The sequence below is a fragment of the Rhodophyticola sp. SM2404 genome (assembly GCF_053570515.1).
In genome coordinates, this window is sequence record NZ_JBSEDL010000002.1 from 55,916 (window position 1) to 169,881 (window position 113,966).

108 protein-coding genes and 1 tRNA gene (2 of these 109 running past the window's edge) are annotated in these 113,966 nt (G+C 58.3%); 53 read left to right on the top strand and 56 right to left on the bottom strand.

The window, feature by feature from the left end:
- The 7 genes from ACTYEO_RS03235 to ACTYEO_RS03265 all read right to left on the bottom strand — a co-directional run.
- Positions 1-154 carry the start of an acetyl-CoA carboxylase biotin carboxylase subunit gene (locus ACTYEO_RS03235; RefSeq protein WP_449322279.1) on the bottom strand. It extends 1,847 nt beyond the left edge of the window, so the window shows 154 of its 2,001 coding nt (coding positions 1-154); it begins with the start codon at positions 152-154; its stop codon lies off the left edge, out of view.
- Positions 155-278: 124 nt separating this feature from the next.
- Entirely contained in the window at positions 279-455 is a 177-nt protein-coding gene (locus ACTYEO_RS03240) for a hypothetical protein (protein WP_449322280.1), read from the bottom strand.
- A 304-nt stretch (positions 456-759) separates the two neighbouring features.
- Positions 760-1,125, bottom strand: coding sequence for a hypothetical protein (locus tag ACTYEO_RS03245; protein WP_449322281.1), 366 nt, complete (start codon positions 1,123-1,125; stop codon positions 760-762).
- An 81-nt stretch (positions 1,126-1,206) separates the two neighbouring features.
- Complete coding sequence (locus ACTYEO_RS03250) at positions 1,207-1,350, bottom strand: hypothetical protein (protein WP_449322282.1); 144 nt, start codon at positions 1,348-1,350, stop codon at positions 1,207-1,209.
- A gap of 202 nt (positions 1,351-1,552) precedes the next feature.
- Complete coding sequence (locus ACTYEO_RS03255; protein ID WP_449322283.1) at positions 1,553-1,945, bottom strand: DUF6497 family protein; 393 nt, start codon at positions 1,943-1,945, stop codon at positions 1,553-1,555.
- Positions 1,942-2,361, bottom strand: a complete 420-nt coding sequence (locus tag ACTYEO_RS03260) for a RidA family protein (protein ID WP_449322284.1) — start codon at positions 2,359-2,361, stop codon at positions 1,942-1,944. The genes ACTYEO_RS03255 and ACTYEO_RS03260 overlap by 4 nt, the downstream gene beginning before the upstream one ends.
- Before the next feature lie 33 nt (positions 2,362-2,394).
- On the bottom strand, positions 2,395-3,927 hold the full coding sequence (locus tag ACTYEO_RS03265; RefSeq protein WP_449322285.1) for an acyl-CoA carboxylase subunit beta: 1,533 nt from the start codon (positions 3,925-3,927) through the stop codon (positions 2,395-2,397).
- 238 nt (positions 3,928-4,165) lie between these two features.
- Between ACTYEO_RS03265 and ACTYEO_RS03270 the strand changes: the two genes are divergently transcribed.
- The 5 genes from ACTYEO_RS03270 (at position 4,166) to ACTYEO_RS03290 (ending at position 8,829) form a co-directional block, all read left to right on the top strand.
- On the top strand, positions 4,166-5,383 hold the full coding sequence (locus tag ACTYEO_RS03270; protein ID WP_449322652.1) for a multidrug effflux MFS transporter: 1,218 nt from the start codon (positions 4,166-4,168) through the stop codon (positions 5,381-5,383).
- 85 nt (positions 5,384-5,468) lie between these two features.
- A complete protein-coding gene (locus ACTYEO_RS03275) occupies positions 5,469-6,866 on the top strand; it encodes a helix-turn-helix domain-containing protein (protein ID WP_449322286.1) in 1,398 nt (465 codons plus the stop codon).
- Positions 6,867-6,920: 54 nt separating this feature from the next.
- Positions 6,921-7,385 carry an SRPBCC family protein gene (locus ACTYEO_RS03280; protein WP_449322287.1) on the top strand — a complete coding sequence of 155 codons (465 nt, stop codon included), beginning with the start codon at positions 6,921-6,923 and terminating at the stop codon, positions 7,383-7,385.
- 120 nt (positions 7,386-7,505) lie between these two features.
- The gene (locus ACTYEO_RS03285) at positions 7,506-8,489 is read left to right on the top strand and encodes a Gfo/Idh/MocA family protein (RefSeq protein ID WP_449322288.1); all 984 of its coding nucleotides are present in this window, start codon (positions 7,506-7,508) and stop codon (positions 8,487-8,489) included.
- 31 nt (positions 8,490-8,520) lie between these two features.
- Positions 8,521-8,829 carry a DUF4389 domain-containing protein gene (locus ACTYEO_RS03290; RefSeq protein ID WP_449322289.1) on the top strand — a complete coding sequence of 103 codons (309 nt, stop codon included), beginning with the start codon at positions 8,521-8,523 and terminating at the stop codon, positions 8,827-8,829.
- A 19-nt stretch (positions 8,830-8,848) separates the two neighbouring features.
- Here the strand turns inward: ACTYEO_RS03290 and ACTYEO_RS03295 are convergent, their stop codons facing one another.
- From ACTYEO_RS03295 to ACTYEO_RS03315, 5 genes are all read right to left on the bottom strand, one after another.
- Entirely contained in the window at positions 8,849-10,675 is a 1,827-nt protein-coding gene (locus ACTYEO_RS03295) for a M3 family oligoendopeptidase (protein ID WP_449322290.1), read from the bottom strand.
- Between the two features lie 158 nt (positions 10,676-10,833).
- Positions 10,834-11,868, bottom strand: coding sequence for an endonuclease/exonuclease/phosphatase family protein (locus tag ACTYEO_RS03300; RefSeq protein ID WP_449322291.1), 1,035 nt, complete (start codon positions 11,866-11,868; stop codon positions 10,834-10,836).
- A gap of 6 nt (positions 11,869-11,874) precedes the next feature.
- A complete protein-coding gene (locus tag ACTYEO_RS03305) occupies positions 11,875-12,558 on the bottom strand; it encodes a TerB family tellurite resistance protein (protein WP_449322292.1) in 684 nt (227 codons plus the stop codon).
- Positions 12,559-12,589: 31 nt separating this feature from the next.
- Positions 12,590-13,060 carry an N-acetyltransferase family protein gene (locus tag ACTYEO_RS03310; protein ID WP_449322293.1) on the bottom strand — a complete coding sequence of 157 codons (471 nt, stop codon included), beginning with the start codon at positions 13,058-13,060 and terminating at the stop codon, positions 12,590-12,592.
- Entirely contained in the window at positions 13,057-13,671 is a 615-nt protein-coding gene (locus ACTYEO_RS03315; RefSeq protein ID WP_449322294.1) for a VOC family protein, read from the bottom strand. Before ACTYEO_RS03315 ends, ACTYEO_RS03310 begins: the two co-directional genes overlap by 4 nt.
- Positions 13,672-13,771: 100 nt before the next feature.
- Between ACTYEO_RS03315 and ACTYEO_RS03320 the strand changes: the two genes are divergently transcribed.
- Genes ACTYEO_RS03320 through ACTYEO_RS03340 form a run of 5 tightly spaced genes read left to right on the top strand, consistent with a single transcriptional unit; the run spans position 13,772 to position 18,312 of the window.
- Positions 13,772-14,335 (top strand): 5-formyltetrahydrofolate cyclo-ligase, encoded by a 564-nt coding sequence (locus ACTYEO_RS03320; protein WP_449322295.1) that lies wholly within the window; start codon positions 13,772-13,774, stop codon positions 14,333-14,335.
- 46 nt (positions 14,336-14,381) lie between these two features.
- Positions 14,382-15,194: a TIGR00282 family metallophosphoesterase gene (locus ACTYEO_RS03325; RefSeq protein WP_449322296.1), complete on the top strand. Its 813-nt coding sequence runs from the start codon at positions 14,382-14,384 to the stop codon at positions 15,192-15,194.
- Entirely contained in the window at positions 15,191-16,129 is a 939-nt protein-coding gene (locus tag ACTYEO_RS03330; RefSeq protein WP_449322297.1) for a DMT family transporter, read from the top strand. The genes ACTYEO_RS03325 and ACTYEO_RS03330 overlap by 4 nt, the downstream gene beginning before the upstream one ends.
- A 9-nt stretch (positions 16,130-16,138) precedes the next feature.
- Positions 16,139-17,920 carry an SLC13 family permease gene (locus ACTYEO_RS03335; RefSeq protein ID WP_449322298.1) on the top strand — a complete coding sequence of 594 codons (1,782 nt, stop codon included), beginning with the start codon at positions 16,139-16,141 and terminating at the stop codon, positions 17,918-17,920.
- Between the two features lie 11 nt (positions 17,921-17,931).
- On the top strand, positions 17,932-18,312 hold the full coding sequence (locus tag ACTYEO_RS03340; RefSeq protein ID WP_449322299.1) for a hypothetical protein: 381 nt from the start codon (positions 17,932-17,934) through the stop codon (positions 18,310-18,312).
- 3 nt (positions 18,313-18,315) lie between these two features.
- Here the strand turns inward: ACTYEO_RS03340 and ACTYEO_RS03345 are convergent, their stop codons facing one another.
- Positions 18,316-20,091 (bottom strand): SLC13 family permease, encoded by a 1,776-nt coding sequence (locus tag ACTYEO_RS03345; protein ID WP_449322300.1) that lies wholly within the window; start codon positions 20,089-20,091, stop codon positions 18,316-18,318.
- Positions 20,092-20,227: 136 nt separating this feature from the next.
- Here ACTYEO_RS03345 and ACTYEO_RS03350 point away from each other — a divergent pair, with 136 nt between their 5' ends.
- Positions 20,228-20,968, top strand: a complete 741-nt coding sequence (locus ACTYEO_RS03350) for a YebC/PmpR family DNA-binding transcriptional regulator (protein WP_449322301.1) — start codon at positions 20,228-20,230, stop codon at positions 20,966-20,968.
- 51 nt (positions 20,969-21,019) lie between these two features.
- Here ACTYEO_RS03350 and ACTYEO_RS03355 read toward each other — a convergent pair whose 3' ends face one another.
- From ACTYEO_RS03355 to ACTYEO_RS03365, 3 genes are all read right to left on the bottom strand, one after another.
- The gene (locus ACTYEO_RS03355) at positions 21,020-21,709 is read right to left on the bottom strand and encodes an HAD hydrolase-like protein (RefSeq protein WP_449322302.1); all 690 of its coding nucleotides are present in this window, start codon (positions 21,707-21,709) and stop codon (positions 21,020-21,022) included.
- A 157-nt stretch (positions 21,710-21,866) separates the two neighbouring features.
- Positions 21,867-22,793 (bottom strand): DMT family transporter, encoded by a 927-nt coding sequence (locus ACTYEO_RS03360; RefSeq protein ID WP_449322303.1) that lies wholly within the window; start codon positions 22,791-22,793, stop codon positions 21,867-21,869.
- Positions 22,794-22,834: 41 nt separating this feature from the next.
- Positions 22,835-23,458, bottom strand: a complete 624-nt coding sequence (locus ACTYEO_RS03365) for a LysE/ArgO family amino acid transporter (RefSeq protein ID WP_449322304.1) — start codon at positions 23,456-23,458, stop codon at positions 22,835-22,837.
- A gap of 70 nt (positions 23,459-23,528) precedes the next feature.
- Between ACTYEO_RS03365 and ACTYEO_RS03370 the strand changes: the two genes are divergently transcribed.
- Positions 23,529-24,407: a LysR family transcriptional regulator ArgP gene (locus tag ACTYEO_RS03370; protein WP_449322305.1), complete on the top strand. Its 879-nt coding sequence runs from the start codon at positions 23,529-23,531 to the stop codon at positions 24,405-24,407.
- Between the two features lie 56 nt (positions 24,408-24,463).
- Here ACTYEO_RS03370 and rpoH read toward each other — a convergent pair whose 3' ends face one another.
- Positions 24,464-25,357, bottom strand: coding sequence for an RNA polymerase sigma factor RpoH (rpoH, locus tag ACTYEO_RS03375; RefSeq protein ID WP_449322306.1), 894 nt, complete (start codon positions 25,355-25,357; stop codon positions 24,464-24,466).
- A gap of 190 nt (positions 25,358-25,547) precedes the next feature.
- Positions 25,548-26,576 carry an RluA family pseudouridine synthase gene (locus ACTYEO_RS03380; RefSeq protein WP_449322307.1) on the bottom strand — a complete coding sequence of 343 codons (1,029 nt, stop codon included), beginning with the start codon at positions 26,574-26,576 and terminating at the stop codon, positions 25,548-25,550.
- On the opposite strand from ACTYEO_RS03380, the gene ACTYEO_RS03385 reads away from it, so the two are divergent.
- Complete coding sequence (locus ACTYEO_RS03385; RefSeq protein ID WP_449322308.1) at positions 26,575-26,892, top strand: DUF6476 family protein; 318 nt, start codon at positions 26,575-26,577, stop codon at positions 26,890-26,892. The two genes, ACTYEO_RS03380 and ACTYEO_RS03385, sit on opposite strands and share 2 nt — an antisense overlap.
- A gap of 41 nt (positions 26,893-26,933) precedes the next feature.
- Here ACTYEO_RS03385 and ACTYEO_RS03390 read toward each other — a convergent pair.
- Positions 26,934-27,010: transfer RNA gene (locus tag ACTYEO_RS03390), tRNA-His, on the bottom strand.
- A 161-nt stretch (positions 27,011-27,171) separates the two neighbouring features.
- Here ACTYEO_RS03390 and ACTYEO_RS03395 point away from each other — a divergent pair.
- On the top strand, positions 27,172-27,366 hold the full coding sequence (locus tag ACTYEO_RS03395) for a DUF6324 family protein (protein WP_449322309.1): 195 nt from the start codon (positions 27,172-27,174) through the stop codon (positions 27,364-27,366).
- A gap of 6 nt (positions 27,367-27,372) precedes the next feature.
- On the opposite strand, the gene ACTYEO_RS03400 is transcribed toward ACTYEO_RS03395, so the two are convergent.
- Positions 27,373-27,846 carry an MmcB family DNA repair protein gene (locus ACTYEO_RS03400; RefSeq protein ID WP_449322310.1) on the bottom strand — a complete coding sequence of 158 codons (474 nt, stop codon included), beginning with the start codon at positions 27,844-27,846 and terminating at the stop codon, positions 27,373-27,375.
- Between the two features lie 329 nt (positions 27,847-28,175).
- Between ACTYEO_RS03400 and ACTYEO_RS03405 the strand changes: the two genes are divergently transcribed.
- Positions 28,176-28,388, top strand: coding sequence for a cytochrome oxidase subunit III (locus ACTYEO_RS03405; protein WP_449322311.1), 213 nt, complete (start codon positions 28,176-28,178; stop codon positions 28,386-28,388).
- A gap of 4 nt (positions 28,389-28,392) precedes the next feature.
- Here the strand turns inward: ACTYEO_RS03405 and ACTYEO_RS03410 are convergent, their stop codons facing one another.
- The 6 genes from ACTYEO_RS03410 to ACTYEO_RS03435 all read right to left on the bottom strand — a co-directional run bounded on the left by ACTYEO_RS03410 (position 28,393) and on the right by ACTYEO_RS03435 (position 32,249).
- On the bottom strand, positions 28,393-28,740 hold the full coding sequence (locus ACTYEO_RS03410; RefSeq protein ID WP_449322312.1) for a YigZ family protein: 348 nt from the start codon (positions 28,738-28,740) through the stop codon (positions 28,393-28,395).
- Between the two features lie 5 nt (positions 28,741-28,745).
- Entirely contained in the window at positions 28,746-29,231 is a 486-nt protein-coding gene (nusB, locus tag ACTYEO_RS03415) for a transcription antitermination factor NusB (protein ID WP_449322313.1), read from the bottom strand.
- On the bottom strand, positions 29,228-29,779 hold the full coding sequence (locus ACTYEO_RS03420) for a 6,7-dimethyl-8-ribityllumazine synthase (RefSeq protein WP_449322314.1): 552 nt from the start codon (positions 29,777-29,779) through the stop codon (positions 29,228-29,230). Before ACTYEO_RS03420 ends, nusB begins: the two co-directional genes overlap by 4 nt.
- Positions 29,780-29,782: 3 nt before the next feature.
- The gene (gene ribB / locus ACTYEO_RS03425; protein ID WP_449322315.1) at positions 29,783-30,910 is read right to left on the bottom strand and encodes a 3,4-dihydroxy-2-butanone-4-phosphate synthase; all 1,128 of its coding nucleotides are present in this window, start codon (positions 30,908-30,910) and stop codon (positions 29,783-29,785) included.
- 113 nt (positions 30,911-31,023) lie between these two features.
- Positions 31,024-31,587: a hypothetical protein gene (locus tag ACTYEO_RS03430; RefSeq protein WP_449322316.1), complete on the bottom strand. Its 564-nt coding sequence runs from the start codon at positions 31,585-31,587 to the stop codon at positions 31,024-31,026.
- 71 nt (positions 31,588-31,658) lie between these two features.
- Positions 31,659-32,249, bottom strand: a complete 591-nt coding sequence (locus ACTYEO_RS03435; RefSeq protein ID WP_449322317.1) for a riboflavin synthase — start codon at positions 32,247-32,249, stop codon at positions 31,659-31,661.
- 229 nt (positions 32,250-32,478) lie between these two features.
- Here ACTYEO_RS03435 and ACTYEO_RS03440 point away from each other — a divergent pair, with 229 nt between their 5' ends.
- From ACTYEO_RS03440 to ACTYEO_RS03450, 3 genes are all read left to right on the top strand, one after another.
- Positions 32,479-33,753: a capsule biosynthesis protein gene (locus tag ACTYEO_RS03440; protein WP_449322653.1), complete on the top strand. Its 1,275-nt coding sequence runs from the start codon at positions 32,479-32,481 to the stop codon at positions 33,751-33,753.
- A gap of 86 nt (positions 33,754-33,839) precedes the next feature.
- Entirely contained in the window at positions 33,840-34,970 is a 1,131-nt protein-coding gene (locus tag ACTYEO_RS03445) for a polysaccharide biosynthesis/export family protein (RefSeq protein ID WP_449322318.1), read from the top strand.
- Between the two features lie 5 nt (positions 34,971-34,975).
- Entirely contained in the window at positions 34,976-37,054 is a 2,079-nt protein-coding gene (locus ACTYEO_RS03450; RefSeq protein WP_449322319.1) for a capsular polysaccharide biosynthesis protein, read from the top strand.
- A gap of 63 nt (positions 37,055-37,117) precedes the next feature.
- Here the strand turns inward: ACTYEO_RS03450 and ribD are convergent, their stop codons facing one another.
- The 4 genes from ribD to ACTYEO_RS03470 all read right to left on the bottom strand — a co-directional run bounded on the left by ribD (position 37,118) and on the right by ACTYEO_RS03470 (position 40,025).
- Positions 37,118-38,221 carry a bifunctional diaminohydroxyphosphoribosylaminopyrimidine deaminase/5-amino-6-(5-phosphoribosylamino)uracil reductase RibD gene (ribD, locus tag ACTYEO_RS03455; RefSeq protein ID WP_449322320.1) on the bottom strand — a complete coding sequence of 368 codons (1,104 nt, stop codon included), beginning with the start codon at positions 38,219-38,221 and terminating at the stop codon, positions 37,118-37,120.
- Positions 38,222-38,224: 3 nt separating this feature from the next.
- Positions 38,225-38,689 (bottom strand): transcriptional regulator NrdR, encoded by a 465-nt coding sequence (nrdR, locus tag ACTYEO_RS03460; protein WP_449322321.1) that lies wholly within the window; start codon positions 38,687-38,689, stop codon positions 38,225-38,227.
- Between the two features lie 200 nt (positions 38,690-38,889).
- Entirely contained in the window at positions 38,890-39,306 is a 417-nt protein-coding gene (locus tag ACTYEO_RS03465; protein WP_449322322.1) for a secondary thiamine-phosphate synthase enzyme YjbQ, read from the bottom strand.
- Positions 39,307-39,362: 56 nt separating this feature from the next.
- The gene (locus ACTYEO_RS03470; RefSeq protein WP_449322323.1) at positions 39,363-40,025 is read right to left on the bottom strand and encodes a DUF2161 domain-containing phosphodiesterase; all 663 of its coding nucleotides are present in this window, start codon (positions 40,023-40,025) and stop codon (positions 39,363-39,365) included.
- A gap of 165 nt (positions 40,026-40,190) precedes the next feature.
- Here ACTYEO_RS03470 and rpmB point away from each other — a divergent pair, with 165 nt between their 5' ends.
- From rpmB to ACTYEO_RS03485, 3 genes are all read left to right on the top strand, one after another.
- Positions 40,191-40,478 carry a 50S ribosomal protein L28 gene (gene rpmB, locus ACTYEO_RS03475; protein WP_449322324.1) on the top strand — a complete coding sequence of 96 codons (288 nt, stop codon included), beginning with the start codon at positions 40,191-40,193 and terminating at the stop codon, positions 40,476-40,478.
- A 184-nt stretch (positions 40,479-40,662) separates the two neighbouring features.
- A complete protein-coding gene (locus ACTYEO_RS03480; RefSeq protein WP_449322325.1) occupies positions 40,663-40,989 on the top strand; it encodes a hypothetical protein in 327 nt (108 codons plus the stop codon).
- A gap of 46 nt (positions 40,990-41,035) precedes the next feature.
- Entirely contained in the window at positions 41,036-41,557 is a 522-nt protein-coding gene (locus ACTYEO_RS03485) for a copper chaperone PCu(A)C (RefSeq protein WP_449322326.1), read from the top strand.
- A 13-nt stretch (positions 41,558-41,570) separates the two neighbouring features.
- Here the strand turns inward: ACTYEO_RS03485 and ACTYEO_RS03490 are convergent, their stop codons facing one another.
- A complete protein-coding gene (locus ACTYEO_RS03490) occupies positions 41,571-42,260 on the bottom strand; it encodes an NAD-dependent deacylase (protein WP_449322327.1) in 690 nt (229 codons plus the stop codon).
- 50 nt (positions 42,261-42,310) lie between these two features.
- Here ACTYEO_RS03490 and ACTYEO_RS03495 point away from each other — a divergent pair, with 50 nt between their 5' ends.
- The gene (locus ACTYEO_RS03495; RefSeq protein WP_449322328.1) at positions 42,311-42,754 is read left to right on the top strand and encodes a low molecular weight protein-tyrosine-phosphatase; all 444 of its coding nucleotides are present in this window, start codon (positions 42,311-42,313) and stop codon (positions 42,752-42,754) included.
- Between the two features lie 14 nt (positions 42,755-42,768).
- On the opposite strand, the gene ACTYEO_RS03500 is transcribed toward ACTYEO_RS03495, so the two are convergent.
- Positions 42,769-43,068 carry a hypothetical protein gene (locus tag ACTYEO_RS03500; RefSeq protein ID WP_449322329.1) on the bottom strand — a complete coding sequence of 100 codons (300 nt, stop codon included), beginning with the start codon at positions 43,066-43,068 and terminating at the stop codon, positions 42,769-42,771.
- 245 nt (positions 43,069-43,313) lie between these two features.
- Between ACTYEO_RS03500 and lepA the strand changes: the two genes are divergently transcribed.
- Positions 43,314-45,113 carry a translation elongation factor 4 gene (gene lepA, locus ACTYEO_RS03505; RefSeq protein WP_449322330.1) on the top strand — a complete coding sequence of 600 codons (1,800 nt, stop codon included), beginning with the start codon at positions 43,314-43,316 and terminating at the stop codon, positions 45,111-45,113.
- 166 nt (positions 45,114-45,279) lie between these two features.
- Entirely contained in the window at positions 45,280-45,768 is a 489-nt protein-coding gene (locus ACTYEO_RS03510; protein ID WP_449322331.1) for a cytochrome b, read from the top strand.
- Here ACTYEO_RS03510 and ACTYEO_RS03515 read toward each other — a convergent pair.
- Positions 45,761-46,519, bottom strand: a complete 759-nt coding sequence (locus tag ACTYEO_RS03515; protein WP_449322332.1) for an alpha/beta fold hydrolase — start codon at positions 46,517-46,519, stop codon at positions 45,761-45,763. The genes ACTYEO_RS03510 and ACTYEO_RS03515 overlap by 8 nt on opposite strands.
- A 99-nt stretch (positions 46,520-46,618) precedes the next feature.
- Here ACTYEO_RS03515 and ACTYEO_RS03520 point away from each other — a divergent pair, with 99 nt between their 5' ends.
- Complete coding sequence (locus ACTYEO_RS03520; protein ID WP_449322333.1) at positions 46,619-46,990, top strand: hypothetical protein; 372 nt, start codon at positions 46,619-46,621, stop codon at positions 46,988-46,990.
- Positions 46,991-46,992: 2 nt separating this feature from the next.
- On the opposite strand, the gene ACTYEO_RS03525 is transcribed toward ACTYEO_RS03520, so the two are convergent.
- Entirely contained in the window at positions 46,993-47,904 is a 912-nt protein-coding gene (locus ACTYEO_RS03525; RefSeq protein WP_449322334.1) for a pirin family protein, read from the bottom strand.
- 169 nt (positions 47,905-48,073) lie between these two features.
- Between ACTYEO_RS03525 and ACTYEO_RS03530 the strand changes: the two genes are divergently transcribed.
- A complete protein-coding gene (locus ACTYEO_RS03530; protein ID WP_449322335.1) occupies positions 48,074-49,027 on the top strand; it encodes an NAD(P)-dependent oxidoreductase in 954 nt (317 codons plus the stop codon).
- A gap of 99 nt (positions 49,028-49,126) precedes the next feature.
- The gene (locus ACTYEO_RS03535) at positions 49,127-49,624 is read left to right on the top strand and encodes a hypothetical protein (RefSeq protein WP_449322336.1); all 498 of its coding nucleotides are present in this window, start codon (positions 49,127-49,129) and stop codon (positions 49,622-49,624) included.
- A 17-nt stretch (positions 49,625-49,641) separates the two neighbouring features.
- Here the strand turns inward: ACTYEO_RS03535 and ACTYEO_RS03540 are convergent, their stop codons facing one another.
- Positions 49,642-51,078 (bottom strand): Glu/Leu/Phe/Val family dehydrogenase, encoded by a 1,437-nt coding sequence (locus ACTYEO_RS03540; RefSeq protein ID WP_449322337.1) that lies wholly within the window; start codon positions 51,076-51,078, stop codon positions 49,642-49,644.
- Positions 51,079-51,329: 251 nt separating this feature from the next.
- On the opposite strand from ACTYEO_RS03540, the gene ACTYEO_RS03545 reads away from it, so the two are divergent.
- The 11 genes from ACTYEO_RS03545 to ACTYEO_RS03595 all read left to right on the top strand — a co-directional run bounded on the left by ACTYEO_RS03545 (position 51,330) and on the right by ACTYEO_RS03595 (position 64,167).
- Positions 51,330-53,000: a TadE/TadG family type IV pilus assembly protein gene (locus tag ACTYEO_RS03545; RefSeq protein WP_449322338.1), complete on the top strand. Its 1,671-nt coding sequence runs from the start codon at positions 51,330-51,332 to the stop codon at positions 52,998-53,000.
- A 9-nt stretch (positions 53,001-53,009) separates the two neighbouring features.
- The gene (locus tag ACTYEO_RS03550) at positions 53,010-53,537 is read left to right on the top strand and encodes a TadE/TadG family type IV pilus assembly protein (RefSeq protein WP_449322339.1); all 528 of its coding nucleotides are present in this window, start codon (positions 53,010-53,012) and stop codon (positions 53,535-53,537) included.
- A 14-nt stretch (positions 53,538-53,551) separates the two neighbouring features.
- Positions 53,552-54,253 carry a TadE/TadG family type IV pilus assembly protein gene (locus ACTYEO_RS03555; RefSeq protein WP_449322340.1) on the top strand — a complete coding sequence of 234 codons (702 nt, stop codon included), beginning with the start codon at positions 53,552-53,554 and terminating at the stop codon, positions 54,251-54,253.
- A 160-nt stretch (positions 54,254-54,413) separates the two neighbouring features.
- Positions 54,414-55,667: a sarcosine oxidase subunit beta family protein gene (locus tag ACTYEO_RS03560; protein ID WP_449322341.1), complete on the top strand. Its 1,254-nt coding sequence runs from the start codon at positions 54,414-54,416 to the stop codon at positions 55,665-55,667.
- Positions 55,668-55,718: 51 nt separating this feature from the next.
- On the top strand, positions 55,719-56,000 hold the full coding sequence (locus tag ACTYEO_RS03565; protein ID WP_449322654.1) for a sarcosine oxidase subunit delta: 282 nt from the start codon (positions 55,719-55,721) through the stop codon (positions 55,998-56,000).
- Entirely contained in the window at positions 55,990-58,920 is a 2,931-nt protein-coding gene (locus ACTYEO_RS03570; RefSeq protein ID WP_449322342.1) for a sarcosine oxidase subunit alpha family protein, read from the top strand. The genes ACTYEO_RS03565 and ACTYEO_RS03570 overlap by 11 nt, the downstream gene beginning before the upstream one ends.
- A complete protein-coding gene (locus ACTYEO_RS03575) occupies positions 58,913-59,464 on the top strand; it encodes a sarcosine oxidase subunit gamma (protein WP_449322343.1) in 552 nt (183 codons plus the stop codon). Before ACTYEO_RS03570 ends, ACTYEO_RS03575 begins: the two co-directional genes overlap by 8 nt.
- 107 nt (positions 59,465-59,571) lie before the next feature.
- Entirely contained in the window at positions 59,572-61,518 is a 1,947-nt protein-coding gene (gene dnaG, locus ACTYEO_RS03580; protein ID WP_449322344.1) for a DNA primase, read from the top strand.
- An 85-nt stretch (positions 61,519-61,603) separates the two neighbouring features.
- Positions 61,604-63,595 (top strand): RNA polymerase sigma factor RpoD, encoded by a 1,992-nt coding sequence (rpoD, locus tag ACTYEO_RS03585; protein WP_449322345.1) that lies wholly within the window; start codon positions 61,604-61,606, stop codon positions 63,593-63,595.
- Positions 63,596-63,635: 40 nt separating this feature from the next.
- Positions 63,636-63,866: an RND transporter gene (locus ACTYEO_RS03590; protein WP_449322346.1), complete on the top strand. Its 231-nt coding sequence runs from the start codon at positions 63,636-63,638 to the stop codon at positions 63,864-63,866.
- Between the two features lie 31 nt (positions 63,867-63,897).
- Positions 63,898-64,167 (top strand): HlyU family transcriptional regulator, encoded by a 270-nt coding sequence (locus ACTYEO_RS03595; RefSeq protein WP_449322347.1) that lies wholly within the window; start codon positions 63,898-63,900, stop codon positions 64,165-64,167.
- Between the two features lie 22 nt (positions 64,168-64,189).
- On the opposite strand, the gene meaB is transcribed toward ACTYEO_RS03595, so the two are convergent.
- A complete protein-coding gene (gene meaB / locus ACTYEO_RS03600) occupies positions 64,190-65,179 on the bottom strand; it encodes a methylmalonyl Co-A mutase-associated GTPase MeaB (RefSeq protein WP_449322348.1) in 990 nt (329 codons plus the stop codon).
- 96 nt (positions 65,180-65,275) lie between these two features.
- On the opposite strand from meaB, the gene hrpB reads away from it, so the two are divergent.
- Positions 65,276-67,684, top strand: a complete 2,409-nt coding sequence (gene hrpB / locus ACTYEO_RS03605) for an ATP-dependent helicase HrpB (protein ID WP_449322349.1) — start codon at positions 65,276-65,278, stop codon at positions 67,682-67,684.
- On the opposite strand, the gene ACTYEO_RS03610 is transcribed toward hrpB, so the two are convergent.
- On the bottom strand, positions 67,681-68,652 hold the full coding sequence (locus ACTYEO_RS03610) for a DUF2235 domain-containing protein (RefSeq protein WP_449322350.1): 972 nt from the start codon (positions 68,650-68,652) through the stop codon (positions 67,681-67,683). The two genes, hrpB and ACTYEO_RS03610, sit on opposite strands and share 4 nt — an antisense overlap.
- Positions 68,653-68,722: 70 nt before the next feature.
- Entirely contained in the window at positions 68,723-71,020 is a 2,298-nt protein-coding gene (locus ACTYEO_RS03615) for a xanthine dehydrogenase family protein molybdopterin-binding subunit (protein ID WP_449322351.1), read from the bottom strand.
- Between the two features lie 271 nt (positions 71,021-71,291).
- Between ACTYEO_RS03615 and ACTYEO_RS03620 the strand changes: the two genes are divergently transcribed.
- Together ACTYEO_RS03620 and ACTYEO_RS03625 are read left to right on the top strand one after the other, a co-directional pair.
- Positions 71,292-74,198: a valine--tRNA ligase gene (locus ACTYEO_RS03620; protein ID WP_449322352.1), complete on the top strand. Its 2,907-nt coding sequence runs from the start codon at positions 71,292-71,294 to the stop codon at positions 74,196-74,198.
- A gap of 153 nt (positions 74,199-74,351) precedes the next feature.
- Positions 74,352-75,467 carry a pyridoxal phosphate-dependent aminotransferase gene (locus ACTYEO_RS03625; RefSeq protein WP_449322353.1) on the top strand — a complete coding sequence of 372 codons (1,116 nt, stop codon included), beginning with the start codon at positions 74,352-74,354 and terminating at the stop codon, positions 75,465-75,467.
- Here the strand turns inward: ACTYEO_RS03625 and ACTYEO_RS03630 are convergent.
- Positions 75,414-76,667: a pyridoxal-phosphate-dependent aminotransferase family protein gene (locus ACTYEO_RS03630; protein WP_449322354.1), complete on the bottom strand. Its 1,254-nt coding sequence runs from the start codon at positions 76,665-76,667 to the stop codon at positions 75,414-75,416. The genes ACTYEO_RS03625 and ACTYEO_RS03630 overlap by 54 nt on opposite strands.
- Positions 76,668-76,796: 129 nt before the next feature.
- On the opposite strand from ACTYEO_RS03630, the gene ygfZ reads away from it, so the two are divergent.
- Positions 76,797-77,555 carry a CAF17-like 4Fe-4S cluster assembly/insertion protein YgfZ gene (gene ygfZ / locus ACTYEO_RS03635; protein WP_449322655.1) on the top strand — a complete coding sequence of 253 codons (759 nt, stop codon included), beginning with the start codon at positions 76,797-76,799 and terminating at the stop codon, positions 77,553-77,555.
- Positions 77,556-77,562: 7 nt separating this feature from the next.
- On the opposite strand, the gene ACTYEO_RS03640 is transcribed toward ygfZ, so the two are convergent.
- The 10 genes from ACTYEO_RS03640 to katG all read right to left on the bottom strand — a co-directional run bounded on the left by ACTYEO_RS03640 (position 77,563) and on the right by katG (position 91,224).
- Entirely contained in the window at positions 77,563-78,021 is a 459-nt protein-coding gene (locus tag ACTYEO_RS03640) for a methylated-DNA--[protein]-cysteine S-methyltransferase (protein ID WP_449322355.1), read from the bottom strand.
- Positions 78,018-78,890 carry a glutathione-dependent disulfide-bond oxidoreductase gene (gene yghU / locus ACTYEO_RS03645; protein WP_449322356.1) on the bottom strand — a complete coding sequence of 291 codons (873 nt, stop codon included), beginning with the start codon at positions 78,888-78,890 and terminating at the stop codon, positions 78,018-78,020. The genes ACTYEO_RS03640 and yghU overlap by 4 nt, the downstream gene beginning before the upstream one ends.
- 210 nt (positions 78,891-79,100) lie before the next feature.
- Entirely contained in the window at positions 79,101-82,079 is a 2,979-nt protein-coding gene (gene ileS / locus ACTYEO_RS03650) for an isoleucine--tRNA ligase (RefSeq protein ID WP_449322357.1), read from the bottom strand.
- A gap of 177 nt (positions 82,080-82,256) precedes the next feature.
- On the bottom strand, positions 82,257-83,177 hold the full coding sequence (locus tag ACTYEO_RS03655) for a DMT family transporter (protein ID WP_449322358.1): 921 nt from the start codon (positions 83,175-83,177) through the stop codon (positions 82,257-82,259).
- A 119-nt stretch (positions 83,178-83,296) separates the two neighbouring features.
- Positions 83,297-84,292, bottom strand: a complete 996-nt coding sequence (locus ACTYEO_RS03660) for a YcjF family protein (RefSeq protein WP_449322359.1) — start codon at positions 84,290-84,292, stop codon at positions 83,297-83,299.
- 63 nt (positions 84,293-84,355) lie between these two features.
- Positions 84,356-85,777 (bottom strand): homospermidine synthase, encoded by a 1,422-nt coding sequence (locus tag ACTYEO_RS03665; RefSeq protein WP_449322360.1) that lies wholly within the window; start codon positions 85,775-85,777, stop codon positions 84,356-84,358.
- Between the two features lie 83 nt (positions 85,778-85,860).
- The gene (gene rpsD / locus ACTYEO_RS03670) at positions 85,861-86,481 is read right to left on the bottom strand and encodes a 30S ribosomal protein S4 (RefSeq protein ID WP_449322361.1); all 621 of its coding nucleotides are present in this window, start codon (positions 86,479-86,481) and stop codon (positions 85,861-85,863) included.
- Between the two features lie 194 nt (positions 86,482-86,675).
- Positions 86,676-87,704, bottom strand: coding sequence for a Hint domain-containing protein (locus ACTYEO_RS03675; RefSeq protein WP_449322362.1), 1,029 nt, complete (start codon positions 87,702-87,704; stop codon positions 86,676-86,678).
- Positions 87,705-87,839: 135 nt separating this feature from the next.
- A complete protein-coding gene (locus ACTYEO_RS03680; protein WP_449322363.1) occupies positions 87,840-88,796 on the bottom strand; it encodes a lipid A-modifier LpxR family protein in 957 nt (318 codons plus the stop codon).
- A gap of 262 nt (positions 88,797-89,058) precedes the next feature.
- Positions 89,059-91,224 (bottom strand): catalase/peroxidase HPI, encoded by a 2,166-nt coding sequence (katG, locus tag ACTYEO_RS03685; protein WP_449322364.1) that lies wholly within the window; start codon positions 91,222-91,224, stop codon positions 89,059-89,061.
- Positions 91,225-91,500: 276 nt separating this feature from the next.
- Between katG and ACTYEO_RS03690 the strand changes: the two genes are divergently transcribed.
- Positions 91,501-92,424, top strand: coding sequence for a hydrogen peroxide-inducible genes activator (locus tag ACTYEO_RS03690; protein WP_449322365.1), 924 nt, complete (start codon positions 91,501-91,503; stop codon positions 92,422-92,424).
- 79 nt (positions 92,425-92,503) lie between these two features.
- On the top strand, positions 92,504-93,397 hold the full coding sequence (locus ACTYEO_RS03695; RefSeq protein ID WP_449322366.1) for an NAD-dependent epimerase/dehydratase family protein: 894 nt from the start codon (positions 92,504-92,506) through the stop codon (positions 93,395-93,397).
- Between the two features lie 70 nt (positions 93,398-93,467).
- Here ACTYEO_RS03695 and betC read toward each other — a convergent pair whose 3' ends face one another.
- Entirely contained in the window at positions 93,468-94,976 is a 1,509-nt protein-coding gene (gene betC, locus ACTYEO_RS03700; protein ID WP_449322367.1) for a choline-sulfatase, read from the bottom strand.
- Between the two features lie 387 nt (positions 94,977-95,363).
- Here betC and ACTYEO_RS03705 point away from each other — a divergent pair, with 387 nt between their 5' ends.
- The 3 genes from ACTYEO_RS03705 (at position 95,364) to ACTYEO_RS03715 (ending at position 98,538) form a co-directional block, all read left to right on the top strand.
- Positions 95,364-96,323 (top strand): glycine betaine ABC transporter substrate-binding protein, encoded by a 960-nt coding sequence (locus tag ACTYEO_RS03705; RefSeq protein ID WP_449322368.1) that lies wholly within the window; start codon positions 95,364-95,366, stop codon positions 96,321-96,323.
- 105 nt (positions 96,324-96,428) lie between these two features.
- Complete coding sequence (locus ACTYEO_RS03710) at positions 96,429-97,469, top strand: ABC transporter permease (RefSeq protein ID WP_449322369.1); 1,041 nt, start codon at positions 96,429-96,431, stop codon at positions 97,467-97,469.
- 4 nt (positions 97,470-97,473) lie between these two features.
- Complete coding sequence (locus ACTYEO_RS03715) at positions 97,474-98,538, top strand: quaternary amine ABC transporter ATP-binding protein (RefSeq protein WP_449322370.1); 1,065 nt, start codon at positions 97,474-97,476, stop codon at positions 98,536-98,538.
- A gap of 168 nt (positions 98,539-98,706) precedes the next feature.
- On the opposite strand, the gene ACTYEO_RS03720 is transcribed toward ACTYEO_RS03715, so the two are convergent.
- The gene (locus ACTYEO_RS03720) at positions 98,707-100,989 is read right to left on the bottom strand and encodes an adenosylcobalamin-dependent ribonucleoside-diphosphate reductase (protein WP_449322371.1); all 2,283 of its coding nucleotides are present in this window, start codon (positions 100,987-100,989) and stop codon (positions 98,707-98,709) included.
- A gap of 117 nt (positions 100,990-101,106) precedes the next feature.
- Between ACTYEO_RS03720 and ACTYEO_RS03725 the strand changes: the two genes are divergently transcribed.
- Positions 101,107-101,538 carry a DUF1489 family protein gene (locus tag ACTYEO_RS03725; protein WP_449322372.1) on the top strand — a complete coding sequence of 144 codons (432 nt, stop codon included), beginning with the start codon at positions 101,107-101,109 and terminating at the stop codon, positions 101,536-101,538.
- A gap of 10 nt (positions 101,539-101,548) precedes the next feature.
- On the opposite strand, the gene hisG is transcribed toward ACTYEO_RS03725, so the two are convergent.
- From hisG to hisS, 3 genes are read right to left on the bottom strand one after another with little or no spacing between them, the layout of a single operon-like run.
- A complete protein-coding gene (gene hisG, locus ACTYEO_RS03730; protein ID WP_449322373.1) occupies positions 101,549-102,244 on the bottom strand; it encodes an ATP phosphoribosyltransferase in 696 nt (231 codons plus the stop codon).
- Entirely contained in the window at positions 102,241-103,350 is a 1,110-nt protein-coding gene (locus tag ACTYEO_RS03735) for an ATP phosphoribosyltransferase regulatory subunit (protein ID WP_449322374.1), read from the bottom strand. The genes hisG and ACTYEO_RS03735 overlap by 4 nt, the downstream gene beginning before the upstream one ends.
- A complete protein-coding gene (gene hisS, locus ACTYEO_RS03740) occupies positions 103,347-104,828 on the bottom strand; it encodes a histidine--tRNA ligase (protein ID WP_449322375.1) in 1,482 nt (493 codons plus the stop codon). The genes ACTYEO_RS03735 and hisS overlap by 4 nt, the downstream gene beginning before the upstream one ends.
- A 120-nt stretch (positions 104,829-104,948) precedes the next feature.
- Here hisS and ACTYEO_RS03745 point away from each other — a divergent pair, with 120 nt between their 5' ends.
- The gene (locus tag ACTYEO_RS03745; RefSeq protein WP_449322376.1) at positions 104,949-105,152 is read left to right on the top strand and encodes a SlyX family protein; all 204 of its coding nucleotides are present in this window, start codon (positions 104,949-104,951) and stop codon (positions 105,150-105,152) included.
- 55 nt (positions 105,153-105,207) lie between these two features.
- Here the strand turns inward: ACTYEO_RS03745 and dnaE are convergent, their stop codons facing one another.
- Positions 105,208-108,717, bottom strand: coding sequence for a DNA polymerase III subunit alpha (gene dnaE, locus ACTYEO_RS03750; protein ID WP_449322377.1), 3,510 nt, complete (start codon positions 108,715-108,717; stop codon positions 105,208-105,210).
- Between the two features lie 17 nt (positions 108,718-108,734).
- Positions 108,735-108,857 carry a hypothetical protein gene (locus ACTYEO_RS03755; protein WP_449322378.1) on the bottom strand — a complete coding sequence of 41 codons (123 nt, stop codon included), beginning with the start codon at positions 108,855-108,857 and terminating at the stop codon, positions 108,735-108,737.
- 156 nt (positions 108,858-109,013) lie between these two features.
- Here ACTYEO_RS03755 and xdhA point away from each other — a divergent pair, with 156 nt between their 5' ends.
- The 4 genes in view from xdhA to ACTYEO_RS03775 are tightly spaced (each overlapping or abutting the next) and all read left to right on the top strand, a layout consistent with a single transcriptional unit that may run on beyond the window.
- Positions 109,014-110,393: a xanthine dehydrogenase small subunit gene (gene xdhA / locus ACTYEO_RS03760; protein ID WP_449322379.1), complete on the top strand. Its 1,380-nt coding sequence runs from the start codon at positions 109,014-109,016 to the stop codon at positions 110,391-110,393.
- Positions 110,390-112,810 carry a xanthine dehydrogenase molybdopterin binding subunit gene (xdhB, locus tag ACTYEO_RS03765; RefSeq protein WP_449322380.1) on the top strand — a complete coding sequence of 807 codons (2,421 nt, stop codon included), beginning with the start codon at positions 110,390-110,392 and terminating at the stop codon, positions 112,808-112,810. The genes xdhA and xdhB overlap by 4 nt, the downstream gene beginning before the upstream one ends.
- Complete coding sequence (gene xdhC / locus ACTYEO_RS03770; RefSeq protein ID WP_449322381.1) at positions 112,807-113,571, top strand: xanthine dehydrogenase accessory protein XdhC; 765 nt, start codon at positions 112,807-112,809, stop codon at positions 113,569-113,571. The genes xdhB and xdhC overlap by 4 nt, the downstream gene beginning before the upstream one ends.
- Positions 113,568-113,966, top strand: partial view of an ABC transporter ATP-binding protein gene (locus tag ACTYEO_RS03775; protein WP_449322382.1) — the beginning only. Its footprint extends 1,131 nt past the window's final position; only the first 399 of its 1,530 coding nucleotides appear in the window; its start codon is at positions 113,568-113,570; the stop codon falls past the right edge of the window. The genes xdhC and ACTYEO_RS03775 overlap by 4 nt, the downstream gene beginning before the upstream one ends.

Below are 113,966 nucleotides of genomic sequence, written 5' to 3' on the forward strand. Positions count from 1 at the left end.
CGATATGGATCGCTTCATCCGCCATCTGCACATGCAGCGCGTTGCGGTCCGCATCCGAATAGATCGCCACGGTCTGGATACCCATTTTGCGGGCGGTCTTGATCACACGGCAGGCAATCTCGCCACGATTGGCGATAAGCAGTTTCTTGAACATTTAGGTCTGTCCCTCTTCCCTGGCCATCGCAGGCCACACAGAACGCAAAAGACCACCGCAAGGCATCTTTGCCCCGCGATGGTCCGTTATCAGGTTGAATTGAGTTAGCTGGTCAGCGCGTGGCTTAGTTGCACACGCCCACATCGTCACAAAGTGCGCCGCCCGCTGCACCAACAATGACGCCCGTTGCGACATTGCCGTTAAGAACGGCTGCTGTGATACCGCCTGCTGCCGCGCCAACACCCGCCCGCTCAAGGTCGGATGTGTTACAGCCCGCAAGGGTTGCTGTGGCTGCTGCCACGAGAATGATTTTAAAACTTGCGCGCATTTTGCGTCTTCTCCTGCAGAATTATTGCCTCTGAGGCATAACCATACCTTAAATTGCCCCTGAAAAACAGGCGGTCGGAACGCAAGACGCACCGACCGCCTTGAAGGGGAAGGGTAACACGCCGTTTTAAGGGCATCGGCTCTCACAAAGCTGGGGACGATCGCCGACAAGATCACGCTCGCACAGCCCATACATTCGGCAAACCGCTTGCGCTGATCCGCATCGATCTGAGCGCTATTTTGCGCAATTCTTATGGGCATGGGCAAAATCACGCCGATCAATCCTCCCAAACGCCCGAGCCGTCAAAGGCTTCTGGGAAGGAGGCTTCGGCACGCGCCACATCGATGACCAGAAGGGCGTCATAGCTTTCAGGATCGAACGGGTCTTCTGCGGGCACAACTTCGCGTTCGAACAACCATGACAGGCGGCCTGCATCGAGATTGCCGCGCTCAAAAGGCTGATCCCCGAAATGACGCCACAGCGCTTCCATGAAGCCTGCATCAGCGCGACGATCGGCGGGTCTGCGGTCGGGAAAACGCTCGCGCGCTTTCAAAGGCGTGGCCCCGTCTTTATTGGCCCGCCTGATGGTGAATTGAAAATCGCTGCTGGGAAGCCGCCCTGGAAATCCACGATGTTTCAGCATGGCACGCTCCGCATCTGGAGGGGAGCGTTTGCGGCGGGAATGGTCCGGACGGGCAGCGTGGCCCGTCCGGACAAAGCGGTATCAGTTGTACTTGTTGTACACCGGTTCCTGAACAATTGGTGCCGGCTCGACATAGATGATTTCTTCCTGCTGCGGTGCGCGCGAACATGCTGCAACGCTGGCCAAAGCGGCCACTGCAAGAAGGGCTTTGATGCTCTTGGACATCTTGCTCTCCTGTTATTATGGACCACGCGTGGGCACATCCCGCGCATGGCAGAGGTATCGGGTGCAGTCTTGCAACCTGTCGCTAGAATAACCTGAATTGTCATCTTTCCCCACTGGAATTGAGCGCTTGGGCCATGCTGTGGCCGCGCTGCATCAAATACTTGTCCACATGAAAGTGGTCTCGCAACATATTGTGGTTGCATTAAAAAACCTCCCAGATGCAGTCGCCGTTTTCGAGGGTATATCCCGCAAAAAACTGCGTTGCTTCAGGGGCTGCCTGCCCGCGCGGCACGATCCTGTCCATCATTTGCACCACGACCATGGCGGGTTGTTCGGCCTGATTTGCAGCCGCCTCAAGCCCCCATGTGCCGCAAATCCAATCCAGATCAACCTGTGCATCATCGGGGTCAAACCCCTCCTGTCCGATCGCAGGGGCCAAGACACGCACGACCAGCCACAGCTCTCCCGTTCCGGGCTGGGTCTCGGGCAGCGTCTCCACCAATTCCAAGGCCTGCCCCGAGGGCGGCATTGCATGGGCCATTGGTGCGAGAGCACAGAGCGAAAAGAGAGCCGCGAGACGCGCCACGTTGATCATGACGCGCCCTCCATGGTTGGGCGCTTGGCAACACAATCAATCTCGACCAACGCGCCCACAGCCAAGCCCGTCACGCCAATCGTCGTGCGCGCGGGCCGACGATCCACTGGAAAGAAGCTCTGATAGGTCTCGTTGAACGCCGCATAATCGCGGTCAAACTCGGTCAGATAGGCGCGCATCTGCACCACATGGCTCAGATCAAGGCCAACACCTTTGAGCACCAGTTCCAGATTGCGCATCACCCGCGCGGTTTGCGCGGCAACCCCTTCGGGTAAGGGCGCATCGGGCGCTTCGGGGTCTGTCGGCATCTGGCCTGTCAGCAAAACCCAGCCATCCACCTCAACGGCATGCGAGAAGGGCGCCACGGGGCGCGGGCCACCTTGGATCATGTGGAAAATGGGGCTGCTGCTATCCATCCCTGTTTTCTCGCTCGGTCAGGTTCATTCAGATCACAACGGGATATTGTCGTGCTTTTTCCACGGCATTTTTTTCGATTTCCGACGCAGCATCGCAAATGCACGGCTGACGCGGCGGCGCGTGCTATGGGGCTGGATCACCTCGTCAATAAAGCCCCGCTCGGCGGCCACAAAAGGATTGGCGAAGCGATCTTCATATTCCTTGGCACGGGCTGCGATTTTATCAGGATCGCCCAATTCCGAGCGATAGAGGATCTCGGTCGCACCCTTGGCCCCCATCACCGCAACCTCAGAAGTGGGCCATGCATAATTCACATCCGCGCGCAGATGTTTGGAGGCCATCACCACATAAGCGCCACCATAGGCCTTACGCGTAATCACGGTAACCATCGGCACGGTCGCCTCGCCATAGGCGTAAAGCAGTTTGGCACCATGTTTGATCACGCCGTTATATTCCTGAGTGACGCCCGGCAGGAAGCCCGGCACATCAACGAGCGTCAGGATCGGGATCTCGAAGCAATCGCAAAAGCGCACGAACCGCGCGGCTTTGCGGCTGGCATCAATATCCAGAACGCCTGCCAACATCATCGGCTGGTTGGCCACGACACCAACAGTCTGCCCTTCCAGACGGATAAAGCCCGTGATGACATTCTTGGCGAATTCTTCCTGTATCTCGAAGAAATCCCCCTCATCGCCGATCTTCAGGATCAGCTCTTTCATGTCATAAGGCGTGTTCGGGTTATCAGGCACAAGCGTATCAAGGCTCGGCTCAACGCGCTCGGGATCATCAAAGAAGGGGCGCAGAGGCGGCTTTTCACGGTTCGAGAGCGGCAGGAAATCCACCAAACGGCGGACCTCGGCCAAAGCCTCGACATCATTTTCAAACGCGCCATCCGCGACCGAGCTTTTCTTGGTATGGGTCGAGGCCCCGCCAAGCTCCTCGGCGCTCACCACCTCATTGGTGACGGTCTTCACCACGTCAGGCCCCGTCACAAACATGTAGGAGCTGTCTTTCACCATGAAGATGAAATCCGTCATCGCAGGCGAATATACCGCGCCGCCCGCACAAGGCCCCATGATCAGGCTGATCTGGGGGACAACACCCGAGGCCTCGATATTGCGCTGGAAAATCTCGCCATAGGCCGCAAGCGAGGAAACACCTTCCTGAATGCGCGCACCGCCTGAATCATTGATCCCAATAATGGGCGCGCCGTTCTGCATCGCCATATCCATGATCTTGCAGATTTTCTGGCCATGGGTCTCGGAAACCGAGCCGCCTAGAACCGTGAAATCCTGACTATAGACATAGACAAGGCGTCCGTTGATCGTGCCCCAGCCCGTAATCACACCATCCCCGCGCGGCTTGCTTTCGGCCATGCCGAATTCGGTGCAGCGATGCGTGATGAACATGTCATATTCTTCGAAGCTGCCCTCATCGAGCAACAACTCAACGCGTTCGCGCGCGGTCAGCTTGCCTTTGGAATGCTGGCTATCGATCCGCTTTTGCCCGCCCCCAAGCCGTGCCTCGGCGCGGCGGCTTTCCAGTTCTTCAAGAATATCTTTCATATGATGTCCCCTGTCGGCCGCCTTTTGGCGTGATCCGGTCCGAAATTTGCGCCAGCCTAGCGAGGCAAAGCCGCTGCTGCGAGTCCGATCTAGAATATTTGCAAAATATTTAGCTATCCAATTTGGAAAACTGCAAAACAGCAAACCCAAGACACGGGACACAGGACGCGGGACGCGGGACGTGACGTCGCCTGATCAGGGCTAGACGCCAGCGCATTCGAGGCGTAGCGATATGGGAATGACCCCTCCGCCTGAGGTCCGTTTTCTCGACAGGACCACCGCTCCTCATATTTTCACCTTGATCGTGCTGACCGGATTGGGCGCGCTCTCGATGAATATGTTTCTGCCATCCCTGCCGCGGATGGCCGAATATTTCGAGGCCGATTATCAACTCATGCAGCTCTCGGTGGCGCTCTATCTCGCGGTAAACGCTGTGCTGCAGATCATCGTGGGGCCTTTGTCGGATCGTTATGGCCGCCGCCCTGTCCTGCTTGGCGGCTTTGCAATCTTTGTGCTGGCCTCCATCGGCTGCCTGTTTTCTCAATCCATCGAGGTCTTCCTGCTGTTCCGCATGGTACAGGCCTCCAGCGTTGTGGGCATGGTTCTGGGGCGCGCCGTGGTGCGCGATATGTATCCGCAGGAACAAGCCGCCTCGATGATCGGCTATGTCACCATGGGCATGGCCGTGGTGCCGATGATCGGGCCGATGCTTGGCGGGCTACTGCAACAGGTCTTCGACTGGCAGGCGAATTTCTGGGTGCTTGTGATCTTGGGGATGATGGTCATCGCTCTTGTCTATCGCGACCTTGGCGAGACAGCCCAACTTGGAACCTCCAGCCTGCGCGAGCAAATCGCACAATACCCCGAGCTTCTGACCTCACGCCGCTTTTGGGGCTATTGCCTTGCCGCCGCCTTCGCCTCGGGGGCCTTCTTTGCCTATCTCGGTGGCGCGCCCTATGTTGGCGCGGAGGTCTTCCAGCTGGAGCCCGCAACCGTCGGCTTTTTCTTTGGCGCGCCTGCCTTTGGCTATTTCTTCGGCAATTTCATCTCGGGGCGCTATTCGGTGCGCTTCGGGATCAACACAATGATCCTTGCAGGCACCGTCCTGACCATGGGCGGGCTTACCATTTCCCTGCTGATCTATCTGGCAGGCATCCAGACCGCGCCCAGTTATTTCGGCCTGATGATGTTTGTCGGGCTTGGAAATGGGATGGTTCTGCCCAATGCCACATCAGGCATGCTCTCGGTCAGGCCGCATCTGGCGGGCACTGCCTCAGGGCTTGGCGGCGCGATCATGCTTGGCGGGGGCGCAAGCCTGTCGGCCCTTGCAGGCGCGCTGCTCACCTTGGGCGATGGCGCGCTTTTGCTGATCATTCTCATGCTGATCCCCGCCGCCTGCTCTGTTGTCTCCATCCTCTATACGATCCGCCGCGAACGCGCTATCGCGCCCAGCTGATCCCATCTTTGCTTTCATAAATACTTAAACTTGCCGAATGCTTTGCAAACTGTGAAACTCATCTTTGCAAAACCTGAGGTCAAAGATGGCAACACGCAAACTCTATGCTGGCGCGAAACTGCGCGAAATTCGGACGCGGCTTGATCTGACGCAAAAGGAATTTGCGACCAAGCTTGGGGTTTCGCTGCCCTATCTCAACCAGATGGAAAACAATAACCGCCCCGTCTCCACGGGTGTGGTTCTGGGGCTGGCACAGGAATTCGGCTTTGACGTGACCGAGCTGTCCTCAGGCGATACCGAGCGCTTGGTCTCTGATATGCGTGAGGCTTTGGCCGATCCGGTTTTTGCCGAAAGCATGCCCCCGCTGGCCGATCTGCGCCTCACGGCCTCCAACGCGCCTGCCCTCGCGCGGGCCTTTCTCGATTTGCACAAAGGCTACCGCCAAGCCCATGAACGGCTGGCCTCGCTGGATGAGGCCTTGGGCCGCGAAGGCGCACCTGCAAGCCCCAGCCCATGGGAAGAGGTTCGCGATTTCTTTCATTATTGCGACAATTACATTGATGCCGTGGACCGCGCGGCAGAACGTTTTGCACAAAACGCCAAGGGCGATCTGGCCGCCTATACCGCGCGCGTTCTTGAAAATATGGGCATCACCATCCGCTATGAGGCGGGGTCTGGCGTGCGCCATTATGATCCCGCCACCCGCAAGCTGACGCTGTCGCCCCGCGCCGCCCCTGAGACACAGCGCTTCCAGCTTCTGCATCAATATGCGCTTTTGGGCCAAGAAAAGCTTCTTGAGGCAACGCTGGATCTGGCGCGCTTCAAAACCGATACGGCGCGCTCCATCGCTCAGATCGGCATGGCCAATTATTTCGCAGGCGCGGTCCTGATGCCCTATACCCGCTTTGCCGAGGCCGCCCGCGAGACCCGCCATGATCTCGAACGCCTCTCGATCCAGTTCGGCGCCTCGATCGAACAGATCGCGCATCGCCTCTCAACGCTTCAACGCCCCGGCGCAAAAGGGGTGCCATTCTTTTTCACCCGCGTCGATCAGGCAGGCACCATCACCAAACGCCATTCCGCCACCAAATTGCAATTTGCCCGCTTTGGCGGGGCCTGCCCTTTGTGGAATGTCCATTCCGCCTTTGAGACGCCAGGCCAGTTCCTGCGCCAATTGGCCGAGACGCCAGACGGCGCACGCTATTTCATCCTTGCGCGTGATGTATCGAAGTCAGGCGGGGCATGGGGCGCGCCCTTGCGCCGTTTTGCGATCTCGCTTGGCTGCGAGGTCAAACATGCCGCCGATCTGGTCTATGCCGATGGCATGCCGCTTGGCGATGACGCGACCTATCAACCCATCGGAATTTCCTGCCGGATTTGCGAACGCATCGGCTGCCACCAACGCTCGGTGCCACCACTCGAGCGTAAATTGCATGTCGACCCGCATCACCGCGACACCCTGCCCTATGAGATCGAACGTTGACGCAGTGCCCCTCGCCGCACTAGTCAATAAGACACAGGTAAAAGGACGTCCCCCATGGAAATGAAAGCAACCCGCACCATCGCCGCCGACCGCACAACCGTTTGGGCCGCGCTCAATTCCGCCGAGGTTCTCAAGGATTGCATTCCAGGCTGTGAGGAGCTGACGGGCAGCCCCGAAGACGGGTTCCAAGCCACCGTCAAACAAAAGGTTGGCCCCGTTAAGGCGACCTTTAAGGGTGAGGTCACGCTCTCCGATATCGTGGTGAATGAAAGCTACAAGATCGCAGGCGCAGGTAAGGGCGGTGTTGCAGGCTTTGCCAATGGCAGCGCCGTTGTCACCCTCAGCGACAATCCCGAGGGCGGCACCGATCTCAGCTATGATGTGCAGGCCAAGGTCGGCGGGAAGATCGCGCAGCTTGGCTCGCGGCTGATCGACAGTTTCGCCACCAAAATGGCCGATAAGTTTTTCGAAGCCTTTCAAACCCGCGTCGAAGAAGGCGAGCCTGAGGCCGAGGCGTAAGCTTCACCCATCAAAACAAAAGCGCCCAAAGCCACGCGGCCATCCAAGGCAGGCGTGGTTTCTTCTTTCCGTCAGGCCCCAGACCTCTATGCTGAGCCCGAGTTTTTCAGGGAGGATATCATGGCCGATCATATTCGCTGGGGCATTCTGGGCGCCTCCAATTTCGCCCAAAAGACGATGGGGCCCGCAATCAACGAGGCCCGCCGCTCGCGTCTTGTCGCGCTGGCCACCCGCAGCCCGGATAAGGCCCGCCCCTTTGCGGATCTGGCCCCGGGCCTCCGCCTGCATGACAGCTATGACGCCCTGCTTGCCGACCCCGAGATTGACGCGGTCTATATCCCCCTTCCCAATGCGCTGCATGTGGAGTGGTCGCTCAAAGCGGCCGCTGCGGGCAAGGCAGTGCTCTGCGAAAAACCGATCGCCATGCAGGAGGCGGATTTCGACCGCCTGATTGCCGCCCGCGCGCAAAGCGGTTGCCTGATTGCCGAGGCCTATATGCCAGTGCATCACCCGCAATGGTCCCGCATCCGCAGACTGATTGCCCAAGGTGTCATCGGTGACCTCCACACCGTCACAGGCTGTTTTTCCTACGGGCTGCATGCCAAGGGAAATGTGCGCAATAAGGCTGATCTTGGCGGGGGCGGCTTGCGCGATGTCGGCGTCTACCCGATCGGCACCTTCCGCTATGCAACAGGGCTAGAGCCGCAGGTCACATCAGCCGATTTCATCTGGGAAGACGGTGTTGATGCCTCCGCTTGGATCACCGCAAGGGCTGGCGAGACACGGTTTTCCTTCCACACCTCCATGCGCACCACCCGCAGACAGGAGATGACCTTTGAAGGCACCAAAGGCTCGCTCCGCGCCACCGCCCCCTTCAACCCCGGAACGGATTTTCATGGCAGCGTGATCCTGCGCATTGAGGGCGAAGGCGATCTGGAAGAAACCCATACCCATTACCCCGGCACACGCCAATACGCCCTGCAGGTCGAAAACTTCTGCGCAACCCTGTTGGATGGCACGGCCTATCCCTGCCCGCTGGAATTTTCGCGCGGCACGCAGGCCGTGATTGACGCAGCCTTTGCAATGGGCAACCCGCCCACCTAAACTGGTGACATAGAGATATAGGAGCCTGCCAATGACGGATGCCAATGATGAAAAGCTCGAAGGCCGCCTGCATGGCGAGCAGATCGAACCCGAGGCCCGTGAAGGCTTGGGCATGCGGGCGCTTTATATGATCCTGATTTGGATCATGCTGAGCTTTACCCAGACCATTCTGTCGGTGCTCACCGTGATCCAATTCGTGATCATGCTGGTCAATGGCGGCAAACCCAATGAACGTCTGGCCGAATTTGGAACCGATCTTGGCATCTGGATCGCCAAGGCCGCGCGTTATCAAACGGCGGCCTCGCAGGTGAAACCATGGCCATGGACCGAACTCGACTAACCCGAGCCACGTCAGAGGGTTACGCCTCCATGGCTTCCAATTGATCGATAAAGCCTTCGATCATGCTCAAGCCCTTATCCCAAAACGCAGGGTCCGAGGCATCAAGCCCGAAGGGGGCCAACAGCTCCTTATGGTGCTTTGAACCGCCCGCTTTGAGCATGTCGAAATACTTCTCCTCAAAGCCCTCTCCGCCTTCTTCATAAACCGCATAAAGCGCGTTCACGAGGCCGTCTCCGAAAGCATAGGCATAGACATAAAAGGGCGAGTGGACGAAATGCGGGATATAGGCCCAGAAGGTCTCATAACCCGGCATGTAGTTGAACACGGGGCCAAGGCTTTCCGCCTGAACACTCATCCATAGCGCATTGATATCATCAGGCGTCAACTCGCCTTCACGGCGCGCATCATGCAATTTACACTCGAAATCGTAAAAGGCGATCTGCCTGACCACGGTGTTGATCATATCCTCGACCTTACCCGCCAACATCACCTTGCGCGCAGCATCATCCTTGGCTTGGCTGAGCATCTTCTTGAAGGTCAGCATCTCGCCAAAAACGCTTGCGGTTTCTGCCAAGGTCAGCGGCGTGGAGGACAGCAATTCCCCCTGCTCCGCCGCCAGACGCTGATGCACACCATGGCCCAATTCATGGGCCAAGGTCATCACATCACGCGGTTTGCCCAGATAATTCAGCATCACATAAGGATGCACATCCACAACCGTTGGATGCGCAAAAGCGCCGGGTGCCTTGCCCTCTTTCACGCCTGCATCAATCCAGCCATCGGTGAAAAACGGCTCGGCCAATTCCGCCATGCGCGGGTCAAAATCGTGATAGGCCTCCGAGACCAGCTTGCGCGCATCTTCCCATGCCACAATGCGCTGATCCTCCATCGGAAGCGGCGCGTTGCGATCCCAGACTTCCAATGTCTCCAGCCCCAACCATTTGGCCTTAAGCGCATAATAGCGATGCGACAGGCGCGGATAAGCGGCAACAACCGCATTGCGCAGCGCCTCGACCACCTCTGGCTCCACATGATTGGCCAAATGCCGCGACATCTGCGGTGAGGGGAGTTTGCGCCAGCGATCCGAAATCTCTTTCTCTTTGGCCAGCGTGTTATGCACCCGCGCAAATAGCGGTAGCCTCTTGCCAAAGCTCTCAGCCAAGGCGCGCGCGCCCGCCTCCCGCTTGCTCCGCTCTGGGTCCGTCATCAGGTTCAAGGTCGCCTCGATCCCAAGCGTCTCCCCCTCGACATCAAAGCTCATCCCCGCAATCGTTTCGTCAAACAGCTTGTTCCAAGCCGATGACCCAACGACCGATTGGTCATGCAGGAATTTCTCCAATTCATCCGAGAGTTGATGCGGCTTCATCGCGCGCATTCTGTCAAAAACAGGCTTGTAGCGGGCCAAATCCGCATTCTCGCCCATCATGCGATCATAGTCGGCATCTTCAATACGGTTGAACTCAAGGCTGAAGAAAACAAGCGGTGTGGTGAAACTCGTGATCTTGTCCTGCATATCCGACATGAATTTCGCCCGATCCGCATCGGTCGTGTGCTGGTAATAGCGCAAACCCGCAAAGGACATGATCCGCCCTGCAACCACATCGATCTTTTCGTATTCCAGAACACAATCCAGCATGCCCTTGCCATCAAGGCTGGCCAGATGTCCCTCATAGGTCTTGGCAAAATCGGCACAGCTCGCCTCAAGCCAGTCCAGATCACGCAGCAATTCAGGCGCATCCTCGGCCCTATAGAGATCGCTCAAATCCCATTCCGGCAAATCCCCCAAATCCCGCGCCCCCATATCTGCAGTGGCGTCACGAAGAGGGTTTGGAAAATTCAACGTCATGGGGCGATATCCTTTATGGGTCTTGGCGCATTTCTCCAAGATATGCGCTTCAACCCCGCCAGCCTCAACCCCAAGGGACAAAAAGCGCAGCCATCAGCTTCATCTTTCCAGAAATACGAAAGGAATTTTGCCTTGGCAAAATCACAGCGCCTTAGGCGCTAGGCCGTAAGGTCAATATCCAAAACCACAGGAAAATGATCCGAGGCCGTCAAAAGCGCTTTGCACAAGATCTGATCCTGCCAGCAATATGGATCATCGAAAGGATGCCAGATGCGCCAGCCCCGCGCTTTGGGCCGCAGATCGGGCGAGACCATGATGTAATCCAGCAAAGCCGAAAGGAAGCGATCTTCATGTTTAAGAAAGAACCGCGCTGTCGTGGGCTGCGCCGAAATGCGGCTCTGCAAAGCCTGCGCGGCATGGGGATCAAACAGGCGGCTCTCATCACCCGACCCTGTTCCCAAAACAATCTCAATGCCCGAGCGGCCGAATAATTCCTCATATTCATCCAAACCCGGGCCATCATTGAAATCACCCAGCACAATCAAAGGCTCGCGTGCCTCCAGATGCTCCTCCACGCGGCCCCGCAGCCAGATGCATTGCGCCAATTGCTTGCGCCGATTGGCGATCGAAATGCGCATCGCCTCATCTCGGTTTCGCGCGCCATGCGGCGCTTTCGATTTCACATGCACCCCGATCAGCCGAAGGGCCTGACCCGCGGTCTCCAGCGCCACCTCCAAGGGCGGCTTGGAAAAGGTCACCAAATCCTCAGAAGCATCGACATCAAGATCAATCCGGAAGGTGCCGTCGAAACGGGGCGATGTCTTGCTGCCCTGTTTCCCCGCAAACGTCCCGCGTGGATCATGGCGGGCCGCCATCTTGTCAGGATCAAACAGCAGCATGATTTCCTGCTGCGTATCATTGGCATAGCCGATCAGCGCCTTGCGCGCCCTGATCCCAAAATGTGCCGCGAAGCTTTCCAGCGCCACCCGCCCGTCGCGATGCCGCGAGCTATCGGGCGCCTCGACCACCATAATCGCATCCGCATCCAGCGCCTGAAACACATGGCCAAGCGCCTCGATCTGCTCATGGCGGCGCACATTATGCCGCCCCGACCAACTATGCTTGAAAATCAGCCGCCCCTCATCGTCAAAGAGGTTCGAGAACCACTCAACATTATAGGTGGCAATCCGCATGAGCGCTCAGCCCCCGTGATGGGCAGAGATTTCATCCCATGCCTGATTGATCGCGGCCATTTTGGATTCCGCCAGTTTGACGGCTTCCTCAGGCACCCCGCGCGCCTGCATTCGGTCGGGATGGGTCTCGCGCACCCATTGGCGGTACACGTCGCGTATCTCGGCAAGGCTCATCGTCGTCTCGACACCTAAAACGGCATAGGGGTCAGGTGCCGCATCAGGCACATTGCGCGCGCGCATGCTGTTAAAGCTCAGCGCGGGAATGCCGAAAATCTCGGCCACGCGCTCAAGAAACTGGTCCTCATTGGGGTGATATTCGCCATCGGCACAGGCGATATGGAATAGCCCCTCCATCAGATCCGATAGAACCTCGCTGCCTTGGTCGAACATCCGCGCGATCCTGCGGGCATATTCCTCAAAACCTGCCACATCCTCTCGTGCGAGGTTGAAGACGCGCGCCGCGGCAGGCTCATCCTCGGGCGGAACATGGAAAATCTCGCGGAACGCCGTCACCTCGTCGCGGGTCACCTGACCATCGGCCTTGGCCATCTTGGCGCTGAGCGCAATCACCGCAATCGTAAAGCCGACCGTCCGCTCGGGCGGGGTGCGCAGCTTTTCGAAAACCGCCGAGAGACCTTCCCCGCTGGCCAGCGCTGCAAGCGCCTCGGATATGCGTGTCCAAAGTGACATAGCTCCCTTTTAGACAGGCCCGCCTGATTTGTCAGAGGAATTTCTGCATCAGCACAAGATCATGCCAGCGCCCGAATTTCCGCCCCACTTCAGGCATGCGGCCCACATCTTGATAGCCGATTGCGGCATGAAATTTCTGGCCTGCAATATTCTCGCCTGAAATGCCTGCAACCATCACATGAACACCTTGCGCGCGGGCAGCCTCTTCAAGGGCGGTCATCAAAGCCGCACCATGCCCACGGCCCTTGGCAGCCTCCAGAACATGGATGGAATGCTCGGCCGCATGGGCATAGCCCGGACCGTTGCGAAATTGCGAGCAGGTCACAAACCCCGCCACCTGCCCCTCCAGTTCACAGACAAAGAAGGGGTGTTGCGCGATTTGGTCCACGATCTGCTGCGGCGTTTTCTCGGCAGTTGTGAAGGTGATCGCGGTATCGCGGATCGCATGGTTCCAAATATCCGCGATCGCCGCTGCATCCTTTGCCTGTGCAAGCCGGATCACAGGGCCACCTGCCCCGCTGGCGTTTGCAAAACAACCGTCATATCGGCCGTGGCCCCGCCCACAATCTCCAGCCTCGGGTCCTGTATCAAGGGCGCAAGGGCGGCCTTCAAAGCCCCCGCCTCGGGCGAGACAAGCCGCAAGCGGGCAAGGCGAATACCACGATCAGGCAGGCGCGGAGCGGGATGGGCGCTTCCCTCCCATTGGATCAAGGCGGGGAATAGCCCGTCAAAGGGCAGCTTGCCATTTTGCGGGATCGCCATGCGCCAGCTCAGATCACCGCGCTGCAAGGGCCACACCGCCCCCGCCCCTTCAGGGCTTGCGGCCAAGGCAGCATCCAGATCGGGCACGCGGCAAATCCATGTCGTGGCGCGTGTGGCACCGATGAAATTATCCAGATCAAACCAGCGCGGCTGGTTCGGGCGCTTGGCCTCAGGATCGACCGCGATCACTTCGAGATATTCCTCACGCCCAAGCGAGAGCAGTTTGTTATGCGTGCCCATGGCCTCATGCTGGCCACCTGCGGCCAGTTCCACGCCCAAGGCCTCTTCGACATCGGGCACCCCGTAGGTCAGGGTTTCCGCCGATATCGCGATATGATCAAGCGTCAGCATGGTCGGGCCTTTCGTTATTCTTGTCGGTCACAGACATTGTGTTCCCTGATCAAAGCGATAAGCCAAGAGGGAAAGTGCAAATTCACCGAGACCCGCAATCATGAGCACCGCCCCAGACAAGCAGCTTTCCCGCAAAACAGCCCTTGCCGCGCGCAAGCAGGCCTTTGATGCCTATGGCCCCGACCTTGCGGCGGCGATCTCGGCTTTGCTGGATGAGATCGGGCCAATCACAGGGCAGGTCATCGCAGGCTATATGCCGATGCGCTCGGAGCTATCGCCGCTTTCTGCAATGGCGGCACTGGCAGGGCAAAACCGCATTTGCGTTCCCGTGATCGAGGCCAAGGCCACGCCTTTACGCTTTCGCGAATGGAGCCCTGATGCGGAAATGACCGCAGGCGAATTTGGCGCGATGATCCCTGTCGCGGGGCCGTGGCTGACCCCCGATATCGTGATCGTGCCTTTGGTGGGCTTTGACAAAAGTGGAAACAGGCTTGGCTATGGCGGCGGGTTTTACGACCGCACATTGGAGCAATTGCGCGCGCGACGCCCCTTGCGCGCAATCGGATTTGCCTTTGCCGCGCAAGAACTTGCCCCTCTCACGCCAGAGCCGACCGACCAGCCCCTTGATGCCATCATCACCGAGACGGGCGTGATCCACCCCTGACTTCTTCGCTTGCCCGAAACGCGCGAAGGGCCTAAGCCCCTTGGTCATGAGAATACTCTTCCTCGGAGACGTGATGGGCCGCGCGGGTCGCACCGCCATCACCCAACGCCTGCCAAAGCTTCGCGATGAGTGGAAGCTCGATTTTGTCGTGGTCAATGGCGAGAATGCAACCTCAGGCATGGGGCTGTCGGGCAGCCATGCCAAAACGCTGCTGGAGGCGGGCATCGATTGCCTGACCTTGGGCGATCATGCGTTTGATCAGCGCGATATGTTGCAATTCATCGAACATGAGCCGCGCATCCTGCGCCCGCTCAACATCGCCAAACAGGCTCCCGGCCGTGGCGCGCGGCTGTTTGCCGCCACAGGCGGGCGGAAAGTGCTGGTCACACAGGCTTTGGGGCAGGTTTTCATGAAACAACCCTATGATGATCCGTTCTCGGCACTGGAACCTGTTCTGAAATCCCACCCGCTTGGCGGCATGGCGCAGGCCGTGATCGTGGATATGCATTGCGAAGCGACATCGGAGAAAATGGCCATGGGTCATTTCTGCGACGGGCGCGCAAGCCTTGTTGTGGGCACGCATACCCATGTGCCGACAGGGGATGCGCAAATCCTCACTGGTGGCACAGGCTATCTGAGCGATGCAGGCATGTGTGGCGATTACAATTCCGTCATAGGCATGGAAAAAGCCGAACCGATGCGCCGCTTTATCACTGGCATGCAGAAAGAACGTTTCACCCCCGCCAATGGCGAGGCGACACTATCTGGCGTTTTCATCGAAACCGATGATCGCAGCGGCCAGACCAAACGCATTGCTCCGATCCGCATTGGCGGGCGTCTGGCTGAGGCCACTCCGTGACACGTCAAAAACTGGGCCTGTTCGGCGTGCTGATCCTGATGGGAATGGCATGGGGCATCACGCAGCCGCTCTCCAAAATCGCCGTCTCGGATGGCTACCGCCATTATGGCATCATCTTCTGGCAATTCGTGATTGGCGCGGTCTTGCTGGGTGGGATCGCATGGATGCGCGGCAAGCCCTTTCGGCTGACACCGCGCATTCTGGCACTGTTTGTGATCATCGCCCTGATCGGAACGCTGCTGCCCAATTCGGCCAGCTATACCGCCGCCATTCATCTGCCATCGGGTATTCTGTCGATCGTCTTGTCGCTGATCCCGATGCTCGCCTTCCCGATCGCGCTGCTTTGGGGGTTGGACCGTTTTTCATTGGCCCGCCTTTTTGGCCTCTGTCTGGGGTTATGCGCGGTGTTGCTGATCGCGCTGCCCGAGGCAAGCCTACCCGATCCCGCGATGATATGGTGGCTTCCCATGGCCCTGATCGCGCCCTTCTTTTACGCCTTCGAGGGGAATTTTGTTGCACGCTATGGCACCGAAGGGCTGGACCCTATCCAAGTGCTTTTTGGCGCCTCCCTTGTCGGGGTGGTCCTTACCGCGCCTCTGGCCCTGATGACGGGGCAATGGATCATGCCTTTGCCGCCCTATGGCATGCCTGATCTGGCGATCATCGCGGGCTCCATCGCCCATGTTTTCGCCTATTCCACCTATGTCTGGCTGGTGCAGCACGCGGGGCCCGTCTTTGCGGCACAGGTCAGCTATTTCGTGACGGGGTTTGGCGTGTTCTGGGCCAAGCTGATCTTGGACGAGTCCTATTCCCCATGGGTCTGGGCCGCCATCGCATTGATGTTTGCGGGCCTGTTCCTTGTTCAGCCACGCGGCAAAGATGCGCTTGCAGGCGCAGGCTCTGTCAGGGATGATAGATCCAATTCCCCAGTGTAAGGCAGGCGAATGATCGATCTTGGACTGTCTGATACGGCTTCTGGCATAGCCACGCTGATCATCCTTTTGGCAATGTTCGCCATGTTCCTGAAGGAGCATTTCCCCACCGAGGTCACCGCCATTCTTGGGGTCGCAGTTTTGTTGATCATGGGCTTGCTGCCCTATGACGCGGCGATTGGCGTTTTGTCGAACCCCGCCCCTTGGACCATCGCGGCGATGTTCATCGTGATGGGCGCTTTGGTGCGCACAGGATCGCTCGACCGCTTCACCAAATACGCCGAGAACCAAGCGAAATCGCGCCCCAAACTGGCGCTGGTGACCTTGCTTGGCTTTGTCATGGTCGCCTCGGCCTTTATGAACAACACCCCCATCGTGGTCGTGATGATCCCTGTTTTTGTACAGATCGCGCGCATCCTCGGGCAATCTGCCTCGAAGCTTTTGATCCCGCTCTCCTATGCCGCGATCATGGGGGGCACGATGACACTGATCGGGACCTCGACCAATCTTTTGGTGGATGGCGTGGCGCGCGCCCAAGGGCTGGAGCCGTTCTCGATTTTCGAGATCACGCCGATCGGGATCGTCGTGGTCATTTGGGGGATGATCTACCTTACCCTGTTTGGCCGACATCTGCTGCCCGAGCGCACCTCGATGGCGGCCCTTTTAGGGGCGGGGCGCAGCAAGGCGAAGTTCTTTACCGAAGTCGCCATCCCCGAGGACAGCGCCCTGATCGGCCAGAATGTTAATAAGGTGGATTTGTTCCGCCGCGATGGCCTGCGCCTGATCGATGTGTTGCGTGGTGATGCCTCCTTGCGCCGTGACATGAGCGGGGTCGAGCTTGCCCAAGGGGACCGCGTGGTTCTGCGCACCGACATGTCAGAGGTTCTGGGGCTGCAGCAATCCAAAGAGCTTCGCACCATCGATAAACTGTCCTCGGTGGCCACCACCACGGTCGAGGTTCTGATTACCCCGGGCTGTCGCATGGTGGGTCGCTCGCTCGGGTCGATGCGCTTGCGGCGGCGCTATGGTGTCTATCCGCTGGCGGTGCATCGCAGGAACCAGAATATCGGTATGCAACTGGATGATCTGGTGGTCCGTGTCGGTGATACGCTTTTGCTGGAGGGCGATCCCGCCGATATCGAACGCCTCTCGGCCGATATGGATATGGTCGATGTCTCTCAACCCTCCGAGCGGGCGTATCGCCGTGAGAAAGCCCCTATCGCGATTGCGGCCATGGCGGGTATCGTGGCGCTTGCGGCCTTCAACCTCGCCCCCATTCTGGCGCTGGCCATCATTGCCGTAGCGATTGTTCTGGCCACGGGCTGCATTGATGCCGAAGAGGCGTTCTCCTTTGTCGAAGGCCGCCTGTTGGCGCTGATCTTTGCCATGCTGGCCGTGGGGGCCGCGCTTGATCATACGGGTGCGATTTCACTAATTGTCGAGGCTGTCGCCCCCGCCTTGAGCGGCATGCCCCCGATTGTGTTGATCTGGGCTGTCTATTTCATCACCACCATCCTGACCGAGCTGGTCTCGAATAACGCGATTGCCGTGATCATGGCCCCGATTGCGATTGCCTTGGCACAAGCCACAGGCGTTGACCCGCGCCCGCTGGTCGTGGCTGTGATGATCGCAGCCTCGGCCTGTTTCGCAACACCTATTGGCTATCAGACCAATATGCTGGTTTATGGTCCGGGTGGATATAAGTTCACCGATTTCATGAAAGTCGGTATTCCGCTGAACCTGTCACTTGGTGTGGTTGTCTGCCTGACAATCCCGCTGATCTGGCCATTGTAAAAGGATAGTCCATGCTGCGCGCTCCGCTGATCACTGCATGTGCAGGCCTCACCCTCCTTGCAGGCTGCGCAAATTTCTCTGACCCACGCCCCGAAAGCGTCACGGTCTCCAGCAGCGGGGTCGAAGCGCGGATGTCAGATGGCGCGCTTTGCCTTGGGCCGCGCCCTGATGCGGCGCCCACATGGTCAGGACAGCTTGAAGGCTGCGCGACCCCTTATGCCTATGAGGCGCGTATCGACAGCCGTTCCAATATTCTGCGCACGGTGTTGGAGGAGATTTTCGACGCCATCGGCTATGAAGACGGCTTGGCCCCGATCGCCATGGTCGAGATTACGGATGCGGCAGGGCGCAGCTACAGCTTCGCCTCGCCACCCCCGCCGCTGGAGGAGTGAGGCCTAGAGCGGCCAGAACACCAGAATGGCAGGGATCGAGACGGCGATGATGATCACCTCCAAGGGCAATCCCATCCGCCAGTAATCACCAAAACGATACCCGCCCGGTCCCAAGATCAGCGTGTTGTTCTTATGCCCGATCGGCGTCAGGAACGCGGCCGAGGCTGCCACCGCCACAGCCATCAAGAACGGGTCAGGCGAGACACCAAGTGTATGGGCCATCTGGATGCCCACGGGCGCGGCCACAATCGTGGTCGCGGTGTTGTTGAGGATATCGGACAGCGTCATCGTCACGACCATCAAGACCGTCAGGATCATCCAAGCGGGCAGCCCTTCGGTAAGGCCAACCAAAGCTCCCGCGATCAACTCGGTGCCGCCACTGCTTTCCAAAGCCACCCCAAGCGGGATCATGGAGCCAAGCAGAACCACCACGGGCCATTCGATATGGGTATAAATCTCGGAGAGCGGGATGATCTTGGCCAAGACATAGCCCACCACAACAATCCCCAAAGCAATCGGCAGATAGAGCCAACCAAAAGAGGCCACAGCCACAGCCCCGCCAAACAGGCCAATGGCCAGCCATGTCTTGCTGTCTTGGGTCACATTGAGGCCGCGATCCGCCAATTGCAGACCGCCCAACCATTCAACCACCTCCTCGGCACTATCCGAGGGGACCAGCAGCAAGAGCGTGTCGCCAGGCTCGATCACGGTTTTGCGCAGGCGGCTGCGGATCGTCTCGCCCTGACGCGCGATCCCCAAAAGCACGGTGCGTTTGCGCCAGCCAAGCCCGATGGATTGCGTGGTTTTGCCTGCAATCCGCGCCCCGTCCGAGACCACCATTTCCACAAGGCTGGTATTGTCGCCAAGCGCTGCTGCATCCGCGCCTTCTGCCATAACCAGCTTGAGGGAAAAGGTCGTGCGGAATTCATCCAGCGCATCTGGGGGCGCTTCCAGAATAAGCACATCGCCTTCGCGCAGGTTTAGATTGCGCCGCGCCCCGAAGCGCCGCGTCCCGTCCCGCGCGACACCAATCACAGCAACATCGACCTTTTCGGCAGGCTCAAGCATGTCGCGCAACGGTTTGCCGATCAGAGCACTTTCTGCGGGAATGGATAACTCGGCGATATAAGGCGCCAGATCGCGCTTGCGGTCCCCGCCCACGCCCGAATCCCGCACGGGGATCAAACGCCAGCCAATCAACGCCACAAAGACAATGCCCGCAATCGCGGCAACCCCGCCAACAGGGGCAAAATCGAACATCGAGAAAGGCTCGCCCAAGGCGTCCTCTCGGATCGTGGCGATGATGATATTGGGCGGCGTGCCGATCAGGGTGACCATGCCACCAAGGATGGTTGCGAAGGACAGGGGCATCAGGCTTAGGCCCGGGGCGCGTTCCGCCTTGCGGGCGGTGGCGATATCAACGGGCATCAAAAGCGCCAGCGCCGCCACGTTATTCATAAAGCCCGACAAGACCCCCCCGATGGTGCCCATAATCGCGATATGCGCGCCAAGGCTGCGGGTGGCATCAACCAAGGTGCGGGTGATCAGGAACACCGCGCCCGAGCGCACCAAGCCAGCCGAGACAACCAGCACCAGCGCCACCACCAAAGTCGCGGGATGCCCAAAGCCCGAAAACGCATCAGATGAGGGGACAACCCCCAGAACCACACCCGACATCAAGGCCGAAAAGGCCACAAGATCATAGCGGAAGCGCCCCCATAAAAGCAGGGCAAATACGGCGGCAAAAAGCGAAAACAATATGATTTGATCTGTGGTCATGGGGGTATTCCTACCCGCTCGGCCCAAGCGGGGAAACCCGAACTATGGGCCTGCCCCCGAAACTGAGCATCGCGACTTGCGAAAACGGGGTGCCAAAGGTAAAACCCAGCCGTTATCCGAATATGAGGACGGGACCATGGCAGGCCATTCAAAATGGGCAAATATCCAGCACCGCAAAGGTCGGCAAGACAAGCTGCGCGCGAAGCTCTTCTCTAAGTTGTCCAAGGAGATCACCGTTGCCGCCAAGATGGGCGACCCCGATCCCGAGAATAATCCGCGCCTGCGTATGGCCGTGAAAGAGGCGAAATCGAACTCCGTCCCCAAGGATGTGATTGATCGCGCCATTAAAAAATCCATCGCGGGTGAAGGCGAAAATTACGAAGAAATCCGCTATGAAGGCTATGGCCCCAACGGGGTTGCCGTGATCGTCGAGGCGATGACCGATAACCGCAACAGAACGGCCTCCTCGGTGCGCTCGACCTTCAGCAAGAATGGTGGCAATCTGGGCGAGACGGGCTCGGTCTCCTTCATGTTCGACCGTAAAGGTCAGGTATCCTACCCCGCCGATGCAGGGGATGCCGATACCGTTATGATGGCCGCAATCGAAGCAGGCGCGGAAGATGCAGAAAGCTCGGATGACGGGCATATCATCTGGTGCGCCGATACCGATCTTTCTGATGTCTCCACAGCGCTTGAGGCGGAATTGGGCGACTCGGACTCGGCCAAGCTGGTCTGGCGTCCTCAGACCACAACCGAGTTGGGCCTTGAGGATGCGCAAAAGCTGCTAAAGCTGATCGACGCTTTGGAAGATGACGACGATGTGCAATCCGTCACGGCCAATTTCGAAATCTCCGACGAGGTGATGGCGCAGCTCTGATTTGCGCCAATTTCAAGAAGTATGACGGGGCGGCCTGCGGGCCGCCCTTTTTTATTCGGCGGCCTGACTGGAGGTTTGCTGCCACGCCTCCATGGCGGTTGCCACCGTCAGAACATTGGCATGCGGGATATCGCTCGGGAAATCTTCCGAACTGGCCAAACGCCCCGTGAACGCCAAGCAGGGAATGCCCGCTGCCTGCGCGCCTTGCGCGGTTGCGGGCGTATCCACAATTGCCAGAACCTCCGAGGGTTGAAGATTCAACTGATCCAGACAGCGCTCCATCGCGTCGGGATCAGGGGCCATCCGCGTGACATCACCGCGCAGAACAGCCACGTCAAAGGTGATCCCCTCACGGGCGCGGGCGGTTGCGCTGAGCAAGGCGCGCACAGGCTCGGTCTCCGAGCGGCTGACCATCGCAAGCTTGACGCCAGACCGCGCCGACCATTTGAGCAATTCAATCACGCCAGGGCGCAAATGAATGCCCGCTGACAGCCGTGCCGCAAATAGCTTTTGATGTATTTTGTCGATTTCTTCGGCTTGGACGACTTCACCCCGAAAGGCTGCGAACCGTGCCGCCAATTGACGGTCTCCACCGGGCCGCATCAATTCGGCATAGGTGTCCCAATTCCAAGACCAATCCAAACCTTGTGCGCGAAATGCGCCATTCCATGCTGCCAGATCAAGATCGGCGCAATCTGCCAGACTACCAAGTCCACCCCATACCAACGCTTTCAATTGCATTTTTTTGACCTCCGTATAACCAGAGCAAAGGACGCAATATGTAACAGCAAGGTTAACTGCGCTAACGCCGCGTCGCAGCGGTGCGAGATGAATCTCTGATGAGCATTCAGAAGGCGGAACGCCCATGATTTGAGCGGGTTGCGAATATGGCCAAGGCCTAGTGTTTGGTCTGTGCCACGGCAGGGGTAATGGCACGGCGCGCCACCACGGATTCACGCCATGTGATAAAACTGATCGAGGCGATGATCAGCGCACCCCCGAAGATGACAAAGCCATCGGCAGGCTCGTTGAACATGATAACCCCCAATAAAGTGGCCCAAACCAGTTGCAGGAAGGTGACGGGCTGGGTCACCGTCAAAGGGGCGGCCTGAAAGGCCAGCGTCATGGTGTAATGCCCCGCTGTGGCGAAACAGGCCACAAGGAAGAGCCAGCCCAATTGCTCAAGCGTGGGCGGCACCCAGACCGCAAAGGCAAAAGGGGCCAAGCCAATGGTAACCGTGACCGAGAGCATCCCCACCACCACCAAGGGCTCAACCCTGTCAGCCATGATCTTGGCCACGAGATAGCTGATTGCAAAGAAGATCGCAGTGAAGATCATCGCGAAATGCCCAAGGCTGAGTTCCCGAAACCCAGGACGCAGGATAATCAAGGCCCCCAATAGCGCGACGCCAACGGCCAAGATGCGCTGCAGGGCCATACGCTCGCCCAAGAAAAGCACCGCCAGAACCGTGACATAGACGGGGTTGAGGTAATTCATCGCTGTCACTTCGGCGATGGGGATTTGCGTCATCGCATAGAACCAGCAGATCACGCCCAATGTATGCGCCGCGCCTCTAATACCGAAAAGGGAAAACGCCTTGCGGTCCATCTTGGCCTTGAGCATGGGGCGGATCATCGGGATCAGAAAAACCAGCCCCAAAGCATAACGCAAAAAGGCCGATTGCGCGGGCGGCACATCCGCGCCCACAATCTTGACCAGCGCTGTAACCGCCAAAAAGCACAAGCCCGTCACCAGCATCCAGATGACGCCGATGATGGGCTTTTTGGCGCGTGTCGCGGGAATGGGATCGGCTGTGTTTGCCATGATGCGAGGGAACCCCATGCAGCGGAGATGTTCAAGGGGGCTCACCCCATCCGCAGCAGGCCGAGCGCAAGGGTCCACATCACAACGCCGATGACCACATCCAGAATACGCCACGCAACAGTTTTTGCAAAAACGGGGGCCAAAGCGCGCGCGCCAAAGCCAAGCGCGGTGAAAAACACAAAGCTCGAGACCACTGCGCCAAACCCGAACCAGCCCGAATAGGGCACAAATTGCGTAGAGACCGAGCCGAGCAACACCACCGTATCAAGATAGACATGCGGATTGGCCCAAGTCAGCGCAAGGCAGGTCAGGATCGCAGCGCGCAAACTGCCCTTCTCGCTTTGCGCCGCCTCAAGCGCGGCCCCGCCCTGCCATGCCGACCAAAAGGCCCGCGCGCCATAGGCAAATAGAAACGCAGCCCCCCCATAGCGCAAGACCGGCACAAGCCATGGCAGCAGATCCGAGACCACGCCAAAGCTTGTCACCCCCAGAATGATCAGCACCGCATCTGACAAAGCACAGGTCAGCACGATAGGCGCCACATGCGCCCTGCGAATGCCTTGGCGCAGGACAAAGGCGTTTTGCGCCCCGATTGCGAGGATCAGGGAAAAACCCAAGCCAAAACCCTGAAGGACCGATGTGAGTATCGAAATATCTGATGTCATGAGCAGAGGCTTTAGCCGAGCTAACTTATGATCTCTAGTTAAACTGGTTTACCTTTGATAAGAATTTCTAATGTTGGATTATGCCGCCCTTTCCGCGCTAAGCGCTGTTTTGCGCACAGGCTCCTTTGAAGGGGCAGCCTTGTCGCTTGGCGTCACGCAATCGGCCATCTCGCAACGGATCAAAGGGCTGGAGGAACGGCTGGGAACCGCTTTGGTACGGCGTACAAGGCCTGCCAGCGCAACCAAGGCGGGCGCGCGTTTGTTGCGCCATGCCGAGAATGTGGGGCTGCTGGAAGCGGCCCTGTCCAATGATCTGGGCGGGTTGCTTCCACAAGAGCACAGACCTGTGCGCATAGCCGTGAATGCCGATAGTCTGGCCACATGGGTCTTGCCCGCTTTGGCGCAGGTCCATGGGCTGCTTTATGATGTGATTGTCGATGATCAGGACCATTCCGCCGATTGGCTGCGCGCGGGCGATGTTGCAGGCGCGATCACCTCGCATGCTGCCCCTATTCCGGGGTGCAATGCCTATCCGCTTGGCGCCTTGCCCTATGCCGCAACCTGCGCGCCGTCGTTTTTTGCGCAATGGTTCCAAACGGGGATCACCCCAGAGAGCTTGGCCAAGGCCCCTGCCCTGACCTATAATCGCAAGGACAGTTTGCAGGAGAGATGGGTGGCCGAGGTCACGGGCCAACAGCTCGCCCTGCCCACGCATTACCTTCCCTCGACCCATGGTTTCGTGGAAGCTGCGGAATTGGGGATTGGTTGGGGTTTGAACCCTCTCGCCCTTGCCGAGCCCGCAATCGCGGCGGGGCGGTTGGTTGCGCTGGAACCCCAGCGCGCAATCACCACGCCATTATACTGGCAGGTGCCCCGCCAAATGGCCGAGGCGATGGCCCCATTGAGCAAGGCACTCCGCCAACATGCAAAATCTGTGCTGATCCAATAAAAAGGCCCCAGTCGGATGATCCAACTGGGGCCCTCAAGACGACACAGCCTTGTATTTTAGGCAGGCATCATGCCCTGTTCCTTGGCCAATTCGCGCATGCGCTTTTGAAGCTTTTCAAATGCGCGCACTTCGATCTGGCGAATACGCTCACGGCTGACATTATAGACGCCCGAGAGATCCTCGAGGGTGATCGGGTTATCCTGCAAACGGCGTTGCGTCAGGATATCACGCTCGCGCTCGTTCAAGACATCCATCGCGTCCCGCATCAGGGCAATGCGCTGTTCATATTCGTCACGCTCGGCATAATCGCCTGCCTGATCGGCCCCTTCATCTTCCAGCCAATCCTGCCACTGGGTGGCGGTATCGCTGTCAGAGCCGACCATCGCATTCAGCGATGCATCACCGCCCGACATGCGGCGGTTCATCGAGATCACTTCGGCTTCGGTCACACCCAGATCATGTGCGATACGGGCCACGTTTTCGGGCCGCAGATCGCCATGTTCCAATGCGCCGATACGGGCCTTGGCTTTGCGAAGATTGAAAAAGAGTTTCTTCTGCGCCGAAGTCGTACCCAGTTTTACAAGGCTCCAAGACCGCAGGATATATTCCTGAATGGAGGCTCTGATCCACCACATCGCATAGGTCGCAAGACGGAAGCCTTTTTCGGGATCAAAGCGTTTGACCGCTTGCATGAGGCCCACATTGGCCTCCGAGATCACCTCGGCCTGAGGCAGACCATAGCCACGATAGCCCATGGCGATTTTTGCCGCGAGACGCAGGTGGCTGGTTACCATTTTATGCGCCGCGCCTGAATCTTCATCTTCGACCCAACGCTTGGCCAGCATGTATTCTTCTTCCGGCTCCAGAAGAGGGAACTTCCGGATTTCCTGCAGATAACGGTTCAACCCCTGTTCGGGGGAGGGTGCGGGTAAATTTGCGTAGTTGCTCATAATGAGAACTCCCTGTGTCAGCAGCTCGGATAATGTAAATCTTCTTAACTTAGAGTTAAGATGGGGACGGGTTCGGCAGGCTTCAAGGGTTGGGAGGTGAAAACCTGACTTTTCTTGAAGCCAGATTACGCCTCAAGGCAAACGCACCGCAATCCTGATTTCACTTTGGTAACGTGCATGTGCGCACATATTACAGGCCGTTGCCGCGCAATGCCTCAAGCAGCTCAACCATATCCTCGGGCAAATCCGCCTCGAAGCGCATGAATTCGCCGCTAATCGGATGCTCAAAGCCCAGACTGGCCGCATGCAGCGCCTGCCTTGGGAAGCCTGCGATGATCTGGGCTGTCGCGCCAAATACTTTCTCGGAGACTTTGCGCCGCCCCCCATAGACCTGATCGCCCACCAGCCCATGCCCGACATGGGACATATGCACGCGAATCTGATGGGTGCGGCCTGTCTCAAGACGGCATTCCACCATCGAGATCGTTTCCGCGAAGCTTTCCAGCACCCTGACCCGTGTGACCGCGTGGCGTCCGCCTTGGAACAAGACCGCCTGTCTTTGACGATCAGTTTTGTGGCGGGCAAGCTGCGTGGTGACCTTTAATATCCCGCCTTCTTCAAAGCTTGTCCCCTTAACCCCCCGCAAGCGGGGATCAGCGGCATTGGGCACACCATGGCAGATCGCCAGATAGTGACGCTCGGCGCTATGGGCCTCGAATTGGGCCGCCAGCCCGTGATGCGCGCGATCAGATTTCGCGACCACCAGAATGCCTGACGTGTCCTTATCAATGCGGTGCACGATACCAGGCCGCTTTTCGCCACCGATGCCCGAGAGGTTGCCACCAAAATGATGCAGCAATGCATTGACCAAAGTGCCAGATGGCGTTCCGGGTGCGGGATGGACCACCATGCCGACGGGTTTGTTGACGACGACCAGATCATCATCTTCGAACAGGATATCCAGCGCGATATCCTCGGGCGTGGTTTCGACATCCACCGCGTCTTGAACCGTAATCTCGACGCTATCGCCCTCAACCAGCTTGGCGCGCGGATCGGTGGTGACCTTGCCATTCAAGGCAACAGCCCCCTCCGCGATCAATCGCGACAGACGCGAGCGGCTGAGGCTTTCCGCCTCTGGAACCTCACGGGCCAGTGCCTTATCAAGGCGGGGCGCCGGGTCCGGGCCGATCAGGACTGTCACAAGACGAGTGTTTTGCATGGATGAGCCTTCCCAGCCCCAAGAAATTCAGGAATTGCCGACCAGCCTGAAATGGCTGCGCAATTTGGTATTCGTGCTGACCGTGGTCATGATTGGAGGCCTGATAACCCTCGTCACGGTTTTTGTCACCCGCTTCCCGAAGACAAACGAGATTACCCTGCCCGACACGATAACACTTCCCGAAGGAACAAGCGCCGTCGCTTTCACCCAAGGTGAGGGGTGGTATGCGGTGGTGACAAGCGCAAACGAGATCATGATCTTTGACCGCCTGAGCGGCGCATTGCGCCAGACCGTGACAATCGACGCCGAAAACTAGCGCAGATAGGGCCAAATCATCATAAACTAAAGTGGGGTTGATGGTACCGCCTCCCCGGCTTGAACGGGGGACCTCTGGATCCACAATCCAGCGCTCTAACCAACTGAGCTAAGGCGGCACTGCGCGGTGCAATACAGTCGCCATACCCCGATTGCAAGGCCTCTCATCACCAAAGATTGCCACGAAAATTTCAGGCCGCAGCATGCAGGGCCATGCGCATCGAACTTGCCTAGCGCGCATCAAAGGACTAGGCCCTAGCTCAGATTTCAGGAGGCTCTCATGGGTATCAACAAAGAAAGCGATATCGCGGCCAATATTCAGATTGGTCCCACCACGCTTGGAATGGTGCGAATCTATCTCGAAGGCGACGGGCTGGACCTGCCATTGGACTTCGACCCAGATGAGGCCGAAGAAATCGCAGAAGAATTGCAAGCCGCTGCAACGGCTGCCCGCAAGATGGGCAAAAAAGGCTAAGCGCCGCTAGACCCGCGCCAGCGGGTCACGCAGCCCCTGCAAACGCATTGCGGCATAGCGGGCGATCTTCAAGGTCAGGGCCTTACGGCGGGCGGGGGCAAGCTTGGTCTCGGGGCCATAGCGCAGGATATCGGCATCAAAGGCATCGGCAATGATCAGGCCTGTATCATCGGGCAGCATCTCGGTCGGGAAACCGTCATCCACCGCCCAGAAATAGCGATCACACCATTCCAGATAGCCATCCCATTTCCCGTCCGAGGTGAAATCGGCACGGCTGGATTTGCATTCGATCACCCAAATCTCGCCTTTGGGGCCAAGCGCCATCACATCCACACGTTTGCCGCGCTCGGGCGTGAATTCCTCAATCGTCATAAAATCATGGCTGCGCAGATGGCGGCAGACGCCACGGGCCAGCCGCTGGCCCGGCATGAGGGAAGCAATATCGATATCCGTCTCGGTCATATTACCAATCTGGAACATTTTAGGAACATGAGCAAGCGCGCAGTCTGCCCTTGCCGCAGGGCGTCGCCAAGCCTAAGTAGCGGGTGACGGTTCTGCCCTTCTTGTATCTGTGGCAAAATTCCAGTGGCCTTAAGCAATTCCACGGGAGCTGGCTCTGTCTGGACCCTGGTTCAGTTATCTGGCGCCCACCTGTACATACAGGTCCCCGGGAATTAACGCCTCTACGGTTGGTTGGTTCCGTCACCTCTTGCCCTCCCCCAAACAGAACGCCGCAGGCCAGCATGAGGCGTTGCCGTTGCCAAAGCGCTATGCCACCTTTGCCCCCTGAGACGGGGAGACGCGCAACCATGAGCCTTGGCTTTCATAGAAAACCCGATGGGAACCGAAGGGTTACAAACCGCCAGATCGATTTTCTGGGATGGATCTTGTTCACCCTATCCGCGACCTGTTTTGTGATTGCCAGTATCGGGCATTTCTGGGCGATGGCGGGCAGCCTGTTCTTTCTGATCGCCTGTTTGGTCTTTATCATCCCGTTTTTCCGAAAAGACCTCGATCAATAGCGCCTTACGGCGCCTCTAGATATATCCGCACGGCATCTTGGACATGGCGAAACCTGTCGCCCCCCAGATGCTTGCCCCCATACCAGCGCGTGACAACAACAAGATGGTCGCGCAACTCCGCGCGTTCCAGCATGCGCAGAATGACCATGCCTGCCCCTGCCTCGCCATCATCATTCTTGATCGGGCCTGACCCTGTCAGAAGCCCCCATGAATGATGGGTCGCTTTGGCGAATTTCTTGGTCTTTTTGAGCTGCTTGATAAAATCCGCTGCCGCCTCGGCACTGTCGCAAGGACCACCAGAAACCGCGTATTTCGAGCCACGATCACTGATGATATTCTCAAGCACACGCATCGGGGTCAGAGCCCTTCGGGATTGGCCTCATGCGCCATGTGATCCAGCACGGCATTCACGAATTTCGGCTCACGACCGTCGGGAAAGAACGCGCGCGCCACATCCACATATTCGGTAATCACAACCTTGGGCGGCGCGCTGCCTTCAACCAATTCGGCCCCTGCCGCGCGGAACAGCGCGCGCAAGGTCGGATCGATACGGTCAATCGGCCATTTCGCGACCAAAGCACGATCGGTCATCTGGTCAATCTTGGCCTGCCAATTCACGGCATCCTCCAGCAATCTGCGGAACAGGGTCACATTTCCCTCAGCCATCTCATAGCTCTCGAAAACCTCGCCAAAGCGGTGGGTTTCGAACTCGGCCCGCACCAGATCAAGGGTCTGGCCGGAATGCTCCATCTGGAACAATGCCTGCACTGCATAAAGCCGCGCCGCCGATTTCATCTGGCGCTTTGCCTCTATGCTGGGGCCTTTCGGCTTATCATCGCTCATGCGCGGCTTGGTCCTTCGCTATCGCCCGCGATCTCGATGCTATCGGCGCGGGGTTTGAATCCGATCCCGCCTTTAGGCCTCCCGAACTTCCGCGTCAACGCGATCAGGTGCAAAGCAGCAGCTGCCGCCCCTCCACCCTTGTCCTGATCAGCAGGGTCGGCGCGCACAACCGCTTGCTCACGTGTCTCGACCGTCAGGATACCATTGCCAATGCAGGCGCTGTCCAAACCCAAAAGGGTCAAGGCGCGCGAGCTGTCATTGCATACGGTCTCGTAATGGGTCGTCTCACCTCGGATCACGCAGCCCAAGGCCACATAGCCATCGAAATTCGACTGGCGATGCGCAATGCGGATGGCCGTGGGGATTTCCAAAGCGCCGGGCATCTCGACAATCTCAAAACTTGCGCCTGCCTTTTCCAGAACCCGCGATGCGCCCGCCACCAGATTATCGGCGATATCCTTGTAATAAGGCGAGACAACAATCAGCAGTTTCAAAGGCTGGTCGAAATCGGGCAGCTCCAGAATATGATGGCTCTCGGTTCCAGCCATGGCCTACGCCCCTTTGCTGATCGGGCGGGTGCCCGTGATGGACAGGCCATAAGCCTCAAGCCCCACCACATTGGGCAGGCCCGAATTGGTCAAAAGCTCCATCTCGCTCACGCCGAGAGCGGCCAAAATTTGCGCCCCAAGCCCGTATTGCCGCAACTTTTGCGGCGAGGCACCGCCACCGATATCAAGCTTCATATGCGTGTCACGAAGCAACACAACCACGCCCCGCCCTTCCTCCGCGATGATCCCCATCGCGCGGGACAATTCATCTTCCTGCCCGGGAACCAGCCCCAAAACATCCTGCATCGGGTTCATCGCATGCATCCGAACCAAAAGCGGCTCAGCCCCTGCAATATCCCCCTTGCTCAAAACGATATGCTCATCGCCATGGGTCTCATCTGCAAAGACCCGCATCATCCAGTCCCCGCCAAAAGCCGAGGTCACGGCCCTGACGCTGGTCTCATTGATCAGATTGTCATTGCGACGACGATAGGCGATCAAATCCGAGATCGTCCCGATCTTGATGTTATGACGCTGCGCAAAAGCCACCAGTTCGGGCAGGCGCGACATCGTCCCATCCTCATTCATGATCTCACAAATCACACCTGATGGGTTCAGCCCCGCCAGTCGTGAGATATCAACCGCGGCCTCGGTATGTCCGGCGCGCACCAAAACGCCACCATCCTTGGCCCGAAGCGGAAAGACATGGCCCGGCGTTGCGATATCCTGCGGCCCTTTGGAGGGGTCGATGGCCACAGCAACCGTGCGCGCGCGATCATAGGCCGAAATGCCGGTCGAAACCCCTTCTCGCGCTTCGATCGACACGGTGAAAGCCGTCTCGTGGCGCGAGGAGTTATTGCTCGACATCAAAGGCAAGCCCAGCGCTTCGATCCGCGCGCTTGGCAGCGACAGGCAAATCAGGCCCCGTCCATGCGTTGCCATGAAATTGATCGCCTCGGGTGTCGCCATTTGCGCGGGGATCACGAGGTCGCCCTCATTCTCGCGATCTTCGTGATCGACAAGGATGAACATGCGCCCGTTGCGCGCGTCATCGATGATTTCCTCTACAGAAGAAATCGCATCTGACCAATCGCGTTCCACGGGGCCGGGGTGTTCGTACTCTTTGGTCATGATGTCTTTCTGGATGTCGCTATATTCAGTCCATCGCGACATAGACCATCCCACCCTCCATTTCTAGGGCGCGACACGGCTTGCACGCTACGTCCAGAAAGCAAAGGCGCGGCTCATGCAGGTGCGTGGCCGAAAAACCGCTCGGCCGGCACGATGCCCGCCAAATCAGCCGCCCCGCACCATTCCCGCTCCACAGCCGTGGCGGCCACCAGCACAACACCGTCCTTCGGCATGCCATGATCACGCAGCGCGCCACCCAAACGAGCCCGTATTTCAGACCAGCTCTCTGTGAAACGCGGCGCGGCAAAGGCGTGATCCAAAACGCCTCCATTCGCCTGCAACACTGCTTGCGGATGAGAGGGCGCATAAACCGCCGCAATCCGCCCTGCGGGCAAATCCTCGATACGCGCGGCCACAGGCTCGGGCAGCGTGATCCGGCGCGGGGTCATTTCAAGCGCATTTCCTGAAAACAAAAAGGCCACAATATCGCGCCCGCTGGTGGCCCTTATCGTGGCATAGGTCTGGTAGGGCAGCCCCAGCCTTTTAGCGCGCGCGACATGCAGGCGCACAACCTCCAAAGGCAGGCTCGGCAAAAGCGCGCGGCGCGCTTTCTTCCAAGCGACCTTACGAAATCCGAACCCCGCCTCCATGGACGGCCCGCCATTATGTCCGATCATCACCTCTACTCCGCAGCCATGCCCATCTTTGCTTCAAAAATACTTCCGCCGGAGGCGGCCTGACCTCACCCTCAGGGCTGCCAATCCTGCAGCCGCGCCACGTAGCGCGCCAAAGTATCGATCTCGAGATTGATGCGGTCGCCCATGGCCACATCGCCCCAAGTCGTTGCGATCTTGGTATGCGGAATGAAATTGATCCCGAAATCGCAACCATTAACCTCATTGACGGTCAAGGATGTTCCGTTCAGTGCAACCGATCCTTTGGGGGCAATAAAGCGCGCCAAATCCTGCGGCGCGCGCAAGGTGACGCGAGTGGAGGAGCCTTCATCTTTCAGGGCGACAACCTCGGCCACACCATCGACATGGCCTGAAACGATATGCCCGCCCAATTCATCACCAACCTTCAAAGCCCGCTCGAGATTGACGCGCGTGCCAATTTCCCAGCCGCCCAGATTGGTTTTGGACAGGGATTCAGCCGAGACATCCACCTCATACCAATTCTCGCCAAGTGCCACCACGGTCATGCAGGCGCCATCGCTTGCAATCGAGGCCCCGATATCAATGCCAGATGTGTCGTATTGCGTCTCGATCCGCACACGCAGATCGCCCCGAGGCTCTAGGGCCACGACGCGGCCAATATCGGTGATGATACCCGTGAACATGCGATCGGTCTCCGTTTTACTCTTACCAAATGACCTAGCGGTGGCCTGCGCATGCGGCAAGCCCATCGCAAGGGAAATCCACCCAGATGCCTTTAATTGGACCAAATCGGGCCGTTATCTTGCCCGAAGCCTATGCCACCCTTTATGAAAGAGTACGAACATGCCTCAGGATGATACAGAGGCCAATACAAAGCCTACGGGCGAGCAGGTAAAAGGCATCAACTTAGCCATGGGCAGGGTTTTTCTGTTTCTCCAAGGGCCGCATGGACCCTTCTTTCATAAGCTGGGGCGCCATCTGCGCGCCGCAGGGTCTGAAGTTTGGCGCGTGGGCTTCAACCAAGGCGATAGCGCATTCTGGCATCACCGTGAAAGCTACATTGCCTATAGTGGCAAGGTCGATGCATGGCCTGACACCTTCCAAACCCTGTGTAAAGAAAAACAGGTCACCGATATCGTCCTTTATGGCGACACGCGCCCTGTCCATGCCGATGCGATCGCCATTGCCAAATCGCTTGGCCTCAATATCCATGTCTTCGAGGAAGGTTATTTGCGCCCCTATTGGGTGACCTATGAACGCGGTGGCGCAAATGGGCATTCGCGGATCATGGATATGTCGGTGCCACAAATGCGCGAAGCGTTGCAGGGCCTCGATCTTGATCTACCAGACACCCCTGCGAAATGGGGCGATATGCGCCAACACATCTTTTACGGCGCGCTTTATCATTGGTTCGTGATGTTCCTGAACTTCCGCTATCGCAGCTTCCGTCCGCATCGCAACATCACGGTCGCGCGCGAATTGCGCCTTTATCTGCGCCGCATTCTGTTGGGTCCCATCCACTGGGTTGACCGCGCACAGGCAACTTGGCGGATCAAGACAGGCGGCTTTCCCTATCATCTGGCGCTGCTGCAACTCGAACATGATGCAAGCTTTCGCGAACATGGCCCTTTCGCGACGATGGGGGATTTCCTGCAAGTCCTGATTGAAGGCTTTGCCGCAGGCGCGCCCCAGCATCACCATCTCGTTTTCAAAGCGCATCCGCTGGAAGACGGGCGCACTCCTATCCGCCAGATCATTCGGGATCTGGCCCGCAAACACGGTGTCTCTGATCGGGTTCACTATGTGCGTGGGGGCAAGCTTGCGCGGCTTTTGAATGATGCCAGATCGGCCGTGACCGTCAACTCTACCGCCGCCCAACAGGCGCTTTGGCGCGGTTTGCCGATCAAGGCATTCGGGCAGGCAGTCTATCTCAAGCCCGAATTCGTCTCGACCCAAGCGCTGGATGCGTTTTTCCAAAACCCGACCCGCCCCGATAGCCGCGCCTATCGCGACTACAGGCATTTCCTGCTGGAAACCTCCCAGATCACAGGCAGCTTCTATTCGGCGCGCGGCAGGCGGCAGCTTTTGCGCCAGATTGTGGATATGATGCTCTCAAAACAGGACCCTTATGATGCGCTGCGCGAAGGCCATCCTGCACCACGGCAACACCTACGCATCATCAAATAATCGAAAGACTAGCGTGAGCTAGATCGATTCGCTAAAGTAGCAAAAAAAGAATCTGAGGCAGTTATAGGCAATTAAGGAGCCGCTCCGTGACATTACTGGCTTCCCGAGGTGCGCGCGCAGTCGCACTCTTGGTCGTGGTGAGCATTCTTGCTTCCTGCGGCCTTCCCCGTATCGGGCCCAATCGCAACGAAATTTTCGCAGGTTCCGTGCAACGCGAAGGTGATGCTTTCATCGTTGAAGTGAACTCGCGCGTGACGCAGGCCACATCCGTTGTCGAAGCGCTTGGCTTCACATCCGCCTTCCTGAATGCAGGCGTCACCAATACCGATGTGATCCGCCCGGGCGATCTTCTGACCCTGACGATCTATGAAAACGTCGAGGACGGGTTGCTTGCAGGCGCAGGCGGCAACGCAGCACGCATCGATTCAGTGCAAGTCGACAGCTCAGGCCATATTTTCATACCATATGCAGGCCGCATCCGTGCCGCAGGCAACACGCCTGAAGCGCTGCGCCAAATCCTGACCCGCAATCTTGATGAGCAAACACCAGACCCGCAGGTCATCGTGAACCGTGAAGCGGGCGATGGCTCGACCGTGTCGATCACAGGCTCGGCCTCCAGCCAAGGCGTATATCCGATTTCGCGCCCGACCCGCACCTTGTCGGGCATGCTGGCGGCGGCTGGCGGTGTCTCTATCGAACCTGAAATTGCCCGCGTCACCGTTGTGCGCGGTAATCACAGCGGCTCGGTCTGGTTCCAAGATCTCTATAATGATCCATCAACCGATATCGCGCTTCGCGGCGGGGATCGCATCTTGGTGGAAGAGGACACCCGCTCCTTCACCTCGCTTGGTGCAACAGGCACCCAAGCCCGCGTGCCTTTCGAATCGCGCACCATCTCGGTGATCGAAGCGATCGCGACCGTTGGCGGATTGAACCCCAGCCTTGCCGACCCAACCGGCGTCTTCGTTTTGCGCAACGAGCCTGAGGCGATTGCCCGAACTGTTCTGGGCCGAGGTGACCTGACAGGTGTGCAGCGCATGATCTATGTGCTTGATCTGACAGCACCCACAGGCATGTTCGAGGCGCGTGATTTTGCGATCCGCGATGGCGACACTGTTTATGTGACCGAGGCACCTTTCGCCCAATGGTCGCGTGCTCTGAACGCTTTGACAGGCACGTTGAGCACCGCAGGATCGATCACCAACCTCGGCAATTGATCCCAGTGGCCAAGCCGCTTGATACAATAACAGATAACCCCGCCGGAACAGATATCCGGCGGGGTTTCTATTTCAATGCAGGTTTTTTCACCCAAAGCCGCGTGCGGCGCATTTTGGAATTGGCGGGCTATGAGCTGAAGCTTGGCAAACCATCTGCGCAGGATGACGTACTGGTCTGGGGGCATTCGCCCTATGCGGGCCGTGGCGAGAAGGTTGCCGAAGCCACATCGGCGCGCGTGGTGCGTGTGGAAGATGCCTTCTTGCGCTCGCTCTTTCCTGGCCGCGCGGGTGAGCCGCCTTTAGGGCTGACCATCGACCGCAAGGGCGCGTTTTTCGATGCACGCCAGCCCTCCGAGCTGGAAGATATTCTGGCTAACCATCCGCTGGATGATACCGCTTTGCTTAACCGCGCCCGCGATGCCGCCGATAGAATGCGCGAGAACCACCTGACTAAATACGCCGCCGTCGACCCCGATATTGCCCCACCCCCACCGGGCTATGTTTTGGTGATCGACCAGACCCGCGGTGATGCCTCGATCAAGCTTGGGGGCGCAAATGCCGATAGTTTCCGCGAGATGCTGTATTGGGCGCAGGAGGATTTTCCCGCCGCCCGCATCTTGATCAAAACCCATCCCGAGACCCAAGACGGCCATCGCGACGGGCATTTCTCGGAGGAAGATTGCTCGGACAGGATTTCCCTTTTCGACCAACCTATCTCGCCATGGACGCTGATGGAGGGGGCCGTGGCGGTCTATACCGTCTCCAGCCAATTGGGGTTTGAAGCCATTCTGGCCGAGCATAAACCTGTCGTCTTTGGGCAGCCTTTTTACGCAGGCTGGGGTCTGACCGATGATCGCCAACCGCCTTCGCGCCGCAAGCGTAAACTGAGCCGCGCGCAATTGGTGGCGGGCAGTTTGATCCTTTATCCGCATTGGTATGATCCACATGCCGACAGGCTCTGCGGTCTGGAAGATGTGCTTGCCGAATTGGAAGCCAATAGCCGCGCATGGCGTGAGGACCGAAAGGGGCATGTCGCCTTTGGCATGAGGGCATGGAAACGCGGGCATTTGCAGGCGTTTTTTGGAAGCTCGAGCCGCTCCGTCACGTTTGAGGACAGCGCTGAGAGGGCCATTGCCAGCGCCAAGGATGACGGGCGGGATGTGATGATCTGGTCCAGCCGCGTGAGCGATGACATCGTCAATTCTGCCGAAAGCTCGGATGTGAAGCTGATACGGGTTGAGGATGGCTTCTTGCGCTCGCGCGGGCTGGGGGCCGATCTGGTGCCACCACTCAGCCTCGTGGCGGATGATCTGGGGATTTACTACGACCCCAGCCGTGAAAGCCGCCTTGAACGGCTGATCGCCCAAGCCGCGAAACTACCCGCCTCTAGGCTGTTGCGGGCCGAGCGTTTGATGGCGCGACTAAACTCGCTCGGGGTGACCAAATACAATCTCGGGGATGCACCAGAGCTGCCCGAGACCGACGGGCGACAGGTGATATTGGTTCCGGGCCAGGTGGAGGATGACGCATCGATCCTGCTTGGCACAAGCGAAGTGACGCGCAACCTTCACCTTCTGGAAACCGCCCGCCGCCTCTCGCCCAAGGCTTTTATTATCTACAAACCGCATCCAGATGTGGAGGCAGGGTTGCGCAAAGGTGAGGTACCCGCAGAAGAGGTATCACGCCTTGTCGATTATGTGGCCCATGGCGCGGACCCTGCGCGTTTGATCGATCTGGCCGATAAGGTCATCACCATGACATCGGGTTTGGGCTTTGAAGCCCTGATCCGCGGCAAGCCCGTGACCACGCTTGGAACCCCGTTTTATGCAGGTTGGGGGCTGACAAAGGATTTGGGCCCCGTACCCGCCCGCCGCCAAGCGCGGCCTGACTTGGCGGCTTTGGTGCATGCCGTTTTGATTGCCTATCCACGCTATCTGGACCCTGTCACGCGCACGCCTTGCTCGGTCGAGGTGGCTGTGGAGCGTTTGGTGTCTGGTGAGGGGCAAAGCGGCAAACATAGCCTCAGGGCTTTGGCCAAATTGCAGGGCTGGTTCAAAGGCCATGCTTGGCTCTGGCGGAGATGAGGCATGGGGGCGCTGCCCCCAAACCCCCGAAGTATTTTTAAAGCAAAGATGGGCAAGGGTGCGCTATGCGCGATGGCGGACCCATTCATGCAGGATATCAGGGCCGATGGCGCGGCTGTCGCGAAGTTGAAAGCGTGGCGCGCTAGAAAGCTGCCCTAGCCCCAAAGCGCCGATCGCTGGCTGGCCTTCACTGCCCAATGCGAGGCCTGCCGTGAAACCCACCAGATCATCCACCAGATCATGTTTGAGCAAGGAAGCCGCAAGCGCGCCGCCGCCTTCGCAAAACACGGATGTGAGGCCCTTTTGGCCAAGCGCATGGAGCACTTTAGAGATATCGAGGTGAGAGGTGCTGTCTGTCGCGATCTCGATGAGCTCTGCGCCGAGCGCGGCCCATGCCTTGCGGGCCGCGCTTGGCGCATCCGTGCCATGCAGAAGCCAGAGCGGGGCGTGGTTAATGCTTGCCGCCAATCGGCCCTGACTGGGCAGGTCCAGCTTATGCGATAGGATCACCCGAACAGGTTGATGGCTGGCCCCGATATCACGCACTGTCAAATCGGGATCATCGGCACGCGCGGTTCCTCCGCCCACCATCACTGCATCATGGCGCAGGCGCATCGCATGGACCGCGCGGCGGGCCTGTGGCCCTGTGATCCAACGGCTCTCGCCTAAGCCTGTCGCGATCCGCCCGTCGAAAGAACTGGCGAGTTTAAGCGTGACCTGTGGGCGCCCTTTGAGAATGCGGTTTACAAAGCCGCGATGCGCGCGGGCGGCCTCGGCCCTGCAAATATCTGTTTCTACGGAGATGCCAGCCTCGGTAAGGCGCGCCAGACCGCCGCCATCAGTGCGAGGATCGGGATCGCGCAAGGCCACCACAACACGCGCAATTCCGGCCGCAATCAAAGCTCCAGAACAGGGCGGTGTCTGGCCGTGATGGTTGCAAGGTTCCAAGGTGACATAGGCTGTGGCGCCTTGGGCGGCGCTGCCTGCTTGAGCGAGGGCTTGGGTTTCGGCATGTGGCCTGCCGCCCGCTTGGGTAAAGCCGCGCCCCAGCAGGACACCGTTTTTAACGATCACGCAGCCGACCGATGGATTGGGCCAAGTCCTACCCGCCCCGCGTGCGCCCATGCTCAGGGCTGCACGCATCCAACGGACGTCATCGTTTTGCATCGCTCAGCTATCGGTCTGAGGCGGGCGCAATTCGGCGAGGAAATCCTCGAAATCATCGGTCGCCTGGAAATTCTTATAGACGCTGGCAAAGCGCACATAAGACACCGTGTCGATCCGCGCGAGGCTTTCCATCACGATCTCACCGATGGTCTTGGAGGCGATATCCGTCTCGCCCATGCTCTCCAAGCGCCGTACGATGCCCGAGATCATCTGATCGATCCGCTCAGGCTCCACAGGGCGTTTCTGCATGGAGATCCTGATCGAGCGTTCCAGCTTGTCGCGATCAAAATCTTCGCGTTTGCCATTGGTTTTCACCACGACCAGATCGCGCAATTGCACGCGTTCATAGGTGGTGAAACGTCCACCACATGCAGGGCAGAACCGTCTACGCCGGATCGCAACGTGATCTTCGGCAGGACGGCTGTCCTTCACTTGTGTATCTACATTTCCGCAAAACGGGCAGCGCATGTCCGTCCCCTCATTATCTGTCTCGACCCTGCTGCGACGCAGGGGATGCTCTTGCCTGATTGGGTCTTTTTCCCAAGTTTCTACCGTGACTATAGGACGACCAATAGGGCTTGGGTAGTGGGTATTCGATACCACAGCATTTAGAGCCAACCTGTGGCGCGCGGGACTCGGTTGAAGCGCCGCGCGGGCAAGATGAAACGCTAATGCGCGCGAAAATGGGCGGCCACTTCACGCCGATGGGGTCTGTCGCGATGCTCGATCACGTAAATCCCCTGCCATGTGCCAAGCCGCGCCACGCCCTGCCTGACAGGTATCGACAGGCTGACAGGCATCAAAGCTGCCTTGAGATGGGCAGGCATGTCATCCGCGCCCTCATAGGTATGGGTTAGATAGGCCATGGAGGGGTGATCCGAGCGTGGCACAAGGCGGTCAAAATAGGCTTTGAGGTCGTGATGCACTTCGGGATCGGCATTTTCCATGATCAGCAGGCTGGCCGATGTATGCCGGATCATGAGGGTCAGCAGGCCATCGCCATGCCCCTGAAGCCAGCGCCTGACATGGCTCGTAAACTCGTAGGAGCCTGCGCCATTGGTCTCGATGATGAAATCGGTTTGCATGGCATAGTCATGACGCGCGGCTTGCGCGCTTTCAAGGAGGTAAGGCAGAGTTACGCCTATGGCGCGTCAGACAAGTGTTGAAGGCCGAGCCGCCCCGCTTCGGTCAGGGAGTAGACGCCTTTATCCACCTTCTCGAACCATCCGTAATGGTTGTCGCGCATGATCGTTGTTGCGCGTTCGACCCCTGTTTCAGCCCTCACAGCCGCGCCTTTGCAAGGCCCATTTTGCTGTAAATGCAGCGCGCAAGTGATGGCGTCCTGCCGATAGGCTGTTACCACCGCGCCGCGCGTGCCGCCCAGATTGGGGTCGCCCTGACGCTTGGCGAATTCCTTGAGAAGGCGGGCCTGTTTGGGTTTGGATTTGCGCGGCGCATAAGGGCCGGGGTCACAATGGGCCTCAACAAAACCGTCGCGCAGCCGCACCGTCAAAAGCCCAAGGCCGAGCCGTCTGGCCAGTTTCACATTCTCCCGAATGGCGCGTTGCCATGGTTTGCCCGTGCCGCGCGGCACCGCGACATACACGCAATCCGAGACGGACAGCCTTGCAATTCCCTGGTGGAACAGCGCCAAGGAAAACCGCGTTTTCAATTCCACGATCACAGGATCTTCGCCCTCGCGCAGACCAACCAGATCGGCGGCACCGATTTCGGCCTTCACCTCATAGCCCATTTTTTCCAAATAGGCCTTTACGGGGGCGGAAAGCTCTGTTTCCTGAACCATATGACAGTGCTAACCTTGTCTGGGGCCTGTGTCAGGCCGCAAAAGCGCATCTGGGGCAGATGAATCGCTTGACACCCCACGCCCACGCTCGTATCCACCCGCCAGATTTACGGGCGTGGAGAGCTCCTCCTACGCCCCTTCCGTTTCTAGACCGAGGATGAACCGATGTCGCGCGTATGCGAATTGACCGGCAAGGGTCCGATGACTGGCAACAATGTCAGCCACGCCAATAATAAAACACGGCGCCGTTTCTTGCCGAACCTGACGGATGTCACACTTGGCTCCGACACACTTGATCGCCGCTTCAAGCTGCGCATCTGCAATGCCGCTCTGCGCACTGTGGATCACCGCGGTGGCCTTGATGCATTCCTGAGCAAAGCCAAGGATGCAGAGCTTTCGCCGAAAGCTCTCAAGATCAAGCGCGATCTGCAAAAGGCACAGGCCGAGGCCTGATCCTTTGATGGTATGAATTGCTGACAGCCCTGTGCCATGCGCGCGGGGCTGTTCGCGTTTTCTGCACCCTTTCAAGCCTCTGCATGGTGCGATTTGTCGCCTCGCATATCGGCTTGGGACAGACCATGTTGCGATTGTGATCAAAACGCTCCGACATATCTTTGGGCTTTGCCTTGTGCTTGTGATGACACTGAGTAGTGTCAGCATGGCCGTGGCGCGCGCGGATATGGCCTTTGGCCAGACGATGGTGCTGTGTATCGGGGCGGATCAAATCCGTGTCTCGGTCGGGCCCGATGGCGAGCCGCTGCTGGATGAAAACGGCCATCCTTCCGCGCATGATGCGCCTTGCCCTGATTGCGTTATCGGGTCTTTGGCCTTGCCGCAGGGGGCGCATACGCCCGATCTGAACCCTGTCTTTCTGACATCTGTTGATGAAACCGCCTATCGCGCCGCCAATCATGCGGTTCGTTTGCAAGGCGGTCAGGGACGTGACCCGCCGCAGGCGGCGTGAGTTTTCCCACCCTTATCAAAGACACAACAGACAGTCGGAGACAGATATGTCCTTCAAATTCCTTGCTCTTGCCGCGCTTCTTGTAGCGGCCCCAAACATTCTAGCCGCCCAGATCATGGTCGAAGATGCCTATGCACGATCCTCAGGCCCGACCGCGCCCACGGGGGCTGCCTTCATGGAGATCACCAACCATTCGGATCAGGATGATACCATCACTGGCGTCACATCCGAGGCGGCGGTGCGGGTTGAATTGCACACCCATCTTGAAGGCGAGAACGGCGTGATGCGTATGGTCCATGTCGAGGAAGGCTTTCCCATCGCAGCAGGTGAAACCATTCTGCTGGAACGCGGTGGTAAGCATGTAATGTTCATGGGGCTAGAGGCGCCAATGGAACAGGGCGGCGAGGTTGAAGTGACCTTCAGCTTTGAACATGCCGATCCCCTGACCGTGACCATCCCCGTCGATCTTGATCGCCAGCCGACACATGGTGGCGATATGGACCATGGCACTATGGATCATGGCACTATGGACCATGATGCCATGGATCACGGCCAGATGGACAATTAAAGCGCCTCACGCTTTAGCTCAAAATCTCCGCGACCCATGCAGGCACCGCTTGGGTCGCGGGCCCCTCGATGACACGATCAAACAGGTCTGGGCCCAGAGTTGGCTCAAGATTGATTTCCAGCGTTTCAACACCCGCTGCATTCGCCAGATCGACAAAGCCTGCGGCTGGATAAACCTCGCCCGAGGTGCCGATGGACACGAATAAATCCGCTGCAAACAAAGCCGCTTGGATCTCCTCCATCTGGTAGGGGATTTCTCCAAACCATACGATGTCAGGCCTCGTGGCGATTTGGCTGCATTGCGGGCAGGCCGCCTTGTGATCCATAACGCGCGGCGCAGGCCAGCGATGCGCACATCCCGCACATAGTGCCCCGATCAAGGTACCATGCATATGAATGACCTGCCTGCTGCCTGCCCGCTCATGCAGGTCATCGACATTTTGTGTGACGATCAGAACCTCACCCGAAAACACCCTTTCGAGACGCGCCAAAGCGTGATGGGCGGCATTGGGTTCGGCATCCAAAGTGTTGGCCCTGCGCGCGTTATAGAAATCATGCACCAGCTTGGGATTGGCGGCAAAACCCTCAGGGGTGGCGACCTCGGCCAGATCATAGCGCGTCCAAAGCCCGTCCTTGTCGCGGAAGGTGCCAAGCCCCGATTCAGCCGAGACCCCTGCCCCCGTCAGAATAACGATCCGCTCCATTTTCTACCCCTTCTCTTGCCAAGCCGCCTGCCACGCGCGAAAACATCTGCATGACCGAGCCGTATCGTATCTTATGTGTGTGTCTGGGCAATATCTGCCGCTCCCCCTCGGCCGAGGCGGTTTTGCGGCATCTGCTGCCCCATATGCAGATCGATAGCGCGGGCACAGGGGGCTGGCATGTGGGGGATGCACCCTATGGCCCCGCCGCGCAAACGGCCAAGGCACGCGGCTATGATATGGAGCAGATGCGCGCGCGCCAAGTGCAGGTGGAGGATTTTGAGCGCTTTGATCTGATCCTTGCGATGGACCGCCAGAACCTGAGCGATCTCAAAGCACTGGCCCCGCAAGGCCATAAAGCCGAGATTGCGCTTTATCTGGGCCTTTTGGCGGACAGCCCCGTGGACGTGCCCGACCCTTATTACACAAGGGATTTCGACGCAGCGCTGGATTTGATCGAGCGCGGCGCACAGGCTTGGGCCGAGATGCTTCCCTGAACGGGGTTTGGGCCTTAGCCGCACATCTCTTCGGCTGTTTCACCAAAGCGGCGGTAGTTTTCCCAAAGCCGCTCGTCGCTGCGTCGGTCCGACATCCGAACATTCTGAGCTTGATCGGGGTCGCGGAAAAAACGGGCGGCTTGGCGTTGCTCGGAATTGCTAAGCGTTATCTCGGCGGCCATGCCCACGCAGGAACATAAACGCGCAGAAGCGGCACGCCTGTCGGATTGGTTGCAGGCCCGCTCAATCGGGTTCGCCAAAACGGGCGAGGCCATCAATAGGGATAAAAGAGCCGCAAGGATCGGTGTTTTCATCTGTCATGCCTCAGGTTGATGCGGATCTTCGCCCGCTACTATTAGACCAGCATGACCAGAAATGGCGCATTTTTCAATATATCTAAGGGGAGCGGCAAGCTTCTGCCGATAGCCATTGCACGCTCATCTTAGCAAGCCGCGCGGGGTCCCCGTTTCACCACTAGGCGCGCTATTGCAACGCGCCCCCTTTTCAGCCTGCTCTGCTTGGGCTATCTCCCCATCTGACCCTTAGAAAGCTGGCCGCCATGACCGACCTCTCCCGTATCCGCAACTTCTCGATTGTTGCCCATATCGACCACGGCAAATCCACCCTTGCCGACCGTCTGATCCAATTGACTGGAACAGTCGCTGAACGCGATATGCAGGCCCAATTGCTTGATAGCATGGATATCGAGCGGGAACGCGGGATCACGATCAAGGCCAATACCGTTCGCATCGAATACCCCGCGAAAGACGGCCATACCTATATCCTCAACCTGATCGACACCCCCGGCCATGTCGATTTCGCCTATGAGGTTTCGCGCTCCATGCGGGCGGTTGAGGGATCGCTTTTGGTGGTGGATGCCACACAAGGTGTCGAGGCGCAGACCTTGGCCAATGTGTATCAGGCCATTGATGCCGACCACGAGATCGTCCCCGTTCTCAACAAGATCGACCTGCCTGCCTCCGAGCCTGACCGCGTGCGCGAACAGATCGAGGATGTGATCGGGATCGACGCCTCCGAGGCCGTCGAGATTTCGGCCAAAACAGGCATCGGCATTCCCGACGTGCTGGAAGCCATCGTCACCCGCCTGCCCGCCCCCAGCGGCGAGCAAGATGCCCCCCTAAAAGCCATGCTGATCGACAGCTATTATGACCCTTATCTGGGTGTTGTGGTTCTGATCCGCGTGGTGGATGGCAAGATCAAAAAGGGCGACCGCATTCGCATGATGAAGACGGGCGGCCTCTATCAGATCGACCGTTTGGGCGTGTTCACCCCGAAGATGAAAGACATCCCCGAACTTGGACCAGGCGAGATCGGGTTCCTGACGGCCTCGATCAAACAGGTGCGCGACACGCGTGTGGGCGACACGATCACCCACGAGAAAAAGGGCACCGATACCGCATTGCCGGGCTTCAAGCCATCGATCCCAGTGGTGTTCTGCGGCCTGTTCCCTGTTGATGCGGCGCAATTCGAAGACCTGCGCGAAGCCATCGAGAAACTTGCCCTGAATGACGCCTCCTTTTCATCCGAGATGGAAACATCGGCGGCCCTTGGCTTTGGCTTCCGCTGCGGTTTCTTGGGGCTTTTGCACCTTGAGGTGATCCGCGACAGGCTTGAGCGCGAATATGATATCGACCTGATCACCACAGCACCTTCTGTGATCTATCATGTCCATATGAAGGACGAGTCGATTGTGGAGTTGCATAACCCCGCCGATATGCCCGACCTGACCTATGTCGACCATGTCGAGGAACCACGGATCAAGGCGACAATCCTTGTGCCTGATGAATATCTCGGCGATGTGCTCAAGCTCTGCCAAGATCGTCGCGGCGAGCAGTTGGACCTGACCTATGCGGGCACCCGCGCGATGGTGGTCTATGACCTGCCGTTGAACGAAGTGGTGTTCGATTTCTATGATCGCCTGAAATCGGTGACCAAGGGCTATGCCTCCTTCGATTACCAGATGATTGGCTATCGTCAGGACTTCTTGGTGAAGATGCAGGTGCTTGTGAATGACGAGCCCGTGGATGCGCTCTCAACAATGGTGCATCGCGACCGCGCCGAGACGCGGGGCCGTATGATGTGCGAAAAGCTCAAGGAATTGATCCCGCGCCATATGTTCAAAATCCCGATCCAAGCCGCAATCGGGGGCCGCGTGATTGCACGTGAGACCCTCTCGGCCATGCGCAAGGACGTGACCGCGAAATGCTATGGCGGCGATGCCACGCGGAAGCGCAAGCTGCTGGACAAGCAGAAAGCGGGCAAGAAGAAGATGCGCCAATTCGGTAAGGTGGAGATCCCGCAATCGGCCTTCATCAATGCATTGAAGATGGACGACTAAAGGCGCCCTCTTCCGTTTTGTGTTCCACTCTCAAAGTTTGATCAGCCCGTATCGTCACCTGATATGGGCTGAATTTTGGCTGGCCCGCGCGCTTCGCGCTGGAAAACCGACCGCGCGGTGCCTAAACTCACCCCAGTTGAATTTTTCAAGCCAGAGCATTTTGCCCATGTCCCATCCAACAGGTTATTCCCGCCTGCAAATCAGGCTCCACTGGGCCACAGCGATTTTGGTCGCGCTACAATTTGTCTTTCATGAAGGCATTTCGACCGCCTATGACCGCGCGGTTGAAACGGGCGTCTATGCACCCTCCTTTGCGGTGATGGCGCATAGCTTGCCGGGAGTGGTGATCCTGATCCTGACGATCTGGCGCTTCAGCCTGCGCCGCAGCCATGGCGCGCCTTTGCCCCCCGAAGGCGAACCCGCGATTTTCAAGAAGCTTTCGCATCTGGCGCATATGGGATTTTACGGCTTGCTGGTGCTGCTGCCCCTGTCAGGGATGGCCGCATGGGGCGGCCAGATCGAAGCGGCGGGCGAGGTTCATGAAATTCTCAAGACCTTGATGCTGCTTCTCATCATCGCCCATATCATCGCAGCGCTTATTCACCAATTTGTCTGGAAGACCAATCTGATGGACCGCATGCGCCGCCCTAGCTGAAAAAGGCGCGCAGGCTTGCCTCGAATTCGCGTGGCTTATCGGCGTGCAGCCAATGGCCCGCTTGCGGAATTTTGGCAAAACGCGCCTGCGGGAACAGCGCTTTGATCAGCGGGCGATGATCGGGCAAAACATAATCCGAACTGGCCCCTGACAAAAACAGGGTGGGCCCCTCGAACTGGCCTGTGACCCCGTCGGGCCAACCGACGATGTCGTCCATGAAACGCTCCAGCACATCATGGTTCAGCCGCCATGCCTTGGCCTTCACATCCAGCGATTGCAGCAAGAAGGCGCGCACACCAGCCTCGGGCACATGGGGTTCAAGCTGGCGGTCGGCATCGCCGCGCGTTGTGACCTCGGTCAAATCAATCTTGCGCATCGCCTCGATCAAATGGGATTGGCTATGGCCATAGGCCACGGGCGCAATATCAGCCACGATCAAACGGCGCAGCAGATCGGGGCGGGTAACCGCAAGCATCATCGCGGCCTTGCCGCCCATGGAATGACCCACCACATCCATCGGCGCGCCTTGTGCCTCAATCACCTCAGCCAGATCAGCGGCCATATCGGAATAGGTATTGCTGTCATCCCAAGGGCTTTGCCCATGGTTGCGCATATCGACCGTCACCACGCGGCGCAGATCGGACAGGCGTTTGGCGATCACACCCCAATTGCGCGCCGAGCCGAACAGGCCATGCGCGATCAGGACGGGCGGTTGGGTCGTATCAGACCCGATTGTATATGTTTCCAGCATAGCTGCTTTCTACCAGTGCCGCAGATCATGAACCAGAGGGGTTGAGCGCGCGCCCGCGCCCTTCTAACCTGAGCCTAGCCTAGCAAGGATGACGCAAAGATGACCCGTGAGGAAATCGACACCCTTACCGATGAATTGCGCGGCCTGATCGCCGAGCGGCTTGGCATCCGCGCCAAGAGTTTCGCGCAAGCGGTGAAGCGCACCAACAGGCTTTTGCCCACGCCTGTGCGCAATTCAGCGCAGGCGCTGCTGGCCTTTCAGGCGCGTGCCGCCCATCCCAAACTGGCCGCCCGCACCGACCCCGCATTGGTGCAGGCCGAGGCCGAGATGGTAAAGCGCCACCTGATGACATTAAAAGCAGGCGAAAGGCAGGCCCGAGAGCGTGCCTTTCTCTTTGGCGAAATCGCTTTTCGCGTTGCGATTGTGCTGGTCCTGATCGTTGTGCTGCTGGTCTGGCGCGATATCATCTAGCCCTAATGCGCAGGGGCCACGAAGGTTCCATTGCGCAAATCCCGCATTGCTTGCTGCAACTCCGCTTGGGTGTTCATCACAATCGGGCCGTGCCAAGCAACGGGTTCCTCAATCGGCGCGCCCGAGATCAGCAAAAAGCGCAGCCCTTCAGGGCCCGCCTGAACCGTGACCTCATCGCCCGTGCCAAACCTGATCAAAGTCCGGTCCCCTGATAGATCGCGGATATTGACCTCCTCGCCCATCACCTCTTTTTCGAGCAAAACACCCGAGGGCTGGCTGGCATCGGCAAAGGCACCTGCGCCTTCGAACACATAGGCAAAGGCACGGCGATAGGTATCGATCTTGAAGGTCTTTTTCACACCTGCAGGCACCGAAATATCAAGATATTGCGGATCGGCAGCAATACCATCCACGGGGCCTTTCTTGCCCCAGAACTCTCCCACGATCACTTTCACGCGGGTGCCGTCATCATCGATGATCTCGGGGATCTCGGCCGCCTCGACATCCTGATAGCGCGGGTCGGTCATTTTCAGGCTGGAGGGAAGATTGCCCCAAAGCTGAAACCCGTGCATCTGCCCCTTGCCGTTTCCATAGGGCATTTCCTGATGCAAAATCCCGCGCCCTGCGGTCATCCACTGCACCGAGCCTGCCCCCAGCTTGCCTGTATTCCCGAGGCTGTCGGAATGCTCGACCGTGCCTGCAAGCACATAGGTGATCGTCTCGATCCCGCGATGCGGGTGCCAAGGGAAGCCCTTTTGATAGAAGGCAGGATCATCATTGCGGAAATCATCAAAGAGCAGGAACGGGTCCAGCTCGGTCGGGTCCTGGAACCCGAACGCACGGTGCAGATGCACGCCTGCCCCTTCCATGGTGGGCATAGCATTACGACTTTCAAGAATGGGACGGATCGACATGGGGTAGCACCTTTCCTGTTTGCTTGCGCCAAGAGGTAGCCCGCAGCCCCCCTTTAGGCAATTCTGAGCCTGCACACGGTCTCTGTGCGGCATTGCAGGGGTCGGTTTCGGCACAGACAGGCGCAGGGCAGGCTGGAAGGTTTGCGGCAGGAATGAAGGGAAACAGCATATGAATGTAGGATTTATCGGGCTCGGCAATGTCGGCGCGAAACTGTCAGGCTCCTTGCTACGCAATGGCGTGGCGTTGAGCGTCCATGATCTGGATGACGCAAAATGCGCCGAGTTCGAAGCGCGCGGGGCCAAAATCGGCGAAACACCAGCCCAGATGATGCGCGATTGCGATATCGTCATCACATGCCTGCCCCACCCCAAAATATCCGCCGCCATTGTCGAAGGACCAGACGGGCTACTGGAAGGGGTCTCTGCGGGCAAGATATGGCTGGAGATGAGCACCACAGACGCAGCCGAGATCAAAAGGCTGGCCGCATTGGTGACACAGGCAGGTGGGGCTGCCGTGGATTGCCCTGTTTCGGGCGGCTGCCACAGGGCTGATACCGGCAATATCTCGATCTTTGCAGGCTGCGAGCGCGATGTTTTTGAGCGCGTTCTGCCCTTGCTGACCAAGATGGGGCGCAGGGTTTTGCATACGGGCGAGGTCGGCTCGGCCTCGGTTCTCAAGGTGATCACAAATTATCTGGCCACAGCCAATCTGCTGAGTTGCTGCGAAGCGCTGACCGTCGCCAAGGCCGCTGGCATGGATTTGGGCATAAGCTATGAGGCGATCCGGATTTCATCGGGCACCAGTTTTGTGCATGAAACCGAAAGTCAGGTTATCCTGAACGGCTCGCGCGATATTTCCTTCACGATGGATCTTGTTCTCAAGGATATTGGCTTGTTCCAAGAGGTTGCCGATACTGCGGGCGTGCCTTTGGAAATCAGCCCGCTGATGATCGAGATATTCAAAGACGGTATCGCGCGCTTCGGAGAGCGGGAGCTTTCGCCCAATATCATCCGCCGCCTTGAAGAGGCGACAGGTCTGGATATTCGGGCAGATGGTTTCCCGCCCGAGATGGTCGATGATGAACCCGAAGAACAGGGCTATGAAGTGCGCCGCGAGGCATAGAGACTTCAGCCTGCACTCTGGCCATCGGCTAATGCCCGTGGTTTATGGCGTTTCGCGTGAAGCCTTTAGGCCTTTGCGCAAAGGATCGGGGATGTAGCCATGAATAATCCAGATGAAGTTTTGGAACGCATCTCGCCCAATACGGCGCGGCGGGTGATGGCGACGGGCTGCTTGGGCTGTCTCGGGGTGCTGTTGCTCTGGATCGCGGCCACGCAACCGCCCGTGGATATCGGCTGGCTTATCTTTCTGATCCTGATGGGGGCAGGCAGCCTCTGGCTCGCATGGATAGTATGGGATGTGTCTTCGCGCACGCTGGAGCTGACGCGCTTGGAATTGCGTGAGGTCGGAGGGCGCGTTTTGTTCAGCATCGACAATGTCGAAAGCGTCGATCGCGGTTTTTTTGCCTTCAAGCCGGCGGGTGGTTTCCTGATCCGGCTGAAACAGCCTCAGGGGGCGAAAGCCTATGCGCCAGGGTTGTGGTGGCGGCGCGGACGGCGCGTGGCTGTGGGCGGTGTAACGGCGGCACGCGAGTCGAAATCAGTTGCTGATCTGATTTCTGTTCTTCTGGTGCAAAATCGCGGCGGGGCTAAAACCTAGCCCCGCCGCGCTGTGGTTTAGAGGCCTTTGGCGCGATAGCCCGAAGCAATTCGGCTGATCGAAACCAAATAGCCTGCCGTGCGCAAATCAGGCACATCCGAGCGATCATGCCAAACCTCACGCATCGCCTGATAGGCGGTGCGCATCGTGTCATCGAGACCCGAGCGGACCAGTTCCAACTCACCCGCACCGCGCAGATAACGCGATTTGAAGTCGGGCGAGAGGGACCAGCCAATGCCACTATCCTTGGACAGACGTTCAAGCTCGTTCACGATCAATTCGTGACGCGACTCTTCCTGACGGCGCTGCATCCGGCCAAAACGGATATGGCTGAGGTTCTTGACCCATTCGAAATAGGACACTGTCACACCACCCGCATTGGCATAAAGATCGGGGATGATGATCGTTCCCTTGCGCCGCAGGACTTCATCCGCACCTGCGGTGATCGGCCCATTGGCCGCCTCGATAATCAAAGGCGCTTGCACACGATCTGCGTTGGACAGGTTGATCACGGCCTCAAGGGCTGCGGGAATAAGAATATCACATTCTTCTTCCATCGCGGCGGCACCATTCTCGGAATAAGTGCCATGCGGGCAGCCTTTGACGCCGCCATGCTGCGCAATCCAGTGACGCACCGCTTCGACATCAAGGCCATCGGGCGAGGACAGCGCGCCGTCGCGTTCGATCACATGGGTGACACGGCAGCCATCTTCTTGTGCAAGGAACAAGGCCGCGTGATAGCCCACATTGCCCAAACCCTGAACGATGACACGCTTGCCATCCAAGCTGCCAGACAGGCCCGCTGCCGCGACATCCTCGGGATGGCGGAAGAATTCCTGCAACGCATATTGCACGCCGCGCCCTGTCGCCTCGACACGGCCCTGAATACCACCCGCATGGGGCGGTTTACCCGTGACACAGGCCTTGGCATTGATATCGGTGGTGTTCATGCGCGCATATTGGTCAGCGATGATCGCCATTTCCCGCTCGCCCGTGCCCATATCAGGGGCAGGTACGTTCTGGGAGGGGTTGATCAGATCGCGCTTGATCAGCTCATAGGCGAAACGGCGGGTGATCTGCTCCAGCTCATGCTCATCCCATTCGCGCGGGTCGATGCACAAACCGCCCTTTGATCCGCCGAAAGGCGCTTCGACCAAGGCGCATTTGAAGGTCATCAGCGAGGCAAGCGCTTCAACCTCATCCTGATCGACATTCATCGCATAGCGAATGCCGCCTTTCACAGGCTCCATATGTTCGGAATGAACAGCGCGGTAGCCGGTGAATGTATGCATCTGCCCACGCAGCCGCACGCCAAAGCGCACGGTATAGGTAGAGTTACAGACACGAATTTTTTCTTCAAGGCCAGGGGGCAACTCCATGAGTGACGCTGCCCGATTAAACATTAAATCAACTGACTCGCGAAAGCTGGGCTCAGTAGGGTTCGTGGTAGTCATGGAAGTTCCTCCTTTTGACTCATCCCACAACGGATAATCCCGCATTTTGTTAGCTGGCAGGCGTAGAACAATCCTTAAGAGGGCGCGGATTCAACCAAAAAGACCAGGCATTCGGCCCGAAATTGCCATTTTTATTGTCCTAAATGGCCGCGAATGCCGCCCCGATTTGCCGTAATTTCGCCTAGCTTCCCGCCGAAAACAGGCCATGGGCGAACCCTGACTTTAGGGGCCCAATCAAGAGGGGTAGCAAAATGGCGCAAGTTTTCACGCCACAAAAACCAAAGACACCATCCACTCTCGCCAATCGTTTTGTGCGGGCCGAAGACGGCACAGTCACCATTTTCGGGCTGATCATGTTTGTCATCATGATCGCCGTTGGCGGTGTTGCGATTGATATTTTGCGCTACGAGACCCAACGCGTGCAGATGCAATACACGCTGGACCGCGCCGTTCTGGCCGCCGCCTCGCTAGATCAGAACGCCGATGCCGAAGCCGTGGTCCGAGATTACTTCGCGCGATCCGAACTTGAAAACTACCGCCTTCGGGTCACCCCGCAAAGCAGCATGACCTCAACCCGGGTTGAGGCATTTGTGGAGGCGGATATCAATCTGCTCTTCATGAATATGTTCGGTGTGAACTCCTTGACCTCCCCCGCCTCTGCGGTCGCCGAAGAGAGCGTCGAAACTCTAGAAATCTCCTTGGCGCTGGATGTCTCTGGCTCCATGGGGGGCAGCCGAATTGTTCAGATGCGCGATGCCGCCGAAGACTTCGTTGTCGACCTCCTTGCGATGAACCAAAACTCCCCGAATGGCGACACCGTCTCGATCTCGCTGATCCCTTACAACGGTCGGGTCAATATCGGCACGAGGCTGGCCAGCGTATTCACCTTGAGCGATGAACATGACGCGTCAAATTGCGCGCGCTTCCCTCCAGAAGAGTTTCACAATACAGCAATTGATCCGGAAACCCCTCTCGCTCGTCTTGCACATGCGGATTATTACCACCGCGAATGGCATTCCGACCTTCTATACAGCCATTGTTACTCCTCAAGGACCCGCGCAAACCCCAATGGCGGACCGCTTGACAGACACGCCATCATACCTTGGTCCTCGAACCAAGAAGAGCTTGTGGAATCCATTCGTGCGCTTACGCAAAGCGGCTGGACAGCCATGGACCTGGGCATGAAATGGGCCGTTGGCCTTCTCGATCCAGTTGCGCGACCCGCACTGTCGGAGCTCATTGATACAGGCGCTGCCAATTCTGATTTCGAAGGTCGCCCATTTGACTATGACAATGATGAGACCCTCAAGGTCATCGTCCTGATGACTGATGGAGAGAACAGCGAGCAACATGATCTATGGGATGAGTTTCGCCACGGACCATCGAATGTTTTCTACCATGATGACCATCATCGCTGGTCAATCTTCTATCCCGGTCATGATCGTTATTGGATACCGGAGCAAACACATTGGTGGGACCCGCAGCATAATCAACCCAACAATTACTGGGGATTTTGGTCAGACGAGCCCTATCGTGGGGATGAGTCCGAGGCACTTGATTGGCTAGAACTGTTTGGCGAATACACAGCCGCCAAAGTCGCAGCCGAATTCTACCTGAGGCCCGCCCAGCGGTCTGGAAATTACGACTACTTCAATTGGGTGCGCTATGCCGCCTTTGGAGCCCATGCCACCCCCGACATCGCTGATGCGAACACACGTGCCATTTGCGATGCGGCCCGCGCCCAAGGGATCATTGTGTTTACAATCGGTTTTCAAGCCCCGCGCGTCGGACAGGAAATGATGCAATATTGCGCCACAACGCCAGCACATTACTACCCGATCACCTATGGCGGATCGCTGGACATTGCTGATGCTTTCGCGTCGATCGCAACCTCGATCAACCGTCTTCGTCTGGTTCAATAGGGGTTGGAGATGGCATTGCACCACACCATTCGACAGTTCTGGCGCGACGAGACGGCGACAGCCTCGTTGGAATTCGTGATCGTCTTCCCGATTGTCATGATCTTGTTCACAGCCGTGTTCGAGACCGCGATGATCCTGACGCGTCAGGTGATGCTAGAACGCGCCCTTGATACAACCGTCCGCGTCATGCGGGTAACACCGGGCCTGACCGCAACACATGACCAGATCGCAAATGTCATTTGCCAGCAAACTGTGGTGATCAATGATTGCGATCAACTGCTGACGCTCGATCTGCGTCCAATCGTGGGCCCCAATTACTTCCTTCCTGATCAAGACTCACTTTGTGTCGACAGGGATGGCTGGGTCCGCCCTGCAAATACCTTTGATGTGGGCCAAGTAAACCAATTGATGCTTATCCGCGCCTGCGTGGTTGTTGACCGCATCCTGCCCTTCTCGGGCTTTGGGTTGAACCTGACCCGCGATGATACAGGCGGCCTCCATATGATTTCAGCCTCGATCTTCGTGAATGAGCCGTAAGCGGGATGGGACTTATGAATATTGCTAGATCAGTAAGAAAATTCCTTCGCGACGAGACCGCTGCGGTCGCGCTTGAGGCCATCATCCTGACGCCTATTTTGGCTTGGGTCTTTGTCGGAAGCTTCGTGTTTTTTGACGGCTTTCGGACATATAACGGGGCGGTAAAGGCCAATTACGCGGTATCAGACGTGCTGTCGCGGGCCGAGGTCACCATGTATGGATCCGATATCGAGGGCCTGTCGAATATCTTCCAGCACATCACCCGCAGCCCCGAGATCACCCAAATGCGCGCAACTCAAGTGCGGCGCACCGATCAGGGCTTTGTTGTTGACTGGTCTTACGGCACACAAGGGCGCCTGAGGCATACGAATGAAACGCTTGGTGCCGTCACCGACCGAATTCCGCTGATGGAAATTGGGTCGCATGTTTTGGTTGTGGAGACATTTCTTCCCTATACACCCGCTTTCAGCATCGGCATGGGCGAGATGGAATTTGACTTTGTTTCAGTGACACGCCCGCGCTTTGTCGACCGCGTTGATTTCAATGATGGGACTGACCCCAGTTTCTGCGTTGCAAACTGCTCTCCTGGTGAGGGCGATGGCATGGATGATGCTGGGGAAGACCCTTCAGGCTTTGATTGGGACGCCGCGTTTGAATATGATTTCAACGAGGAAGAAGGCGGCGGTGGCGGCGAAACTGAAGGTGGCTCTGGCTGACCTGCCTAAATTTCTGGCGACAGCCCGCTCGACACCACTAATTTCGCCGAGTTGGGCCGCATCACATCAGGCCTGATGAGCATTGCTCTTTCCTGTTCCGAATGCTTTGCTTAGGTCTTCTAGGACGCGCGCTTTTGCGGGCGGAGAAGGAGCCTGAACGATGCGTTACTCTGGCTGGCGTGTGCTGGCGGAAGGCCTGACTGGCAATAAGGGTTGGAAACCTGCTTGGCGTGATCCAGCGCCAAAGGCAGAATACGATATCATTATCATCGGCGGCGGTGGCCATGGCTTGGCAACGGCCTTTTATCTGGCCAAGGAACATGGGCTGAGCAATATCGCCGTGCTCGAAAAAGGCTATCTCGGCGGCGGCAATATCGGTCGCAACACCACCATCGTGCGCGCCAATTACGGACTTCCTGGAAATTCCGAGTTTTACTCCCATTCCCTCAAGCTTTGGGAAGGGATGGAAGCTGAGCTTAATTACAATGTGATGCATAGCCAGCGCGGCATCATTAACCTGTTTCATTCCGATGGTCAGCGCGATGCCTATGCCAGACGCGGCAATGCGATGATCAATCAAGGCGATGATGCCATTTTGCTTGATCGCGAAGGGGTGCGCAAACTGGTGCCCTATATCGATTACGAGCAAACGCGTTTCCCGATCTATGGCGGCCTATACCACAAGCGCGGGGGCACTGCGCGCCATGACGCCGTGGCTTGGGGCTATGCGCGCGGGGCAGATCAGCGCGGGGTTGATCTGATCCAGAATTGCGAAGTGACAGGCATCGATATCGGGAACGGTCGCGTCAAAGGCGTGCAGACCAGCCGCGGGGCGATCCGTGCCAAAAAGGTGGGCATCGTTGTGGCGGGCAGATCAGGGCAGGTTGCGGCCATGGCGGGCATGCGCCTGCCGATTGAAAGCCATGTCCTGCAAGCCTTTGTGACCGAAGGGCTCAAGCCCTGCATCGACAATGTCATCACCTATGGCATGGGGCATTTCTATATCAGCCAATCCGACAAGGGCGGCCTCGTCTTTGGGGGCGACCTTGATTTCTATGCCTCATATGCCTCGCGCGGGAACCTGCCGATGGCCGAGCATGTGATCGAGGCGGGCATGACGCTGATGCCGATGATCGGCAAGGCCAAGATGCTACGCTCTTGGGGAGGGATCATGGATATGTCGGCAGATGGATCGCCAATCATCGACAAGACCCATATCGAGGGGCTCTATTTCAATGGCGGCTGGTGCTATGGCGGCTTCAAGGCGGTTCCAGGCTCGGGCTATTCTTTCGCGCATCTTCTCGCCACTGACCAACATCACGCCCCTGCCGCGAAATACCGGCTGGACCGTTTCGAGACGGGCATCGGCTTGATGGATGAAGAAGGGACTGGGTCCCAGCATAACCTGCATTAGAAATTTCGATTGAGCGCAACAGATACAGCCCCCAGACTTGGTGACCTGAAAATGCAAATCCCCTGCCCCCTATGCGGCACCCGCGACCTCAGAGAGTTCTCCCCCAAGGGGCATGACACCTATCTGGACCGGCCCGCAGCCGATGCCCCGCCTGAGCAGTGGCATGCCTATCTGCATTTGCGCGACAACCCCGCAGGGCCCACCCGCGAATTATGGCATCACGCCTTTGGCTGTGGCGTTTGGCTTGTTGTCAGCCGCAATACCATCACCCATGAGGTCAGCGGCGCCGAATTGGCGCGCGACGTTGTGAAGGAGAAAACCAATGCGGGTTGAAGGCAAGGGTCGCATTGATCGCGGCACGACAATCGGCTTTAGCTTTGACGGCACATACTACCAAGGTCATCCGGGCGATACGCTGGCCTCGGCCTTGATGGCCAATGATGTCAAATTGATCGGGCGAAGCTTCAAATACCACCGTCCGCGTGGCGTGCTGACCGCAGGCTCGGAAGAACCCAATGCCATGGTCGAGATCGGGCGTGGCGATGCGATCATGCCCAATACCCGCGCCACCATGCAGGAGCTGTTCGACGGATTGACCGCCCATAGCCAGAACCATCTCGGCCCCCTCAAATACGACCTTCTGGCGATCAATGATCTGGCCGCACCGTTTCTGAGCGCGGGCTTTTACTACAAAACATTCATGTGGCCGCGCGCCTTTTGGGAAAAGCTCTATGAACCCGTGATCCGCCGCGCGGCAGGGCTTGGGCGTTTGTCGGGCAAAGCGGATGATGAAACCTATGAAAAGGCCTATGCCCATTGTGACCTGCTGGTGATCGGCAGCGGGCCTGCGGGTTTGATGGCCGCCCTTGTTGCGGGGCGGGCGGGTGTTGATGTGATCTTGGCCGAGGAAAGCGACCGTTTCGGCGGGCGGCTTTTGGCAGATGAAGACGAGATCGATGGCGCGGCCTCCTCATTCTGGGCCGAGGAGGCGCTGCGCGAATTGGAAGGCATGGAAAATGTCCGCCTGATGCGCCGCACCACCGTGACAGGGGCCTATGATGGCGGCACCTATGGCGCGCTGGAGCGCGTTTCGCTGCATTTGCCGCCAGAAGATGGCCTGCCGCGCGAATGTTTCTGGCGCATCCAAGCCAAACAGGCCGTTCTGGCGGCTGGTGCCTTGGAACGCCCCATCGCCTTTCCGCTGAATGACCGCCCCAATATCATGCTAGCCTCAGCCGTCAGGACCTATCTGGCGCGCTTTGGCGTTGTGCCTGGCCGCAAAATGACCCTGTTTGCCACCAATGACAGCGCCCATAAAACGGCGCTTACCCTGCAGGAGGCAGGCGTTGAAGTTGCGGCTGTGATCGACAGTCGTTTGGATGCGGAAGCTCAGGGTGATTACAAGCTGATCAAGGGTGGCCAAGTGATTGGTACCAAAGGGCGGCACGGGCTGTCGCAGATCACCGTGCGCCATGGCGGGCAAGTACAGCAGATTGAGACAGATGCGCTTGCGATGTCGGGCGGCTGGAACCCCAATGTGCATCTCACCTGCCATCTTGGCGCGCGCCCTGTCTGGAATGAGGCGATCAAAGGCTTCATCCCATCCCTAGGAGCCGTGCCAAACATGACCCCTGCGGGGGCCTGCAACGGCGTGTTCGATACGCTAGGCTGTTTGAACGCAGGGGCCGAGGCGGCAAAAGCCGCCCTCAAGGCGCTTGGCAAGCGGGCGAAAGCCACACAACTGCCGCAAGCCAGCTCCGAGGTGGGTGCATCGCAGGCGCTGTGGTATGTCGAGGGCAAGGGCCGCGCATGGCTTGATTTCGCCAATGACGTCACCACCAAGGATGTGCGCCTCGCGGCCAAGGAAAACTATGCCTCGGTCGAGCATATGAAGCGCTATACCACCCAAGGCATGGCCCCTGATCAGGGTAAAAACTCCAATATCGCAGCCCTTGCCGTGCTGGCGGATGCAACAGGGCGCGGTATTCCCGAAACAGGTACAACCGTGTTCCGCCCGCCTTTTGTGTCGGTCTCGATGGCCGCCCTTGGTGCAGGCGGTAAGGGCAAAGGCTTCGCGCCTGAACGCTTCACAACCTCGCATCAGGCAAGTCTGGATCGCGGTGCCGCAATGGTCGAGGCGGGGCTTTGGTATCGCCCCTCCTATTTCCCGCGCAGGGGCGAGACGACATGGCGGCAATCTTGCGACCGTGAGGTGGATATGGTTCGCAATGCAGTCGGGATTTGCGATGTCTCAACGCTTGGAAAAATCGACATCCAAGGGCCCGATGCGGCCGCATTTCTGGATTTCGTCTATGCCAATACATTCTCGACGCTCAAGCAAGGCCGCGTGCGCTATGGTGTGATGCTGCGCGAAGATGGCCATGTGATGGATGACGGCACAACTGCGCGGCTTGGGCCGAACAATTATGTGATGACCACAACCACCGCCGCGGCAGGTCAGGTCATGACGCATCTGGACTTCGTGCATCAATGCCTGCGTCCCCAGATGCAGCTGCGCTTTATCTCGGCCACCGAGCAATGGGCGCAATTTGCCATTGCAGGCCCAAAATCGCGCGAGCTGTTGAACGGGCTTTTGGACAGCCCGATCGACAGTGACAGCTTTCCCTATATGGGCTGTGGCGAGGTGAGCGTGCATGGCACAAAGGCGCGATTGTTCCGTATCTCCTTCTCGGGCGAGCATGCTTATGAATTGGCCGTCCCCGCACGCTTTGGCGCAGCGCTGTTTCGCGATCTGGTCGCGCGCGCCGAGACCATGGGAGGCGGTGCCTATGGGATGGAGGCCTTGAATGTCTTGCGCCTTGAGAAAGGCTTTATCACCCATGCCGAAATTCACGGACGGGTCACGGCCTTTGACATTGGCATGGGACGGATGGTTTCGGCCAAGAAAGATTGCATCGGCAATGCGGCCTCCAAGCGGCCAGGTTTGCTGGATGAAGGGCGCGAATTATTGGTCGGCCTCAAGCCTGTGGGCGCGGTCAAACAGGTGATCGCGGGGGGGCGCTTGTTTAGCACCGACGATCCTGCCGATCGTGAGCATGATCAAGGCTATATCACCTCGACCGCCTTTTCCCCCACACTCGGCCACTCCATCGCGCTTGGCTTCCTGCGCAATGGCCGCAACAGGGTGGGCGAGCATATCCGCATGGTCGATCATCTGCGTGGGTTAGAGGCAGAGTTGGAGGTTTGCGACCCCGTGTTTTTCGACCCAGAGGGAGGGCGTCTTCGTGGCTAAGCTGATCGCACAAAGCCCCGCAAACGGGATCCCTAGCAGCACTATCGGCACGGTGACCTTATCCGAGCTTGAGATGACACCCATCACCTCAATCGCGCCCTTCGCGGGCAAGGAGACCGCGCTGGCAAAGACGCTGAAGGTCGCGCATGGGTTGGAATGGCCCGCCGCTGGTCAGACAAGCGAACATGCGGGCACGCGCGTGATCTGGGCAGGGCTGGATCTGGCCTTTTTGACTGGGGTGGAGGCCTCATCCAAACTGGCAAAAGACGCAGCCCTTACGGATCAAAGCGATGCTTGGGCGCGGTTTGAGTTGGGCGGCACAGAGGCGGCGGATGTCTTGGCGCGCTTGGTGCCTGCTGATCTGCGCAAGACGCAGTTCAAAACGGGCCAGACCCTGCGCAGCAGCCTTGGCCATATGCAGATGATTTTGGTGAAAACCGCCCCGCAAAGCTTTCTGATTATGGTGTTCCGCAGCATGGCCCAGACCGCTTTGCATGAATTGACGGATGCCATGACAAATGTGGCCAAACGCGCCTCTCTCTAGCCACAGCGCGCGCCAGAGCATGATTACGCACAATTTTGCGGGCCTTATCCACAGACCCGCCCCCGCGCCGACTGGACTTCGCGCCAAAGGCCAATGATACTTGTGCCATGAGCTTGCCCCCTGGATTCCTAGACGAGTTGCGCAATCGTGTTTCGCTGTCCCAAGTGGTCGGTCGCAAGGTCATGTGGGATAATCGCAAATCCAATCAGGCCAAAGGCGATATGTGGGCCCCCTGCCCCTTCCATCAGGAAAAGACCGCCAGCTTTCATGTCGATGACCGCAAAGGCTTTTACTATTGCTTTGGCTGCCACGCCAAAGGCGATGCTTTGGGCTTCATTAAGGAAACCGAAAATGTAAGCTTCATGGAAGCGGTTGAAATCCTTGCCCGTGAGGCAGGGATGACGATGCCAGCCCGTGACCCGCGCGCGCAGGAAAAATCGGATGAACGCGCAGAACTGGCCAAGATCACCGAAGCCGCCGTTGGGTATTTCCGCCTGCAACTCAAAACCGGCGCCGCAGCCGAGGCCCGTAGCTATCTTGAGAAACGCGGGCTTGATCAAGCGGCCCTTGATCAATTCGAGATCGGTTTTGCCCCTGCAACCCGCCAAGGGGCCTTTACCGAATTGACCGCCAAGGGGCTGGATGCAAACCGCGTCATTACGGCTGGAATTGCCAGCAAACCCGATGATGGCGGCGCGCCCTATGACGCGTTTCGCGACCGTATCATCTTTCCGATCCGTGATCCGCGCGGGCGCTGTATCGGGTTCGGGGGCCGCGCCATGGCCGCGAATGCGCGCGCCAAATATCTCAATAGCCGCGAGACGCCTTTGTTCGATAAAGGCCGCGCGCTCTACAATCACGGCCCCGCCCGCGAGGCGGCGGGCAAAGGCCAGCCTCTGATTGTGGCCGAGGGCTATATGGATGTAATCGCGCTTGTGCGCGGCGGCTTCCACGCGACTGTGGCCCCTTTGGGCACTGCCATTACCGAAGACCAGTTGCGCCTTTTGTGGCGCATTGCGGATGAACCGATCATCGCGCTGGATGGCGACACGGCGGGCCTGCGCGCAGCCATGCGCCTGATTGATCTGGCGCTTCCTTTGCTTGAGGCTGGTAAATCCTTGCGGTTCTGCATCATGCCTGCGGGTCTGGACCCTGATGACCTGATCCGCAGCAAAGGCCCCGCCGCCATGCAAAAGCTGCTGGATGAGGCGCAGCCCTTGGTCAGCCTGCTTTGGCGACGCGAGACCGAAGGCAAAAGCTTTGACAGCCCTGAGCGGCGTGCGGGCCTTGATAAAACCCTGCGCACAGCGATCAGCCGTATCCCTGACCCGTTCCTGCGCCGCCATTACGGTGAGGCGATCAACGATCTTCGCAGGCAGTTGTTCAACCCGCAAAGACGCGGGTTTGAGCAACGCGGCGCGCGCGCGGGCGGCAAACGCTTTGGCTTTGGCGAGGCGCAAGTGGTGCCCTTGGCCGCCACGCGTGCCTCGGCCCTTGCCTCGGGTCTGCGCAGTGAGGCCGAGATCCGCATCACCCTGATCCTTGCAACATTGTGCCGAACACCCGCCTTGATCGACCGTTTTGAGGCGCAGCTTGAACGGCTGGAGCCTGAAAACCCAGAATACGCGCAGCTTTGCAGCTTTTTGCTGCGCACATCCGCGCGGGAGCATGAACCGCTTCTGGCCGAACTTGAGACAGCTAATCTTCGAGCTACCCTTGAAAAAATACAGACGCTTGGCCATGTGCGGATAGCACCCTGCACTCTGGCGGCGGGTGACCCCGAGAAATCGGCGCAATGCCTGACGGAAGAATTCGCAAAGCTCGCCGCAAAACGCGGGATCGAGCATGAGATGGCAGAGGCGCTGGAAGATATCGACCGCACCGAAGACGACGCGCATCTGTCATGGCGCCTCAATCACGCGATCCGCACGCGCCAGAACGCCGAGCGGAGCCAAAACGAGGACCAAGCGGACACAGGGGAAGACCGAACTGAGCTGTCCAATTACCTTCGTGGGTTGATAGAAGCCCGCGTCTGGGAGAAGAAAACGAGGTAGCTGGGAGTGCGAATCAGTGATTCGCACTTTATAGGGTACATATCCGAGGGTGCGAATCACTCTTGAGCGAAAGGATAATCGCGCAATGGCTAAAGACACCGACGATCGCAAACCGGACGGCGAAGACGCAGAACACGGGCTCGACATGAGCCAAGCCGCCGTCAAAAAGATGATCGCGGATGCGCGCGCTCGTGGCTACATCACTTACGACCAATTGAATTCCGTCCTCCCGCCCGAGCAGGTCAGCTCGGAGCAGATCGAAGACGTGATGTCGATGCTCTCAGAGATGGGCGTCAATATCATCGAGGATGATGAGGCCGAAGAAGAAGAGAATAAGGGCGCGACCGATCTGGTCGAAACCACGAACTCCCGTGAGGTTGCTGTTTCAAGCACGGGAACAGAAAAGCTCGACCGTACCGATGACCCCGTGCGTATGTATCTGCGCGAGATGGGCTCGGTCGAACTGCTCAGCCGTGAAGGCGAGATCGCGATTGCCAAGCGCATTGAGGCTGGCCGCAATACGATGATCGCAGGGCTGTGCGAAAGCCCGCTGACATTTCAGGCGATCACCATCTGGCGCGACGAACTTCTGGAAGAGGACATCCTGCTGCGCGACGTGATCGACCTCGACGCGACCTTCGGCAATGCAATGGGCGAAGATGAAGACGGCGAAGCCCCTGTTGTGGGCGCTGTGCCTGCCAATGGTGGAGCCTCGCCGAGAGCCGAGGGCGAGCCTGAACTGGACGCCGATGGCAACCCGATCATCAAGAATGATGACGACGACGAGGATGAGGACGATCAGGCCAATATGAGCCTTGCCGCGATGGAGGCTGCCCTCAAGCCGCGCGTTCTCGAATCCCTCGATGTGATTGCTGAAAACTACATCCAGCTGGCCGAGATGCAGGATAAGCGTATCTCAGCGACCCTGAATGAAGATGAAAGCTTCCACAAAAAGGACGAAGCCAAATACCAGAAGCTTCGCTCGGAAATTGTGGAGCTGGTGAATGAGCTGCATCTGCATAACAACCGTATCGAAGCGCTGATCGACCAGCTCTATGGCATCAACCGCCGGATCATGTCGATCGACTCTAATATGGTGAAACTGGCCGATCAGGCCCGCATCAACCGCCACGAGTTTGTGGGCGAATATCGCGGCTATGAACTGGACCCAACTTGGGTTGACCGCATGGCCGAAAAAGCGGGCCGTGGCTGGCAGGCTTTGATGGAGCGTTCGCGCCCCAAGGTCGAAGAACTGCGTGCCGATATGGCCCAAGTCGGCCAATATGTCGGCCTTGATATCAGCGAATTCCGCCGCATCGTGGCACAGGTTCAGAAGGGCGAAAAAGAAGCCCGTCAGGCCAAAAAAGAGATGGTCGAGGCAAACCTGCGTCTCGTGATCTCGATTGCCAAGAAATACACCAATCGCGGCCTGCAATTCCTCGACCTTATTCAGGAAGGCAATATCGGCCTGATGAAGGCGGTTGATAAATTCGAATATCGCCGTGGCTATAAATTCTCGACCTATGCGACATGGTGGATCCGTCAGGCAATCACCCGCTCGATCGCCGACCAGGCCCGCACGATCCGTATTCCGGTTCATATGATCGAAACGATCAACAAGCTGGTGCGCACAGGCCGCCAGATGCTGCATGAGATCGGTCGTGAGCCGACACCGGAAGAATTGGCCGAGAAGCTGCAAATGCCGCTCGACAAGGTCCGCAAGGTGATGAAAATCGCCAAGGAGCCGATCAGCCTCGAGACGCCAATCGGCGATGAGGAAGACAGCCAGCTTGGTGATTTCATCGAGGATAAGAACGCGGTTCTGCCCCTCGATTCAGCCATTCAGGAAAACCTCAAAGAGACGACAACACGGGTTCTGGCCTCGCTCACCCCGCGTGAGGAACGCGTGCTGCGCATGCGGTTCGGCATCGGGATGAACACCGACCACACGCTGGAAGAAGTGGGCCAGCAATTCTCGGTGACCCGCGAACGTATCCGTCAGATCGAAGCCAAGGCCTTGCGCAAGCTGAAGCACCCAAGCCGCAGCCGCAAATTGCGGAGCTTCCTGGATCAGTGAGTTCAGCGATGGCGGTCGGGCTTGTGATCTCGGAGTTTAAATGAACACGCTCCGCCGCCTTCTCGACGCTCTGCCGCTTTGGGTGGTGCTGGCGCTCTGCCTCACTCTTGGCCTTGCCCCGTTCACGCCCGAGCCACATATCTGGGAGAAGCTCAAAATGCTGGCTGCGGGCGGGCTTACCCGACCCGTCGATATTTTCGACTTCGCGCTACACGGCACGCCTTTCTTAGTCTTGACCCTGAAACTGGCGCTCAGGCGGCGCGGCGTCTAAACTCACCTCCAAACCTGAGGAGTGTAGCCCCATGTCCCTTTTCTCGAAGCTTTTTGGCGGCGGTGCCAAAGCCGAACCAACGCCCGAAATCCACAAGGATTTTCGGATTTTCGCAGCCCCTCAGCGCGATGCGGGCGGCTACCGCATTGCCGCGCGGATCGAAAAGGACGTGGATGGCGAGACGAAAACCCATAACCTGCTGCGCGCCGATACCGTTCAATCCGAGGATGAGGCGATTGCCTTTTCGATCCGCAAAGCCAAACAGGTTATCGACGAACAGGGTGAGCGGATTTTCGGCTAAAGCCCCCGCCTAAAAACATGCGTCAGCCCTTGAGTTGCGCCAGCATTTGGGCGGCTGCCATATCAGGGGTCAGCGCGCCTTGGGCAACCTGATCCGACATCGCGGCCATCGCCTCCTTCACGCCCGCGTCACTGCGCAACCGCGCCAAAAGGCCCTCGCGCACCTCTTGCTCGAACCAATGGGCCGCCTGCTCGGCGCGGCGCGCATCCCAAAGCCCTGTATCCTTGCGCCAACCGCCAAGCTCTTGCATCTGCTCCCATGCCTCAGGCAAGCCATCGCCTTCCATCGCAGAAACAGGCAGCGCCTTGGGAAATCCTTCGGGGTCTTGCGGACGTTTGCGCAACAGCCGCAGCGCGCCTGCGTAATCAGCCGTGGTGCGGGTGGCTGCCGCTTTCAGATCGCCATCGGCCTTATTCACCAAGATCAAATCCGCCATCTCCATGATGCCGCGTTTGACGCCTTGCAACTCATCGCCACCAGCAGGGGCCAGCAGCAAAACAAAGAGGTCGCACATCTCGGCCACCATCGTCTCGGATTGGCCCACACCCACGGTTTCGATCAGCACCACGTCAAACCCCGCCGCCTCGCACAGCGCCACAGCCTCGCGCGTGCGGCGCGACACACCACCCAAATGCGACAGCGAGGGCGAGGGACGGATAAAGGCGTTTTTCTCGCGGCTCAGATGATCCATCCGCGTTTTATCCCCAAGGATCGAGCCGCCTGAACGGGTCGAACTTGGATCAACCGCCAGAACCGCAACCTTCAAGCCTTGGGCGGTCAGCATCATCCCGAAGGCCTCGATAAAGGTGGATTTGCCTACCCCCGGCGTGCCCGAAAGACCAATGCGCAAAGCCTGTCGCCCATGGCCGCGAAGCCGCTCAAGCAAATCGGTGGCCTGCGCCCGATCCTCGGCGCGCGTGCTTTCCACCAGCGTCACGGCACGCGCCAAGGCACGACGCTCGCCTGCAAGAATGCGCTCGGCTATATCATCGGGAATGTCGCGGCGGTTCATCTTGTTTGAATTTCCTTGACCCTAGAGACGCTTTTCTGCCTGTTCCCCCGCAAGGCGTCCAGCCCTGCGATATATTAAAAGGTTCCCTCCACCCCGATGATCCTGCCGATCGACGATATCCTTCCCAGCCTGACCGAGGCGCTTGCGCGTCATGGCCGTGCCGTTTTGCAAGCCCCACCCGGGGCAGGCAAGACCACGCGTGTGCCCTTGGCGATGCTGGAGGCGGGGCTGACACAAGGCAAGATCATCATGCTGGAGCCGCGCCGCCTTGCCGCGCGGGCTGCCGCCGAACGCATGGCCCAAACCTTGGGCGAGGAGGTTGGCCAGACTGTCGGTTTTCGTGTGCGTGGTGAGCATGCCGTGTCCAAGGCCACACGGATCGAGGTTGTGACCGAAGGCATCCTGACCCGCATGTTGCAAGACAATCCCGATCTGCCCGGTATTGGTGCCGTGATCTTTGACGAATTCCACGAACGCTCGCTCAATGCCGATCTGGGGCTGGCCTTGGCATGGGAAGTGCGCAGCGCGCTCAGGGATGATCTGATCCTTGTGGTAATGTCAGCCACGCTGGATGCAGGCCCAGTTGCCGCGATGCTTGAGGATTCGCCGCTAATCACTTCGGAAGGACGTGCCTTCGAGGTCGAGACCCGCTGGCGCGAGGCCCCACCCCCCCGCGAGGAACGCTTCGAGATCACCATGGCGCGCCTGATCGAACAGGCCATGACCGAGACCAAAGGCGGCATCCTCGCCTTTCTCCCCGGTGAGGGCGAGATCAGGCGCGTGGCCGCGCATCTGCGCCTGTTTGGCGATGTGCAGCTTCATACCCTCTTTGGCGCGATGCCGCTCAAGGATCAGCGCGCGGCGATCAAACCCGCCGAGACGGGGCGCAAGCTGGTGCTTGCAACCTCGATCGCCGAGACCTCGCTGACCATCGAAGATATCCGTGTCGTGGTTGATGGAGGCCGCGCAAGGCGCGCGCGGTTTGATGCAGGCTCGGGCATGACACGGCTGGTCACAGACCCCGTTAGCCGTGCCGAAGCGGCACAACGCCGTGGCCGCGCAGGCCGCGTGGCCGAGGGCATCTGTTATCGCAATTGGACCAAAGGCGCTGAAGGGGCCTTGCCCTCCTTTCCCCCCGCCGAGATCGAGGCCGCTGATCTGGCATCCCTCGCGCTGGAACTGGCCCTTTGGGGCTCGGATGAGGGCTTGGCCTTCCTGACCCCGCCACCCGAAGGCGCATTGGCCGAGGCGCGCGCGCTTCTGCGCGGTTTGGGGGCCTTGGACACGCAAGCCCGCATTTCTGAGCATGGCCGCGCCTTGGCCAAAATGCCACTGCACCCGCGGCTGGCGCATATGCTGGCAAGTGGCGGCAAGGGCGCGGCGCGGTTGGCAGCCCTTATGGCCGAGCGTGATCCACTGCGCGGGCGCGGCATCGATCTAACCCTGCGCCTGCGCGCCATCGAGACGCCCGAGAAATTCAACGCAGATCGCGGCGTGATTGCGCGCATCCGCCAAGAGGCCAAACGCCTCGCCAAATTCGAAAGCGGCGCACCGCGCAGCCCTGCCGCACAAGCCGCCCTCGCCTATCCCGACAGGATCGGATTGCGCCGCAAGGGAGATGCCCCGCGCTATGTGCTGTCAGGCGGCAAAGGGGCTGTGATGCCAGATGGCGATGGTCTCGCAGGGCAGCGTTTGATCGTGGCCAGCGACCTTGATGGCAACCCGCGCGAGGCGCGCATTCGCCAATCCATTGCTTTGTCCGAGGGCGAGATGCGCGACCTCTTTGCCGATCAGATTGAATGGCGGGATATCTGCGACTGGTCCAAACGCGAGCGCAAGGTGGTGACACGCAGACAGGAATGTTTTGGCGCTTTGGTGCTGGAGGACAGGCTGTGGAAAGACGCAGATCCCGATGCAGTGGCGCAGGCCTTGCTGGCGGGCATTCGTGATCTGGGGTTGCAGGCACTGGATTGGTCGAAAGCCGCAAAGCTGCTGCGGGCAAGGATCAGCTTTTCTGGCCTGATGGATGTCAGCGATGCGGCCCTTCTGGACGGGCTGGAGGATTGGGCCCTGCCCTATCTCTCGGGCAAACGCAGCGCCGAGGACTTGGCGCGTTTTGATCCGACCGATGCGCTGACGGCCTATCTGGGCTGGGACAAGCAGGCCGAATTGGACCGCCTTGCGCCCGCGCGCTGGACCACGCCATTGGGGCGCGGTGCGGCGATTGATTATTCAGGCGACCAGCCCGAAGTGCAGGTTCGTCTACAAGAAGTCTTCGGCACGACCCAGCATCCGCAAATCGGGCTTGAGCGTTTACCCCTCAAAGTCACGCTGCTTTCGCCCGCGCAACGGCCCATTCAAGTGACCAATGACCTGCCGGGGTTTTGGGACGGCTCCTATGCCGATGTTCGAAAGGATATGCGCGCGCGCTATCCGCGCCATCCTTGGCCCGAAAACCCACGTGAGGCCGACCCGACCCTGCGCGCAAAGCTCCGCGGGAGCTAGGCCGCAACAGGCACATCAATACCGGCTGCCCGCGCCGCATCCCGAGCCGATGGGTGCAACCGCTCGGACGGGTCTGCGCCAATGGTTCTGCGGCGGCGGATCAGGAAATATTTGGCATAGCCATGAAACCTGCCTGTCGAGGGCGCATCAGGATCGGTCACAAAACGCATCTGCCAATGATGTGGCAGTTTCAGCCCGTGTTTTTCGACCTCCTCCAACATCCAGACAAGCGGGATATTCGACAAGGGGCGGGCTGCGTGAAAACCGCTGAGTTGGCCGCCAATATCGCCATGCCGCCCGCGAAACCACATCTGCACCACGTCATTATCCTGCGCCGCATCCGTTTCCCAAATCACAGGCTGGTAGAGGTTGCGCGACTCGTTGATGGCCAGCGCCTGCCGCCCCACGCGCGTGCAAGCCCCCAATTTGTGATTGTGATAGGGATGGGGCACTGGAAGGAAACGCCACAAGCCAGGCCAACGAATTCCCAAGGCGCGCACAGTGTCATAGACCCCCAGAAAATCGATATGGATTTCCGCATGGCACCTTGCCGCTTTGAAGGCCTGCGCGGCCTCGGTGTCTGGATCACTGCGGTAGTGGAAATAGACCCGCTCAAGCGATCGGTCATTCAACTCATCTGCGCGCAGCAAACCCATGCGATCAATCAGGCCTGCCAGCGAGCGCACCGCATAAGCCCCGCGTGAATAGCCCATAAGAATGATCTTATCACCGGGCCTGTAGTTCTTGGCCAAGAAGCCATAGCCGCGTTTGATCTGGTGGTTGATACCGACGCCTGCGATCACCTCATGCGCATGGCGCAGCCCGCGCCATTGGATGCCTGGCTCATAATGAAGCGCCAGATCAGGCACGGCACCTGGTTGGCTAAGCAGACTATAGGTGCGGCCGATATTGGTTTTCTCCCCCCTTTTGAGGGAGGATAGGGTCCCGTCCATCAAGACGACAAGCATACGCGGATTTTCGCCCGCCGGCTCGGGTGGCGGCGGGTTTCGAAATCCGCGAAGGCGTTTCCAAAGAGCGCTATTCCGCAGCAACCGCCTTACCTTGATTGAGAAGCTCCCACATCCGCGATGGTGTGAAGGGCATATCCACCTGACGCAACCCGTAAGGCCAAAGCGCATCCTGCACCGCATTGGCCACAGCCGCCAAAGCGCCAACCGTGCCTGCCTCGCCGCAGCCCTTCATGCCAAGCGGGTTATGCACCGATGGCACAGGCTCGGTATAGAAGGCCATGAAAGGCACATCATCGGCGCGCGGCATGCCGTAATCCATGAAGGTCGCCGTCAAAAGCTGGCCATCGCTGTCATAGACCGTGTGCTCGGTAATGGCCTGCCCGATCCCTTGGGCGACACCGCCATGCACTTGGCCCTCGGCCAGCATCGGGTTCATCAGATTGCCGAAATCATCAACAACCGTGTAATTGACAACGGCTGTCTGGCCCGTGTCGCGATCAATCTCGATCTCGGCGACATGACAACCGTTGGGATAGGAGCGGCCTGGCAGTTTGATCCGCTTGGTGGCTTTGGTCAACTCGGCCTTGCCCGCCGCGCGGGCGGCCTCGGCGGCCTCCAGCAAGGTGATCACGACATTGGAACCTGGTGCGCGGAATACGCCCTCTTCCACGTCGAAATTGACATCTGCATTGTCGAGATGATCGGCCATGAACTCCGTCAGGCCTGCCATCAACACATCAGCCGTCTCGCGCATTGCCATGCCCTGAACGGTGACCGAGCGGGAGCCGCCCGTGCCACCACCCGTCGCGATCAGGTCACTATCGCCCTGAATAATCTCGATGCTGTCGAGCGGAAGCCCCGTCTGGTCATGCAGCAATTGCGCATAAACCGTTTCATGGCCCTGACCGTTTGACTGCGTACCGACATAGACCTTGGCGCCTGTCTGGGTGATCTCGATTGCGGCGGTTTCCTCGGGGTCACCAAGGATCGACTCGATGTAGTAACACACCCCCAGCCCGCGCAATTTACCCGCAGCCTCAGAAGCCGCACGGCGTTTGTCGAAGCCTTTGATATCGGCCTTGCTTTCAGCGCTGTCGATCAGACGGTGGAAATCGCCCACATCATAAAGCTCGCCCGTGGCGGTCTTATAGGGGAACTGCTCCGGCTTGATGAAATTCTTGCGGCGCAGATCAAGCGGGTCGACGCCCATCTCTCGCGCGGCAAAATCAATCGTGCGCTCAAGGCAGAAAATCGCCTCAGGGCGGCCAGCACCGCGATAGGCATCCACCTGTGTTGTATTGGTATAGATGCCGTGATTGCGGAAATAGGTGTTCTGGATGTCATAGGTGCCAGCCAATACGCGCGAAAACAGGCTGGATTGAATCGCCTGCCCGAATTGCGAGTTATAGGCCCCCATATTGGACCAGCTTTCGCAGCGATAGGCGACAAGGCGGTGATCCTCGTCAAAGCCCATCTCGGTGGTGGTGACCAGATCACGCCCTGCATTATCGGACAGCATCGACTCGGTCCGCTCAGCCATCCAGCGCACGGGGTGACCAAGCTGCTTTGCGGCGAAGCACACGAGGAAATGCTCAGGATAACCCATGCCCTTCATGCCAAAACCACCGCCGACATCAGGCGTGGTCACATGGATCATCTCGGGATCGACGCCAAAGAATTTCGACAGGTCCGTTTTGGTGCCCCAAACGCCTTGGCCATTGACCGAGATATGCACCCGCTCACCGACCATTTCGGCAAAGCAGCCGCGCGGCTCGATGCTGTTCACAATCACACGGTTATCATCAATCGTCAGTTTGATCCGATGCTTGGCTGTGGCCAGCGCCTCTTGCACGGCATAATCATCGCCAAGCTCGAAATCATACGCGACATTGTCGGGGGCTTCTTCATGCACCACCTGCCCGCCTGCCACGACATCTGTCTTGCTTGGCAATTCATCGAAATCAAACTCGATCAACTCGGCCGCATCTTTGGCTTGGGCGACCGTATCAGCGACGATAAAGGCGATCGTGTCGCCCACGAACCGCACCCGATCTGTCACAAGAATGGGGCGTTGGGGGGCGGCTCCCATGGAGCCGTCACGATTTTTCACCGTGGAGAATTTCATCTTATTGGCCACGCCCGCCGCATCCAGATCAGCGGCGGTATAAACGGCATGCACACCGGGGGCTGCGCGGGCCTGCGACACATCAAGGGTGGTGATCATGCCATGGGCCACAGGGCTGCGGAATACATAGCCATGCAGCGCGCCATCGGGGGTGATATCATCGACATAACGGCCATGCCCCGTCACAAGGCGCGAGTCTTCAAGGCGCTTGACCGATTGGCTCGTTCCGAATTTGCTCATGACTAGATCCTCGCCCGTTATGCTGTGATTGGGACACTAGCGGCGGCGGCGCAACTGTCCAGTCCTCAGACCGACACAGAACGCCGCGTCTCCGCCCAAATCGCAATATTTCTGCGCCAAGCCCCGCGCAGCGGCTTTTTCTTACACCAGCACCCTGAATTCGACGACAAACCGCCCCGTAAATGCATGTGCCGCCACCACACCCCTTGGCCTTGCCGCCCCCATTCGCTAGATGATCTCAAACTCTGAGGACCACCCGAAGGCAGGACCCATGGAAAAGAACTTCAACGCCACCGAGGCCGAGGCCCGCATCTCCCGCAAATGGGAGGAAGCAGGCGCTTTCAAGGCTGGCGCGCATACCACCCCGAATGGGGAAACATTCTCGATCATGATCCCGCCACCCAATGTGACGGGCGTTCTTCATGTGGGCCATGCCTTCAATAATACGCTTCAAGATGTGTTGGTGCGCTGGCACCGCATGCGCGGCTTTGACACGCTTTGGCAGCCAGGTCAGGACCATGCGGGCATCGCCACGCAAATGGTCGTTGAGCGAGAACTGGCCAAGAATGGCGAACCCTCCCGCAGCGAGCTTGGCCGCGAGCAATTCCTCGACAAGGTTTGGGATTGGAAAAAGCAATCCGGTGGGACGATCATCGAGCAGCTCAAGCGGCTTGGAGCCTCCTGCGACTGGTCGCGCAATGCCTTCACCATGTCCGGCGCTCCCGGAGCGCCCGAAGGCGAAGAGGGCAATTTCCACGATGCCGTCATCAAGGTCTTCGTGGAAATGTATAACAAGGGCTACATCTATCGCGGCAAAAGGCTGGTCAATTGGGACCCGCATTTTGAAACCGCGATCTCGGATCTCGAAGTCGAGAATATCGACCAAACGGGCCATATGTGGCATTTCAAATATCCGCTGGCGAATGGGGCGACCTATTCGTATTTGGAGAAAGATGAAGACGGGAACGTGATCTTCGAAGAAGAGCGTGACTATATCTCCATCGCGACAACGCGCCCCGAGACCATGCTTGGCGATGGCGCGGTGGCCGTGCACCCCGATGACGAGCGCTATGCGCCGATTGTCGGCATGATGTGCGAAATTCCTGTCGGCCCAAAAGAGCATCGCCGCTTGATCCCCATCATCACGGATGAATACCCTGACGCCAATTTCGGCTCGGGTGCCGTGAAGATCACGGGCGCGCATGATTTCAACGATTATGGCGTGGCCAAACGGGCGGGCATTCCTTGCTACCGTTTGATGGATACCCGCGCGCAGCTGCGCGCCGATGGTGCGCCTTACGCCGAGGTCGCGCAGATCGCCCAAGCCGTGGCCAAAGGCGAGCGAAGCCTCAGCGAGATTGAAGTGGATGAGCTGAACCTCGTTCCCGACCATCTTCGCGGGTTTGACCGTTTCGCCGCGCGTGAGGCCGTGATCGCCGAGATCACCGCGGAAGGCCTTGCCGTCATGACGCAGGCCACCGACCCACGCCTTGGCAAGGCCGCTTTGAAAGCCGATGCGGAAGGTGCTGATGACATGGTGCCTCTGGTTGAGGAAAAAACCATCACCCAGCCCTTCGGTGACCGCTCCAAAGTGGTGATCGAGCCTATGCTGACCGATCAGTGGTTCGTCGATACCGCAAAAATCGTGGAGCCCGCGCTGGACGCCGTGCGCACGGGCCGCACCAATATTTTGCCCGAGCAGCATCGGAAGGTTTATTTCCATTGGCTGGAAAATATCGAGCCTTGGACAATCTCGCGTCAACTGTGGTGGGGGCATCAAATCCCTGTTTGGTATGACGAGGATGGCAAGGAATATTGCGCAGCGTCCGAGGCAGAAGCGCAGGCCATGGCAGGCGGCAAGGCGCTGACCCGCGACCCCGATGTTCTCGACACGTGGTTTTCCTCTGGCCTTTGGCCGATTGGCACGCTTGGTTGGCCCGAAGAGACACCAGAGCTGGAGCGTTATTTCCCAACATCCGTCCTCATTTCGGGTTTTGACATCATCTTTTTCTGGGTTGCACGAATGATGATGATGCAATTGGCCGTGGTCGATGACATCCCCTTCCGCGATGTTTATGTCCATGCGCTGGTCCGCGATGAGAAGGGCCGCAAAATGTCGAAATCCATCGGCAACGTGCTCGACCCTCTCGACCTGATCGATGATTTCGGCGCGGATGCGCTGCGCTTTACACTGACCGCGATGGCGGCAATGGGGCGTGATCTGAAACTCTCCAAGGATCGCATCGCTGGCTATCGCAATTTCGGCACTAAGCTTTGGAACGCCGCGCGCTTTGCCGAGATGAACGAGTGCAAACCCGTTGACGGGTTTGACCCCGCATCTGTGACCCAAACCGTCAATAAATGGATCGTGACCGAGACCGCACGGGCGCGCTTGGCCCATGACGAGGCCTTGACCGCCTACCGCTTCAATGATGCGGCCAACGGCCTTTACGCCTTTGTCTGGGGCAAGGTTTGTGACTGGTATCTCGAATTTGCCAAGCCCCTTTTCGCATCAGGCGATGAGGCCGTGATCTCTGAAACGCGCGCCACAATGGCATGGGTGATCGACCAATGTTTGATCCTTCTCCACCCCACAATGCCATTCATCACGGAAGAACTTTGGGGCGAGATCGCCACGCGCCCCTCTATGCTCGTCACAACCGATTGGCCAAGCTATGGCGCGGAATTGGTCGATGAGACGGCCGAGCGCGAAATGCTCTGGGTGATCGGATTGATCGAGGAAATCCGGTCGGTTCGCGCCCAAATGCATGTGGCCGTTGGCCTCAAAATCCAGCTTCAACAATTGGAGCTGGATGAAAAAGGCCAGCAAGCGTGGGATCGCAACGCGGCCATGATCACGCGGCTTGCACGCATCTCCGAGATCACCAAAATCGAGGCCGTTCCCAAAGGCGCGGTTACCGTCGCCGTCGAGGGCGGCACCTTCTGCCTTCCGATTGCCGATCTGATCGATGTGGCCGAAGAAAAGGCGCGCCTCGAAAAGGTTTTGGGCAAGCTTGCCAAGGAAATCGGTGGTCTCAAAGGGCGGGTCAACAACCCCAAATTTGTTGCCAGCGCCCCTGAAGAGGTCGTGGTGGAGGCCCGCGAAAACCTCGCCGCCCGTGAGGAAGAAGAGGCCAAGATCAAATCCGCCCTCGCGCGACTGGCCGAGCTCGACTGATCCGAAACCAACAAACGGTCCCTCACTGCGGGGCCGTTTCTTCATCTTTCTTCAAATACGCGCGCCCCCGGGCGCAATGCGGGAAAGGGGCTCGATGCCCCTGCCCCGCAGCTCCCTCTTGCGTGTGGCTGCGAAAAACTCCAATCCTTCCCCATGACAAAACCACGCTTTACCCCGCTGAGCCAAACCCTCCCCGCCACGGTCCCTTTCGTCGGCCCTGAAACGCAAGAACGCGCCCGCGGCGCGGCGTTCATGGCCCGCCTTGGTGCCAATGAAAGCGTGTTTGGCCCCTCGCCCCGCGCCATTGCCGCTATGGAAGAAGCCGCGACCGAGGCTTGGATGTATGGCGACCCAGAATTGCATGAGTTGCGCATGGCTCTCGCCCTGCATCATGGGGTGGGCATGGAAAACGTGGTGGTAGGCGAAGGAATAGACGGGCTTTTGGGCTATCTGGTGCGGCTCCTGATCGACCAAGGCTCGCATGTCGTCACCTCGGACGGGGCCTATCCCACCTTCAACTATCATGTCGCGGGCTTTGGCGGGGTGCTGCATAAAGTTCCCTATAAGGGTGATCACGAAGACCCCGAGGCTTTGATTGCAAAGGCCCATGAGGTCGATGCCAAGCTGCTCTATTTCGCCAATCCCGATAACCCTATGGGCAGTTGGCATGATGCCGCCACCGTCCAAAGAATGATCGACGCTCTCCCAGAGGGCTGCGTGCTGGCCTTGGATGAGGCCTATGCCGATACCGCCCCGCCCGAGGCCATCCCCGAGATGGATATAACCCATCCCCGCGTGATACGTTTCCGCACCTTCTCAAAGGCCTATGGTCTGGCCGGAATGCGGGTGGGCTATGCGCTGGCCGAGGCGGAATTCATTACGGCCTTTGGCAAAATCCGCAACCATTTCGGCATGGGGCGCGTGGCGCAAGCCGCAGCCCTCGCCGCCCTCAAGGATCAAAGCTATCTCGCGAAAACGGTCGCAAGCATTGCAGGCGCGCGCGAAGGCATCGCTCGGATCGCTCGGGAAAACGGGCTTACCCCTCTGCCCTCCGCCACCAATTTCGTCACAATTGATTGCGGTGCCGATGGCGATTTCGCCCGCGCTGTCCTGCACGAGCTCGTGGCGCGCGGGGTGTTTGTGCGCATGCCCTTCACGGCACCACAGGATCGCTGCATCCGTGTCTCTTGCGGGCGCGGGGGCGAGCTTGAGGCCCTAGCAGCAGCCCTGCCCCTTGCCTTGGACGCTGCCCGCCAGAAAGGCCTTTGAGCCATCAGCAATGACCTTGGCCGCGGCTTCAAGCCCTGTTGGTCCATGCGGGATATCCAACGCCACCATGCCCGCCTGAAGCGAGCCGAGCACGCCTAGAACCATATGGGCATTCACATGACCCATATGGCCAATGCGCAGAAAATCAGCCGCCGCCTCGGGCTCGGGCCTGATGCCCCCAAGCGGAATGCCAAGCGTCACGCCCGCATTGGCAATCATCCAATCGCGCAAGCGCTGTCCGTTTCCGGTCCCGAAATCCACTGTTGTCACCGCGCAGGAGCGTTTATCAGCCTCGGCGATATTGGGGCGGATGGGGCCCGCCTGCCCCCAAACCTCAAGCGCATTCCAGATCGCTTGCGCCAGAACGGAATGGCGCTTCCAGACAGTTTCTACCCCCTCTTCATGCACAATCATATCTAGTGCTGTGCGAAGCCCATAGAGATGATGCGTGGCAGCCGTGCCATTGAAGTAGCGGTAGAACTCATCGGGGTTCACGCGCGGGCGCCAGTCCCAATACGAGGTTACGAGATCGGCGTTTTCGCGCGCGGCATCTGCCTTGGGCGAGAAATAAACAAAGCCCATACCAGGCGGGGTCATCAGCCCTTTCTGGCTGCCCGTGACCATCACATCCACGCCCCAGTCATCCATATGAAACTCGTCACAGGCCAGACAGGCGATATTATCCGAGAATAAAAGGGCGGGATGATTGGCGGCATCCATGGTTTTGCGCAAAGCTGCGATATCGTTTTTCACGCTTGTCGAGGTATCGACCTGAACGGCAAGCACCGCTTTGATCTGATGTGATTTATCGGCCTCCAGCGCTTCGGCGACTTGGGCCATATCGATATCAGATTGCGTGCCGAAATCGATGATCTGGCAGTTGACGCCCATGGTCGCGGCCATTTCGCCCCAGCCAAGGCAGAAGCGGCCCGTTCCAAGCACGAGGATCGTATCGCCACGGCTCATGGTATTAGAGATCGCGGCCTCCCAAGCGCCATGGCCATTGGCGATATACATCGCGACCTGCGCTGTGCTGGTGCGCGCAACCGCTTTCAGATCAGGCACGATCCCATGCACCATCTCAACCAGCTCACCCGTATAGATATTGGGCGCCGCGCGGTGCATCGCCTGCAAGACCCGATCGGGCATAACCGATGGTCCGGGGATCGCGAGATAATGGCGGCCATTTGCGAGGCTCATGGAGATGTTCCTTTCTGACAACTGGGAATAGGCGTAAACCCAAGATGCAAGAGGCGCAATTGCGCCGTCACGTCTTGCCAGCGCGCAGGTCATGATTACCTGTGACATGCGATATCAGGAGGCATGATGATGCAAGGTGAAGCAACAAAAGATCGGATGGTTCTCAAGATCGGCGGTGCGGATCGTGCGGGCTTTCTTCAAGGGCTTGTCACCCGCGACATCAAAGGCCCCGAGGATGGTTTGGTCTATTCGGCGCTCCTGACGCCGCAAGGCAAATATCTGGCTGATTTCTTCCTGCTCAATCGCGGCGATGACATCTTGCTGGATGTGAAATCCGATATCGCACCTGCCTTGGCGCAACGGCTGGCGATGTACCGCCTGCGCGCGGATGTGGGCATTGAAGACAGCGGGCTTGGCGTCACACGCGGGCTTGGGCTGCCGCCCGAAGGGGCTTGGGCCGACCCGCGGCATCACGCGCTTGGCTGGCGCGGCTATGGGCTCGAGGGCGATGCCCCGAGCATTGATTGGGACGCGATCCGCGTTGCCCATTGCATCCCCGAGACAGGGTTGGAACTGATCCCGAATGAGACCTTCATCCTTGAAGCAGGGTTTGAGGCGCTTGGCGGTGTGGATCACCGCAAAGGCTGTTATGTCGGGCAAGAGGTGACCGCGCGGATGAAGCACAAAACCGAGCTGCGAAAAGGGCTTGTCACGGTGGACCTGTCTGGAGACGCGTCTTTTGGCACGGAAATTTTTGCAAGCGAGCGTTCAGTGGGGAAATTGCTGACCCGCGCGGGCGACAAAGCCATCGCCTATCTCCGCTTTGACCGCGCAAGCGGCGCGATGCAGGCAGGTGAGGCGCAGGTGACATGGGTGCCCGACACATAATTCTGTGTCAGATCAACAAGCCCGCCGCCCCTTCATGTTTCAAAAGCCAGACTTTGATCTCGACCCCGCCAGGCGCGGAGAACCCGCCGAGGGTGGAGCCCCCAAGCACGCGGTGGCATGGGATGATGATCGGAATGGGGTTTGCACCGCAAGCCTGACCAATGGCTTGTGCGGGGCGGCCAAGCGTCTTGGACAGATCGCCATAGGTCACGGTCCCGCCAAAAGGGATCGCGCAGAGCGCGGTTAGAAAACTCTGCTGGAAGGCCGAGCCAACCGGCCTGAGCGGTAGATCAAACTGGGTAAGACGGCCCTCGAAATAGGCCGCCAATTGCAGCGCCGCGCGCTCGAGCAGGGCTGTGCAGGGCGGGCCAGCTTGCCCGCCCCATGAAAGCTGGGTCACCGCACCATCTTCTTCGGTCAGCGTCAGATCCCCCAAGGGGCTGGCAAGGGTGGCCTGTTGCGTCACTCGGGCGCTTTCTCTCCGATTTTATCTTGGGTCTTGGTGTCGAAATCCGAGGCATCATGACGTTCATGAAGCTGCAATTGAGGCTCACCAAAGGCACGGTTCACCATCCGCCCACGCAGCACGGCAGGGCGGGCATCGATTGTTTCGGCCCATTTCATGACATTCTTATAAGAGGCCACATCAAGGAATTCGGCGGCATTATAGAGCCTGCCCAAAACCAATTGCCCATACCATGACCAGATCGCGATATCGGCGATTGTATAGGTATCGCCTGCCATCCAGTCTCTCTCGGCCAGATGGCGGTCCAGAACATCCAACTGGCGCTTGGCCTCCATGGTGAAACGGTCAATCGGGTATTGGAATTTCTCAGGCGCATAGGCGTAGAAATGACCAAATCCGCCGCCCAGATAAGGCGCAGAGCCCATTTGCCAGAACAGCCAGCCCAACATCTCGGCGCGGGCCTCATGGGTGAGGAAGGCGTCGAATTTTTCGGCCAAATGCAAAAGGATCGCGCCCGACTCGAAAAGGCGAATTGGCGTGTCGCCCGAATAATCCATCACTGCGGGAATTTTCGAATTCGGGTTCACATCCACAAAACCCGAACTGAATTGATGCCCTTCCCCGATATTGATGAGCCATGCATCATATTCCGCACCGCTATGGCCTGCAGCGAGAAGCTCTTCGAACAGCACGGTGACTTTCACCCCGTTTGGCGTAGCCAAGGAATGAAGCTGGAAAGGATGCTTGCCGCGCGGCAGCTCCTTGTCATGGGTCGGGCCTGCGATGGGGCGGTTGATCGAGGCGAATTTGCCGCCGCTCTCTTGGTCCCAAACCCAGACTTTGGGGGGCGCGTAGCTGGCCGTGGTCATTGGGGTATCCCTTTGCGTTTCGGATTTCCTGCAGGCTAGACGCAATAGCAGGCAAACCCAAGGCACAGGTCTGTGTTCATTTTTGCAGAGGTGTGAGAGAGGCAATGGGGTAAGGGGCGCTGCCCCTCGGCGGCAAAGCCGCCTCACCCCGAGGTATTTTGAAAACAAAGAAAGGTCTGGCGATAGCGGGACCGCCAGACCGTAATGCTTTTAGCCAAGCGCGCTGTCGCAACGCCCGCAGACGCCTGCATGGCTGTGCTGACCGACATCAGGCAGGATTTTCCAGCAGCGTTGGCATTTTTGCCCCTCGGCCATGTCGAAGACCACCGCAACATATGCAATCTCGGGCAGAGTGAAGCCCGTATCATTGGCAGGCGTATCGGTCAGAGTGATGGCCGATGTGATGGCGATATCCTCGAACTCAACGGAGGTGAGCGCGTCAAGAACGGCTTTGTCCGCCACATGCACCACGGGTGCCGCCTCAAGCGAGGCCCCGATGACCTTGTCACGGCGCTGAACCTCGAGGGCGGCCGTCACCACGCGGCGGGCGCTGCGGATCTTGCTCCATTTCTCGGCCAAGGCTGCATCACGCCATGCATCGGGGGTTTGCGGGAAATCGACCAGATGGACAGAGCTGTTGTCGCCCTCAAAGCGTTCCAGCCAGACCTCTTCCATCGTGAAGACAAGGATCGGGGCCAACCAAGTGGTCAGACGGTGGAACAGGATATCCAGCACTGTCCGCGCAGCGCGGCGGCGCTCAGTATCGCCATCGCAATAGAGCGCATCCTTGCGAATGTCGAAATAGAAGGCCGACAGATCGGCGGTGGCGAAATTGAACAGCGCCTGAAACACACCTTGGAAATCGTATTTGGCATAGCCTTTGCGGACCGTCTCGTCCAATTCGAACAGGCGGTGCAGCACCCAACGTTCCAGCTCGGGCATATCGGCGGGGTCCATCCGGTCCGCTTCCGTGAAATCGGCAAGGCTGCCCAACATGAAGCGCATCGTGTTGCGCAGGCGGCGATAGCTGTCGGCCACCCCTTTGAGGATTTCCTGCCCGATCCGCAGATCCGAAGTATAGTCGGATTGCGCCACCCAGAGCCGCAGAATATCCGCGCCATATTGGTCGATCACCTGTTGCGGGGCGATTGTATTGCCGAGCGATTTGGACATCTTCATGCCCTTCTCATCCAGCGTGAACCCATGTGTCAGCACACCTCGATAGGGCGCGCGGCCAATCGTGCCGCAGGCCTGCAACATCGAGGAATGGAACCAGCCGCGATGCTGGTCTGTGCCCTCAAGATAGAGATCAGCGATCCCGTCTTCCGAGCCGTCTTCGCGGTCGCGAAGTACGAAAGCATGGGTTGAGCCTGAATCGAACCACACATCAAGAATGTCAAAGACCTGCTCATAGGCCTCGGGGTCATACTCATTGCCAAGGAAGCGCGCCTTGGCACCCGCCTTGTACCACGCATCGGCGCCCTCAGCCTCAAAGGCTTCGAGAATGCGGGCATTCACGGCGGGGTCACGCAAGAGGTAATCCTCGTCCGAGCGCTGCGCATCTTTCTTGACGAAACAGGTCAGCGGCACACCCCAAGCGCGTTGGCGGCTCAGCACCCAATCGGGCCGCGCCTCGATCATGGAATGAAGACGGTTGCGGCCTGTTTGCGGTGTCCATTCCACCAAAGTATCGATGGAGGTCAGCGCGCGTTCGCGGATCGTTGTGCCATGCGTGTCCTGCCCGTCACCGACCGCGCGGTCGATGGAGGCGAACCATTGCGGGCGGTTCAAACGGATCACAGGGGCCTTGGAGCGCCAGCTATGCGCATCCGAGATGGTGATGCGACGCCGCGCAAGCAGGCCTTTTTCACCGACCAGCTTTTCGATCACGACTTTATTCGCATTGCCCGGCTTGCCATTGTCACGGATGATCTGCTCGCCCGCGAAGAATGGCAAATCCTCACGATAGGCGCTGTTGTCGAGGATGTTATAGGTCATCTCCAGCCCGTGTTTCACACCGATCTGGAAGTCGTCATCACCATGGCTGGGGGCGGTATGGACAAAGCCCGTACCCGCATCAGCCGTCACATGATCACCCGCGAAAAGAGGCACGGCATAATCCCATTCGCCATTCGCGCCCTCGGCACCGTTGAGCGGATGCGCACAGGTGAGCCCTGCCAGTTCCTCGGGCGTGACATCGCGCAGGCGGCGATGCATTGAGGGCTCAAGCCGCATGGCACCAAGCGCATCCTCGGCCAAAGCATCGGCCAAAAGATAGCGATCCCCGATCTGCACCCAGCATTCCTCGGGGCGGCCTGTGACCTCATAGAGACCATAGCTGATCTCGGGGCCAAAACAGATCGCACGGTTTTGCGGGATGGTCCAAGGCGTTGTCGTCCAGATGACAACCTTGGAGTCTAGAAGCTCCTTTGCTTTGGCGACTTGCTCTGTTCGGAGCCTTAAGGCTTCTTCTTTCTGCTCCTCAAAAAAGATTCCCGACTGAGGAACGGATACATCTTCCACATTAAACGGCACCCAGATCGCGTCGGTCTGGCGGTCGTGATATTCGACCTCCGCCTCGGCCAAAGCGGTTTTCTCGACAGGGGACCACATCACGGGTTTGGAGCCCTGATAGAGCGTGCCCGTCATCAGGAATTTCATGAATTCCTCGGCGATCACCCGTTCGGCGTGGAAATCCATCGTCAGATAGGGTTGCTCCCAATTGCCCGTGATCCCGAGGCGCTTGAATTCCTCGCGCTGGATGTCGATCCAGCCTTCGGCAAAGCGGCGGCATTCCTGACGGAAATCGACCACATCGATCTCGTCCTTATTCTTGCCCTTGGCGCGATATTGCTCTTCGATCTTCCACTCGATGGGAAGGCCGTGGCAATCCCAACCAGGGATATAGCGCGCCTCATGGCCCATCATCTGCTGGCTGCGCACAACCATGTCCTTGAGCGTCTTGTTCAGCGCGTGGCCGATATGGAGATTGCCATTCGCATAGGGAGGCCCGTCATGCAGCACGAAAGGCGGGCGGCCTTCTGCGTTTTCGCGCAGGCGGTCATAAATGCCGATTTTCTCCCAACGCGCCAGCCATTCAGGTTCGCGCTTGGGCAGGCCAGCCCGCATTGGAAATTCGGTGCGGGGCAGATTGAGGGTGTCTTTATAGTCGGGGGTCTCGGCGCACATCGGAGCCATCCTGTTTGTCAATTTGGTCAGGGGAATATCAGGGCGGTGCGTATGATCAACACCTTATCCCGGCGTCTCTTCGTCTCAGAGCGCCGGGCCTGTAATTCGAATGATGATGCGCAGGGCTGAAATCAACATGGAGGTCGTATATCGCCCCACAGGCTTGGGGTAAAGATGTCAGGGCGCAGCAATTGCCTTGTGCAGCAGGGCGCGTTCACGCGCGACAATATAGAGCCCCGCCGCGATAGTCAGGCAGATGCCAAAGGCCGCCAAGCCATTGGGCCATTCTGCAAAGAAGAAAAACCCCACCACCGTGGCCAAAGGAATTTCCAGATACTGCATTGGCGCAAGTGTGGCCGCGGGCGCGAAGCGCAAGGACCATGTCATCAGCAAATGCCCGATGACACCCGCCACCCCCATCGCGGCCAACAAGGCCCAATTGATGGCATCCAAGCCAAGCCATGCGAAAACGGACAAAGCCGCCTCGCCCTGCGGCAGAGCCAAAAGCGGTAGCAGCAGCGGCAAAGCGATCAAACCCGACGCGCCTTGCAGCGCAATCGGGTCAATCTCCTTGGCGATATGGCGGGTTACCAACATAAAAAACGCAAAGCTCACCGCCACCCCAAGTGGCAAGAGCGCTGGCCAGCCCACTTGCGCAAAACTCGGCTGCACCACCAAAAGCGTGCCCACAAACCCCAAGGCGCAAGCCGCCAAGCGGCGCGGCCCCACCTCCTCACCCAAGACGTATTTCCCAAGCAAAAGCATGATGAAGGGCATCACGAAGGCAATCGCAACAGCATCGGCCAAGGGTAAAAAGCGCAAGGCGGTGAACATCATGCCAAGCCCCGCGATATGCAAAACGGTTCGCAAGGCCGTCAGCCACGCCACGCGCGCTGATGGAAACAAACCCGCCCCCATAGCAAGTGCAATCGGCCCCAGCAAAAAGGCCTGAAACCCGAAACGCACCAAAATCATCTGCAAAAGCGGGACCCTATCTCCCAAAAGCTTGGCCAGAGCATCTGCAAAGGGGATGACCGCGCAAAATCCCAGCATCAACAAAATGCCCAAAAGGGGTCTATCTGCGGCGGGGCTACTCATGCCCCATGTCTTGGCATAGCAGCCCTCAAAACACCAAGACCCGATCATCTTTGCTTGAAAAATACTTCGGGGGTGAATTGGCCCGTGGGCCAAGAGGGGGCAGCGCCCCCGCCCCCTGGCTACCCTTTGCGGTCAAACAATCCCGTCAGGGCACGGCGCACGAGGGCCGTTACGCTGGGGCGACGCTCAGCCCCAAAGGGTAAGGGCCTGCAAACCTCCATCGCGGCTACTCCGACCCGCGCGGTCAGGGCCCCATTGACCAAACCCTCCCCGAAGCGGCGTGAAATCTTGGCCAAAACAGACCCACCCGCAAGCGAGCCGATCAGATCATCCCCAACGGCCACAGCCCCTGTTGCCACAAGATGGGTCAGCACGGCCCGCGTCAGCCGCCATGCCCCCAATGTGCCCGAGCGTCCGCCATAAATCTCGGCAATCCGCCGGATCATCCGCAGGTTCGAGGTGAGGGCCGCGATCACATCCGCCAATGCAATCGGAACAAGCGCTGTGATGGTCGCCACTTGGCGTGCAGCGGCCTCGACCTCGCGGGTTGCGGCCTGATCCAGCGAAGTCAATAGATGTGCCTCGGTCAAGAAAAACAGATCATCAACCTCGAAAACATCGCCCTGACGGCGGGCCAATTCATCCCGCCCCAAGCGCAATTCCGCGCGTCCTCGATACAGGGTCGAGAGTTTCTCCACCACGGCGCGGGCCTGTCGCAGATCGCCAGAGGCGCGCGCGCTTTCAGCGGCTTGGTGGATCGCGTCAAGCCGCGCCAGACGCGAGAATGCCGCCAATTCGCGCAAGGCAATCACGAGGGCCGCAAATAGAACCAGCCCCAAAAGGCCTGTCGCTATCCACCCCAGAACGGGGTTGGCGGCCAAAAGGCCCGTGACAAAATTCAATGCCGCGAGGGAGACCACAAACCCCACCAATGAGAGCAGTGCTGCCCAGAATAATCGTCCGATCCGCGACGGTCTTTTGGCGCCAAGGCTTGCGACAACCTGCATCGCCTGCCCTGCCGGCAAAGCCGCATCAGGCACAGGAGGGGCGCTTTCGGGCCCTTGTGACGGGGCCTCGTCCAATTCGATCAGGACAGGGCCTTTGCGATCAGCCAATGATCTCTCCTTACTTGCAGACCTCTCGGCCAGAAACCAAAGCCGGCCCCAAAGCTTTGCGCCTCAGCTTGCCAACACGTTGCGAAAGGCCCAAGGCTCGTTTTCGTCAATATCCTCAGGGAATAATTCCCACCGATCCGTCAAAGGCGTCCAATCTGTATAATGGGCCTCGACAGGTCCTAGATAAGGGCGCTGGACCTCCAGACAACGGGCATGGTTCATTTCATCCGCCTCAACGATGCCCGATTGCGGGTTCTCGAGAGCCCAAACCATGCCTGCAAGCACGGCTGAAGTCACCTGCAGCCCCGTTGCATTCTGGTAGGGGGCCAGCTCACGCGTTTGCTCATTCGACAGGCGCGAGCCGAACCAGACCGCGTTCTTGGAATGCCCGTAAAGAAGCACGCCCAATTCATCGATCCCCTCAACGATTTCGTCTTCGGTCAGGATATGATGCGCGCTTTGCGTTTTGCCCGAGCCGAACATCTCATGCAGGCTGAGCACCGCATCATCGCAAGGGTGATATGCATAATGACAGGTTGGACGATACTCGGGCGCATCGCCCTCGCCCAAGGTGTAATAATCGGCGATCGAGATCGCTTCGTTATGGGTCACAAGGAACCCAAATTGCGGCCCCGGTGTCGGGCACCATGTATGCACACGCGTGATCGCACCGGGCCTATCCAGCCAGATCCCTGCCTTGCAGCCTGTTTCATGGCGATGAGCGTTTTCGGGGAACCAAGGTTCATGCGTGCCCCAACCAAGCTCGGCAGGTTGGAAACCTTCCGAGATGAACCCCTCGACCGACCATGTATTCACAAAAACATCTCGGGGGCGCGGCAGACGGCGGGCTTGGGTGTCACGCTCGGCGATATGGATGCCCTTGACGCCAAGGTCGCGCATCAGGTTGGCCCATCCCTCGCGCTCCACAGGCATCTTCATTTTCAGCCCCGTATCGCGGGCCAAGGTCAAAAGCGCCTCCTTGACGAACCAGCTGACCATGCCGGGATTTGCGCCGCAACACGACACCGCAGTTGTGCCACCCGGATTGGCAGCCTTTTCATCACGAATGGCTTGGCGCAGCGCGTAATTGGTCCGCTCGGCATTGCTCTTGGTCTCGAAATAGAAACCTTCCCATGGCTCGGCCACGGTATCGATATAAAGAACCCCCTGTTCACGGCAAAAGCGCATCAATTCCAAGGAGGATGTATCGACAGAAAGGTTCACCACAAACCCTTTGCCCGGTTCGATCAGTCCGCCCAGAACCTCGCGGTAATTGTCGCGGGTGATCGCCATTTGCAGATGGGTGATCTGGTGCTGGCTCAGGAATCTATGCGCGGCCGCGTCGGGCTCGATCACCACCAGTTTCGAAGCGTCATATTCGAAATGCCGCTGGATCAGGGGCAATGTCCCCTTACCGATCGAGCCGAAACCAATGATAATGATCGGGCCATCAATATGCCCATAGAGGGGGTAATTCTGCGTCATACTGTGCTCCTGCCTCAGGGCCTAACACGAAAAAGGGCCACGCCAGATCGGCGCAGCCCTCAAACAGTAACATACCAAAAAGATTAGTTCTTGGCGTAATATTCGACGACCAGGTTTGGTTCCATCATCACGGCGTAAGGCACATCAGCCAAGGACGGCGTGCGCACGAAAGTCGCTGTCATCTTGGAATGGTCCGCGTCGATATAGTCAGGAACGTCACGCTCGGCCAATTGAACGGCTTCCAGAACGAAGGCCAGTTGCTTGGATTTGTCACGAACGGAGATCACATCGCCTTCCTTCACACGGTAGGAAGGGATGTTAACGCGCTTGCCGTTCACCTGCACATGGCCATGGTTCACGAACTGGCGTGCGGCGAAAACAGTTGCAACAAACTTCGCGCGGTAAACAACAGCGTCCAGACGGCGCTCGAGCAGACCGATCAGATTTTCACCTGTATCGCCTTTAACACGGGCGGCTTCTGCGAAGATGCGCTTGAATTGCTTTTCCGTCATGTCGCCATAATAGCCCTTGAGCTTTTGCTTGGCGCGCAGCTGGATGCCGAAATCGGACAGTTTGCCCTTGCGGCGCTGACCGTGCTGGCCTGGCCCATATTCACGACGGTTGACGGGGGATTTTGGACGACCCCAGATGTTTTCACCCATCCGGCGGTCAATTTTATACTTGGCAGACGTGCGTTTGGTCACGGCTGTTCTCCTTCTAACGGGTGCCCCCAATCGGGAGCTATGAAGGGCGTTGTCCTTTGCCTTGCGGCCGACAGGCTTTCCCTTGCGGGAGCCACCAACACCAAATGAAACACCCGAGGCAAAACCTCGGGCTTGGCGGCTTTTACAATGTCAGCCGCGCGAGTCAATGCCTCTACCAGCATTTATTGGGAATATCAGGCCATATGGGCCATGAGGATGGCCGCTTCCCCCCGCGAAACCATACGGCGCGCAGGGGCACCGTATTTCTGCGGGTCCGAGGCAAGTTCGGGGCGCAGTTCTACAAGCGCACTACGCTGGATATCTTCAAGATGGTCCAGCCCCATATAGCCCGGGTGGAAGGTCTCAACCTCCAGCCCGTTTGCCCAGATCACTTCATGGCGCTCCAGCATCAGATGCACATACCATGTTTCGCGCAAGGAATGATCGACGGTGACAAAGCGGTCGCCCACCAGATCGGCGGCGCGCACCAGCACTTCCGGCTCGCCCCAAAGCTCACGCGCTTGTGGGCCACGCACCATCACACGGTGGTCGGGAGATACGATAAGATCACTATCGGGACGATCGACACCCAATGCGCCACGACGCATGCGGATGGGGCGTTGCTCGGGCATAGCGAAGAGACGCGCGCCCGACATACGGCGATGCCCAGACCACAGAACTTCCTGATCCCCGTCATCGCGCGTTAGAACACGGTCACCAGGCCCGAGATCCTCAATCGCCATTTCACCCTCGGTGGTGCGAATGCGCGTCCCCGGCGTAAAGCAAATCACGGAAGCCGCCTCGGCATCACGCGACGGTGTCACGCGTTTAGAGGCATGGATGATGGTCATGGTTTTATTGGCGGGCGGAATTTCATCAGGGAACAGCAGGATCGGTGCCGCACCATCGGCAATCTCGATCGGCACCACATTGTAGAACCCGATACCATCGGACAGCACAAACGCACCCTTGAACAACGGGTCTGCATCTTCTGCTGCCACCTGTTCGGGCGTCAGCGCGGGCATATGCAGCATTTTGCGCACAGCCCGCGCCGCCCGTTCACGAAGATCGTCGTAGTCCTGGCTGGCTGTCAGGAGCAGAGCGGCGCCATCGCCTTCCAAAGGAAGAGCGCGGCCATGCCAGCTCCAGGTCATCCCTTCAGCCAGTTCTTGATTATATTTAGCCAGTTCCCCGTCGATAGAGGTCTGCGCCCATGAAATCATGAACGAGCCCCGTGCCCCCGTGCCCATTTGCTCGCCTCGTCTACCGTCATTATTTTTCGCTGATTTGCTCAGCGTTAACGGCAGCGTAGCACGGGTGATTCGCCTTGTGAATCCCTTTTGCGAATCGGAGGTGTTTTAGAAATTCCACCGCAATGCGAGAGAGCCCACAACCTGCCCTTCGGACTGGCCCACAAACTCCTCGGAGAGATAGGTGACACCGTAAAACGCAGAATATCCGCCAAGTGCGTAATTCATGCCCGCGCGTAGACGGTAACGGGTATCTTCAACCTGATAACCACGGTTCTCGGGCAAATAGGCAGAGCTTTCGACATAGGCCAGATCACCGCCGAACAGGACGGAAAAACCCTGATCCTCAGAGGCGGAGATACCTGCAAAGCGTTGCCCCGTGATCGGGTCGCGCAGACGCAGACCATCTTGACCGAAATTGCCCAAAGTGACGTCATAGCCAACGCGCGCCAAGGTCTCGACGCCTGCTTGTAATTCGATGAAGGGGCGCACGTATCTATTGCCACCAAGATCGGCTTCGCGCGCGATCTCGAGCGTGCCGTGCAGCAATATCTCGTCTTCGACCTGAAAATTCTGGCTGTTCACCACGGGTTGGTTCAACGCGTCATGGATATCAGCATGCACATCGCGCAGGCCAGTTTGATCGCCCAAGGCAACCAGATCGACACCTGCCGAGATATCATAGCCAGACGAATTGAAGTGGTAATGCCCACCTGCGGACAACGCGCCAACATAGAGACGGTCGCCAGCGGCAGGGTTGGTGATATTGGCAGGCGAAATTACCTCACCGCGAAAGCGGTATTCGACAACACCATTGCCGAAAGAACCTAGTGTTCCACTCCAAGCCTCGCCGCGCAGCAGACTGATGGAATAGGACCCCGTCCGCCAGCGGTCACGCCCGTCACCAATCAAATCATTGTTGAACAAGCGTCCCACCCCAAGCGTTTGGGTCGTGGGCTCTGAAATATCTTGCGTCATTGCCTCTTGGGCCTCGCCCTTTCCCGACAGGGCAATTGCCACCAAACCCAAGAACACAAGGCGTGGAATACTAAACAATTTAAACATGGAACGGTCTTTCTCGGTCTTATCTGTCGCGGGCAGATAGAAGCCGCGCTGCTTGCTCGTTTTTGTCTGTAGAGAATGGCCTAGCCTTCAATAATGGCAGAAATATCACGTGATGTGCGTTTCGGCAGGAAAAAAGCGGCTAACAGGGTCAGGCCTGCAAAAAGCGCGGCCCATAGACAACAGTGTTCCCCCGCAAAGAAGAAGCGCGGCCGATTTCTCGCCCGCGCCCACCTGTCTGACCACTCGTACTCAATTTCACCACTTACTTGAGGTCAAACCGGTCCGCATTCATGACCTTTGCCCAAACCGCCACAAAATCAGTGACGAATTTCTCGGCATTATCGTCTTGCGCATACACCTCGGCATAGCCGCGCAGGATCGAGTTCGAGCCGAACACCAGATCAGCGCGTGTTGCTGTCCATTTGGTATCACCCGTCTTACGGTCACGGATATCGTAGCTATTTTTGCCAGTTGGCATCCAAGCATTGGACATATCGGTCAGGTTCACGAAGAAATCTGTCGTCAACGCGCCCTCACGGTCGGTGAAGACACCATGCTTTGTGCCACCATAATTGGTGCCGATCACACGCATACCCCCCAGCAGAACAGTCATCTGTGCAGCGGTCAGCCCCAGAAGCTGTGCGCGGTCCAGCATCATTTCCTCAGGGCTGACGACATAGTCTTTCTTGAGGAAGTTGCGGAACCCGTCTGCCAGAGGCTCGAGCACGTCAAAGGATGCCGCATCGGTCATCTCATCGGTGGCATCGCCACGGCCTGCGGTGAAGGGCACATCAATATCGAAGCCAGCCGCTTTGGCCGCTTGCTCGACACCGAGATTGCCCGCCAGCACGATCACATCCGCGATGGATGCGCCGCTTTCGGCTGCGATGGGTTCAAGCACCTTGAGCACGGCGGCCAGACGGTCGGGCTCATTGCCTTCCCAATCCTTTTGCGGTGCAAGACGGATGCGCGCACCATTGGCACCGCCGCGCATATCTGAGCCACGATATGTCCGTGCGCTATCCCATGCAGTGGCAACCATATCCGAAACCGACAGCCCAGAAGCCGCGATTTTCGCTTTGACCGCATCGACATCATAGGAGGTCGACCCCGCAGGGATTGGATCTTGCCAGATCAGGTCCTCGGCAGGAACGTCAGGTCCGAAATAGCGGGCTTTGGGGCCCATATCGCGGTGGGTCAGCTTGAACCAAGCGCGCGCAAAGGTATCCGCGAAATAATCGGGATCGGCCATGAATTTCTGGCAAATCTCGTTATAGATCGGGTCCATTTTCATCGCCATATCGGCATCGGTCATGATCGGCATGCAGCGGATCGAAGGATCCTCTACATCGACGGGCATGTCTTCTTCCTTGATGTCGATCGGCTGCCATTGCTGCGCACCTGCGGGGCTGTGCTTGACCTCCCACTCATACCCGAAGAGCAGCTTGAAATAGCCCATATCCCATTCGGTCGGATTGGTTGTCCACGCGCCCTCAATGCCGCTGGTCACGGCCTCACGGCCCACGCCTTTACCCTTGGGGTTGGTCCAGCCAAAGCCCTGCTCTTCCAGCTCGGCACCCTCAGGCTCGGCACCCAGAAGGCTTGCATCGCCATTGCCATGCGCCTTGCCAACTGTGTGACCACCTGCGGTCAAGGCAGCAGTTTCTTCGTCATTCATCGCCATGCGCGCGAAGGTCTCACGCACCTGCTCGGCTGTTTTGAGCGGGTCGATGACGCCGTTCACACCCTCGGGGTTCACATAAATCAGGCCCATCTGAACAGCAGCCAGCGGGTTTTCCATGGTCGAGGGCTTCTCGACATTTTCATAGCGCGTGTCGGACGGCGCGAGCCATTCCTTCTCGGCACCCCAATAGACGTCCTTTTCAGGGCCCCAGATATCTTCGCGACCAAAGGAGAAGCCGAAGGTTTTCAAACCCATCGATTCATAGGCAATCGTACCTGCAAGGATCATCAGATCGGCCCAGGAAACTTTGTTGCCGTATTTCTTCTTGAGCGGCCACAGAAGGCGGCGCGCCTTGTCGAGGCTGGCATTGTCAGGCCATGAGTTCAGGGGCGCAAAGCGGATATTGCCCGTGCCACCACCACCGCGGCCATCCGACAAGCGGTAGGAGCCTGCCGAGTGCCATGCCAAGCGGATCATCAGGCCACCGTAATGGCCCCAATCCGCAGGCCACCAATCTCGGCTGTCCTTCAGAAGGCTGTGCATATCGGCCTTGAGCGCCTCGACATCCAACTCTTTCAGCTTCTCACGATAATCAAAGCCTTTGCCCATCGGGTCGGTTTTGCCATCATGCTGGTGCAGAATGTCGAGGTTGAGGGCATTTGGCCACCAAGCCAAAGGGGATGTTGCCATTTCAGTGCTGCTGCCATGCATAACAGGGCATTGTGCGACGTTGTTTCCGTCCATGTCTCTCTCTCCAGATTATCTGCGCGTTTTTCGGTTTCAGGAAGGGCTTTGATCTCACGAATACCGGACTGAGCTCACTCAGCATGCATCGGCGATTTCAGGGTCCTCTCCTTGCATGGCCCGCCACCATAGGGTGAAAGGCCGGTGATTTTGCGAAAGGGGGATCGGGCGCAAACCCTGCGACTCATGTCAGCCCCCCTTTTCTTGGAACCGTTCTAACAAATTAGATCGATTGGTTTAAGTTGCATTTTGTGATTGTCGCGATAACTTCACATTATGAATAACATCACCCTGCGACAGATGCGGTATTTCGAGGCTTTGGCCCATTCCGGCCATTTCGGGCGGGCGGCAGATATGTGCTCGATCTCGCAACCTGCGCTATCCGTTCAGATCAAGGAATTGGAACAAAATCTTGGAAGCGTGCTGTTCGAGCGCAGTGCGCGTGAGGTGCGGTTGACCAGTTTCGGTGAGCAATTCGCGCTGCGCGTGCGCGAGATTCTGCGCTCGGTGGATGAATTGGGTGATCTGGCCCGCGCCGCGCAAACCCGTTTGGTGGGGCGCTTACGGATTGGCGTTATCCCCACCATCGCGCCCTATCTTTTGCCTACCCTGATCGGGAAGCTGAATGAGGACAATGCCGAGCTGGACCTTCATATCCGCGAAACGGTCACCCCGAAGCTGATCGAGGAATTGGCAGGCGGGCGGCTGGATACGGCCATTGTCGCCCTGCCCGTCTCCGAGCCGTCTTTCAACGAGGTGTCGCTGTTCTCTGAGAGCTTCGTGCTGGTCCGCCCAAGCGTCGATAAAGACAAACCCGTTCCCGACCGAGATGCGTTGCATGAGATGCGTTTGCTTCTTCTAGAAGAAGGCCACTGCTTTCGTGACCAAGCCCTGTCCTTTTGCAATATGCAATCAAACTTGCCGCGCGAATTGCTGGAAGGCAGTTCGCTGTCAACACTGGTGCAAATGGTAGGCTCAGGCATCGGCGTGACGCTGGTGCCTGAAATGGCGGTGCCTGTGGAAACCCGCTCGGCCTCGGTCTCAATTGCCCGCTTTGCCAGCCCGCAGCCTTCCCGCACCATCGGAATGATCTGGCGCAAGAAAAGCCCGTTGGCCGACCAACTCAACCAGATTGCCGAGATCGTGCGCCAATCGGCCGAGCATCTTTATGGCCAGCAGGCGATGACACCGCCAGCCTGATGACCTCTTTCGCGGGGCGGATAGACCCTGCCTTGCATGGCTGCTAACGGTTGAGCCAAGCCAAAAGGGAGAGACGGCAATGAGAGTTCTATTTACTGGCGGTTCGGGCAAGGCAGGCAAGCATGCCATTGCCTATCTCGTAGCCCAAGGGCACCGCGTGTTGAATGTGGATCTGACCCCGATCGAGATGGACGGCGTCGACAACCGGATCGCCGATATCACCGATGCAGGGCAAATCTACGATATCATGTCGGGCTATGCGGGCCTTGATGAACTTGGCACAGGCAAGGGCGCTCCGAAATTCGATGCCGTTGTCCATTTCGCCGCCATCCCGCGTATTTTGGTCAAAAGCGATAATGAATGTTTCCGCGTCAATACGTTAGGGACATATAATATCATCGATGCGGCCGTGAAATTTGGCATTCGCAAAATCATCTTTGCCTCCTCCGAGACGACCTATGGCGTGTGTTTCTCCGATAGCGACCGCAAGCCCGACTACCTGCCCGTTGATGAAGACCACCCCACCGTTCCCGAAGACAGCTATGCGATGTCAAAGGTCGTCAATGAGGTGACGGCGCGCAGCTTTCAGCGCCGCACGGGCTTTGATATCTACGGGCTTCGGATCAACAATGTGATCGAGCCGCATGAATATGAGGCGAATTTCCCTGCCTTCATGCAGGAGCCAGGCCTGCGCGAGCGCAATATCTTTGCCTATATCGATGCCCGCGACCTCGGGCATTTCGTGGATCGCTGCCTCAAGACCGATGGTTTGGGCTATGAAGTGTTCAATGTCGCCAATGACAACCACTCGGTTGCTTTGCCGACATCAGAGATCATCTCACAGTTCTACGCAGGCGTTCCTGTCAAAAAAGAAATCGGTGAGGAGGAAACCTTTTACTCCAACACCAAGGCAAAAGAGCTTTTGGGCTTCGCCCCGCAGCATGACTGGCGGCACTATCTGAAAGACCAGTAAACCTGAAAAACAGGCGGGGCCATCACGCCTCGCCTGTCCTTCCGAAACTCCGCCTCTTGGATAAACTACGTCATTCACCACGCGGAAAGCGGGCGCGTTCTTCGACCTCGTTGAGGTCCATATGATTGCGCATGAAGCGCTCGGAAGCTTTTTGCAGGGGCTGGTAATCCCAAGGGTAATAGCCGCCCTGACGCAAAGCCTCGTAAACCACCCAACGGCGCGCTTGTGATTTGCGAATATCGGCATCGAAACGGTCAAGATCCCAACGGGACTCCGCCTCGGAGCGCATCTGTTCTAGCTGCTCAGCCGCATCGGGGTCCTGCGCGAGATTGTTCAATTCATGCGGATCGCGGCGCAGATCGAATAGCTGCTCGGGATCAAGTGTGCAGCGGGTGTATTTCCAGCCGTCCTGCACCAATGCCACCATCGGCGCTTGCGAGGCTTCGGCCGCATACTCAATCGCCACGGGCGTTGTCCGTTTGCCACCTTTTGCTAGGCCAACAAGGCTCTCACCTTGGGTCCATGGCATGACCTCTTCCATCGAAATTCCAGCCAGATCACATAGGGTCGGGCAGACATCAATATTGGAGACCGCATCCGTGACCAGACGCGGCTCAATACCTTGTGCACTGATCATCATCGGCACGCGCGAAGACCCTTCGAGGAAGCTCATCTTGAACCACAAGCCCCGCTCACCCAGCATATCGCCATGGTCGGAGACAAAGAGAATGACGGCCTCCTGACGTGTGGCTTCCAGCGCATCCAGCATCTCACCGATTTTGTCATCGAGATAGGAAATATTGGCGAAATAAGCCCTACGCGAGCGGCGGATATCCTCATCCGTGATATTGAAATCGCGCCAGTTATTGGCATCGAAAATCCGCTGTGAATGCGGGTCGTGATCTGCGTAATCCATCGCGGGCACCTCAGGCTCGAGATGGGCGCAATCCTCATAGAGATCCCAATATTTCTTGCGCGCAACATAAGGGTCATGCGGGTGGGTGAAGCTGGCAGTCAGACACCATGGGCGCGGATCAAGCCCGCGGCCATATTCACGGATTTTGCGCACCGCATGAAACCCGACCTCGTCATCATATTCCATCTGGTTCGTGGTCTCGGCCACACCAGCGCCCGTGACCGAGCCCATATTGTGATACCACCAATCGATCCGCTCACCTGGTTTGCGGTAATCGGGGGTCCAGCCGAAATCAGCGGGATAGATATCGGTGGTGGTACGTTCCTCAAAACCATGCATCTGGTCAGGGCCTACGAAATGCATCTTGCCCGACAGGCAGGTCTGGTAGCCCGCGCGGCGCAAATGATGCGCATAGGTCGGGATATCACACGGGAACTCGGCCGCGTTGTCATAGATACCCGTGACCGAGGGCAATTGCCCCGACATGAACCCGCCCCGCCCCGGCGCGCAAAGCGGTGAGGCCGTGTAGCAATTGGCAAACCGCGCCGAGCGGGCGGCCAGTTTCTTGAGATTGGGCGCATGCAACCAGTCCGCCGGACCATCAGGAAAAAGTGTTCCATTCAACTGGTCCACCATGATGATCAGGATATTGGGGCGGGTCATCGCATGCGCTCCTTTTTGCGAGATAAAATCGGTCTTGGTCTTCATGTTTCATTGCGCGGAAATTGGCGCTGTTCTCCTTGCGACGAAATGCGCAGCATTTACACCCCCAATCCACGTCACAAGCCGCCTATTTGAGGCGCTCCCAGATGTGGGCTTGTCATACCCACATCCACCCGATGGAAAATTTCCGATTCTATTAATGAGTGAAAACTAGAAAAAGTTTACTTATGTTTCAGAAGCTTACAGATCTTTCCCCTTGAAGGGTTGCATTGCGGTGCCTGCTATTGTCTGATCGTTAGGTGATGAGAAAGCGTCTTTCATTGATGAAATTTGGCGCTGATGCGGGTCCACAGGTGGACCTGCGCGTTACAAAACAGGGAAGTAGAAATGAAAAAGATTATTCTGGCCGCTGCCGTTGCCGTGACCGCTCCTAGCGTTGCGTTTGCTGACTGCGGCGAAGTGTCGATCACCGAGATGAACTGGGACTCCTCCGCGGTTGTGACCTATGTGTCTAAGTTCCTGATGGAACAGGGCTATGGCTGCACCGTGACCACAGTGCCATCCGCGACTGTTACCTCGCTGGCATCCGTTGCCGAAACCGGCACACCTGACATCGTGACCGAATTGTGGATCAACGGCACACCCGCTTATGGTGAATTGTCCGAAGCAGGCCGCATCGTCACATTGGGCGATGTTTTGTCCGATGGTGGCGTTGAGGGCTGGTGGATCCCGACTTACGTTGTTGACGAGCATCCTGAACTTGCAACGCTTGCAGGCGTTCAGGCCAACCCAGAGCTGCTTGGCAGCCGTTTCCACAACTGCCCCGATGGCTGGGGCTGCCGCAACACGAACGCCGCATTGGCCGAAGCAGCCGAGCTTGAAGCAAACGGCTATGAAGTGTTCCAGCACGGTTCGGGCGAGACAATGGCCGCGTCGATCGCAGCGGCATTCGAGAACCAAGAGCCTTGGATCGGATATTACTGGGCGCCAACTTCGGTTCTGGGCCAGTATGACATGACCATGGTGGATTTGGGTCCCTATAACGAAGAGATCCATATGTGTAACTCCAACCCCGAATGTGAAGAAGTTGGTCTCAGCTCCTATCCAGTGGGTCCGGTTAAAACCATCGTAACCACAACCTTCCAGGAAGAATTCCCCGAGATCGCAGAGTTGATGGCCAGTGTGTCCTTCACCAACGCGCAGATGGGTGAAATCCTCGCATGGAAAGAGGCCAACAACGCCTCCGCTGAAGAAGCCGCAGTTTACTTCATCTCCAACAATTCCGACATTTGGTCGACATGGTTGAATGATGATGCCCGCGAAAATCTTGCAGGCTTGATCCAGTAATCTTCTCATAGGGCTCCTGCATCGCAGGGGCCCTTTTTACAATCAGCAAAGGGCCCAGAAATGCTTATGGGGCCTTTGTGATGCTCGGGATGGGATAGGCAGAATATGGCCTTTTACGACAGAATTTTTGAAACCCTCGGTCTGCAAGACTGGTGTGGTGAGGCCAGCGGCGGCCCGATGACAATGGCGGAATTGCTGGCGCAAAGCAGCGGCGGTGGTGGCGGTGGCGAAGATGCCCCAATGCCTTTCATGGAAACCCCCTTCCCGTCCCTTGATGTGCTGCATGGCTCGTGCAACACGATCCCCCGTACCCGCGATATGACCGAAGCCGTTGAGCAAAGCTTTATCGGCATCAAGGACGAATTGCGCTTTGTCCTCGACCCGATCACGGCCCCGCTTGGCTGGTTGCTGGACCAAACCCTGATCTGGTTTCAGGTTATCCCTTGGTTCTTCATGATCCCACTTTTGATGCTGGTGACATGGTTCGCCGCACGCTCGCTTGGTGTGCTGGCCCTTGTGACAGGCGCATTCCTGTTCATGGCCGCGATTGACCACTATGATGCAGCGATCGCGACGCTCTCGATTGTCTTTGTCTGTACGATGTTCTCGGTGGCGCTTGGTGTGCCGATCGGCATTGCCATGTCCAAAAGCAATACGTTGCAGCGCATGACCATTCCCATTCTGGATATGCTGCAAACGCTTCCGACCTTTGTTTACCTGATCCCGCTGATTTTCCTGTTCTCGGTCACCGAGAGTAAGCTCTACGGTATTGCGATCATCCTTTATGCGATTGTGCCTGTGATCCGCCTGACGGATTTGGGCATCCGACTGGTCGATAAAGATGTGATCGAGGCGGCGGATGCCTTTGGGATGTCCAACCGCCAGAAACTGGTTGGTGTTCAAATTCCGCTCGCCCTGCCCAATATCATGGCTGGTATCAACCAGACTATCATGATGAGCTTGGCCATGGTTGTCATCGCCTCGCTGGTATCGGCACCGGGCCTCGGACGATTGGTTCTGCGTGGCATTAACAACCTTGAACTGGGCGTGGGTCTGGTTGCGGGCTTCTGTATCGTTATTCTGGCGATCCTGCTTGACCGCGTCACCAAAGCCGCCCTGAGCCGCATTAATACAAGTGAGCACTGAAACCATGACCGAACGCAACGAGATCAAGGTTTCAATCCGCAACCTTTATAAAATCTTCGGCTCCGACCCCAAAGCGGCGCTGGAACATGTCCGCCAAGGTTTGGGCAAGCCCGAGCTTCTGGAACAGCATGGCCATGTTTTGGGCCTGCAGGATATCAATGTCGATATTCGCGCAGGCGAGATCACAGTGATCATGGGCTTGTCGGGTTCTGGGAAATCCACGCTGATCCGCCACCTCAACCGATTGATCGAGCCCACAGCGGGCGAGATCGTGGTCAATGATGAGGATGTCCTCTCCTATAACGAGCAAAAGCTTCATGAATTGCGCCAGAATACCATGTCGATGGTCTTCCAGAAATTCGCGCTCTTCCCGCATCGCACCGTTCTGGAGAATGCAGGCATGGCACGCCGTGTGCGCGGCGAGAATGCGGCGGCGGCGGATAAGGAAGGGCAGAAATGGCTCGACCGTGTGGGGCTTGAAGGCTATGGCGGCCATTATCCCAACCAGCTTTCTGGCGGCATGCAGCAACGTGTGGGCATCGCCCGCGCCTTGGCCTCCGACAGTGATATCATGCTGATGGACGAGGCCTTCTCGGCGCTGGACCCCCTGATCCGCACCGATATGCAGGACCTTCTTCTGGAATTGCAGCGTGAATTGCACAAGACCATCGTCTTCATCACCCATGATCTGGATGAAGCGCTGAAACTGGCAGATCACCTCGTGATCCTTAAGGATGGCGCCGTGATCCAGCAGGGGGAGCCGCAGGAAATCCTGCTGCACCCCAATGATCCCTATATCATGGATTTCATCGCCGATATTAACCGCGCGCGGGTTTTGCGCGTACGCTCGGTCATGGAAGAGACCACGAAGAAGGGCACCAAAATCGCAGGTGAGGTGGATGCAAATTCAAACCTCGAACGGGTCATCGCCCTGTCCGAAGGCGACACAAACCTCCATTACCGTGTGATGCAGGATGGCGAGCAAGTGGGCCTGCTGCATATGCGCGACCTCGTGCGCGCCTTGGTGCCTGTTGAGGCCTCGGACCCTGCAAGGCGTCTGAGCGCGTAAACAGCCAAGCCGACCTAACATCGAGGGCGCGCAAGATCAGCAGATCGAGCGCGCCCTATTTGTTTCGCTGCCATCTTGCTGCAATGGCTTGGTGCGACTGCAAGCACAGCCATGTTTTTGAATTCTTCATCCGCACTATCCTGCTCGCTTAACCAGAGCAGGAAAGGCCTAGCCGCATTTCGAATAGCCGCAATTGGCGCAGGTCATGCAGCCCTCGACCATCCGCATCTCGAAGCTTCCGCAGGATGAACAGCTAGGGCCCGCAGCACGGGTCTGCTGACCCATCTCGACGATCTCGGCATGCGGGTCCTCTTTGAGGCCCATGCCCTCGCCGCCGATAAAGCCGATATTGATCAGGTGCCGCTCGATCACGCCGCCGATGGCCGCAAGGATGGACGGCACATATTTGCCGCCAATCCACGCCCCGCCACGCGGATCAAATACCGCCTTCAATTCCTCAACCACAAAGGAGACATCGCCGCCGCGACGGAACACCGCCGACATCATCCGCGTCAGCGCCACCGTCCATGCAAAATGCTCCATATTCTTGGAGTTGATAAACACCTCAAAGGGGCGACGATGCCCGTTCAGGATGATGTCATTCACCGTGATATAGATCGCATGCTCGGTATTGGGCCATTTCAGCTTGTAGGTTTGCCCCTCAAGCGTCTGCGGACGGCTCAAAGGTTCCGAGATATAGACAACCTCGCCATCGCGCGACTCGGTCGTCTCGGCGCCTGCTGATTTCTTTTCGCCCTCCGACACGGTCAAAACCGACCCTGTTACGTCATTCGGGCGGTAGGTCGTGCAGCCTTTGCAGCCTGTCTCATAGGCCTGCATATAGACATCCTTGAAATCCTCGAAAGAAATGTCCTCGGGCACGTTGATCGTTTTCGAGATCGAGCTGTCGATCCAGCGCTGTGCGGCGGCTTGCATCTTTACATGCGCACCCGGCTCAAGGGTTTGCGCATTGACGAAGAAATCGGGCAGTTCAACCTCACCGAATTTATCGCGCCACATTTGCACGGCGTAATCGACAACCTCCTCTTCGGTTTTCGATCCGTCCCGCTGCAAAACCTTGCGGGTGTAGCTATAGGCGAAGACAGGCTCGATCCCTGACGAGACATTGCCCGCGTAAAGGCTGATTGTGCCCGTGGGCGCGATGGAAGTCAGAAGGGCGTTGCGGATACCATGGGTGCGGATCGCCTCGCGCACATCCTCATCCATGCCAACCATATTGCCCGAGGCCAGATAGCCATCTGCATCAAAAAGCGGAAAGGCCCCTTTTTCCTTGGCCAGATCAACCGAAGCCAGATAGGAGGCGCGCGCGATCTGCTTCATCCATTCTTCGGTCTTGGCTGCTGCCGCGTCCGACCCATAGCGCAGGCCAAGCATCAAGAGCGCATCGGCAAGCCCTGTGACACCTAGCCCGATCCGCCGCTTGGCACGGGCTTCAGCCGCCTGCGCCTCAAGCGGGAAACGGCTGGCATCAACGACATTATCCATCATCCGCACAGCGACACGCACAAGCTCGTCCAGCGCCTGCGGGTCCAGCTCGGCATCGGCTTCAAACGGGTTATTGACCAGCCGCGCCATATTGATCGAGCCAAGCAGGCAGGCTCCATAGGGGGGCAAAGGTTGCTCGCCACAAGGGTTGGTTGCGGCAATCGTCTCGACATAATTGAGGTTATTGGCCTCGTTAATCCGGTCAATAAAGATCACACCAGGTTCGGCGTAATCATAGGTCGAGCGCATGATCTTGTTCCACAGATCGCGGGCCTGAACGGTTTGATAGACCTTGCCGTCAAAAACCAGATCCCATGAGCCGTCCTCTTTCACCGCATCCATGAACGGGTCTGTTACCAGCACTGAGACATTGAACATCCGCAGGCGTGCGGCATCGGATTTGGCCGATATGAAATCCTCGATATCGGGGTGGTCGCAGCGCATGGTGGCCATCATTGCGCCACGGCGGCTGCCTGCCGACATGATCGTGCGGCACATCGCATCCCAGACATCCATGAAGGAAAGCGGCCCCGATGCATCGGCGGCCACCCCTTTTACATCAGCGCCCTTGGGGCGGATGGTCGAGAAATCATAGCCGATCCCGCCGCCCTGCTGCATGGTCAATGCGGCCTCTTTCAAGCCATCAAAGATGCCGCCCATACTGTCGGCAATCGTGCCCATGACAAAGCAATTGAACAGCGTAACCGCGCGGCCTGTGCCCGCACCCGCTGTGATCCGCCCTGCAGGCAGGTATTTGAAATCTTCCAACGCCTCATAAAACACCCCTTCCCAATGGCTGGGGTCTTGCTCAACCGAGGCCAGATCACGCGCGATGCGGCGCCATGTATCTTCGACCGTCTGGTCAATCGCCACGCCATCAGCGCCTTTAAGGCGATATTTCATATCCCAGATCTGTTCAGCAATGGGGGCAGAGAAACGGCTCATTGGACGATATCCCAATCTTTGATGGAGGCCTCTTAAGCTAGGGCGGTTTATGGCTTTGGTCAACTTGCCGACTCGCTCAAAAAGGTTACCTTATGCGCAACACTTGGGGGTTAACCTGTGGATAAACACATAAACCTAGTAAAACTCTGCGTTGGGGCCGAACGGGTTGAAGACCTTTTGCACTGGCAAAACAACCCGCGCGCCCATGGGCCCGACGGTTTGCCCCGCCACGTCACACGCATGTGGCCCAAGCGCGCCGAGGAAATCCTGAATGGCGGCTCGCTTTATTGGGTGTTCAAAGGATCAGTCCTGTGCCGCCAGCGTGTTCTGCGTCTGGACGAGGTGGATCGCGGTGATGGGATCAGGCGCTGCGGCATTGTGCTTGACCCTGAGGTGATCCGCGTCAGTGCAACCACCAAGCGCCCTTTTCAAGGCTGGCGTTACCTCAAGCCCGAAGACAGCCCGCGCGATCTGCCAAAGGGCCGCGAAAACGAAGAAACCCTGCCGCTGGACTTGCAAAATGCCTTGGCCGAAATCGGCGTATTCTAATGCCAGCGCCTCAGGCGTTTAGGCCAAGCTGGCTCAATAGCCCTGCGAGAGCGGTGCGCTGTGTATCGCCCCATTCAGCATGACGCGCGCGGAACAAAACCGCTTGGCTGCGATGCACCAAGGCGTCATCGAGAATTTTAAGGTGGTTTGCGCGCAGGGTCTCACCCGTTGAGGTGATATCCGCAATCGCCTCGGCCGTGCCGTGAACAACTGTGCCCTCGGTCGCCCCTTGGCTATCAACAAGCTGGTAATCGGCCACGCCCGCCTCACGCAGGTATTCACGCACAAGGCGGTGGTATTTGGTGGCAATGCGCAGGCGGTGGCCATGCATTTCGCGGAAATCTGCTGATGCCGCATCCAGATCATCCAGATTATCGACATCCACCCAGCACCGCGGCACGGCGATAACCAGATCGGCAAAACCGAACCCCATCGGCTCCAATTCCTCGACGGCCTGCTCCCATGCAGGGATTTTTTCGCGCACAAGGTCCGAGCCCGTCACACCAAGATGAATGCGACCCGCTTGCAATTCGCGCGGAATTTCACCCGCCGAGAGCAGCATAAGGGTGACATCGGCACCATTCACTTCGGCAGCATATTCCCGATCTGATCCCGTGCGGCGCATCTCAACGCCCCGCTCGGCAAACCAGTCGAAGGTTTTTTCCATCAATCGGCCCTTGGAGGGCACCCCAAGCCTGACGGTCATGTGTTCCCCTCCCGCTGGCTTATGGCATGGACCAATTCGGGGCGGATCACACCACCCACCGCAGGAATTTCACGCCCGCCGCCGAGCACACGGGTAAGCGCATCATAGCGCCCGCCCGAGGCAACCGGTGGCAGATTGGGGCGATCCTCGGAGATCAGGCCAAAGACGAAGCCGTCATAATATTCCATCGTGGTGCGGCCATAATTGGCCTCGAAAGGCAGTTGCTCGACATCGACGCCTGCGCGACCCAAGGCCTCGATCCGTGCTTCAAGCCGGTCCAGCGCGGGGGTCAGCCCAGATAAATCAACAGCCACATCGCGCAAATGCTCATAGGCATAAGGCAGAGTTTCGCGGATGCCGAGGATTGTATCAAGAACCTCAGCCTCAGATGAGGAAATCATCGCAGCCTCTGCATCTTCTTGAAGAAAACGGATACGGCGGGCGATATCTTCGGGCTTGCGCAAACCGATTTGTGGGCCTTCCGCCTCCAACAAGCTATCAATTCCCGAGGCCGCTTTTTCCAGCAATGCGAGGCGGGAAGCAGGCGGGGCACTGCGGCCCGTGAAGCGGTCCAGCAGGGTGCGGAAACGGCGCGGGCGCCAGATATGACGGCGCAGCGCGCGTTTGCGGCGATCCGAGGTCGTCAGGCTTTCCACAGCCGCCATTAAGATGCCGATATCACCCGTGACAGGGCGCAGGTTCAGCGGCGCAAGCGCCTTGGAGAAGAGCGCGAAGACCTCGGCATCGGCGGCGGCGGGGTTGTCGCGGTCAAACACCTCATAGCCGACCTGCAGATACTCGCTGGCCCGCGCGGCGCTGGCCTCTTGTTTGCGAAACACTTCGCCCAGATAGGTATAGCGCGCAGGCTCAGCCCCTTGGGCCATATGCATCTGCACCACAGGCACCGTGAAATCGGGGCGCATCATCAATTCGCCGCGGTTCGGGTCTTGGGTGGTATAGGCCCGCGCGCGGATGTCTTCGCCGTAAAGATCAAGCAGCGTTTCCGCAGGTTGAAGAACATCCGCCTCCACAGGAACGCCGCCGCTTTCCTGAAGATAGGCAAACAGGCGTTCGCCCTCGGCCCTTATGGCGCGTTTATCGCTCATCCACGGCGGTCCAGAATTGCGCGCACTTCTTGCACAAGATCATCCATCGCCACCTCGCGCTGTGCGGGCTGCGCCTTCCATTCCTCAAGGCTTGCCTCTTGCGCGATTTGCGCGCCCAAGACGAGATCCTTGATCTGCACAACGCCGCGCGCCGCTTCATCCGAGCCTTGAATAATGGCCACGGGGGATTGCCGTTTATCGGCATATTTCAACTGGTTCCCAAAGTTTTTCGGATTGCCCAGATAAACCTCGGCGCGAATGCCTGCGCTGCGAAGGGTCGACACCATCGCCTGATATTCGGCCATGCGGTCGCGGTCCATCACGGTCACAACCACGGGGCCCGCGGTCTCATGGCCGATACGGCCCTTGGCGCGCAATGCGGCAAGCAGCCGGTCCACACCGATGGATACACCTGTTGCTGGCACTTCCTGCCCCGTGAAACGCTTGACCAGATCGTCATAGCGCCCTCCGCCTGCAACCGAGCCAAACTGGCGCGGGCGGCCTTTTTCATCAAGGATTTCGAAGGTCAATTCGGCCTCATAGACGGGCCCTGTATAATAGCCGAGGCCACGCACAACCGATGGATCAATCTCGATGCGGTCAGCGTTATAGCCTTGCGCGGCCAGAAGGGCTGCGATGGTTTCCAGCTCTTCCACGCCTTGCCCGCCAATATCGGAGCCTTGCACCAATTCGCGCAAGCGCGCCACGGTGGCACTGCCTGTATCGCGCTTGGCGGACATGAAGCCCATCACGATCTCGGCCTGATCAGGCGACAGGCCTGCGCCTTTGGTGTAATCGCCGCTTTCATCTTCGCGGCCTTCCCCGAGCAGCGCGCGTACGCCCCCCTCGCCCAAACGGTCCAGCTTGTCGATGGCGCGCAAAACAATGCCACGCGCCTCTTCCTTATCCTCGCCAGCAAGCCCTGCAACCTCAAGCACACCATTGAGAACTTTGCGGTTATTCACACGAACGATGTAATCCCCGCGCGGAATGCCCACAGCCTCAAGCGTGTCCGACAGCATCGCACAAATCTCGGCATCGGCGGCCACGCTAGAGGCGCCGACCGTATCTGCATCGCATTGATAAAACTGGCGGAACCGCCCCGGACCCGGCTTTTCATTGCGCCAGACGGGGCCCATTGTATAGCGGCGGTAAGGGTTGGGCAGATCATTGCGAAACTGTGCCGCGACCCGCGCCAAAGGTGCGGTCATGTCGTAGCGCAAGGCCAGCCAAGCATCATCTTCTTCCCGCCACGCAAAAACACCCGCATTGGGGCGGTCGACATCGGGCAGGAATTTTCCAAGCGCCTCGACCGTTTCGACAGCGGATGTTTCCAAAGGGTCAAACCCGTAGCGATGATAAACTTCGCCGATCTGGCGCAGCATCTCTTGGCGCTCGGTCACCTCGGCACCAAAATAATCACGGAAGCCTTTGGGCGCTTCTGCCTTAGGGCGGGGCTGTTTTTTAACTTTGGCCATAGTCTGTCCTCTGGGTCGCGCGAGATGTAGCGGAGGGGGGCGAAAGGGGCAAGCGGGGGCTGCATATCCCGCGCGATTAGGCGTATAGGATGCAGAAATAGAATGGATGGAGACAAGCGAATGGCAGATCGCATGGAGCTGGAAGAGCAAATGGCCCATCTGGTCCGCGTGGTTGATGACCTCTCGGATGTGGTGGCACGGCAGGATGGCGAGATTGCCAAGCTCACCAAACGGGTCGAGATGCTGATGTCACGCGAGGCCACGCGCGAATTTGATGCAGGCGGCACCGTGCCCTTGGCCGATCAAAAACCGCCACATTGGTAAACCTTGGCCGATCCAGCCGGCGCTGAGGCCGCAGGCAACCGCTTGGGACGGTACCCTAGACTTCCTCGACCGTCATAACCCCGCCCAGACTTTTCAGCGCGCCCTTGATTTGCGGGTTCACGGGGAAATCCTCGCCCAAGAGAACATCCACCTCACCGGGAAGATCGGGATGCATCAGGCACAGATGCACTGGCCCGCGCCCTTTCAGCTTGGCCTCGGGTTTCGCACGCTCCAGAAGGCCCGCAACTGTGGTGATCGCCTCTTGGTCTTCCACGAAGATGCGCAGGCCAGAACCGCCCACATCTGCGACTACGGAGTCGATCGGCTGCACACCACGCGCCAGAAGTTTGAGTTGATCGCTTTCGAATGTTGCCTCGACGGTCAGCACCACATTCGCGCCTGTTTCCAGATGATCGCGTGAAGCCTCCAAGACATCCGAGAACATCACGACCTCAAACAGGCCCGTGGGGTCCGAGAGCTGCACAAAGGCAAAACGGTTGCCGCGCTGGCTTTTACGCTCCTGCCGCGACGAGACAGCACCTGCAAGCTTGGCCGCAAATGCCCCGCCCTGCACACGGTCTTCCACCTCGGCCAAGGTCAGGCAACCGCGCCGTTTCAGGCTTGGCATATAGTCATCCAACGGATGGCCCGAGAGGTAGAAACCGATTGCCATATGCTCATGCGCAAGGCGTTCATTGGGCAGCCAATCGGCGGGGTTCGGCAAACGTGGCTCGGGCAGGTCATCGCCCGCCTCCCCAAAGAGCGACACCTGATTGGAGCCCTTTTGTTCATGGATCGCGGCGGAATAGGCGCTCAATGCATCAAGGCTTTCAAAGACGCGGCGGCGGTTGCGGTCCAACTCGTCAAAGGCCCCTGCGCGCGCCAACATCTCAAGGCTGCGCTTGCCGATCCGCTTCAGATCGCAGCGGCGGGCAAAATCAAACAGCGAGACGAAGGGTTTTTCGCCCCCGTCTTCCATGCGCCGCGCCTCAACGATCATACGCATCGCTTCGACGCCCACATTCTTGAGGCCGCCCAATGCATAGACGACACGCCCCAGATCCACCGTGAAGGTCGCGGCCGAGCGGTTGACGCAAGGCGGGATCGTCTCGATCCCGAGGCGGTCAACTTCCTGCTTATAGACGCTCAGCTTATCGGTCAGATGGATATCGCAATTCATGACAGCCGCCATGAACTCGACGGGGTGATTGGCCTTCAGCCAAGCCGTTTGATAGCTGACCACGGCATAGGCGGCCGCGTGGGATTTGTTGAAGCCGTAATTGGCGAATTTTTCCAGAAGGTCGAACACTTCCGAGGCTTTCGCGGCCTCCACCCCGTTCTCGGCGGCCCCTTTTTCGAATTTGGGGCGCTCGGCATCCATCGCTTCCTTGATCTTTTTACCCATCGCACGGCGCAACAGGTCAGCGCCACCAAGCGAGTAGCCCGCCATGACCTGCGCGATCTGCATCACCTGTTCCTGATAGACGATGATGCCTTGGGTTTCCTCAAGGATATGGTCAATCAGCGGGTGCACCGAGGCGCGATCTTTCAGGCCGTTCTTCACCTCGCAATAGGTGGGGATATTCTCCATCGGGCCGGGGCGGTAGAGGGCCACAAGCGCCACGATATCCTCGATACAGGTGGGTTTCATGCGCCGCAGCGCATCCATCATGCCCGAGCTTTCAACTTGGAACACCGCCACCGTCTTGGCCGAGGCATAAAGCTCATAGGTCGGCACATCATCCAGCGGGATCAGGTTGATCTGGTTCTCGGCCCCCTCAGCCGGCGCATAGAGTTCCGAGCCATCAGGCCCGATATGCAGATCACGCCCCGAGGCATGGATCAGATCAATCGCGTTTTGCACAACCGTCAGGGTTTTGAGGCCCAGAAAGTCGAATTTCACGAGGCCCGCAGGCTCCACCCATTTCATGTTGAATTGGGTCGCGGGCATATCCGAGCGCGGATCTTGATAGAGCGGCACCAATTCATCCAGCGGACGATCACCAATCACCACACCCGCCGCATGGGTTGATGCATTGCGCAGCAAGCCCTCGACCTTCATGCCGTAATTGAGCAATCGGTCCACCACTTCTTCGCTGCGCGCGGCCTCGCGCAGGCGATCTTCTTGTATAAGAGCTTGCTGGATCGAGACGGGTTTCACCCCTTCCACAGGGATCATCTTGGACAGTTTATCAACCTGACCGAAGGGCAGTTGCAAAACACGGCCCACATCGCGCACGGCCGCTTTTGACAAAAGCGCACCGAAGGTGATGATCTGCGCAACCCTGTCGCGGCCATATTTTTCCTGCACATATTGGATCACTTCCTCACGACGATCCATGCAGAAGTCGATGTCGAAATCCGGCATCGAGACACGTTCGGGGTTGAGGAAACGTTCAAACAGCAGGCTATAGCGCAGCGGATCAAGGTCGGTGATGGTCAGCGCATAGGCCACCAACGAGCCCGCGCCCGAACCACGGCCCGGCCCGACCGGAATATCGTGGTCCTTGGACCATTTGATGAAATCCGCAACGATCAGGAAATATCCCGGAAAGCCCATGCCTTCGATGATATCCAATTCGAAATCGAGGCGTTTTTGATACTCTTCGACCGAGGCCGCATGCGGGATAACGGCAAGGCGGGCTTGCAGGCCTTCATTGGATTGACGGCGAAGCTCCTCCACCTCGTTCTCGGCGAATTTCGGCAGGATCGGATCATGGGTGCGCGCCCGAAAGGCGCAGCGCTGTGCAATCTCGACGGTGTTTTCCAAAGCCTCGGGCAGGTCCGCGAAAAGCGCGGCCATTTCCTCGGGTGTTTTGAAGTAATGCTGCGGCGTCAATCGGCGGCGCGGCTCCTGCTGATCGACATAGGCGCCCTCGGCGATGCAAATCAGCGCGTCATGGGCCTCATACATATCAGATTCGGGGAAATAGACGTCATTCGTGGCCACAAGCGGCAAAGCCAGCGCATAGGCCAACTCGACATGTCCGGGTTCCGAGAGGCGCTCAGCCTCTGGCAGCCCCCCCTCTTCGGGATGGCGTTGCAGTTCCACATAAAGGCGCTGCGGGAATATCGCGGATAATTGCTTTAATAGCGCCTCGGCCTTGCCGCGATTGCCCGTCTGCAACAGCCGCCCCACAGGCCCGTCAGGCCCACCCGTCAGGCAAATCAGGCCTGTGTTTTGCGCCTCAAGCTCTGCGGGCGTGATATGGGGCAGCGTTCCATCTCCACGCAGATAGAGATTGGAATTGAGCTTCATCAGGTTGCGATAGCCCGCCTCGTTCTGTGCCAAGAGAACAAGACCTGCAGGGGGTTTGGCGCGTTCGCCTTGGGCGACCTGCTCGTATTCAAGATCGATCTGGCACCCGATAATGGGCTGAACACCCGCTTTTGCCGCTGTCTCGGAAAACTCCAGCGCGCAGAACATATTATTCGTATCCGTCACCGCCACTGCAGGCATTTTGGCATTGGCCACCATGTCAGGCAGTTTCTTGACCCGCATCGCCCCTTCAAGAAGCGAATATTCGGTGTGAAGGCGGAGATGGATGAATCGAGGTTTGCTCATGCGCCAAGGCTAGGCGCTCAGCGCGTCAGAAGGAAGGGGTGCGCCGTGAATTTCGCGCCAAGACTGCCAGCCGTTCCAGCCCCCAAGTTTGGGAAGCCAAGCACAAAGCCCGCCCGCCACATCGCACAAGTTTTAGGCATTTGCGCAAAGATGGGTAATTCGCGAAGGGCGCAAAGCTTGCATTGCGCGGCAAAACTGGCTTTTCTATTCGAGGTCCCACAAGACAGAGGCCGCCTTCTACGCCGCATCGAAGGTAGGATGACCACCTCGGAAAAGGTAACGCGGCGGATTTCCATATGACGATCCGGTTTCTTCTCAATGGAGAACCTCAGGAGGTGGCGTGTGATCCGACGCGCACGCTTCTTGATTGGTTGCGCGAAGAGCGTGGGCTGACAGGCACCAAGGAGGGCTGCAACGAGGGCGATTGTGGAGCCTGCACCGTGATGGTGCAAAGTGAAACAGGCGAGGCCCGCGCGCTGAATGCCTGTATCCTGTTCCTACCCCAGATCGACGGCATGGCGCTAACCAGCGTAGAGGGCGTGGCCGCCCCCGATGGCGCTTTGCATCCCGTCCAAGACGCCATGATCACCCATCATGGCAGCCAATGCGGTTTCTGCACCCCCGGTTTTATCGTGTCGATGGCGACAGCCCATCTCAATGGCGACACCGATCATGATGACCAATTGGCGGGCAATCTGTGCCGTTGCACAGGTTATGCACCGATTATCCGCGCAGCCAAGGCGGCGGAAAACGCGGCGAAAGCCGATTGGCTCACACCCGACTTCTCGCAACTGAGTGGCTCGGGTGCGGGGGGCACCTCGGCTTTCGTTCCGCAATCAGGTAATGAATTGGCCCATTGGTATGAGGCCCACCCCGATGCGACCTTGATCGCGGGGGCCACGGATGTGGGGCTTTGGGTGACAAAGCAGTTTCGCGAGTTTGGGGATATTGCCTTCCTGAACCGCTGCGACGACCTCAAAACCATCGCGCAGCAGAACGGCATGATCCGCATCGGTGCGATGGTCACCATCGCCAAACTGCGCGAGGTATTGGCCGATAGACATCCCAGCTTTTCAGAGATGCTGCGCCGATACGGATCGCAGCAAGTGCGCAATGCCGCTACGATTGGCGGGAATATCGCCAATGGCTCCCCGATCGGAGACAGCCCTCCTGCCCTGATCGCCTTGGGCGCGCGGCTGCATCTGCGCAAAGGCAATGCCCGACGCGAGATCGCGCTTGAGGATTTCTTTATCGATTATGGCAAACAGGATCGCGCAAAGGGCGAATTTGTCGAAGCGGTCTCGATCCCCGTGCAGTCGGATCATTTGCATGTGTTCAAAATCTCCAAACGCTTTGATCAGGATATTTCGGCGGTGTGCGGGGCGTTTCATATCCGCGTTGCAGATGGCGTGGTGCAGGAGGCCCGCATTGCCTTTGGCGGCATGGCAGGCATTCCAAAACGCGCCCGCCATGTTGAGGCCGCGCTGATCGGTCAGCCCGCAACCGCCGAGACGGTCCAAGCAGCGCAAGCGGAATTTGCCAAGGATTTCCAACCGCTCTCGGATATGCGGGCCTCGGCGACATATCGGCTTGAGACGGCCCAAGCGATGTTGGAGCGCTGTTTTCCAGAGCTTGCCATGAAGAAGGCCCATCATGTCTTGGAGGTGCGGGTATGAGCGTTCACAAACCCCTGCCCCATGATGCAGCCAAGCTCCATGTCACGGGCGAGGCACGATATATTGACGATATCCCATTGCCCCAAGGCGCGGTGCATCTGGCCTTTGGCCTCTCGAGCATCGCGAAGGGCAAAATAGCCACGCTGGACCTTGCGCCAGTGCGCGCCGCTGACGGGGTATTGGAGGTGCTATCGGCACAGGATTTCGACACCATCCCAGATTGCAGCCCCTCGGCCCATGACGAGCCGCTTTTATCGGATGGGGAAATCCATTTTGCGGGTCAGCCGATATTTCTGGTGATCGCAAAAAGCCATCTTGCGGCCCGCAAAGCCGCGCGTTTGGCGAAGGTCACCTATGAAGAAGATACCCCAATATTGAGCATTGAGGATGCGATGCAGGCGGGCTCGATCTTTGAAGATGGGCCACGCATCTATACCAAAGGCGATATCGACACCGCTTTGACCAAAGCAACGCATCTGGTGGAAAGCTCCTTTGACATTGGCGGGCAGGAGCATTTCTACCTTGAAGGGCAAACAGCTTTGGCTCTACCGCAGGAAGGCGGGGATATGGTGGTGCATTCCTCCAGCCAGCATCCGACCGAAATCCAGCATAAGGTGGCCGATGCTTTGGGGCAGTCGATGCATTCGGTCAGGGTAGAGGTCCGGCGGATGGGGGGCGGTTTTGGCGGAAAAGAAAGCCAAGGTAACCATCTTGCCATTGCCTGCGCCATCGCGGCCGCACGCATGGGCCGCCCCGCGAAAATGCGCTATGACCGCGATGATGATTTCATCATCACGGGCAAGAGACATGATTTCAGGATCACTTACCGCGCGGGGTTTGATGCAGCGGGCCAGATTTTGGGGGTCGATTTCACCCATTATGCGCGCTGCGGATGGGCAATGGACCTATCTTTGCCTGTAGCCGATCGCGCGATGCTGCATGCCGATAATGCCTATCTGCTGCCCAATGCGCGGATCACCTCGCATAGGCTCAAGACCAATACGCAAAGTGCCACGGCTTTTCGTGGTTTTGGCGGGCCGCAAGGCATGGTTGGCATCGAGCGGGTGATGGATCATGCCGCCCAAGTGATCGGCATGGATGCTTTGGAGTTGAGGCGCCTCAATTATTACCGCTCCGCAAGCTCTGATCTTCGTATTTCTGGAAAGATGAAAGACGGGGTCGTGGATATGGGGGCGGTTAAGGGTCAGGGGGCTGTGAAGCTCGAGACGGGCTCAGGCCATGCCGCCCGATTTGGCGGGGCGCATTCCCCTGTGCCACTGGATTTGGCAAATACCACGCCTTACGGGCAGGAGGTCACGGATTTCATCTTGCAGGATATGACCGAAGCGCTGGCCGAATCCTGCGATTATGCGGAGCGGAAAAAGGCAGTAGCGGCGTGGAATGCCGCGGAGCCGATCCTGAAGAAAGGGATTGCGCTGACGCCCGTGAAATTCGGGATTTCATTTACCCTGACCCATCTCAACCAAGCGGGCGCTTTGGTGCATGTGTATCAGGATGGCTCCATCCATATGAACCATGGCGGCACAGAAATGGGTCAGGGCTTGTTCCAGAAGGTGGCGCAAGTCGCGGCTGCGCGGTTCGGGGTCGGGCTGGAGCGCGTGAAAATCACGGCGACCGATACGGGCAAAGTGCCCAATACATCGGCCACGGCGGCCTCGAGCGGGTCGGATTTGAACGGGATGGCCGTTCAGGCGGCCTGTGACACGATCAGGGCGCGGATCGCCGAAGTCGTGGCGCCTGAGCTGCGAGCCAAAGCGTCAGAACTGGTCTTTGAAAATGGTATGGTGCGGGCGAGCGCTGCTGAAATGCCCTTTGAGGAGGCTGTTGCGAAAACCTATCAGGCCCGCGTCAGCTTGAGTGCTGCGGGGTTTTATAAAACGCCCGAAATCGCTTGGGACAGGATCGCCGGAAAGGGCATGCCGTTTTTCTATTTTGCCTATGGCGCGGCTTGCTCGGAGGTGGTGATTGACACTCGCACTGGCGAGAACCGCATTTTGCGCACGGATATCTTGCATGATTGCGGCGCCAGCCTGAACCCTGCTTTGGATATTGGCCAGATCGAGGGCGGTTTTGTGCAAGGTGCCGGCTGGCTGACCACCGAGGAGCTGGTTTGGGATGACAAAGGCGTGCTGCGCACCCATGCGCCGTCCACCTATAAAATTCCTGCCTGCTCGGATCGCCCTGATATTTTCAATGTGGCGCTTTGGGATGGTGAAAATGCGCAAGCCACGATCTACCGCTCCAAGGCCGTGGGCGAGCCGCCTTTTATGTTGGGCATCAGCGTCTGGTCTGCCTTGAGCGATGCCTGCTGCGCGGCGGGGCCCAATTGGCCCGATTTGCAAGCCCCCGCCACGGCCGAGGCCGTTCTGGCGGCTGTCAGGAGAGCGGCCGCATGACGGGCATTTTGGTGACCATTTTATCAAGCGCGGGCTCCACGCCTCGCGATACAGGCACCCAGATGTTTGTGCATCCCGATGGGTTCGAGGGCACAATCGGCGGCGGCGCATTGGAATGGGAGGCGCTGCGCACCGCACGGCAGATGCTGGCCGATGGGAAGACCCGTACCGAGCGCCAGATCGCCCTTGGCCCCGCGCTCGGGCAATGCTGCGGAGGGGCGGTGACGCTGTTATTCGAAGCGGCATCGGGGTTGAGCCCGCGTGAGGGGCAAGCGCTATGGATTTGGGGCGCAGGCCATGTGGGCCGCGCTTTGGTTGAGGTTCTCCATCCGCTCCCTGATTTTGCGATCACTTGGGTGGATACTGGCCCCGCGCGGTTTCCCGACCACATCCCTGACGGGGTAGTGCAACTGGTAGCGGCGGAGCCCGCACGCGCGATGGCCCATGCGCCAATCGATGCCGAACATCTGATCGTGACCTATAGCCACGAGATTGATCTCGCGCTCTGCCATGCCGCCCTTTTGCGCGGTTTCACCTCTTGCGGTGTGATTGGCTCAGATACGAAATGGGCGCGTTTCAAATCTCGGCTCCGCCAGCTCGGGCATGAAGATGCACAAATTTCACGCATATGCTGCCCAATCGGGCTGCCAAACCTCGGGAAACACCCGAGAGCCATTGCGATAGGCGTGGCCTCTCGTCTACTCAGTGATCCGATGCATAAGAATCTGGCAGACACGGCAGCCCGCGAGGGTCTAGCATGAGCGCGGCCCTTTTGGAGATCAAAGGGCTGACCAAGGCCTATCCCGGCGTTGTCGCGAATGACGATGTCTCTTTCCAGATCAAGCCCGGTGAAGTGCATGCCTTGTTGGGTGAAAACGGGGCGGGTAAGTCCACCCTCGTCAAGATGATCTATGGCCTTGTGCGCCCTGATGCGGGCGAGATGCGCCTGAAGGGCGATGGTTTCGCGCCGCTCGAGCCGCGCGCGGCGCGGGCTGCGGGCGTGGCGATGGTGTTTCAGCATTTCAGCCTGTTCGAGGCGCTCAATGTCGCCGAGAATGTAGCGCTTGGCATGGAGAACCCGCCCAAGCCGCGTGATCTTGCCAAGCAAATCCGCGATGTCAGCGAAACCTATGGCCTGCCGCTTGATCCCGATAGG

Excerpts from the sequence above, each read along its gene's own strand:
- ACTYEO_RS03245 (WP_449322281.1), bottom strand. The coding sequence starts at position 1,125 with ATGCTGAAACATCGTGGATTTCCAGGGCGGCTTCCCAGCAGCGATTTT.
- ACTYEO_RS03250 (WP_449322282.1), bottom strand. The coding sequence starts at position 1,350 with ATGTCCAAGAGCATCAAAGCCCTTCTTGCAGTGGCCGCTTTGGCCAGC.
- ACTYEO_RS03255 (WP_449322283.1), bottom strand. The coding sequence starts at position 1,945 with ATGATCAACGTGGCGCGTCTCGCGGCTCTCTTTTCGCTCTGTGCTCTC.
- ACTYEO_RS03260 (WP_449322284.1), bottom strand. The coding sequence starts at position 2,361 with ATGGATAGCAGCAGCCCCATTTTCCACATGATCCAAGGTGGCCCGCGC.
- ACTYEO_RS03265 (WP_449322285.1), bottom strand. The coding sequence starts at position 3,927 with ATGAAAGATATTCTTGAAGAACTGGAAAGCCGCCGCGCCGAGGCACGG.
- ACTYEO_RS03270 (WP_449322652.1), top strand. The coding sequence starts at position 4,166 with ATGACCCCTCCGCCTGAGGTCCGTTTTCTCGACAGGACCACCGCTCCT.
- ACTYEO_RS03275 (WP_449322286.1), top strand. The coding sequence starts at position 5,469 with ATGGCAACACGCAAACTCTATGCTGGCGCGAAACTGCGCGAAATTCGG.
- ACTYEO_RS03280 (WP_449322287.1), top strand. The coding sequence starts at position 6,921 with ATGGAAATGAAAGCAACCCGCACCATCGCCGCCGACCGCACAACCGTT.
- ACTYEO_RS03285 (WP_449322288.1), top strand. The coding sequence starts at position 7,506 with ATGGCCGATCATATTCGCTGGGGCATTCTGGGCGCCTCCAATTTCGCC.
- ACTYEO_RS03290 (WP_449322289.1), top strand. The coding sequence starts at position 8,521 with ATGACGGATGCCAATGATGAAAAGCTCGAAGGCCGCCTGCATGGCGAG.
- ACTYEO_RS03295 (WP_449322290.1), bottom strand. The coding sequence starts at position 10,675 with ATGACGTTGAATTTTCCAAACCCTCTTCGTGACGCCACTGCAGATATG.
- ACTYEO_RS03300 (WP_449322291.1), bottom strand. The coding sequence starts at position 11,868 with ATGCGGATTGCCACCTATAATGTTGAGTGGTTCTCGAACCTCTTTGAC.
- ACTYEO_RS03305 (WP_449322292.1), bottom strand. The coding sequence starts at position 12,558 with ATGTCACTTTGGACACGCATATCCGAGGCGCTTGCAGCGCTGGCCAGC.
- ACTYEO_RS03315 (WP_449322294.1), bottom strand. The coding sequence starts at position 13,671 with ATGCTGACGCTTGATCATATCGCGATATCGGCGGAAACCCTGACCTAC.
- ACTYEO_RS03320 (WP_449322295.1), top strand. The coding sequence starts at position 13,772 with ATGAGCACCGCCCCAGACAAGCAGCTTTCCCGCAAAACAGCCCTTGCC.
- ACTYEO_RS03325 (WP_449322296.1), top strand. The coding sequence starts at position 14,382 with ATGAGAATACTCTTCCTCGGAGACGTGATGGGCCGCGCGGGTCGCACC.
- ACTYEO_RS03335 (WP_449322298.1), top strand. The coding sequence starts at position 16,139 with ATGATCGATCTTGGACTGTCTGATACGGCTTCTGGCATAGCCACGCTG.
- ACTYEO_RS03340 (WP_449322299.1), top strand. The coding sequence starts at position 17,932 with ATGCTGCGCGCTCCGCTGATCACTGCATGTGCAGGCCTCACCCTCCTT.
- ACTYEO_RS03345 (WP_449322300.1), bottom strand. The coding sequence starts at position 20,091 with ATGACCACAGATCAAATCATATTGTTTTCGCTTTTTGCCGCCGTATTT.
- ACTYEO_RS03350 (WP_449322301.1), top strand. The coding sequence starts at position 20,228 with ATGGCAGGCCATTCAAAATGGGCAAATATCCAGCACCGCAAAGGTCGG.
- ACTYEO_RS03355 (WP_449322302.1), bottom strand. The coding sequence starts at position 21,709 with ATGCAATTGAAAGCGTTGGTATGGGGTGGACTTGGTAGTCTGGCAGAT.
- ACTYEO_RS03360 (WP_449322303.1), bottom strand. The coding sequence starts at position 22,793 with ATGGCAAACACAGCCGATCCCATTCCCGCGACACGCGCCAAAAAGCCC.
- ACTYEO_RS03365 (WP_449322304.1), bottom strand. The coding sequence starts at position 23,458 with ATGACATCAGATATTTCGATACTCACATCGGTCCTTCAGGGTTTTGGC.
- ACTYEO_RS03370 (WP_449322305.1), top strand. The coding sequence starts at position 23,529 with ATGTTGGATTATGCCGCCCTTTCCGCGCTAAGCGCTGTTTTGCGCACA.
- rpoH (WP_449322306.1), bottom strand. The coding sequence starts at position 25,357 with ATGAGCAACTACGCAAATTTACCCGCACCCTCCCCCGAACAGGGGTTG.
- ACTYEO_RS03385 (WP_449322308.1), top strand. The coding sequence starts at position 26,575 with ATGGATGAGCCTTCCCAGCCCCAAGAAATTCAGGAATTGCCGACCAGC.
- ACTYEO_RS03380 (WP_449322307.1), bottom strand. The coding sequence starts at position 26,576 with ATGCAAAACACTCGTCTTGTGACAGTCCTGATCGGCCCGGACCCGGCG.
- ACTYEO_RS03395 (WP_449322309.1), top strand. The coding sequence starts at position 27,172 with ATGGGTATCAACAAAGAAAGCGATATCGCGGCCAATATTCAGATTGGT.
- ACTYEO_RS03400 (WP_449322310.1), bottom strand. The coding sequence starts at position 27,846 with ATGTTCCAGATTGGTAATATGACCGAGACGGATATCGATATTGCTTCC.
- ACTYEO_RS03405 (WP_449322311.1), top strand. The coding sequence starts at position 28,176 with ATGAGCCTTGGCTTTCATAGAAAACCCGATGGGAACCGAAGGGTTACA.
- ACTYEO_RS03410 (WP_449322312.1), bottom strand. The coding sequence starts at position 28,740 with ATGCGTGTGCTTGAGAATATCATCAGTGATCGTGGCTCGAAATACGCG.
- nusB (WP_449322313.1), bottom strand. The coding sequence starts at position 29,231 with ATGAGCGATGATAAGCCGAAAGGCCCCAGCATAGAGGCAAAGCGCCAG.
- ACTYEO_RS03420 (WP_449322314.1), bottom strand. The coding sequence starts at position 29,779 with ATGGCTGGAACCGAGAGCCATCATATTCTGGAGCTGCCCGATTTCGAC.
- ribB (WP_449322315.1), bottom strand. The coding sequence starts at position 30,910 with ATGACCAAAGAGTACGAACACCCCGGCCCCGTGGAACGCGATTGGTCA.
- ACTYEO_RS03430 (WP_449322316.1), bottom strand. The coding sequence starts at position 31,587 with ATGATCGGACATAATGGCGGGCCGTCCATGGAGGCGGGGTTCGGATTT.
- ACTYEO_RS03435 (WP_449322317.1), bottom strand. The coding sequence starts at position 32,249 with ATGTTCACGGGTATCATCACCGATATTGGCCGCGTCGTGGCCCTAGAG.
- ACTYEO_RS03440 (WP_449322653.1), top strand. The coding sequence starts at position 32,479 with ATGGGCAGGGTTTTTCTGTTTCTCCAAGGGCCGCATGGACCCTTCTTT.
- ribD (WP_449322320.1), bottom strand. The coding sequence starts at position 38,221 with ATGCAAAACGATGACGTCCGTTGGATGCGTGCAGCCCTGAGCATGGGC.
- nrdR (WP_449322321.1), bottom strand. The coding sequence starts at position 38,689 with ATGCGCTGCCCGTTTTGCGGAAATGTAGATACACAAGTGAAGGACAGC.
- ACTYEO_RS03465 (WP_449322322.1), bottom strand. The coding sequence starts at position 39,306 with ATGCAAACCGATTTCATCATCGAGACCAATGGCGCAGGCTCCTACGAG.
- ACTYEO_RS03470 (WP_449322323.1), bottom strand. The coding sequence starts at position 40,025 with ATGGTTCAGGAAACAGAGCTTTCCGCCCCCGTAAAGGCCTATTTGGAA.
- rpmB (WP_449322324.1), top strand. The coding sequence starts at position 40,191 with ATGTCGCGCGTATGCGAATTGACCGGCAAGGGTCCGATGACTGGCAAC.
- ACTYEO_RS03480 (WP_449322325.1), top strand. The coding sequence starts at position 40,663 with ATGACACTGAGTAGTGTCAGCATGGCCGTGGCGCGCGCGGATATGGCC.
- ACTYEO_RS03485 (WP_449322326.1), top strand. The coding sequence starts at position 41,036 with ATGTCCTTCAAATTCCTTGCTCTTGCCGCGCTTCTTGTAGCGGCCCCA.
- ACTYEO_RS03490 (WP_449322327.1), bottom strand. The coding sequence starts at position 42,260 with ATGGAGCGGATCGTTATTCTGACGGGGGCAGGGGTCTCGGCTGAATCG.
- ACTYEO_RS03495 (WP_449322328.1), top strand. The coding sequence starts at position 42,311 with ATGACCGAGCCGTATCGTATCTTATGTGTGTGTCTGGGCAATATCTGC.
- ACTYEO_RS03500 (WP_449322329.1), bottom strand. The coding sequence starts at position 43,068 with ATGAAAACACCGATCCTTGCGGCTCTTTTATCCCTATTGATGGCCTCG.
- lepA (WP_449322330.1), top strand. The coding sequence starts at position 43,314 with ATGACCGACCTCTCCCGTATCCGCAACTTCTCGATTGTTGCCCATATC.
- ACTYEO_RS03510 (WP_449322331.1), top strand. The coding sequence starts at position 45,280 with ATGTCCCATCCAACAGGTTATTCCCGCCTGCAAATCAGGCTCCACTGG.
- ACTYEO_RS03515 (WP_449322332.1), bottom strand. The coding sequence starts at position 46,519 with ATGCTGGAAACATATACAATCGGGTCTGATACGACCCAACCGCCCGTC.
- ACTYEO_RS03520 (WP_449322333.1), top strand. The coding sequence starts at position 46,619 with ATGACCCGTGAGGAAATCGACACCCTTACCGATGAATTGCGCGGCCTG.
- ACTYEO_RS03525 (WP_449322334.1), bottom strand. The coding sequence starts at position 47,904 with ATGTCGATCCGTCCCATTCTTGAAAGTCGTAATGCTATGCCCACCATG.
- ACTYEO_RS03530 (WP_449322335.1), top strand. The coding sequence starts at position 48,074 with ATGAATGTAGGATTTATCGGGCTCGGCAATGTCGGCGCGAAACTGTCA.
- ACTYEO_RS03535 (WP_449322336.1), top strand. The coding sequence starts at position 49,127 with ATGAATAATCCAGATGAAGTTTTGGAACGCATCTCGCCCAATACGGCG.
- ACTYEO_RS03540 (WP_449322337.1), bottom strand. The coding sequence starts at position 51,078 with ATGACTACCACGAACCCTACTGAGCCCAGCTTTCGCGAGTCAGTTGAT.
- ACTYEO_RS03545 (WP_449322338.1), top strand. The coding sequence starts at position 51,330 with ATGGCGCAAGTTTTCACGCCACAAAAACCAAAGACACCATCCACTCTC.
- ACTYEO_RS03550 (WP_449322339.1), top strand. The coding sequence starts at position 53,010 with ATGGCATTGCACCACACCATTCGACAGTTCTGGCGCGACGAGACGGCG.
- ACTYEO_RS03555 (WP_449322340.1), top strand. The coding sequence starts at position 53,552 with ATGAATATTGCTAGATCAGTAAGAAAATTCCTTCGCGACGAGACCGCT.
- ACTYEO_RS03560 (WP_449322341.1), top strand. The coding sequence starts at position 54,414 with ATGCGTTACTCTGGCTGGCGTGTGCTGGCGGAAGGCCTGACTGGCAAT.
- ACTYEO_RS03565 (WP_449322654.1), top strand. The coding sequence starts at position 55,719 with ATGCAAATCCCCTGCCCCCTATGCGGCACCCGCGACCTCAGAGAGTTC.
- ACTYEO_RS03570 (WP_449322342.1), top strand. The coding sequence starts at position 55,990 with ATGCGGGTTGAAGGCAAGGGTCGCATTGATCGCGGCACGACAATCGGC.
- dnaG (WP_449322344.1), top strand. The coding sequence starts at position 59,572 with ATGAGCTTGCCCCCTGGATTCCTAGACGAGTTGCGCAATCGTGTTTCG.
- rpoD (WP_449322345.1), top strand. The coding sequence starts at position 61,604 with ATGGCTAAAGACACCGACGATCGCAAACCGGACGGCGAAGACGCAGAA.
- ACTYEO_RS03590 (WP_449322346.1), top strand. The coding sequence starts at position 63,636 with ATGAACACGCTCCGCCGCCTTCTCGACGCTCTGCCGCTTTGGGTGGTG.
- ACTYEO_RS03595 (WP_449322347.1), top strand. The coding sequence starts at position 63,898 with ATGTCCCTTTTCTCGAAGCTTTTTGGCGGCGGTGCCAAAGCCGAACCA.
- meaB (WP_449322348.1), bottom strand. The coding sequence starts at position 65,179 with ATGAACCGCCGCGACATTCCCGATGATATAGCCGAGCGCATTCTTGCA.
- hrpB (WP_449322349.1), top strand. The coding sequence starts at position 65,276 with ATGATCCTGCCGATCGACGATATCCTTCCCAGCCTGACCGAGGCGCTT.
- ACTYEO_RS03610 (WP_449322350.1), bottom strand. The coding sequence starts at position 68,652 with ATGCTTGTCGTCTTGATGGACGGGACCCTATCCTCCCTCAAAAGGGGG.
- ACTYEO_RS03615 (WP_449322351.1), bottom strand. The coding sequence starts at position 71,020 with ATGAGCAAATTCGGAACGAGCCAATCGGTCAAGCGCCTTGAAGACTCG.
- ACTYEO_RS03620 (WP_449322352.1), top strand. The coding sequence starts at position 71,292 with ATGGAAAAGAACTTCAACGCCACCGAGGCCGAGGCCCGCATCTCCCGC.
- ACTYEO_RS03625 (WP_449322353.1), top strand. The coding sequence starts at position 74,352 with ATGACAAAACCACGCTTTACCCCGCTGAGCCAAACCCTCCCCGCCACG.
- ACTYEO_RS03630 (WP_449322354.1), bottom strand. The coding sequence starts at position 76,667 with ATGAGCCTCGCAAATGGCCGCCATTATCTCGCGATCCCCGGACCATCG.
- ygfZ (WP_449322655.1), top strand. The coding sequence starts at position 76,797 with ATGCAAGGTGAAGCAACAAAAGATCGGATGGTTCTCAAGATCGGCGGT.
- yghU (WP_449322356.1), bottom strand. The coding sequence starts at position 78,890 with ATGACCACGGCCAGCTACGCGCCCCCCAAAGTCTGGGTTTGGGACCAA.
- ileS (WP_449322357.1), bottom strand. The coding sequence starts at position 82,079 with ATGTGCGCCGAGACCCCCGACTATAAAGACACCCTCAATCTGCCCCGC.
- ACTYEO_RS03655 (WP_449322358.1), bottom strand. The coding sequence starts at position 83,177 with ATGAGTAGCCCCGCCGCAGATAGACCCCTTTTGGGCATTTTGTTGATG.
- ACTYEO_RS03665 (WP_449322360.1), bottom strand. The coding sequence starts at position 85,777 with ATGACGCAGAATTACCCCCTCTATGGGCATATTGATGGCCCGATCATT.
- ACTYEO_RS03675 (WP_449322362.1), bottom strand. The coding sequence starts at position 87,704 with ATGATTTCATGGGCGCAGACCTCTATCGACGGGGAACTGGCTAAATAT.
- ACTYEO_RS03680 (WP_449322363.1), bottom strand. The coding sequence starts at position 88,796 with ATGTTTAAATTGTTTAGTATTCCACGCCTTGTGTTCTTGGGTTTGGTG.
- katG (WP_449322364.1), bottom strand. The coding sequence starts at position 91,224 with ATGGACGGAAACAACGTCGCACAATGCCCTGTTATGCATGGCAGCAGC.
- ACTYEO_RS03690 (WP_449322365.1), top strand. The coding sequence starts at position 91,501 with ATGAATAACATCACCCTGCGACAGATGCGGTATTTCGAGGCTTTGGCC.
- ACTYEO_RS03695 (WP_449322366.1), top strand. The coding sequence starts at position 92,504 with ATGAGAGTTCTATTTACTGGCGGTTCGGGCAAGGCAGGCAAGCATGCC.
- betC (WP_449322367.1), bottom strand. The coding sequence starts at position 94,976 with ATGACCCGCCCCAATATCCTGATCATCATGGTGGACCAGTTGAATGGA.
- ACTYEO_RS03705 (WP_449322368.1), top strand. The coding sequence starts at position 95,364 with ATGAAAAAGATTATTCTGGCCGCTGCCGTTGCCGTGACCGCTCCTAGC.
- ACTYEO_RS03710 (WP_449322369.1), top strand. The coding sequence starts at position 96,429 with ATGGCCTTTTACGACAGAATTTTTGAAACCCTCGGTCTGCAAGACTGG.
- ACTYEO_RS03715 (WP_449322370.1), top strand. The coding sequence starts at position 97,474 with ATGACCGAACGCAACGAGATCAAGGTTTCAATCCGCAACCTTTATAAA.
- ACTYEO_RS03720 (WP_449322371.1), bottom strand. The coding sequence starts at position 100,989 with ATGAGCCGTTTCTCTGCCCCCATTGCTGAACAGATCTGGGATATGAAA.
- hisG (WP_449322373.1), bottom strand. The coding sequence starts at position 102,244 with ATGACCGTCAGGCTTGGGGTGCCCTCCAAGGGCCGATTGATGGAAAAA.
- ACTYEO_RS03735 (WP_449322374.1), bottom strand. The coding sequence starts at position 103,350 with ATGAGCGATAAACGCGCCATAAGGGCCGAGGGCGAACGCCTGTTTGCC.
- hisS (WP_449322375.1), bottom strand. The coding sequence starts at position 104,828 with ATGGCCAAAGTTAAAAAACAGCCCCGCCCTAAGGCAGAAGCGCCCAAA.
- ACTYEO_RS03745 (WP_449322376.1), top strand. The coding sequence starts at position 104,949 with ATGGCAGATCGCATGGAGCTGGAAGAGCAAATGGCCCATCTGGTCCGC.
- dnaE (WP_449322377.1), bottom strand. The coding sequence starts at position 108,717 with ATGAGCAAACCTCGATTCATCCATCTCCGCCTTCACACCGAATATTCG.
- ACTYEO_RS03755 (WP_449322378.1), bottom strand. The coding sequence starts at position 108,857 with ATGCCTAAAACTTGTGCGATGTGGCGGGCGGGCTTTGTGCTTGGCTTC.
- xdhA (WP_449322379.1), top strand. The coding sequence starts at position 109,014 with ATGACGATCCGGTTTCTTCTCAATGGAGAACCTCAGGAGGTGGCGTGT.
- xdhB (WP_449322380.1), top strand. The coding sequence starts at position 110,390 with ATGAGCGTTCACAAACCCCTGCCCCATGATGCAGCCAAGCTCCATGTC.
- xdhC (WP_449322381.1), top strand. The coding sequence starts at position 112,807 with ATGACGGGCATTTTGGTGACCATTTTATCAAGCGCGGGCTCCACGCCT.